Consider the following 115,343-nt stretch of genomic DNA (forward strand, 5'->3'; position numbering starts at 1 on the left):
ACAAGGCCAAATACACAATATGAGGCTGGAGTTGAACTTTGGTTTCGTAAGCTAAATCTCTATCTTCTATGCCTAAATGGGCGGTACTCAGTTCTGGTTTCATAATCCAATCGCCAACAGACGGACTAGAATAAAAGCAATCGTAACAAAATCCTTGTCGGAATATCTTTTTCTTTTTTCCGCAATTCAAGCATTGGTATCCCACCAATTGCACACTTATTTCTTTGTTTAACAACTGATTGACATTGATAAAACTAGATTCAAAAACCAAATAATATTGAATGGGATTTCCTATTTCTGTTGGCATTTTAGAGAGCACTCCTTCGTATATCATTTGGGATGGTGAATTTAAATTAAGATTTTACTTCCCATTAACATGTTTTTAGCATTAGATTATTTAACTCAAATAGAACATTTTTTTATAAAAAACACTATTTTTGGGATTATTGCAAAGGTAGTGTTTGCTATGTTATTTTCAAATTCAAATACTGCTTCTTAATTTCTAAAACGACATATTTTCATGCCTCTATCTATAATTAACTCCATCGCTTCTTGGTTTTTAAAACAACGCATTCACCAAATTGAATTGTTTATAAAATATCCCAATGAGGTACAAGAAGAAGTCGTTCTGAATTTACTTCGGGCTTCAGAAAACACATTTTTAGGGAAGCAATATGACTTTAGTTCCATCAAATCCTATGCTGAATTTGCGGCTCGTATTCCGATTTCGAGTTATGAAGATCTAGAGCCTTTGATCGAAAAAACACGTCAAGGAGAGCAAAATATTCTCTGGGAATCTCCGATAAAGTGGTTTGCAAAATCCAGTGGTACTACGAATGCCAAAAGTAAATTTATTCCTGTTAGCCCTGAAGCTTTAGAAGATTGTCATTACAAAGGAGGAAAAGATTTATTGTGTTTGTACCTCAACAACAATGAAGATTCAGAAATGTTTTTAGGAAAAAGCCTTCGTTTAGGGGGCAGTTCCCAAATTTATGAAAACAACAATACCTTCTTTGGCGATTTATCGGCGATTTTGATAGAAAACATGCCAATTTGGGCCGAATTTAGTAGTACGCCTAGCAATAAAGTCTCTTTAATGAGCGAATGGGAAACTAAGATGAGTGCCATTATCAAAGAAACCATTACTGAAAATGTGACGAGTTTTGCAGGGGTTCCTTCGTGGATGTTAGTATTAATGAATAAAGTTTTGGAAGAAACGGGCAAAAACAATTTGATTGAATTATGGCCGAATCTTGAAGTCTACTTTCATGGTGGCGTGAGTTTTGATCCATATCGAGAACAATACCATAAAATTTTACCCAAAAATGATTTTAAGTACTACGAAATATACAACGCTTCCGAAGGCTTTTTCGCTATTCAGGATTTAAATTATTCAAGTGATTTATTATTGATGCTTGACTATGGTATTTTTTATGAATTTATCCCGATGGATACTTTTGGCACACCCGACCAAAAAGTAGTACGATTGGCAGATGTAACATTGTTTAAAAATTATGCCATGGTTATCACTACCAATGGTGGATTATGGCGTTATTTGATTGGTGATACCGTTCGATTCACTTCACTCAGCCCCTACCGAATTCGAGTAACTGGAAGGACCAAACACCACATTAATGTTTTTGGCGAAGAATTAATGGTCGAGAATACAGATAAAGCTTTGGCCGAGGCTTGTAAAGAAACGCAGTCAGAAATTGTTGATTATACAGTAGCGCCTATTTTTATGGATGGCAAGAAAAAAGGCGCCCACGAATGGATGATTGAATTCAAAACTTCACCTCAAGACTTGAATCATTTTCATAATGTATTAGACACAACACTTCAATCTTTAAATTCTGATTACGAAGCCAAGCGTTACAATAATATGACACTAAATCCTTTGGTCATAAATATTGCAAGAGAAAATCTGTTTTATGATTGGTTGAAACAAAGAAATAAAGTGGGTGGACAGAATAAAATTCCGCGTCTTTCTAACCAAAGGGATTATTTAGAGCAATTGAAAGAGTTACAAAAATAAACTATCAAAAAGCCAGATTTAATAACAAATCTGGCTTTTTGTTTCACAACTATTTCAAGTTTTTACTCTTTAACTTCATCATAATTTACCATCCAGTTTATCCCAAACTTATCGGTACACATTCCGAAATAGGCACCCCAAAAAGTATCAGTCATAGGCATGGTTATACTACCATTTGCAGATAAACCATTGAAAAACTTGTCGGCTTCTTCTCGACTTGATGCATTGATAGATACCGAAATGTTTTGGCCAAAAGTCACTGGACCTGAAGCACTATTACTATCACTACCCATTAAAACAGAATGATCACCTATAGGCAAAGAGATATGCATAATTTTATTACGATCTTCTTCAGACAAGGAAGGATTGCCATCACCTGAAGGAATATCACTGAATCTTCCTACAAATGGAAATTCTCCGCCAAACACAGATTGGTACAATAAAAAAGCTTCTTCACAATTACCGTTAAAAATTAAATAAGGATTGATGGCTGTCATATGATATGTTATTTAGTTTCTGAAAGTTGTTTTACAATAGCTAACCCTTTAGGGAAAGTATCTTTAAAATACTGCTGATATTGCGCTAAACAATCCATTGTTGTTTCAAGTAAAACGCCATCGGATGTTGTTGTTAATCGATAGGTCTCCATTGCTCCTGTCCATACTTGAGTCGCTTCATCTATGGGCATCTCTTGAAAATTTTTCAATTCTCCCAAATGCTTAAAAGCCATAAACTCATATTCGTGTTTTGTTTGGATAAGGCTATTCATTCCATCGCCAGTAGGAGACAGAAAATGAATTGTACTTCCTTCTTCCCAATCACTAACAGCATAAGTACCTTCACAAAAAGCAGCCGTCCATTGTCTGTAAGTTACATCATCCCATAAAACAGACCATACTTTTTCTTTAGACGCTTGAATTAAAATTGAAAAATGTAATGTTTCCATTATTTATTGTTCATTATAACCAATTGACAGTGTTAAAGTTACTTTTTTAAATTGACTCTCTTTAAAAAAAACATAACTTTTCCTTTGATTTTTTTACAATAGATAGTAATTTCGACGCCTCTCGGGATGTAGCGCAGCCTGGTAGCGTACTAGCATGGGGTGCTAGGGGTCGCTGGTTCGAATCCAGTCATCCCGACTTCTTTTAATCAAAAATCCCATTACAAAGTGTAAATGGGATTTTGTTTTTCTACAAATAAATTAAAACTTACTGTAACCTAGTTTTATCATTTTTGTCAAATCGAGCGCAGTCGAGATTGATTGTTCTCGACTGCGCTCGGACTAACAAATACAAGGCTGTACTGCAACTACTCTTGCATCATATCGATGTGTCGATCATGATACCCTAATAAATACAAGACTCCATCCAATCCTAAACTCGAAATGGAAGTCGAAGCACTTTCTTTTACTTTAGGTTTAGCATGAAAAGCAATTCCTAAACCTGCTAAATTCAACATAGGCAAATCATTGGCACCATCTCCTACGGCTATGGTTTGGTTAATATGAATGCCTTCTTTTTCAGCAATGGCTTTTAAGTACTCGGCTTTCTTTTGACCATCTACAATTTCTCCTAAATAGTTGCCTGTTAACTTACCATCTTTAATTTCTAATTGATTGGCATACACATAATCGATACCCAATTCTTTTTGTAAATATTCTCCAAAATAAGTAAACCCTCCTGATAGAATAGCTGTTTTATAGCCATAATACTTCAAGGCTTTCATCAATCGGTGAGCTCCTTTGGTAATTGGAAGATTGATGGCTACATTTTGTAATACTTCTTCGCTCAAGCCGTCTAAAAGCGCCATACGTTTCTTGAAACTTTCGCTAAAGTCAATTTCTCCATTCATAGCCGACTCAGTGATGGCTCTTACTTCTTCACCTACTCCTGCCAATTCTGCCAATTCATCGATTACTTCGGTTTGAATTAGTGTCGAATCCATATCAAAACAAACCAAACGACGATTACGACGGTACATATTATCTTCCTGAAAAGAAATATCGACATTCAAATCGCGAGATACATCCATAAAACTTGACGTCATTGCGATTTTGTCCAATAAACTTCCTGTTACAGATAATTGAATACAAGAACGAGGATATTCCTCTTTTTCGACTACGGAGGCTCTTCCTGTTAATCGTATAATCGAATCTATATTTAATTTATTATTCGATAAAATTTGAGTCACAGCAGATAATTGAACCGCAGTTAATTCTTCACCCAATACATTGATGATATAGCGTTGTTTGCGTTGGGCTTTTACCCAATTTTCATAGTCTTCAATGGTTACTGGGGTAAACTTTACTTTAATCCCCAATTCATAGGCTTTGAATAATAAATCTTTCAAAACTGGCCCTGAATTAGATCCTTTTTCAATCTCGAATAAAATTCCTAGAGACAATGTATCGTGTATATCGGCCTGACCTATATCCAAAATTATAGCACCATAAGAAGCTAAAATTGAAGTGAGTCCTGCGGTAACTCCTATTTTATCTTGACCGGAAACTTTTAATAAAATGATTTCTTTCTCTTCTGATGTCATTTTTTATGCAAGGTTTAATGAGTGCCAAAAATCGGCATTCTATTGTTGAAAAAAAAGGACTTTGATGTTTTTATCGAAAGTGGAAAGAATGTTTTAAACTACTTGCGTTTATGAATAAATCCGAAACAAATGACCTCTTTTAAGATCAAATCATTAACGAATAAAGCTCAAAAACAGATGTTTTTGAGCTTTATTTATGCGGACACCACTAATTATTTTTTAAAATACAACCCAATTATCATCAAGGCTAAGGCAAAAAACAAACCTACAAACCACTTAATCAAATCTAGTTTTGTTGTTTCAATTTTACTATTCAATTGTTCTATTTTTGAAGTCAATTGCATTTCGAGTTTTAATAAATCCTCTTTGTTTTGACTTTTAAACTCTGTTTGTTGGTTTTTAACCTCATTGATAACTGTTTCTTGCACTATCTCTGCAAAAATCCTAGCCTTTTCGTCAGAGAGTTTGAGATCTTTTCTGAAAATATCGTAAAGTTTTATTTCGGTAGCACCCATTTTAATATTATTTTCGAAGTACACAGACAAATACAAATATATTAATTATTTCTGACCTAGCATTTTATATTTAATAGCTTCGGAAAGAAACCCCTTAATTTCAAGCTCCGTTCCTTAACGAATAAAGCTCAAAAACGAATGTTTTTGAGCTTTATTTTACATTGTACTGAGCTTGAATTTACTTAAGAAGCGATCTCCAAACGTTTCAATAAGTTTTTATTTAAGGTTTCTTGAGCGTAGTCTTTATCGATGGCTAATACTTTATCGTCCGAACTTGGTAATTCATACATAGCATCGGTTAAGACAGCTTCGCATAAAGAACGCAAACCACGGGCTCCTAACTTGTATTCTAAAGCTTTATCCACAATAAAATCTAAAGCTTCATCAGTAATACTAAAAGCCACTTCGTCCATCAAAAATAATTTTTGATATTGTTTGATTAAAGCATTTTTAGGCTGCGTCAAAATCGCTCTCAAAGTAGCTCTATCCAAAGGATCCATATGCGTTAAAACAGGCAAACGACCAATGATTTCAGGAATCAGACCAAAATCCTTAATGTCTTTTGGAATAATGTATTGCAACAAATTGTCTTTGTCTATATTGTCTACATTTTTTGATGTAGAATACCCAACAGCCTGACGGTTCAAACGTTTTGATATAATTCTTTCTATTCCGTCAAAAGCACCACCTGCAATGAACAAGATATTTTGTGTATTTACCTCAACAAACTTTTGGTCAGGGTGTTTACGACCACCTTTTGGCGGCACATTTACTACAGTTCCTTCTAGCAATTTCAATAAAGCCTGTTGCACTCCTTCACCAGAAACATCACGAGTGATGGAAGGATTATCGCTTTTACGAGCAATTTTATCAATCTCATCTATAAATACAATTCCTCGCTCTGCTTTAGCAACATCATAATCTGCCGCTTGCAACAAACGAGTTAAAATACTCTCTACATCTTCTCCTACATAACCTGCTTCGGTTAAAACAGTAGCATCAACAATAGCCAAAGGCACGTCTAACATTTTGGCAATACTCTTGGCTACCAATGTTTTTCCAGTACCTGTTTGTCCCACCATGATGATGTTACTTTTTTCAATTTCCACTTCATCGTCTAATTGCTGTTGCATCAAACGCTTGTAATGGTTGTACACCGCAACCGACATCACCTTTTTGGTTTGTTCTTGACCAATAACATATTGATCTAAGAACGCTCTGATTTCTTTTGGTTTTTTCAAAATCAAATCGCCCAACAATTTCGAGCTGCCATTTGATTTGATTTCTTCGAGAACAATGCCATGCGCTTGCTCGATACATTTGTCGCAAATATGCGCATCAATACCAGCAATCAGTAGACTTGTCTCCGATTTTTTCCTTCCGCAGAAAGAACATTGTAACTGTTGTTTTGCCATTATATAGTAATTAGTAAAAAGTGAATAGTAACTAGCTATTCACTAATTACTATTCACTAATAACTTAAATTTATCTTCTTAAAACTTCATCTATCATTCCGTATTCTTTGGCTTCATCAGAGATCATCCAATAATCGCGCTCGCTATCTGCGTATACTTTGTCAAAAGGTTGCCCTGAATGATGAGAAATGATTTTATACAATTCATCTTTCAATTTTAACATTTCGCGTAAGTTGATTTCCATATCCGATGCTACACCTTGTGCTCCTCCTGAAGGTTGGTGAATCATTACACGTGAATGTGGTAAAGCAGAACGTTTCCCCGCTGCGCCAGCACACAACAAAACCGCTCCCATAGAAGCAGCCATACCGGTACAAATAGTAGCTACATCAGGTTTGATGTATTGCATCGTATCATAAATTCCTAAACCTGCATACACACTTCCTCCTGGAGAATTCAAGTAAATTTGAATGTCTTTGGAAGCATCAGCACTTTCTAAAAACAACAACTGTGCTTGTACTATATTGGCAATTTGATCATCGATTCCTGTTCCTAAGAAAATGATTCTGTCCATCATCAATCTAGAGAAAACGTCTAACTGCGAAATATTCAACTGACGTTCTTCTATAATATAAGGAGTCATATTCGTTGGATTCATTGCCGCTACGATTTTATCGTAATACATAGCATTTACTCCTTGGTGCTTTGTAGCAAATTTTTTAAATTCTTTACCGTAGTTCATTTTTTTTTAAGTTTAAAAGTTTAACGTTTAAAAGTTAAAGGTGTACTCTATGAATCCTTACTATTTAAACAAAAGAGCGTCAAAAAAATATTCTTTTGACGCTCAAATATAACTATTTTTTATCGTTTCCGTTTTCAAATGAAATCATAAAGTTCTTATTTTCTTTTCATAAATAAAACTTCTAATTGCTATTTTCCAACCTCAAACTTTACTTTATTCTCCGTAAGAAGCAGCGATAAACTCTTCGTAAGTAACTTCTTTAGTTGTTGGATTTGCTTTTTCTTTGAACAATTCCAATAGTTTAGCAGCAACTACTTGATCAGAAAGTCTTTTCACTTCTTCTTGATTAGACAATACTCTAGCTACGATTCCCTGAACTTCTTCATCTGATGGATTCGTTTGTCCGAACTGTGCCATTTGTTGTTTGATCGCATTGGTAGTAAACGTTTTCAAATCTTCGAAAGTGATTTGAATGTTACTTTGCGCCATAGCTCTACCTTCGATCAATTGAAAACGCAATCCTTTTTCAGAACGTGCATATTCTACTTCAGCCTCTTCAGGAGTTAATTTTTTCTCACCAACAGTTTGCAACCATTTTTTCAAGAATTCAGCTGGTAAATCAAATTTAGTGTTGTCAATCAAAAAGTTTTGAACATCAGCCAATAATTTTTGGTCTGCTTGTTGAGCGAATTGCGCCTCAGCATCTTCTTTGATTTTTTCTTTCAAAGCTTCTAGCGTCGCTACATTTCCTTCTCCAAATAATTTATCGAACAATTCTTGGTTCAATTCCGCAGGCTCAGAAGCATTGATTGCTTCGATAGTAAAATCTACATCAACCGCTAAATCGTGTACATTATCATGACCTACTTTTAGGTAGTCCATTAATTGGTGATCGTCTTCAAATAAACCTTTAGTGTTTACAGTCACAACATCCCCTACTTTTTTACCAATAAACAACCCTTGATTTACTTCTCCATTAAAAGTATCTAATGCAATAGTTGTTGGGTTATTGATTCCGTTGGCTTCACTAGAGAAAACTCCAGTCAAATCGCATCCAGCAGCTACTACTTCTTGAGGAATGGCTTTTCCGAATTGTTTTTGGATACGCGCTACTTGTCCGTCGATTAATTTATCATCAGCAGTAACGATGTATTTTACGATGTCGTTTTTAGCTTCCAAATCCAATTCGAAATTAGGCACTAAACCAATTTCGAACTCAAAAGTCAATTCTTCAGCAGACCAATCTCTATTTTCTTCTTCTTTGGCAAGAGGCGTCCCTAACAAATTCAATCTTTCAGACTGAATGTAACGCTCCAAAGCCAAGTCGATTACTTTTTTAACTTCTTCTATTTTAATGGCTTTTCCGTATTGTTTTTCAACCAAATCTTTTGGCACTGCCCCTTTTCTAAAACCTTTTACTTGCGCTAAAGGCATTTTTTCGTTGATTCTTTTGGCTACTTGACCTTTGTAATCCATGTGTACCACATTCATCACAATTGTTTCAGTCACAGCATCTATAGCTACTCTTTTAATATCCATCTTCTTCTTTAATTTACATAATAAAATTGGCTGGCAAAATTATAAAATTTTCAGCACCCATACAAGCTTTTTATTGTCAAGCTTTACGATTGAAAAACAAGCAATTATTCTTTAAAAAAGCTTCCTTTTCATTATTTGGCGTACCCCGATAGAGGGATTTTATTTCTCTTCAAGAGCTTTCCCAATTGGGGTCAGGTATACACTCCCACTTCCCGATTAAAAAATCGGAAGAATTACACTTCTATCCCAATGTCATTAAGTTAAGAAAATAGACTTATTATTTTGTCATTCCGACAGAGGAGGAGTCAAACTGATTGTTCACATTATGAGATTCTTCGTTCCTCAGAATGACACAAAAAACCCTCAATTTAATGACATTGACTTCCGTCCTTCACGCAGATTTCTACAACATTGGATGGTTTTACAACAATTACTTTTTCTTCAATAGCTCTATAGTTGTGCCAACAGAAACAATGCCAAGATTCCCTGCAATCAAGTTTTGACCAAAAAGCACATTATTTCCTTTCATGCGGTATTTAGCCAAAGTCTTAAGTGGCTCTTTCCCAGAAACTATTCCTTTTTCTTGATCTATTGTGGTCATCACACAGCGCCCACAAGGTTTGACTCCATAAAAAAGCAAGGCACCAATGTTGAATTGTACCCAAGTATCTTCTTCATAGGGTTCGCCTCCAGTAAAAACAAAATTGGGTCGAAAGCGATTCATGGCAATTGGATGCTTCAAACGAGTATTCAAATCATCGAGCGAAGATTGTCCGATGATTAAAAAGGGGTACGCATCCGAAAAAGAAGTAATGTCGTTTGGCGTGATTTCAAAACCTTGTTCTACTTTTCGGTGGCTTTCGTCAGGCATGTACACCAGACGAGCTGTAAAACCTAAAATTTGTGAAAACCAGGCAGAAATTGCTACATCAACTTCGAAAGCTTGTATGGTATCCTCCCAAACAGAAACCGTAAAAAGTTCTTGTTTTTTTTGATAATGCAAAGGAATTTGAACAAACGTTGTGGCTTTTTGAAAACGAACAATCATTGTATCGTCCTCTAGGCTAGGCTGAAAAAGTGCCAGAATAGAATGTTCCCGTTGCGATAAAAAAATGCCATTTTCATCTACCAGCAACCACCTGCGATCGTGTGCTAATCCGCGATCGGTGACTTGTGCTTGCGTTACTGAAATACCTCCCAAGGATTTGATGGGATAGATCCAAAGTTCTGAAAGTTGCAACATTATTTTGAGGGTTTACTCCTTAGTAATTTAAATGGTTTATTTTGAAATGTTCACAAAAAGGCAGTTTGTACCTCTTTAGCCCCGGTAGTAGCGGCATCCTTTGTTGCCGGGGTTCGGCAGCAAAGATAGAGCGGATAACGGGACGATGCTGGCAAAAATGCCTTTTGTCTCTGCTCCTGCTTTTTATGATAAGAATAATTTGCTAGCCTTCTTTTAAAACCAATTTATAGACGATTGATTGTGAGATGGAGAGCACAAAACTGAAGATTAATGCGGTCCAAAACGTGTCTACTAAAAAGCCACCCACAATTTTGGTACACAAGATAATTACCAAACCATTAATTACCAATAAAAACAATCCAAAAGTGATTAGAGTGAATGGTAACGTTAACACAACCATTATGGGTTTGATAAAAATATTGATGAGTCCTAGCACGAAAGCCACTATTAACGAAGTGGTGAAGCTTTCTACATGAACTCCCGATATGACATTGGAGAGCAATAATACCAAAGCAGCGGTGATAAAGAGGCGCAATAACATATTCATAGACTTATTTTTTTAGTTAAAAGTAATAAGAAAAATAGGTTTCTCAATCATTTTGAAGAAATTCGATACAGTATTGATAAAAAAGCGCCGGGTTTTCAGCATGTAGCCAATGCCCTGCATTGGGAATGGTTGTAAGTGATACTAATGTAAAATGAACTTTGATTTGAATCAGGTCTTCCTCTAAAATATAGTTTGAATTCCCTCCTCTAATAAAAAGTGTTGGCATTAGAGCCACGGCGTTTTCAGGTAGTGCTTTTCCGATTTCGGTTACTTTTTGGTTAAAAACGGTCAAGTTAAAACGGAAAGCTAATTGACCTGGCTCTTGCCAATACAAGCTTTTGAGCAAGAATTGTCGCGTGCCAAAATCTGGAATATAAGTAGTAAGTAAAGCATCGACTTCATTTCGGCTTGGCTTTTGGGCAAAATCGACCGCATTTAAACCGGCCAATATATCTTGATGATGAGGCGCATAATATTTGGGACCTATATCGGCTACGATTAATTTACGAATCAAATCTGGATATGTGGTAGCTAATAACATGGCCACCTTTCCGCCCATGGAGTGACCTATGATGTCGATTTTCGTTAAATTATTCGCTTTACAATAGTCGTACACATCCTGAACCATCAACTCATAACTAAAGTCATCTGAGTGAAAACTTCGTCCGTGATTTCGTAAGTCTAAAAGATGTACTTCATAACCTTCGGAAGCAAACTGAACTCCAAGTGTTTTCCAATTATCAGACATGCCCAGAAATCCATGTAATATAAGTAACGGTTTACCAGATCCCTCAATTTTTGAATATAACATACCTACGTTTATTTTAGCTTTTGAAGATACATATTCACCACATTATCTAATCCTAGATAAATTGCTTCAGAAATCAAGGCGTGCCCGATAGATACTTCTAGCAAACCAGGAATGTTTTGCTTGAAAAACTGAATATTATCCAAACTTAAATCATGCCCCGCGTTGATTCCAAGACCTAGTTCATTAGCCAATTCGGCGGCTTTTACATACGGCTCGATCCCTTTTTCATTGCCCAAACTGTAGTCATGCGCGAAGGCTTCGGTATACAATTCTATTCTATCAGTTCCTGTTTTTTTAGCGCCTTCGATCATCGCAGTAATTGGATCCACAAAAATAGAAGTACGAATGCCGTGGCGTTTAAATTCTTGAATTACTTCAGTCAAATAGGATTGATTAGCAATAGTATCCCAACCAGCAGAGGAAGTAATAGCACCAATAGCGTCTGGAACTAAAGTAACTTGTGTAGGTTTGCATTCTAGCACCAAATCGATAAAATTATGCTGTGGATTCCCCTCAATATTATATTCGGTGTAGACAATTGCTTTTAAATCGCGAGCATCTTGATAGCGAATATGGCGCTCATCCGGACGAGGATGAATCGTGATGCCTTGTCCTCCAAATTTTTGAATATCAGTGGCTACTTGTAACAAGTTAGGAACGTTACCGCCTCTAGCATTACGCAAAGTAGCTATTTTGTTGATGTTTACACTTAATTTTGTCATGTTAGCTTAAATAATTAATACAAATACCTTATTACGGAAACAAAAATACAAAGTAAAACCTAGGACTTTTTGCCTTTTTTTGATTATTTTGCATCACTATTTCGAAAATCACTATGACAGAAATTTCAAATTACATCACTAACGATTATAAAGCCATTGACAGTCAGGAAAAAATTGCGACTGCTCAAGATCATTTGGATGCAATTTCATTTACTCATTTTCCAGTTGTAGAAGAGGGTACTTATATTGGGTGTCTCATCAAAGAGGACCTCGAAACGTTTGACAGTGACAAGAAAATTACCGATTATCGCTTTACATTAGAGCCTTTTTATGCCAGGACTCATATGATTTGGCTAGATGTTTTAGAAGTTTTTGCCAAAAATCACACGAATATCGTACCGGTTTTAGACGAAAACAACGTCTATGTGGGCTATTATGAAATAGAAGATATCATCAAATTTTTTCATGAAACCCCATTTTTAAAAGAACAAGGAGGCATACTAGTAGTACAAAAAGGAATACTGGAGTACTCTATGAGCCAAATTGCACAAATCGTAGAAAGTAACAATGGTAAAGTTTTAGGACTATTTGTCTCGGAAGCGGATTCAAAATCCGTTCAAGTGACTATCAAAATAAGTTTAGGAGCTATGAACGATATCATTCAAACTTTTCGTAGGTACAACTACGACATCATCTCAGAACATCAAGAAGACAATTATCTCAACAATTTAAAAGAACGCTCTGATTACCTGAGTAAATACCTAAACATCTAATTTTTCGAGAAAATCGAACAATCTAAAACGTTATGAAAGTAGCCTTATACGGACAATATTATTTAGTAAGTACCGAACCTATTATCAAAGATATTTTTGTTTTTTTCATTGAAAACAATGTTGAAATGGTAATTGAAGCTACTTTTCTTGAAATGTTATACGAAAAAAAAATTGTTCGAAAAGAATACAAAACCTTCAGTTCTCATACTGAACTCGACGAATCTTTTGATATGCTCATCAGTATTGGCGGAGACGGGACCATGCTTAGAGCCGTTACCTTGGTCCGTAATTCCGGGGTACCGCTACTAGGAATTAATGCAGGTCGATTAGGCTTTTTGGCCAATGTTCAAAAAGAAAATATTGCCGCTTTTATGCAATTGGTTTTGGATAAAAAATACACTTTATCTAAAAGAACCCTACTCAGTTTGACTTGCACACCAGAAAACAATACCATTCTTGACTTAGATTTTGCTTTAAATGAAGTTACTGTAAGCCGGAAAGACTCCACCTCTATGATCACTATAGAAACCTATTTAAATGGTGAATTTTTAAATTCCTATTGGGCTGATGGATTAATAATCTCAACCCCAACAGGTACAACGGGATACTCCTTGAGCTGTGGTGGCCCCATTTTGACTCCCGATGTAAAAAGCTTAGTCATCACCCCTATTGCACCTCACAACTTAAATGCAAGACCTTTAGTAATCTCTGATGACACGGAAATCGTGCTGCGAGTAACCGGTCGTGAGGATCAATATTTAGTATCACTAGATTCTAGAATCACCTCAGTCAAAAACGAATCAGTGTTGACCATCAAAAAAACTCCGTTTCACATAAACATGGTAGAAATCCAAGAAGAAACCTTCCTAAAAACACTCCGAAATAAATTACTTTGGGGTGAAGACCGCAGAAATTAATTTAACAAGAGTTCCCCAATTACTGTAAAAAGTATTCTTTTCCGATCATTACAACGTTAAGGGACAATTAAAACACAAATTACACCTTAACGCTACAATGCTATTAAGCTTGCAAAGAACTTTTTTAAACACAAACTCCAACGTAATAAAAACCAATTATTTAAATCACCACAATACAATATCTTACATTATTTACGTTTTCCTTCAAATGCCTTTACAAAATCCAGATATTATTAAAATTCCGAAAAAAAAAGACATTTAACTCATTGCGCATTAATTAGTATTGAATATTATTATATTTGCATCGATTTAGCAATTATGAACAAATTTTTTTATTTATTTTTTATGCTTTTCTCCTACGGAATTTCACATGCTCAGATTCATGAGATCGGAATATTTACAGGAGGAAGTAATTATATTGGAGATGTAGGCCCAACCTCTTACATCGCCCCAAACAAACTAGCATTAGGCATTTTATACAAATGGAATAAAAGCCCTAGACATGCTTACCGGTTTTCTTATACACAAACTACCTTATATGCTAACGATTTTGACGCTAAAGAAGCTAGTAGAAAACAACGTGGGTATGCCTTTAAAAACTCCCTCAAAGAATTGTCAGCAGGACTAGAGTTCAATTTTTTTGACTTTAATTTACATGAAACCAAGTTCAAATTTACACCTTATGTATTTTCAGGTTTGAATTTCATTTTTCATGATGAATTGTACATCAATACTGTAGGCGATACTTATAAAGACAAGACTAACAACTCGCTTTCAATACCCATGATTGTAGGAATAAAAGCAAATTTAAATCGACGTTTTATTATTGGAATGGAAGTAGGAGCTCGCTATTCATTCACCGATAATTTGGATGGAAGTTATCCAAGTGCAACTAATTTACAAACGTACCGATTTGGAAATATCAACAATACCGATTGGTATGTGTTTTCTGGATTAACATTAACTTATACTTTTGGCGAAAAACCTTGCTATTGCGCCTTTTAATATGGATTCACTACAAGAAATAGATAACACTAAAATCCCCAATCACCTAGCCATCATCATGGACGGCAATGGGCGTTGGGCAAAAAAACAAGGACTTTTACGAGCATTTGGTCATGAAAGCGGCACAAAATCAGTAAAGAAAATCATTCAAGCTTGTGCAGAAATTGGAGTAAACTATCTAACACTGTATGCTTTTTCTACAGAAAATTGGAATCGCCCCAAATTAGAAGTTGAAACATTAATGAGAGTTTTAATAAATTCCCTCAAAAAAGAAGTAGACACCTTACAAAAAAATAATATCAAATTGAATGCCATAGGCAATTTAAATCTATTACCTAAAAATGCTCAAAAGCAACTTTTGGAGGTAATTAATCTTACTAAAGACAATACATTAATGACACTAACTTTAGCATTAAGCTACGGATCTAGAGAAGAATTAACGAATGCGGTAAGAATAATAAGCGAAAAAGTTAAAAATAATATAATTTCAATTGACGCTATTGACGATTCAATTATTAATCAGCATCTTTACACGCACAACTTGCCTGATGTAGACCTACTCATCCGGACAAGTGGCGAACATAGAATAAGTAATTTCTTGCTTTGGCAAATTGCTTATGCAGAACTCTATTTTACAGATGTTTTATGGCCTGATTTTAAAGAAAATGATTTACATGAGGCCATCCTCAGTTATCAAAAGAGAGAACGTAGATTTGGAAAAACAAGTGAACAAATTAAATAAACAATTAGTGTTAAATAGAAGTATAAAAATAGCCCTTTTCTTAATCCTTTTAGGAAGTTTTTCACATATAAAAGCACAAGAACGCATCCCCTTTGATCAAGGAAAAAAATATATCCTTGCCAAAGTTGACGTCACTGGAAAAATAAGTTTTAATGAACAAACAGTTGTTACCTTTTCTGGCCTTGAAAAAGGGCAGGAAATTACTGTTCCAGGGGAGGAAATTAGTAGTGCCATAAAAAAACTTGGAAAGCTAGGATTGTTTGATGAAATCAATTTTTATGTGAATAAAATTGTCAACGATAGTGTATATCTTGAGTTGAACATCCAGGAATTACCGAAGCTAAAAGAGGTTAAATTTAATGGGGTGAAGAAAAATAAAATCGAAGCTCTTATCAAAGACAACAACCTACAAAAAGGAAAAATAGTCAATGAAAACTTAATCACAACGACTAAAAACTACATAGAAAACAAATACAAAAAAGAAGGTTACTACAATACCAAGGTAGTAATCAACAATACCCCCGCCGACTCTATTAATGGCAATCAAGTCAACATGTTGGTTAACGTTGATACGGGTGACAAGGTCAAAATTGCTAGCATTGATTTTGTTGGAAATCAAAAGATTACCGATAAGACCCTAAAAGCGGCAATGAAAGACACCAAAGAGAAAAAAATAACTCGCGTATTTAAAAAATCAAAATTCATAAAAGCCAAATACAAAGAAGATTTGGACAAAGTGATAGCGGCTTACAAAGAAAAAGGCTACCGTGATGCAAGAATTATATCCGATTCTGTAGCCTATGACAAGACAAAAAACGCTATTGCTATAAAAGTAAACATTGAAGAAGGTAATAAGTATTACTTTGGAAATATTAAATTCTTAGGAAACACAGTATACACTGATTATGGACTTTCACAAGTATTAGGTATACAGAAAGGAGATACATACAACGGCGTACTTCTGGAAAAACGTATTGCTGATAAAACTAAACCTGACGGAGAAGATATTACCAATTTATATCAAAATAATGGTTATTTGTTCTCCAATATCAATGCCGTAGAAGTAAAAACAGCCAATGATACTATCGATTTCGAAATAAGAATAACTGAGGGTCCTATTGCTTATTTCAATAAAATATCTGTGGTAGGAAACGATAAAACTAACGATCGTGTAATTTATCGTGAACTAAGAACAAAACCCGGAGAAAAATATAGCAAAGACGAATTAGTAAGAACCATACGTGAAATTGGACAATTAGGTTTCTTCGACCCAGAAGCAATTGATCCTAAGTTTAAAAATGTTGATGCCGCAGCAGGTACTGTAGACATTGAATACCATTTAGTTGAAAAAGGAGCTAGCCAAATCGAGTTACAAGGTGGTTATGGTGGTGGAGGATTTATCGGAACACTAGGACTATCTTTCAACAACTTCTCGGCCAGAAACATGTTCAACAAGGAATCTTACAAACCTTTACCCATGGGGGACGGACAAAAGGTGTCTTTGCGTTTACAAGCCAGTACCTTCTTTCAAACGTACAGTGTTTCTTTTTCTGAACCTTGGTTTGGTGGAAAAAAACCAGTATCCTTTAGTAGCTCTTTATCCTACAGTAAACAATTCCTAAATAACTTTACTACGGGAAGAGCAGACAAAAGCAAAAGTTTTAATATTTTATCCCTTTCCTTAGGAATATCAAAACGTTTGAGCGAGCCAGATGATTTTACTTACTTGTCTCATGCTATAAGTTTTCAGAGTTATGACTTAAACAACTATTTCACTGGGTTATTTAGTTTTGGAAATGGGTATTCTAACAATTTAGCGTATACTATCGGTATTACACACTCAAACAAAGGTATCAATCCAATATTCCCAACCTATGGTTCAGAATTTACTTTCTCAGCTAAATTCTCACCACCCTATTCCTTATTCAATGGTGTTGATTATAAAAACCTTGCCAACTTAAAAGAAAACAAATACAAATATGATGGAAGCCGAGGGGATTCATATGTGGGTGATAACGGAATTATAGTAAACAAAGGAGATTATGTAGAGGCAATTCCAACTCAAAACACAACACCAAATAAAGTAGACGACTATAAAGATGCTGCAGCTGATCCTGCAAAGGTAGACCAACAAAAATTCAATTGGTTAGAGTATTATAAAGTTAAATTTAAGGCCGATTGGTATACTAAAATATATGGAAAGCTCGTTTTAAGAACATTAGGTGAATTTGGTTTCTTAGGAGCTTACAACCAAGATCGTGGTTTAATTCCTTTTGAACGCTTCTTTTTAGGAGGAGACGGTATGGCTAATTTCGCTATGGACGGAAGAGAAACCATCCAGTTAAGAGGTTACCCAAACAATTCATTAACGCCATTAGTAAACGGATCGCAAGATGGGGCAACAGTTTATAATAAATTTTCTATGGAATTACGTTACCCTATAACATTAAAAGCATCAGCTTCGATTTATGCTTTAGCCTTTTTGGAAGCAGGATCTTCTTATATCAATTTCAAAAACTACAATCCGTTTGACTTAAGTCGTTCGGCAGGTGTTGGACTACGCGTATTCATGCCAGCTTTTGGTTTATTAGGTATTGATTTCGGACATGGTTTTGATGCATTGCCAGGTCAAACCAAACCAAACGGTTGGGAAACCCACTTTATTATTGGACAGCAATTCTAATTTTTTAGATTCAACTATAATCAAGATTAAAAGTTATGAGAAAACATATTTTATTTATATTTTTATCCCTTTTTATAGTTGAAAATTTCGTTGCTCAAACAAAAGGGCCGAAAATTGGTTATATCGACATGGAATACATCCTGCAAAATGTAACCGGTTATCTTGAAGCAACGAATCAATTAGAAATAAAAGCTCAAAATTGGAGGCAAGAAATTGAGGTTAAAAAAAGTGAAATAAAAAAACTAAAAGAAGCCTTAACGATTGAAAAATCCTTGCTGACTAGAGCTTTAATTGAAGAAAGAGAAACGGAAATTAATTTTTTAGATACCGATTTAATTACATTACAACAAAAACGGTTTGGCCCAAATGGAGATTATATTTCTCAAAAAAGTTCATTGTCAAAACCTGTCCAAGACCAAGTTTTTACTGTAGTGCAAGACATTGCAGAGAAACAAAAATTTGATTTTATTTTTGATAAAACCTCAGATTTCACAATGCTTTTTGCAGCGAAACGTTTCGATATTAGTGATCAAGTTTTAAGAAAAATAAATAACTCAGAAAAAAGAGAACAACTCAGTAAAAAACAATTAGAAGCACAACTAGTAAAAGAAAAAATACAAGAAGCGCTAGATGAAAATCCTGAGTTAAATGAACGTCAACTTGAATTAGAAGCAAAAAAAGCAGCTAAAGAAAAACTCTTGCAAGATCGAATCCAATTACAAGAGCAAAAAAGAAAAGAGTTTGAAGAAAATAGAAGAAAACTAAAAGAGGAAAGAGACGCAAAAAAAAATGGCACAGTTTCTGTACCTACACAAAATAATGCTAGCACCTCATTAGGAACAGAAAAAACAACGGCAACTGCAAAGGAAATTTCAACAGCTATTAAATCCACTGCTGAGATAGAAAAAGAAAAAATAACAACAGAAAGAGCCGCAACAGCAGAAGCTAAAAAACAAGAGATCGCCAATCGCAAAAAGGAATTAGAAGAAAAAAGAAAAAAAATACTCGAAGAAAGAGAAGCACAGCGAAAAGCTAAAGAAGAAGCATTAAAACTAAAAACAAAAGTCAATTAATATTAAATTTTTTAAAACAATGAAACAAATCAAAACTTTATTAATCGCAGCAATGGTAGTATTGGGAGCAAACACAATGACTGCTCAAGCAAAGGTAGCACATGTAAACATTGCTGAAATTATGACAAAAATGCCTGCCATGCTAGATGCTCAAAAACAACTAGAAAAGCTAAGCACTACTTATGATGCTGAATACAAAAAAATGGTTACAGAATACCAAGACTTATTAAAAAAATACGAAGCAGAAGCTAAAACAGTAACTGATGCTGTAAATGAAACTCGTGGAAAAGAAGTTCAAGACATGCAACAACGTATTGTAGCCTACAGAGACAATGCTCAAAAAGAATTGCAACAAAAAGAATCTGACATCACTAAACCTTTATATGATAAAGTTAGAGCCTCTATCCAAAAAATTGGAAAAGCTAAAGGAATGCAATACATTTTAGATGGCGCTTCTTTATTATTAGCAGATGGACCTGATTTAACTGCCGATGTAAAAAAAGATTTAGGATTCTAAAAAATCCATACCACATTATTAGTAACTGCTCCATCATTTGAACGGAGCAGTTTTTTTTTGAACAAAGTTGATAATTGAGTAATTTTGTTTTCATGAACAACAATCAACCCATCGGCGTTTTTGATTCTGGTATTGGTGGCACTTCCATTTGGAAAGCCATTCATCAATTACTTCCTAATGAGCAAACTATTTATTTGGCTGACAGCAAAAATGCGCCATACGGCCAAAAAACTAAAGCGGAGATTATTGCTTTAAGCATGAAAAATACCGACTATTTACTTTCATTAGGTTGTAAATTAATAGTCGTAGCCTGTAATACCGCCACAACCAATGCAATCAAAGAATTAAGAGAAAAATATGAAGTCCCTTTTATTGGTATAGAGCCCGCCATAAAACCTGCCGCACTTCATTCAAAAACTCAAACCATAGGAATACTTGCTACACAAGGGACCTTAAATAGCGAATTATTCAATAAAACCGTCGAAATGTATCAGGAGACAAAAATCATTGAACAAATTGGACACGGCTTAGTTCAATTAATTGAAAGCGGAAAAATTAATTCCCCTGATATGACTCAATTGTTAAACGATTACTTGCAGCCAATGATTGAAGCAAATATTGATTATTTGGTTTTAGGATGCAGCCATTATCCGTATTTGATTCCTCAAATAAAGAACATATTACCACCTCATATACAAATTATTGATTCTGGAGAAGCCGTAGCAAAACAAACTCAACATGTTTTAAAAGAAAAAGTAGGACTTTCTAATTTAGAGCATAGCCAAACCATTTTTTATACAAACACAAACCCAAAAGTACTCGACGATATCTTAGCAAATCGCTATCAAATTGTCCAGAAAGAATTTTAATTTCTTTATAGTATTACTCTTTAAACCAACTGGAGTACATGACATAATTATTAGAAATGCGTTCAATTTCGCCTGCAAAGTCAGATTGATCGATGTCTTTAACTTTTTTAGCAGGTACACCCGCATAAATTGTCCCTGAAGGAACAACCGTGTTTTGCGTGATTACAGAACCAGCTGCAACAATTGAATTACTCTCAATTACGCAATTGTCCATTACTATGGCTCCCATACCAATTAACACATTATCGTGAATAGTACAGCCATGTACGATAGCATTGTGGCCAATAGAAACATTATTCCCGATAACTGTAGGATGTTTTTGATAAGTACAATGAATTACTGCTCCATCTTGGATGTTTACTTTATTGCCAATTGAAATTGAGTTCACATCACCGCGCAGTACTGCATTAAACCAAACGCTGCAGTTATTTCCAATATAAACTTCACCAACTATAGTCGCGTTTTCAGCCACGTAGCAATCTTCGGGAATTTGAGGCGTTTTCCCATTTACTGATTTGATCAACATAAAATAGTCACTTTAAAAATTTAATTAATTGCAGGACAATCGCAATCATACTTTTGGCGTTTACAAAACAAATTCAGGCCTAGTGTAATTTGATGATATCCTCCATTATCAAAGCGAACCGCGCCAGCCACCTGAGAATAAGTGTATGCCATCATAAAATTATTATAATTCACACCTAGAATTGGACTAAAAAATTGTAGATTTTGCTTGGAAACACCATTGTTTGTAAGATACTCTGCGCCGTCAAAACTTCTTCTATAAGAAATCCCAGCCCATAAACTTCCGAAGTCTAAATTTTTAAAGGCTTTCAAATTGATGTCCATTGATTTTTCTTTGGTTTTCTCAGTGAGTTGAAACAAAACCGAAGGCTCCCACAATACCTGCTCTCTGTTTCCAAATAAGTACCCAGCACTTAACAAATACTTTCTTAAATTATCACTTTCATACACTGTATAAATAGCTCTACGTGTTTCAATCAAATTTTTAACGGTAGCATGTGCATAAAAATTTAAGAAATTGTAAGAGGCGCCAATATCAAAATTCAAATAAGCGTCTTTTTGAACAATTGTACCATTAATAATGGGATCATAATCCCCAGATTGTATGAACTCTGTTTCATTCAATTGGCTCTGTATAAAACCAGCACTTACCCCGAATGACAGCTGATTCAAATCTACTTCATCACGTGAAAAAAGCAAATGATACGCATAAGTTGCTTTTAATCCTTTTTGAGAATGATATCCATTTTTGTCATTAAAAACGATAATTCCTGCGCCTGCTCTATCCGATATTTTACCGTTAAAACTCAATGTTTGTAATTGAGGTGCATCTTCTTGTCCAAACCATTGTTTTCTTGCTGTTAGTCTAACTTTTGCACAATTTGCGGCTCCAGCCATCGAGGGATGAATCAAATAATAATTATCCGATAAATAATCTGAATAAACAGGTATACCTTCTTGTGCACTTAAGAACAAGGTCGCAAAAAGAGTCAATAAAGAAAACGGAATTTTTTTCAGCATTAAAAGTAAATTTAAGATCTATTAAATCAATACGATAAAAGTACTATTTATTAGCCAATAATAGTATAAAAAATAAAATATTGAGGAGAGTAGAACATATCTTTAGTAATTTTGTAAAAAATAAAAATCATGATACAATTAACGATAAGAGACACCCAAAATCCAACAATTTTGAAATTTGAATTTCCGGATTTCATTGTTCAAAATGAAAATTATGAATTCAAAAATATAGATGAAACCAAAAATTCACCTTTAGCACAACAATTATTTTATTTGCCTTTTGTAAAAACGGTATATATCTCAGGCAACTTTGTGGCTATTGAGCGTTTTAGCATTGTGGATTGGAACGATGTGAAAGAAGCGGTTTGCGAGCAAATAGAAAAATTTGTTAATGATGGCGGAATCATTATTAAAGAAGAGGAGAATACAATAAAAAAACAGCCCATCAGTGTATATGGAGAAACGACACCAAATCCTGCTGCTTTAAAATTTGTGGTTAGTAGGATGCTAACAAAAAATCCTATTGAATTCAAAAATATTGATCAAGCAAAGGCTTCACCATTAGCACAAGAATTATTCAAGTTTCCATATGTAAAAGAGGTTTTCATTGATGAAAATTATGTTTCTGTAACAAAATATGAAATCAACGAATGGCAAGAAATAACTTTAGAAGTTCGCACGTTTATTAAACAATTTATTGAAAATGGCGGAACAGTTATAGATGAATCAATGCTTGACATCGCTTTAAAAGATGAAAAAGTAAAAGATCAAAATTTTGACAATCTAGATGAGACTTCTCAAAAAATCATCAATATCTTAGAAGAATATGTAAAACCTGCCGTAGCAGCTGACGGAGGAAACATCGTTTTTGATTCCTATGATCAGCCAACTGAAACGGTTAGAGTACTGATGCAAGGTGCATGTAATGGTTGTCCTTCTTCGACTTTTACCTTAAAAAGTGGCATCGAAAACATGCTAAAAAGCATGTTAAACAATGACAATATCAAAGTAGAAGCAGTATAATTTTAGTCAACATCACGTTAAGCGTCTCCAATGAGGCGCTTTTTTTCAACATCCATAAATAGTTAATTTTCAGTGATTTTAATAGCAAAAAAGAAAACTTTTCATAATAAATTGCTTATTATTGTATACTAATCTTTATCTATCAAATACCATGGGAGTAACATCATTTTTTAAAAATCTATTTGGATCAGCAAAAGAATCCGCATCAGAATTAGCCAAAGAAGCAGAATCTACTTTTGAAGAAGTAAAAGAAGCTGCTGCACCTCATATCGACAATGCCATTAAATTCGCCGATGAATCCTTAGAGAAGGCAAAAGAAACCGCTGCGCCATATTTTGAAAAAGCAGAAAAATTGGCGGACGAAACAATCGATAAAGTTACCACAGCCGCTACGCCAATAATTGAAAAAGCAGGTGAATATGCCAATCAAGCCAAAGAAAGCATCAGTGAATATGCGGACAAAGCTGAAACAGTAATAGGAGACTTAGTAGAGCAAGTGAAAGAAAAAACTTCAGAAACAACGGAGAAAGCTGCAGAAGACGTAGCGGAAGAAGTTAAAAAAGACATGGATGAAGCTGCAAAATAATTTCAAAAAATTGTATTTTTGTATTTCACCAAACCTTCTTAATGAGAAGGTTTTTTTAATTTTAAAAAAGGCATTATGGAAGTAAACCCAAACCAATTAACTGATTACGTATCGCTACTTTGGAATGCAGTTCTTGATTATTCTCCAAAAATCATATCGGCATTTGTTATTCTAATTATCGGTATTTACGGTATAAGATTAGTAACTCGGTTGATCAAAAAAATAATGATCAAGAGAGAATTAGATCCTACACTCACGAAATTTTTAGCCGATATTTTAATTTGGGCATTGCGAATTCTTTTGTTTATTGCTTTTATATCAAAGCTTGGTGTAGAAACCTCTTCTTTTGTTGCTATTTTAGGAGCTATGGGATTGGCCGTTGGTTTATCGCTTCAAGGCTCTCTTTCTAATTTTGCGGGAGGAATGTTGATCATTCTTTTTAAACCCTTCAAAGTTGGCGATACTATCGAAGCTCAAGGTCAAATTGCCTCGGTCCTAGAAATACAAATTTTTGTAACCAAACTGGTGACCGCAAACAACCAGACTATTTTCATCCCAAATGGCATTTTATCCAATGGAACTATCATTAATTATTCCATGCAAGGGCAAAGAAGAGCCGATTTGACTATCGCTATTTCGTATGAAACGGACATCAAACAAGCTAAAACAATTATTACAGAAGTACTTAGAAACAACCCAAAAGTATTGCAAGAACCTGCTGCTGACGTAAGTGTAAAAAATCTTACTGACAGCGCTATTCAATTAGCAGTAAGACCTTGGGCAAAAAATGAAGATTTTTGGTCAGTATACGCTGATACACTTGAAAATTGCAAAGAGGCTTTTGATGCCGCTGGAATTATAATTCAACCTTATGTCAGGGAATCATCTGTTAAAAACAATACTATTTCTTAGCAGTAATCATAAAATCTTTTAAGTAAAAAGGTTCAAAATAAGCGACATCTACGGTGTCGCTTTTTTGATATTTATCAAAACTCAAAGCACTCATTTCTTTAGCGGAAGGATATTGAATTCCTTCTAAAAAAACAAAATTAGACGCGGAAAGTACCGTTTTACATTTTTCGTTACAGTCCCCAATAAAATAGATCGTCTGTTTGCTTTCTCTAAATGAATTTTCGGTAATCACTTCGGCTTGAATAGCTCTTTTCTGCTCGAAATTTGCATCAAAAATAGCACTGTATACTTCCATTCTTCTCGCATCAATCATTGGAATAATATAGCCATCTGTTCGATTTACTTGTCTCGCTAAAGTTTGCAAGGTATCAATCGCAATTAACGGAATATCCAAAGCATAACACAAACCCTTAGCCGCCGAAACGCCAATTCGTAATCCCGTATACGACCCAGGACCTTGACTCACAGCAATAGCACTAAGGTCTTGAAACGTAATTCCAGCTTCTTTAATTATTTCTTCTATAAAAACATGTAATCGTTCGGCGTGAGAATATCCCTCCTCCGCCATTTCTTTACATAAAAGTGTGGTTCCATCTTTAGCCAAAGACACGGAACAATTCTTAGTAGCTGTTTCAATATTTAATAAGTATGCCAAAACGTAAATTGTATAAACTTAAAAATCACAATCTCTTTTGACGATTGTGATTTTCTAGGTTGTTAGACTATTATTTTATTTCTTTCCTTCTTTTGCGTTATCGGTTTTCAAGGAGACTTTATCTCCTGAATTGAGTTCTTTAGAAACCGTTGTATACGGTCCTGTAATAACTATATCCCCTTTTTTCAAGCCCGATAAAACCTCAATATTGGTATCGTCTTGAATACCTGTTTTAATAATTCTGATCTTCGCTTTGTTTCCAACTTTCACAAAAACACATTCGAATTTTTTATCGCTTTTCGGTTTTGATTTTTCTTCGTTAGGATCCTCTACTTTAATTTCTTTTACGGCTGCGGTATCTGATTTTACGACTACTGAACTAATCGGCACAGTTAAGATATTCGACTTCGTATTGGTAATAATATCTACTGTAGCGGTCATTCCTGGTCTAAAAGGCGAATAAGTGCTTGGCTTACCTTCTAATAAATCTTGATAAGACTCTTTTAAAATTCTAACTTTTACTTTAAAGTTAGTCACCTGATCAGCCGTTAAAGTAGAACTAGCAGAGTTTGAAATACTAGTTACAATGCCTTTGAATTGTTTTTTCAAATAAGCATCTACTTCTACATTTGCCTTATCACCCACTTTTATTTTTACAATATCATTTTCGTTTACATCTACTTCAACCTCCATGTTGTTCAAATTGGCTACACGCAAAATCTCGGTTCCCGCCATTTGTTGTGTACCTAAAACACGTTCCCCTAATTCAACATTCAATACTGAAATGGTACCGTCAGCTGGAGCGTAAATAGTGGTTCTGCCTAAATTATCTTTAGCTTCTAGTACTGTTGCAGAAGCACTCTGAACGTTGTAATACGCATTTTGTTTATTGGCCTTAGCCACTTCAAAAGAGGCTATCGCTTTGTCCCAATCTGCTCTAGAGATAATTCCTTTGTCATACAATGATTTGTTTCGGTCATAATTAGCTTTGGCCTCTTTGTATGAAGCTTCAGACTGATTCAATCCGGCTTTTGTTCCTGATAAATTAGAAAGTGTTCTGTTGTATCCTGAAGTATACAAATCAGGATTTATTTTGACCAAAAGCTCTCCTTTTTTTACCACTTGTCCTTCTTTTACATTCAAGGCAATGATTTCTCCCGATACTTCTGAAGATATTTTCACTTCAATTTCGGGTTGAATTTTCCCAGTAGCAGAGACCGTTTCTACAATGGTTGATGCAGCCACATTAGCAATTTCAATTTCAGTTCCTTTATCTTTGTTTCCAATTATTCCTGATTTGGAAAGCCCCACTAAAGTTCCTATTAAGACAACGGCAACAGCTAAAAGTATATAAATAGTTTTCTTAGACATAATGAATTAGTTTTTTAAGATTGGAATTCCGAAATAGAATTCAAGTATTTTGATTTTAAAAATATAGTCGTATTTGGTTCGGATAACTTCAGATTGCGCATTGGTCAACAACGTTTGTGCTTGGTTGAAATCAAAGGAATTCATCATCCCCACCGCATAACGTTCTTTGGCATAATTGAAAGCTTCTTGTCTAGATTCTAGAGCAACGATAGCTGATTCGTGAGTTTTTAAAGCCCCTTTCGCATCGGTAAACGCGGTATACACATTTCTCTGTAAGTCTAATTCTTGTTGGGCTAAAGCAATTTTAGATTTTTCAAGATTCACTTTGTTTCGATCTACATTATTCTTTACTGACCATCCGTTAAAAATAGGAACAGACAGTTGCATGCCAAAAGCTTGTCCTTTGTTATCACGAAATTGATCCCAAAAGGGAGGTGCTGATAAAGTTACTGTTTGTCCATCCACTTTAAAAACTTGATCTGCATATGAAATCCTTGTATTATAACTGTAAAAACCCTGTAAAGTAGGCTGATAGGCTCCTTTAGCGATAGCTACATCTTTTTCTGCAACTTCCAAATTTGTTTTCGCAATTTTTAATTCAGTCCTAGTTTCTTTAGCTTTATCATAAATAGAAAGTACGGGCTGACCCAAAATATTATTTTCATCTTTCAGTGAGGTATTATCAATTACATCAAAATCATAAAACTCTTTTAACTGTAATAATTGTGCTAAACTTAGTTTTGAAATGAGAAGTGCATTTTCTGCAGTAACCACATTTTGCTTATTTGTAGCAACATTAGCTTTAATATCTAATACATCGCCTCTTGGAATAGAGCCTGCTTTTACTAATTCTTCTGAACGCACTAACTGCTTTTCAATGATTGCTAATTGTTCATTTTGCACCTTTAAATTCTCTTTATTAAACAAGACTTGTAAAAAAGCATTCGCTACATTTAGAGCAATATCCTCTTGCATTTTAAGCAATTGATACTTTGAGGCCACGATTGCTAAATTAGCTTTTCGGAGATTGTTTTGATTTTGTAACCCTTTGTAAATATCTACCCCCACTGAAGCTCCTAAAGAGGAGAATTGCGTTGTTTGATTTCGCAATAAACCGGTGGTAATATCTTGGTTCAAACCAATATTCCAGGAATGAGATGCATTCGCATTTACTGAAGGCAAAAAGTTTCCGAAAGCGCCTCGCTTATTGATATCGGCTGTTTGAGTATCCAGCTCGGTGTTTTTGATAGAAATATTATTTTCTACGGCATATTTTACACACTCTTCTAAAGTCCAGCTTTTGGTTTGCGCGACTCCTGCATAGGAAGCAAACAAAAAGAACACTAAACTTAAATAATTATTTTTTTTCATAAATCGGGAATGAAAGTGCAACAAATATACTGCACAAATTTAACATTTTTTCAAAATTAGCAACTACTTTACTGGGCTTTATTAGGGCTTAGGTTCTTCGGTCAACAAGCCTTGATTCCATATTTTTATTTTATCAGAGGCCTTAATTCCACTTTTAATCTGCACATGAATACCATCGCTTACTCCTAGAACCAAATCTTTACGAACAAATTTTTGTGGTCCCGTTTGCACTTCAACATAAGGTTTTTGTGTTTTTTTATCAAATTGGATTAACGCTTCTTTGATAGCCAAAACTTTATCCGCTTTTTCTAAAATAATGGAGGCATTAGCACTTAAGCCCGCTCTAATAAACGTATTATCACGATTGGTCATTTTACCTTTGATCTCGAATTGAATCGCACCATTTTCGGTTTTCCCTTTTGGAGCAATGTAATTCAAAACCGCATCGAATTTTTTGTTTTCGATAGCACCAACCGTAATCTCAATTGGCAAATTTTCTTTGATTTTACCCACTTCGGATTCGTCTATTTTTCCAACAAAAATCATTCTTCCAACATCGGCAACACTTGCAATAGTCGTTCCTTCATTGAAATTGTTACTTTCAATGACTTGATTTCCTACTTTTACAGGAACATCAAGCACCATTCCGTTTACCGTAGAACGAATCAAAGTATTGGCATAATTTCCCATTCCAGAAGTCGTTCCCGTTTTCACGATATCGTTGCTTTTTCTAGCCGCTGCATAATTCTGCTTGGCTTGCTTGTACGCCACTTGCGCTGCATCAAAATCATTGGCAGAAATTACGCCTTTATCAAACAACGTTTTTTGTCTTTGGAATAATTTTTCTTGATTATCCAAATCAATTTTGGCCGTTTGCACTTGATTTTGAGTATTATTCAAAGTAGAAACATTTGCAACCACTTTAATTTTAGCGATCAAATCTCCTGCTTTAATCGTTTCTCCCGCCTTAATATATACTTCCTCAATAATTCCAGAAATATTTGGTTTAATTAAGACCTCTTCATCAGGCACAATATTCCCAGTAGCAATCGTCGTTTTTACAATCGTTTTTGTTTCGGTTTTATCCGTTTGAAACACCACGGGTGACTCCTGGTTTTTGGTATACAAATAATACAAAGCACCAAAAAACACTAGTGCGATCACAATTAAAATAGTTATGGTTACTCCTTTTTTCATTTTATAGTTCGTTAATCGTTTTACTAAATAAAATTATTCTGTTCGCAAAGCATCTACTGGCTTGACTTTTATGGCAATTTGCGCAGGAATAAATCCCGCTAACAATCCTGAACCTACTAATATAATTAAGGCAAAAAACACTACTGTAAGATCCACACTTGGATTAGCAAACATCATATCGTCACTTGGCATGGAATCTAAAATCATGTTTAAAACCCACAAAACGCCTGTTGCCATAGCTATTCCAAACATTCCAGCTATGATGGTTAAAAATATAGCTTCGGTCAAAATTTGTGTTCTGATGGCTGCTGGAGTTGCTCCTAAAGCGCGACGAATTCCTATTTCCTTGGTGCGTTCTTTTACTACAATCAACATAATATTTGAAATTCCAATTACTCCAGAAAGCAACACAAGCGTTCCCACAAAATAGGCTATAAATCGCAAAATCGCGAATAATCCTTGTACTTTACTGAATTCTGCATACAAATCAAAATTTCCAATGGCACGATCATCGGCTGGATTTATGGAATGCCTCCCTTTCATAAACTCAATAATTTTGGGTTTTAAATCTGTAATAGACGCACCATCATTAGCCGTAAGCGCCATCCAGCCCACGGTATCTCCGAAATTAAAAGCTTGCTGAAAGGTGGTAAAAGGAACAAAAATTTCCTTTTGGCCTTCTTCACCCCCTCCTCTGTTGTTTGATTTAGATTTATAAATTCCCACCACCAAGAAGTTGACTCCGTTAATTTTGATATAGGTACCAATTACTTCTTCAACTGGTGCATACATTTCTTTTATAACGCCAAGACCAATAACAGCCACTTTTCGTTTTAAATTGATATCTTGTTGGTTCAAAAAACGCCCTTTAACAATATCCATTGGCTGTTGTTTGATTAACTCAGGATAGTCTCCATAAATGGAATACGCACCCGTTTTAGTTCCTCGAACCACATTATTTGCTCCTTCAAATCCGCCTAATTGATTTCGTGGTGACACATATAACAAATCAGGAAAATTCTCTTTTAAGCCAGCAACATCTGCATTTTTAAAATTAAATTTTCTGTTGGCTGGCAATCCCTTGTAGGCTTTTGAAGCTGTTTGAGACCACATAAACATCGTGTTAGTGGCAATACCATCAAATCCTTTTTTCACACCATTCTCTAATCCATTACCAGCAGCTAGAAGAATAACCAAAATAAAAATCCCCCAAAAAACACCAAAAGCAGTTAATATCGTCCGAAAGGTATTGGCCGTTAACGCTTCTAAAATTTCATTCCATTTATCTCTATCAAACATAATTATTCGTCTCTAAGTGCTACAATTGGCTTGATTTTGGCGGCATGATACGCTGGGAAAAAACCAGCCAAAGCTCCAGCAACCACTAATAAAATTAAGGTCGTTAGGGCCACTCCAAAATCTACTTCCGGATTCAAAAAATAATCACTTTTCACATAAGGACCTACTAATTCTAGTAACAACAAACTAGAAAGTAGTCCTATAAAACCCGCAATAGTGGTAATAAAAATAGACTCGTGTAGAATCATCCCAACAATAGAAACAGGAGAAGCGCCAAGAGCTTTTCGGATACCAATTTCTTTGGTACGCTCTTTTACGATAATCAACATGATATTACTAACCCCAACCACTCCCGCAATGATAGTACAAATTCCAACCCACCAAAAAAACAAACGGATGTACAGATTTAAATCATAAAATTGTTTAGCATTTTCGATAGAATTATTAATTCCGATTGCGCTTTCATCATCAGGTGCAACGGTATTTTTACTTCGCAACATTTGCCCTAATTCTAATGTAAACTTGTTGGATTGCGCCAATGCTTCTTCATAAGTGGCCATTTTATTCAATGTGAATTGCATGTTACTTATTTTATCACCAACGCTAAAAGCTTTTTGAGTAGTGGTGATGGGCAAATAAATTCTTGATTCTTCGCGCTCTCCAGAAGGATCCGTAAAAACTCCAATAACCTTAAAATTGACATTGTTTATTACAATCTCTTCCCCAATAGAGTTTTTATCTTTAAACAGATCCAACTTAACTTTCTGACCAATTGCTGCCACCTTTTCGTTGTGCAACAAATCATTCTCGTTGATGAAACGTCCGCTAACAATTGTTGCATTTTCTAGAGCTAAATAATCTGGATAAATTCCTCGGAACTGATAATTTCCAGTTTCTTTTCCATAAACGATAACACCATTCCAATAAGAATAAACCGCAGATCTACGATCTAACTTATCTTCAAATTTGGTAACCGCTAAGTCGTAATCACTATTCCTAAACTGTATTTCTCTTCCAGGATTTAATCCCTTATATTCCTTGGTAGTGGTACCGGTCCAAACTTCTATTATTCCTTCCGCATCACGCTCGAATTGTTTGGCAATTCCGTTTTGCAATCCTTTACCTGCTCCAAGTAAAATCACCAAAATAAAGATTCCTGAAGCCACAGAAATACCCGTCAAGAAGGTTCTCAATTTGTTCTTAGCAATCGCCTCGAAAATTTCCTGCCAGCGCTCGGTATTAAACATAAGAAGAAGCTCTAACTTGTTCTACTACTTTATCATCTATAATTAAGCCGTCTTTAAGCACAACATTACGCTTGCACATGGCAGCAATATCCGGTTCATGAGTTACAATTAGAATGGTTTTTCCTTCGTCATTAATCCCTTGAATTAGCTCCATTACTTCATATGAAGTTTTAGTATCTAAAGCACCTGTAGGTTCATCGGCCAACAAAACTTTGGGATTCGAAGCTAAGGCTCTTGCAATTGCTACTCTTTGCTTCTGCCCGCCAGAAAGCTCGTTCGGCAAATGATGAGAGTGACTATCTAATCCAACTTTTTTCAGATAAGCCATAGCTATTTCGTTGCGTTCTTTTCTTTTAATTCCTTGATAATACAATGGCATGGCGACATTATCCAAAGCTGTTTTGTAATTGATTAAATTAAACGATTGAAACACAAATCCTAAAAATTGATTACGGTATTTAGAAGCGATGGTTTCGTTTAGTTTCTTAATGGGCACAGCATCTAGCGTGTAACTACCAGAATCAGCTTCATCCAATATCCCTAAAATATTAAGCAATGTTGATTTTCCTGAACCAGAAGATCCCATAATGGCTACCAATTCCCCTTCTTTAATATTGAAATTAATGCCTTTCAGCACGTGCAATTCCGAAGATCCCATTTTGTAGGATTTATGTAAATCTTTAATTTCAATCATCGTAGACAATTTTAGTACTTTGTTAATTCTAATCTGCACAAAACAAAAACTGCTTGTTGCAAAGTTTTAATGAATAAGACTCAAAAAAAAGGAAAATGTTACAAGTGATTTAGAATATTATTTGTTTTAGTACTTTTACCCAAAACAAACCTTAATTTGATGACGAAATTTATTTTTATCAGTTCCTTTTTACTACTTATTTTACTTTTGATAAGTTGTGCTACCGCCAATAAAATTGCCACTTTGAAACCCGATCCCGATGATGCCGTTCCTTTAGTTTACGAAAGCAGCCCTTCCTACATCAATCTTCCTGTGACTATCAAATTAAAAGATATTGAAAACAAAACCAATGCTTTGTTGAATGGCTTGATTTATGAGGACAATGCCATTGAGAGTGATGCTATTGAAATAAAAGTTTGGAAAGAAGCCCCCATCACCATCAACAATGCACACTTGGGGTCAGTAGAAAAGTTAACCACTGTACTACCCTTAAAAGTTTGGATTAAGTACCGCATTGGCACTAAAAAATTGGGCGTCGAACTTTATTCGTACAAAGAATTTAATTTAAATGGAGTCATTACATTGCAAAGCGAAGTAAATCTGACCAATTGGCGTCTGCACACCAAAACTGAATTGAAATCTTTGGATTGGAAAGAGAGTCCTTCTATGGTTTTGATGGGAAAAAATGTACCTATCACCTACATTATCAACCCCGCTATCAGTCTTTTTAGGTCAAAAATTGAAAAGAAAATTGATGAATCGATTGAAAAATCAATGGATTTCAAACCGAATGTACTCGAGGCTTTAGAAAAAATTTGCACCCCTTTTGAAATGAGTCAAACGTATTCAAGTTGGCTACGCATTACACCATTAGAAATTTACACCACAGTTGCAAAATTAAAAAGCGACACCTTTGTATTAGATATGGGGATGAAATGCAACATGGAGACCTTAATAGGAACAAAACCAAACACAAAATATGACAAAAACAAAATAATTCTAAAACCAGTAACACAAATTCCGCAACAAATCAATACCAATATAGCTGCTATTTCAACCTATCTGGAAGCTTCAAAAATAATGACTCAAAATTTTAAGGGTCAAGTATTTGGCAATGGGAATAAAAAAGTGAGCGTTCAAAATGTTGCTCTTTGGCACAAAAACGGGAAATTGGTTATTGCATTAGACGTTGTAGGGAGTGTAAATGGCATGATCTATCTGAGTGGAATCCCCCAATATAATGAAAAAAACAAGGAAATTTATTTTGAACATTTGGACTATGTTTTAGACACCAAAGACAAATTAATTCGCACTGCAAGTTGGTTAGCCCAAGGAATCATCTTGCGTAAAATTGATGCGAATTGTAGGTATTCCATCCAATCTAATTTAGAGGAAGGCAAGAAAAGCATGATGACTTACCTCAATAATTACACGCCGATGCCAGGCGTTTTTGTCAATGGAAAAATGGAAGACATTCAATTCCAAAAAATTCAATTAACCAACCAAGCCCTCATTGCATTCATTCATGTAAAAGGTTCGGTAAAAGTAAGCATCGACGGATTGAAATAAAATTAAAACACTCTCGATAACTATTGTTTTTTTCTTTTCATTCGATAAATATAGTACCCAATTCCAGCTACTAAGAGATAAGGAATCACCATCAAATATACAATACCATCATTCACCGCAGCTGCTTTGGTTGCATTTCCTTCACTGGTTAAAGCTGCTCTACACATGGCACATTGGGCATAGGATGAAATATCAATAAGAAAAAAACAAATTCCAATACATAGCAATTGCAATTTAGTACTTGTTTTTTCTCTTTTGAGAGTTTTGCTTTTAATTTGCATAATAAGGAGCTATCATTACATAAACCACTACTCCAGTAACAGCAACATACAGCCAAATAGGGAACGTGATTTTGGCGATTTTTTGATGTTTATCAAATCTTTGAGCCAAGGCACGTACATAAGTTATAAGCACTAATGGAATTACGGCAATTGATAAAAGAATATGCGATAGCAGAATAAAGAAATACACATAACGCAACACGCCTTGTCCACCATAACTAGTGGAATCAGTAGTCATGTGGTAAGCGATATACATCACCAAAAAGGATAAGGAACACCCAATAGCCGTTTTCATTAAATTTTCATGTAAACTTTTATTTCCTTTTTTGATTGCCATCACTGCTGCAACCAGCAATACGGCAGTGATTCCATTGATTGTTGCATAAATAGGAGGTAAAAATCGTAAGGGAGCCACTTCAACTCCAAAGTCTTTTAATTTAACTTTAAACAAGATAGCTACGGCCACAGGAATTATAATTGATAAGGCAATAATCCACTTATTGTATTTTTGTTCTACTGAATTTTGTTCCATTTTATTCATTTAAAAGTAATTTAATATCTTCTTGAATGTCTTTCACCCCTTTTTTATCCAATCCATCATAATACAAAATAGGGTTTCCAAATTCATCTTTTCTACAGCGAATATGCCCATTTTTATCGATCAAAGCGAACAATCCGGAATGTTCAAAACCACCATTGACTTTTTGATTTTCGGCAGCATATAAATTAAAACCTTTATTAGCTAGGTCAAAAATTGCAGCTTTTTCTCCGGTTAGTAAATTCCAGTTGGACGATTTGACCCCCAAAAGTTTTGCATGTTCATTTAAGACTTCTGGAGTATCTGTATCAGGATCGATAGAGACGGAAACGATTCCAAAGTTAGGATTCCCAAAAAATGTTTTTTCAATTTGAAGCATGCTCAAATTCATTTTGGGGCAAATGGTTGGACAAGTTGTAAAGAAAAACTCTAAAACATACACTTTCCCCTTGTAAAAATCATTGCTAATCTTTTTTTGATTTTGATTTATCAAATTGAAAGAAGGGGCTTTTCCAACATCGACTAAGTTTTCGGCAGTAATACCAGAAGTCGTGTTTTTATCTAGCCGCTCCGATTTCACAATAGTATTGCCTTGAATACGATCAATTATTTTAGGAATGGCATATATTCCAAAAAGTAAAATAATAAATGAAATTCCGATATATGATTTATTTTTAAACATATTACAATTGTTTTGAAGCGTTTTTATTCTTTTTTAAGGCCGCTTTATATTCGTATAAGAGGATTTTGAAATCATCTAACATTTCATTACTCAATTCAGCAGGGTGAAAAGTACTGTATCCTTCCAAATAATCGTCTTTATCTTTTCTACCTCTAAGATTGCGTTCTTTATCCAAAAGAAATACCTTATCCGTTCCCAAATACTGATCTAAAGGGTTTTTCAACTGAAGTTGATTATAAAAATTTTGGATTTCTTTAGGCGAAGCAAAAACAAAATGCCATTGCGTAACCTCGGTAAAGGCTTGAAGAGATTCAATGACAGCTTTTGCCTCGTTTTCAGTACCGATAGGGCAAAGCATTACAAATTGCAAATCTTTAAAACTATGATAGCGCTGATAAATTTTTTGGTTCAAATTGAATAAATTACCCCGATTAGCAATTAATTGTGTTCCGGAGAATCCCAAGACTGTAATTTTACCTTCTAGATGCACTACATCGCCTCGAAGAGATTTCCAATTGCCAAAATCGGCCACTTTAGGAGTAATTATGGGCAATTTTGTAAAACTATTTACCCCTGATGCAAAAAACAAGTAGGCCACTATAGGCAAAATAAACAAGACGAAAAGAACACTATTTTTTTTCATTGGAGTAGAAAATTGAGACTGTAAAAATAAAAAAAGCTCCGATAAATCGAAGCTCTTTTCTGAATTAATATTTAGTTAAAAATTCCATTTGATTGTAGAATTTTTAAAAACCCCGAATACATAATCACCTTCAGTTAATAGAATAAAAAGTAAATATAAAATCAAAAATATCAAAGGGACAACTACAGCGCTTTGCAAGGATTTTTTTTCTCCCTCCATGTGCATAAAAGCCCAAACAATATAATATGCTTTAAAAACTGTCAATATATAAAATATCCAATTTAGCAGGTTCATTCCCAGAAAATTAGTAAAATGCAAGAATTCTGGTTTTATGATTCCCAAAATAACTTCGACTGTAGTTACCGCAGACAATAATCCAAAAACAAACCAAATTCTTTTGGTGTTAGAAACGTGTTCGTGTGACATAATAATAAGTTTCTTTAAAATTAAACAAGATAAAATACGGTAAATACGAATACCCAAACCAAATCAACAAAGTGCCAATAAAGCCCTACTTTTTCAACCATTTCATAACTTTTACGTTTTTCATAGGTTCCTAAAAGTACATTAAAGAAAATAATGATGTTGATTACTACTCCAGAAAAAACGTGGAATCCGTGAAATCCAGTGATAAAAAAGAAAAAATCAGCAAATAATTTACTTCCGTATTCGTTATGTGTCAAGTTAGCTCCTTCAATTACCAGTTTTGCATCCGCCAATCTAGCTTCAGATTCGGCTCTTGAAAGCACTAATTTCTTTTTATCCTTTGTAATAGTTTCTGTTCTTACTAATAAATCAGGATGTGCTTTGAAACCAGCTTGTACTTCAGCTACAGAATAAGAAGGAAGCGCAGGCTCACTCATAAACCATCTTGCTTTGCTTCTGGTTAATTGCTCACGTTCTTCGTGCAATGGAGTGGCAAATTCAGCTAAGGCAACTCGTTTTCCGTCTTTGTCTACAAATTGAAGCAAACTTCCACCTGTAGTTTCTACTGCACCATATTCACCTTTGATAAAATTTTTCCACTCCCAAGCCTGAGAGCCCACAAAAATTAAACCACCAATAATGGTCAAAAACATATAAATTGCTACTTTATCTTTTTTCATTTGGTGTCCTGCATCAACAGCTAATACCATTGTAACAGAAGAAAAAATCAAGATAAAAGTCATTAAGGCTACATAATACATTGGAGCGGAAACTCCATGTAAAAAGGGAAAGTGAGTAAACACTTCGTCGGCTAAAGGCCAAGTTTCGATAAATTTAAATCTAGAAAATCCATAAGCTGCAAGAAAACCAGAGAAAGTCAAGGCATCTGATACGATAAAAAACCACATCATTAATTTACCATAACTCGCTCCCATTGGCTCATTTGCGCCACTCCAAGTCTTTTCGTCGTTGTTTGCAGTAGTAACTGTCGCTCCCATAAAATTAATTTGTTAAAAAGTTCCCAAATTTATATTTTTTTTCTTATTTAAAGAAATATAAAAACAAAAATAAATAAACCCACAATAAGTCCAGAAAATGCCAATACATTACACCCAATTCAATACCAAGAGATTGAGTTGCGCTGTACTTTTGTTTATAATGATTATAAATAATAATTAACAAGGAAATCAATCCACCTGCTAAGTGTAAAAGGTGCATAACCGTCACTATATATAGGAAAGTTGTAGTAATAGAACTAGCAGGACCCGTAAAGAAATAGCCCTGCGCTACAATTTGTCCAAAACCTACAAATTGTAATACTACAAAAGCCACTCCCAAAACAAGGGTTACTAACAACCACAAGGTAGTGTTTTTTTGCTGATCTTGCTGTATTGCTTTTTTGGCTAGATGAAACGTAACACTACTGGCAATAATCACAAAAGTGCTAATAAAAAAAGCCATAGGCAATTCGAAATTCTTCAACCAATCTACTCTTGATTTACTTACTACAAATGCACTTGTCAATCCTGCAAACATCATGGTCATACTTACCATTGCAAACAACAAGATCAACTTATAGGATCTCGCAGTTCTAGATTGATGCTCATCTTTTGTCATTATCATTTCCATAACTATCTTAAAAATTTATCTACTATATATATTAACTGTAACAAAGTGATGTAAGACACACTTACTAACATCAACGTTCTCGCGGCTTTCGAAGTTCTCAATTGATACAATTTTATAGCATAAAATAACATCCATAATCCCAACAAGAAAACCAAACCTGCTGCAATTGGTCTTAAAAACAACGAACCCGTATAACCAAACATCGGCAAAAGGGAGGCTATAATCAACCAAATGGTGTATAATATAACTTGCAAAGCTGTTCCATTGTCCTTCTTTCCAGTGGGTAGCATGAAAAAACCCGCTTTTTCATAGTCTTCATATAAAAACCAACCGATTGCCCAAAAATGAGGAAATTGCCAAAAAAACTGAATCAAAAACAAGGTACCTGCCTCTATCCCAAATTCTCCAGTAGCAGCAACCCATCCCAACATGAACGGAATTGCACCAGGAAAAGCTCCCACAAAAACAGACAAGGATGTCATTGTTTTCAAAGGTGTATAAAGGCTCGTATATAAAAAAATTGAAATTGCACCAAACATGGCTGACTTTGGATTGATAGTGTACAACAACACTAAACCTATAATTGTCAACACCGTTGCCACAACCAAAGCAACCTTAGGACTCATACGACCAGAAGCCACAGGGCGATCTTTCGTTCTATCCATCAAAGCATCCAAATCTTTCTCTATCACCTGATTGTAAGCATTGGAAGCACCCACCATGCAATAGCCTCCAACAGCAAGCTTAAACAACACCCATACCGTAAGCATTTCAAAGCTACCCATTCCCAACAAGAAACCTGCAATGGATGAAAAAACAACACTAATAGCCAAACCTGCTTTAGTAATAGCTTTAAAATCTAAAAAAATGGATTGCATCGAAATTGTGTTTGTCAAAGCGCTAAAAAATAATGTTAATTTTATAAAAATTTTTTGCAAAAGTAGGCTATCAAAAGGGAACTGGCAAAAAACAAATCATAAAAAAAAATCGTGAGAAATTACACTTCTAATAATCGAAATAGAAATTGAAAATATCCGAACGAACTCCCAAGGTAAACCAATTGGTACTTTGAGTAAAAGTAGTGAGTGTGTTTTGAGAAGGGTCAAAGTTTCTGTAGATATAACTGGCAAAAAATTTCAAATTAGTTGCTGGATTTACCAAATATCCTACTTGAATATCAGCTATAAATACTTTGGCCTTATTCCCTTGCCCTACTTTTACTCCTGTATCAAAAGGACGTTTATCATCGTAGTCTTTATAAATATTCCCACCATAATTGTAACTATCTTCTTTGGTATCAAAATCAAGTCCTCGGGTTCCTACAGTCAATTTGGCATCCGCAAAAAGCCTTCCTTTTTGATACCGAGCAATCGCTAATAATTCTTTAAAATTTCCTCCCCATTGGTGTCCCAAACTCTGATTATTATGTGCGTAATTCGTGATTGGATTACTATGCGAATACACATAAGGACGCACATGATTGTATTCTAATTGCAGTAACAAATTTTGTACTTTAAAGGCATTGTAATACTTCACGCCTACTTGATAACCGAATTTGTTTTTCCAACTATTATCGCCTCCTTTTACATCTCCCAATGAAAACTCATCTACTAATAATTGTCCGTAAACATTAATTGAAGCATCCCATTTGTATTTAAATGTCAATCCCAATAAAGCATTTCCGCTTCTAGAGGAAGACCCAAACTCTACCGCTCGGTAAAAAATAATAGGATTCACAAAACTCATATCAAAACCTCGGTTGTTGTCTTTTGTCCAGACTACCGATTCAAAAAAACCAAGATTCAATCGATTAGACACATTCCAGCTCAAGTAATGATTGGCCATAAATTTGGTAGCATACGTTCGATCTACAGTCACTTCTGGACGCACATCTTTGAGCCACATATAAGTATTAGTATATTTTATTTTCCAAAAATTAGTATTGATTTTAAAATAAGGATAGGGACTCGCCCCATCACTTTCAAGCAAAGATCGATAGCCATCACCAATAAAATTTCTTCCATAACCTAACTGCAGATCAATAAATTTATTGGGAGTAAAAGTAATATTGGCTTCTGCCAAAGGAAAATCATACCCATCGTCTTTAAATCTTTTGGCAATTCCAATTCCAGGAATTATCGCAGGATTTCCCCCCGAAGGCTTAATGGATTCTACATATTGATTGTAATAATCCGCAAAACGTCCTTGACTTTCAAAAACGGTGGTGGTAAAATTCAATTGTTTTCCTAATCCCCCTCTAAAATTGAGCGCACGAGTATTGACATATGTATAGGAATTATCCGTCTGAGAAGCTTTACCTAATTGCAAATCCACAATAGGATTTAAAGTAAACCAATAGTCCTCCCCTTGGATTGCAACCATATTTTCGTTCCAAAGTTTTCTAGCCCACCAGTCTGAAGCATTTTTTTTCAATTTTTCAGCTGCCGCGTTCATATCATAATATTTAGCCACTTCAGCATAAGTATAGGGCTTCGATGCCGTATGATTATTACTTCCCACTTGATTCATTTTAGCATCAAATTGTGCGTACAACTGATGAGAAAAAGGCACATTTAAATGACTAGTGTATTCTGGATTGCGGTATTTTTTATAAACAATACTGTCTAACTCGGTTAATTTTGGATTCTTAACATTCAAAATTTCCGCTTTAGCCAAGGCCTCTGCTTCAAATTGTTCTTTTGACATTAAAGGAAGCACTATGGTAATAACAAATTTTGAGTAGGTTGGCTTTCCGTTGTAGGTTGCAGGAGCAACATTAGGCAATAAAGCAAAGACTCTTTTTACTTCATTGGCATAGACCTCGGTTAAAGCATCTATATACAATACTTTAAATTTACCGTCAACAGAAACTTCAAAAAGAACTTTGATAGTTCCTTTGTAAGAATCATTAGTAGCCACTTTAAAATTAGAGTACACAAAATCTTGCACTTGATTATAAAAACATTGTTCTGAAGCTTTTGCTTGAAGCTCTTTACAGTTTGAAAAAACCGGAAATTGTTCTACATCACTAAAAGGCAAAACATTAGAATTTTGCGCGAATGAAAAATGGAAACCTAAAATTATTAAAATTAAAACACGAAAAGTTGTATACATATAATAAAATTGAACCTAATTAGTATCCAGAATTTGAAGTTGCTCCATCAACTATTGATTTTGCTCCTGAAGTTCCAATCCTTTGCACTCCAAGCTGAATCATCTCTTTGGCCTCTTCAAAATTTCTAACACCTCCGGCAGCTTTAACCGGCAATGGAAAGGCGTTTTCAAGCATTATTTTTACAGAAGATACTGTTGCACCGTTAGGCTTGTTATTCTCAGTGACATAGAATCCAGTGGAAGATTTTACAAAAACAGAAGCATAGTGTGATTCCTCAAAATTTTGAAGTACTATTTCTTTAATCAAAGTGGTAAGTTCTTTTATTTGAGTATCCGTCAACGCAGCCACTTCAATAATCCACTTTACAACCTTATGTTTTGACAATCCCAATTGTGTCCCTTGAAGCACCTCATCTTTCACTAATTCAACTTCACCTCTTTTGAAAGCCTCGTAATTGACCACAAAATCTAAATCATCTACACCATTCGCTATAGCTTGATGCGCTTCAATTAATTTATCAGCTATTGCTAATCTTCCTTCATGAAAACCAATAACCGTTCCAATTAATAAATTTGAATTAGCTTCAAGTATCATTTTCTTGGCTAAGGTTACGCGATCAGGACGAATCATAATTAACTTGAACTGTTCTTTAATTGCCTCTTCTATAAAAAATCTAGCTTTGACCAAATTTTCTTCTTCAGAAAGATTAGCTTGTTGATTCGTCTTTAAATAAGTAGAATCGAGGTAAGATCTTAGTTCCATTTTAAAGCGTTTAAATTGGTAGTTATTAGCGCAAAAATACGTCTTAATATTGACATAAATTAACCCTAAAACTATTTTCTAATTCTGACTGAAATCAGCGTTGAAAAATGATTTAGTACATAAAAAAATCCCATCGGAATGGGATTTACTATTTTGTATTCATTGCTTTGAAATAATAATTGAGAACAGAAATTGCTAACAACGCCCCTAAAGAATTTGCTAAAACATCTTTACCATCTCCACTTCGAGTTGTGGTGAGATAAAATTGAGAAAACTCAATCAGCACTCCAAAAATAAAAGACAACAAAAAGGAACACCATAAAATTTTTTGAAAATTTCTCGCTAACTCACTTTTATAAAAAGCCATTCCCCACAAAAAAGTGAAAGAAAAATGCAATATAAAATGAACAATTTTATCAATTCCAACAATGCTTACAGTTGGTATCTGAGAAGATCTTATCAAACAAAGAAAAACAACAAAAGCAGTCCAAAGAATTGCAAGAAATAAAAAAAAATATTTACGCACCAATTAATTCTTTGTAAGCTTCATCAGATAGCAACTCTTCTATTTCAGCAGCATTAGAGATTTTTACTTTAACCATCCATCCTGCGCCATAAGGATCAGAATTGACAGTTTCGGGAGTACTTTCTAAATCCTCATTAAAGGCAATAATCTCTCCAGAAAGTGGTAAAAACAAATCAGAAACGGTTTTAACGGCTTCAACAGTACCAAAAACTTCGTCTTTAGCTAACGTTTGATCTAGAGTTTCCACTTCTACATATACAATATCGCCTAACTCTTTTTGTGCAAAATGAGTAATTCCTACTGTAGCAATATCGCCTTCGATACTTACCCATTCGTGATCTTTGGTGTACTTTAAATTTGATGGTACGCTCATAATATAAAATTGTTGTGTGTTATTAAAATTGCAAGCAAATATAGCTATCTTATCGATATTTCTGCATAGAATAGCAACAATTAATTACCGAAATTGTATCGAATGGTAATTCCAGATCTAATATTCGTTAGTGGAAAAGTGGTAGAAATTACCGCTTTCGAAAACGAGTGGTCATAGTAGAAAATTGCAGTCAAGTTTTTACTGAAAGCATAATCTGCGGCTACTCTTACTTGCCATAAATTCTGTCCAGCAGCTAGTTGATTGTTGTTGTAATCCAAATAACGTACAATAGTTTGATTGTTGCGATAAGACAAATCGACCTTTAAATTGATATCACTTTTGATAATTCCTGTGGGATCATCGGCCAAACGAGTCGAGATAATCACATCTTTAAAACGATAGCCCATTCCTACAATGTATTCAATTCCTTTTACTTCGGTCAACAAATTATTATCAAAACTCATCGACAAGGCTCTATCTTTTTTTATTTCTGTTAGCACTTTAAATGAATTTTTTAATTCAAAATCCAATCGAACTAGAGGATTAAATTGTTCTACTAAATTAACATTAGATAAGACAATAGGATTAAAGAAATTTCCGCCGGCATCAACCCCGTTAGGTTTCTTTACGTATTCAAAATTAGAACGATAGTCATTAATCGTGTACGAAGATCGATAGTTATGCAACAAAGAAACCCTTTTAAAACGATTTTTAAAGAAGTTATATCTCATAAAACCGCTGTACTTAATGGACCAATTTGGAATGGGTACATTTCTAAAAATCCCCGTAGACACCCCCTTAGCATCTCCACCGGTGTAGGCTGCCAAAAAAGCTGGTAACAACACCGCTTGATTGTTTTTTCCGTATCCAACAGGGAATCCATCCGCATCGATATTTACTGGATTATTTAAATCAATCCCTCGTTGGGTTGCCAATCGATTAGCCACAATCAATCTATTGGTTCTAAAATCATCAAAAGCTGCTGAGCCATTTTCATCACTTTTAGAAAAAGCGGTTTTAATTAAGACAGTGGAAGTCGAAAACATCCCGTAACTATAGGGTGACAGCGGTGTATAAATGCCATTGACTACACTGTATTGTTCCGAGTTATTTTCAGAATAAGCGCGATCAGCAGTAAGGTCAATTTTGAAATCAGGAAACAAATCAATATTGGCAGTGGCTTTTACTATTTTATTGGTTACTTGTGTATAATTTTGATTGAAATCCTGAAAAGAAGTCAACCATCCTCTTTTGGCTGCTTCATATCTAATGTCTTCTTGGCTTCCAAAGATAAACCCTAAAGAAGGTTTTGAAGAGCCCAAAAACCCTAATCCTTGGGTAAATCCCGGAAGAACCGTGCCGCTGTTGTGGGTGTAATTTACTTGAATATTTTTTACACTGGTCAGCACACCCACTAAGCCGTCCATGAAGGGACTACGGGGCTGTGTTATTTTAGGAGCTGTATTGACAATTTTTTCTCCGGGTTTAGGCGCCATTGGCTTTGGTTTAGGCCCTAATGCAACACCTTTTTTAGAAATCCCTAAATATTTATATAAGGTCTCCATCGCAAAAGAGGTATTAAGTATGGTAGAACTTGCGTTTTGAACTGTGTTTCCTAAATTATAATCTATTCCACCTACAGTCACATTATCTAATGCATTAGAGGCACGTTGCCAATTGTAATCTCCTTGGTAGGTGAAATTTGCCTTAACAAATCCAAAAATCGGGATCTTATTTAATGGAATTTCATAATTAACAATAAGCTGTTGTGTATGTTGATTAGGATCTCCGATATCAAAATAACTGTCCCATATCGTAAAAGTGTCGATAGGAGTATTATCGGCATTCAAATAACTTTTAACAATATTATTAGAAGAAGCCGTATAGTTCAATCGCAATGATTTTGTCAAATTATAATTAAAACCATATTGGTAATTGAAGGCAAAATTCCTGCGATACAAAGGATCCAATCCAATGCCTACTACGTCAACCTGTCTAAATTGTTGTCGATTATATTGTCTAATAATACTTGAGTTAAATGTAATATTAGTAGGCAAATAATTAAAATTAAAGTCTTGTAACCATTTCCAATAGTCGCTTTTCTTTACAAATGTTTTTTTCTTAAACGGTTCTATAGGTTTAGACTGAAAGGCAAAGGCATAATTTACTGAAGAATTACTCAATTGATCAGTGTAACTTTCGATTTCATAATCGTGACGTTCTACTTCATTATACGATTGTGAAAAGGTGAAGTTTTCTGGGTCATACACTTTTTGTTTTTGTTCTGGACTTCTTTCTTTTCTTACGCCAATAAAATTAATACTGGTTCTTTTAGTGTAATCAACGGCTCTCGTTTCAATATTGTCCTTCTCCGCTTGATTAGTAGTAAACTTCAACAATTGCTTTAATCGGATATCTTGATTGAAAGGATCGTACTCGGGCGTAATTACTTCCTCACCTATTCCATAATTGAAAGGCAGATTGATTCCCCATTTTTTTGGTAATAATTGTCCAAGATTTAAATTTGTAACCACTCCATATTGTTGAATATCCTCACGACTGCGTTCATTTGGCCCTTGTTCTAGAGCACCAAATCCGATGGTTGTTTTTCTACCTGTTAGTGAAAGGGTTGCAAAATCGGCCATGTTAGTGTCAATATTCAACAAAGCAGCCATTCCTCCTTTATTATCCATGTCAGCTAGGCGTAATTCATTGAACCATACTTCACCTAATATACGTCTTTGGTCATCATTTTTCACCCCTACCATCAAGGTCCTTACTAGTCCAAAATTAGGATTTCCTTTGATTCCTATTCGTAATCTGTTGTTTTTTCCTGCCAAAGATGGATCTAATTCGTCTTCAAATTTATAATAGATTCCGTCAGCCGGAAGCGTCGTAGGGTCAATACTCATGGCTAGAATTTTTAACTGAGTTAACAGTGCTAATTTCAAATCCATTTCATTCGCTTCAGGCCATACCAATTCGGGACTTATTGATGGACAATTTGAAGCTGATAACGAAGCAGGCAAAGTTACCTGTAACGGAATTTCGATTTGATAAAAATTCTCTGTAAAGTCATTTCCAAAACGAATAAAACCAACCATTTGCTTATCTCTCAAAGCCACTTCATTCGGCAAAGATTCAGCGTGTAAAAACATTTTTAATTTTTTAAATTGACGCATGTCAATACTTACATTTTTAAAAACTGCTCTAGCATCATTGGGTTCCAATCCACTTCCCGAAACTCGCAAAGCTAAGGACTGCTCGTTTTGATTGATTACGGTGTTATTATTGAACAATTGTTCTCTGACTACCCCTGGAGGAGTTACATAATTTATGGGACAACGCTCATTATTCTCTTGAATATTTACTGCCAACACATCTAATTTAGTATCGTCATCAGTAGCATTAGGATCATTGGTTTCAAATGATTTTTCATAGCGACGCCATTCGCCTCGAACCAAGTCTAAAGCGCCAAAACGAAGCGTAACAGGCGAGTCAAAATTAGTCATAAACATTCGCATGAATCGAATCGAACGAAAATCAGAAATGCCTCCAATGGTATTTTGAGGCTGGGAAACTGGAATTTTAAACTGAATCCATCGGGCTTCAGTCGCTGAACCATCAGGCAATGTAACTTGAGTATTTCGGATATCAGTAATATTATTCTCTCCCACATTCATATTCGGCCTCATATCAATGCTATATTCATAATAAGCATTGATTGTATTCATAGTATTATCTCTATTGATATCTTCTACATCAGGAAAAGTGGTGGATCCTCTGTTAGCATCTGTGATACTCACTGCAGAATTTCCGTCAGTTCCGTTATACTGTTTATAGCGATCCACAACGCCTCCTGTTGTATTGCCAAAATAGACATAGTCATCAGCTGCAGGATCAGACTCAGCATTATAATTAGTGTATACGGAGGCTTCTTGAGTATTTTTCATACCATCTAAACCTACATCTTGATTGGCTCTATTGGCTTCATTGCCATCAAAAGCGTAAATTAGGGATTGTGAGGCGGGAACCTCTCCCCAAATAGGTCTTGGATTGACTAAAATTTGATCTGGTCCTAAGCCATTCTCATACTGTTTTCTGCCATCTTTTAAGATGTCTTCAGAAATTTCTCCTAAATTAAAATATACCTTTCCAGAATTAGTCGGAGTCACATTGCCTTTCCCAACATAAGGATCTAAAACCCAAAACTGAATATATTCTACATTTCCTTGTTCAAAATTAGTGGTATTAATGGCTCTCATGATTCCACCAAAATTATCCTTGGGCGTTGCTGCAATGGCAGAAGAATTGTTATACGGTCCTCTTTCTTGCGGAAAATAACTCAAATCGAGAGTGTTGATTACTTGGGTTTGACCTTGTGCAATATCTGTATTAGGGTACAATTCTCTACTAAAAACACGTCTTGTTGCATTCAACGAAATGTCATTATTAGTAATCCCCGTTGGTTTTTGGGTATAAAATAAAGGATCAATAGTGTACCAAGCGAGTTTGGCTCTTTTAAAGCCATAACTCAAATCAGTAGCACTTTCATTAAAATTGTATTTGCTCTCGGCATCGTTCACCGGTGTTGACGATAAAAACCAAGCAAATGGAGAGCGCAAATCGATTGTAGATTGCGACCCCTCGAAATCATCCACATAAATGGTAGATTCACCATCAAAACGATCTGCTTTTGGAGTATCTGGCTTCAAAAATGCAATTTCTCCTCTGATGGATAAATTGGAGGGAACATCTGTATCTATATTTGGGAGCTTGTTGACCAATCGTGTAAAAAAAGGGATCTCAGATGCGAAATTTCCGTTGAATCCAAAAATAGTATTGTTTACAGATTCTTGACCATAGTTTGATTTTTGAGTAAAAGGTCTTTCAGACATTTTCAAAAAAGTTCCCCCTAATACAAACTTATCCGAAATTTTATGTTCAACGTTCAATCCCATAAATCTTCTGGTTTGTTGACCAAAAATAGAGTTGTTCTCTAGCGATACTTCAATAGGAGTGTTAGAAGCTTGCAAAGAGGGATCCAAAATTTGCACCCTCCCTAATTGATAATTTACACTATAATCCACTCCTTCTACCAAGCGTCTTCCCGCAGCTGTAACCACGACAGAACCTTGAGGAACATTGAGTGCTCCAATTGGAATTCCGTCACCACTAGATGATTTGAATTTTCCTCGAATCAAATACTTGTTTTTATCAATATCTTGCAAAGCCCCAGCTTGTGTATTGCGATACATACTTCTGAAAACATACTTTTTTTGATTGCCATTGTATGAATCTACATCACTATATTTTTCAAGAGAATTAGGCGTTTTTAATTTTAAAAATATAAGCTCTCCAAATGGTTCTTTGGTAGTAAACATAATTCTACCATTCTGAGCATCGATAGTGGTTCCTGGAAGAAAATCAAAAAAACCGTCACCACCCGCTTGTGGATCGTTGTTAAAATTCAATCGGTCCAGATTAAAAACTTTAAGCAAAGGCGTCTCTGCAACTTTATTTTCTGGAGTAGGATTTGAGGGAAAAGGAGAACCTGGAACCTCAGTAATATAATTGATTGGCGAAGGATCTGCATATAAGATATTCATTCGAAAATCTTCTTGCTTTAATTGATAGCCACCAGGTACTTGATAGATGTTTTTCATCATCAAGTTCCAAATGGGATCCTTCACATTGGTCAAATTGCTTTTCAGCATTTTCAAAATCAAACTTTGAGTAATAATTGCCTGTGGTACGTTATTGTTTCCACCAACTACATTGGTTGCATCTACACCATCATTTCCAAATTCCCCAACTTGATAGACTTGATCCCCAACGGTGTATTGATAGGCGACCGCCAAAACCTCATCATTACTCAAACGCTGTTGCAATGAAATGAAGCCTAATTTTGAATTAAAAGTGTACTCGTTGGCCGTTAGTTTTCTGGCATTTTCTAACTTAGAATAGTCTCTTCCTTCAGCCACAGTAGTATTAAAACCTGAACTTGAGGTAGCAATTTCTCTAATATTTGCATTCAACAAACCTGTCCCCGCTGCTATTTGTCCAGGGTCATAATCATTATTGGTATTATCAGAAGGAGCGTTGGGCGGATTATTAAAAATTCCTGTTGAAGGATTTAAAACTACCACTTCGCTATCTGCTAGGCCTGTTAATTGAGACTCCCCTAAATCCTGAAGTGCAATAATATTTCTTAAATTATTGGAAGTAGCGTTGACTCTATTTTGCTTATTGGTCACCCAAACCTCGATGCGTGTAATTTGCACCCTACTATCAATAAAAGGATAGCCTTCTAGCGCTTTGTCATATCGGCTTCTGAAATATTGAGACAAGAAAAAGTGACGGTCATTGTCATAATCCAAAGCAAAAAGTTCATAATTTTGAACCGTTCCTCCACCTTCTGCAACAAGACTTTTGGTTTGTGATTTTTGTTCCGAGAAGACACCTGTGAAGGTAGTTTTTCCAAATTGCAATTGTGCTTTAACTCCAAAAAGGCTTTGAGCACCACGAATTAGAGAGCTATTTAAAGGCAAACTTACATTCCCAACTTCAATTTTCTGAATAATGTCATCTTCAGAAGGCGTAAATTCTAATTTGATTAAATTTTGAAAAGCAAAAGTAGATTGGGTATCATAATTGGCATTCACACCCAATCTAGTTCCCACTTTCCCCATCAAGCTCATGCTAATTCTTTGATCAAAATCGAAAGAAGTATTCGCTCTATTTCGAGGGGAAAAAGAGGGATTATCTTGTTTGGTATAGCGAACACCAAGATCCATTTCAACCGAACCTGTAGGTTTAACATCAATGGTGTTACTTCCAAAAACCGATTCAAAAAAACCTGATTTTATGTAATACCTAGGTAATAAATCTTTTTTTGCTGCTTCGGATCCATTTTTCTTACCGTCAATGGCATCCGTTTTTTTCTTAAAATAATTCCGCCTTGATTCTTGCAAGACTAACTTTTCATACTCTGCAGGAGTTAAAACTATTGGAAAATTAATCGTAATTCCTTCCATTGAACTTGAATATACATAACGATCAGTGATAGGATCATAGGTATAGGAAGACACGATGCTTTTAGGATCCTTTATTTGAAGCTTCCCAACGGCATATCCCTTTTTTACCGTATCCTGAATCGCAGGACTTACTTGTCCAAACGATACAAAATGGGCACATACCACCAATAAAAAAATACAAATTTTATGCATGCAATGGGGCTCTCTTGGTTTTTTTACAAACTTTTTAAGGCTTTTTTAATGATAGTTTCTACGGTAGCGTCAGGTTCAGCTAAGACAATTTTTTCGATCACTTTTTCGCAAGTTTTACGAACAAAACCTAAAACTTCTAAAGCGGATAACGCTTCATCTTTATTTGTATTGTTTTGAGAAAGGGAAAGTTCATCTATATCATACAATTTTACAACTTTTTCTTTCAAATCTAAAATTACGCGTTGTGCCGTTTTATTCCCAATCCCTTTAATAGATTGAATCGTCGCCACATCAGCTGAGGCAATAGCATTCGTAATCTGTTTAGGATCCAAAGAGGAAAGCATCGTTCGTGCGATTCCTGCTCCAATTCCAGAAACAGACAACAACAATCGAAAAATTTCTCGTTCTGATTTTTCCATAAAACCATACAAGGTATGCGCATCTTCTTTGATTTGAAGGTGCGTGTATAATTTTACAAAATCAGCAATGGGAAGTAATGAATAAGTGTGTAGCGAAATATTGATATGATAGCCTACGCCAGCACAATCAATTACCACGTGAGTAGGCGATTTTTCGACTAATTTTCCTTGTAAATGTGCAATCATTGGGTCATTTTAATAATCCAAATATAACAAAAAAAGTCTAGCATTAGATTGAAAATCATCTGCTAGACTTTTGACTACAATGAAAAGGTTTAGTTTACCCCTTTTTTCTTTGCTTTTTCTTGAGCATCAATAATGGCTATGGTGGCCATATTTACCATTTCTTCAACGCTAGCGCCTAATTGAAAAACGTGTACAGGCTTGCCCATTCCGAGCATTATTGGCCCAATGGATTCCACTTTATCTAATTCTTTCAACAACTTACTGGTTATATTAGCCGATTCTAAATTTGGAAAAATTAATGTATTGACTTTTTTATCCACCAATTTTGAAAAGGGAAACTTCTCTTTTAGCATTTCTGGATTCAAAGCAAAATCGGCCTGAATCTCTCCATCAATGCACAAATCAGGATAATGCTGATGTAAATAAGCGACCGCTTCTCTAACTTTTGCTGCATTTGGATTGGAAGAAGAACCAAAATTAGAGTAAGAAACAATAGCAATTACTGGGGAAACACCAAACATTTTGGCCGTTTTCGCGGTCATTAAAGCTATTTTGGCCAAGTCATCAGCAGAGGGATTGATATTAATGGAAGTGTCTGAAAAAAACATCGGTCCTCTTTTGGTCATCATGATATTCGTAGTTGCCACTATAGAAGCTCCGGGTGCTTTATCTACTAATTGTAGCATAGGTTTTACCACTGTCGGATAACTTCGCGTATGTCCAGTCACCAATGCATCTGCTTCTCCGGTATTCACCATCATGGCTGCAAAATAATTGCGTTCTCGCATCAACTTTTGGGCATCTAAGAAAGAGATTCCTCTGCGTTTTCGGGTTTCCCAATAGGCCGTTGCATATCGATTGCGTCGGGCTTCTTCTTCTTTTTCTTTGGGATCAATAATGGTCACTTTTGCTTCAAAACCAATTTCTTGTTTCAACTCTAAAATGATTTCTTTGTTACCTAATAATATAGGAAAACCAATACCTTCATCATGTACAATTTGTGCCGCTTTTAAAACATCTAAATGATCAGCTTCGGCAAAAATGATTGATTTTGGGTCTGATTTAGCTCGGGTAGTAATCATTCGAACTAGTTTATTATCGTTCCCTAAACGTTCCAATAATTCGTCTTTGTATTTCTCCCAATCCAAAATAGGATATTGTGCTACACCTGATTCCATGGCAGCTTTGGCTACAGCTGGTGCTACAACTGAAATCAAACGAGGGTCAAATGGTTTCGGGATGATGTATTCTCGTCCAAAAGTTAATTTAGTAGCACCATAGGCTACATTTACTTGTTCTGGTACTGATTCTTTAGCTAAAGACGCTAAGGCTCTAACAGCCGCCATTTTCATTGCTTCATTAATTTTAGTCGCACGAACATCTAATGCGCCTCTAAAAATATACGGAAAGCCTAGTACATTATTCACTTGATTAGGATAATCCGAACGCCCAGTAGCCATGATAATATCTTCTCGAGTAGCGATGGCTAAATTGTATTCAATCTCAGGATCGGGATTGGCCATGGCAAAAACAATTGGATTATCTGCCATACTCAAAAGCATTTCAGGAGTCAACACATCAGAAGTAGATAATCCAAGGAACAAATCGCAACCTTTCATTGCCTCTACTAGACTGATTTTTTCTCCTTCGCGGGCATATCTTTTTTGCATTTCAGAAAGAGAGGGATTGTCTTTGGTTAACAAACCTTTACTATTAAACATGTAAACGTTTTCAGGTTTAACGCCTAAAAGCACATACAAATCAGCACAAGCTATTGCGGCAGAACCGGCTCCAGAAACGACCATTTTTACTTCCTCCGCTTTTTTATTGGCTAATTCTAAAGCGTTGATCAAAGCTGCAGAAGAGATAATCGCTGTTCCGTGCTGATCATCGTGCATTACCGGAATATTTAGCTCTTCCACCAAACGTCTTTCGATTTCAAAAGATTCAGGGGCTTTGATATCTTCCAAGTTAATTCCACCAAAAGTGGGCGCTATATTTTTAACCGTTGCTATGAATTCATCAACATTTTTAGTGCTAATTTCTATATCAAAAACATCGATGTCAGAAAATATTTTGAACAAAAGTCCTTTTCCTTCCATTACAGGTTTGGAAGCTTCAGGCCCAATGTCACCTAACCCTAAAACGGCTGTACCATTGGTGATTACGGCTACTAAATTTCCTTTGGCGGTATATTTATAAACATTGTTTACATCTTTTGCGATTTCTAAACAGGGTTCAGCTACCCCAGGGGAATAGGCTAACGATAAGTCTCTTTGTGTCGCATATTTTTTGGTAGGTACTACTTGTATTTTTCCAGGAGTTGGCTTTGCGTGGTATAATAAAGCTTCCTTTCTTTTATTGTTACTCTCCATTTTTTTTTAGATTTTATCTGACCTACAAAGATAAAAGTCTAATTTTAAAATACCCTTTAAAAAAAATTTTTTTAATAAAAGGTTAGCACTCTATCCAAAAAAACGATAGCAGCCTTCTATTTTAAGAATGGCTGTTATCGTTTTTTTTGTAGAATAAAAAAATACGAGTAATAAAATTAATTTCTTGATTGCCTCTTAATGGATAAAAAAAAAGGGGTAAAAAAAGTAGCAAAATTTCTAGTTGTAGCTTACTTGTGAATCTCACTACCCTTGGGTGATATAAGAATTCAAATGCGCTATCGTTTCTTTTTGAATTTCGATGATGGCTTTTACCACATCGCTAATTGAAATTATACCAACCACCACCTCATTTTCAACTACTGGTAGATGCCTTACTCGTTTGGTACTCATCAATTCCATACAATACTCTAATTTATCCGAGGGACTCACCGTAAATACTTCGGTAACCATAATTTCGTTTACTAAGGCTTTTTTGGATGATTTTGATTTTAAAACAATTTTTCTAGCATAATCTCTTTCAGACAAAATCCCTTTTAGAACGCCTTCCTCAATGATTAGAATTGCGCCTATGTTTTTTTCACTCATCACTGTTAACGCTTCGTAGACAGTGTTAGTGGAAAGTATAGAAAAAACATCTTTCCCTTTATTGCTTAATATTTGATTAACAGTCATATAAAAAATATTTTAATAACTATAAAATTAAAAAAATAAACATTCAAAAAACATAAAACCGATTTTTATTGTGAAAATAATTTATCAGGGGGGACCAATTGATTTAAGAGCTCCCGCCACTTAGGTGCAAGTTCCGCTAATCCTAACTGATACGAGGCATTGACCCAACCAAAACCCTCTTTAGCAATATAATCAAACTCAGTCCCTACATTCCCATACTCAGCAAATACTTTGTGAGAGCTAATTTTTAAATCGAATTTTTCTGGGATAGTGCCGTTGTAATCCACAGCATTGATGGTAATCAACCACAACCATCTGTAAATCATCTCTTCTTTTTTGGTTTCGAATCCATATTTTTTTAGTCCTTCCCACAATAGCATTTGATGAGGCGCCCAACCAAAAGGATAATCCCATTGCCGTTGGGGAGCTTCGGAGCTTAGATTGGCAACGCTTTCAACTGTACTTCCAGCGATACCTCCTGTCATTACAAATTTAGGCAACGCTTTTTCTACCAATTTTAAAGCTTGCTCTTGAGAACACATGCCTGCCCATAAGGGGGAAAAAGTGGTTGCTGCTTCAAACTGAAGGGGCTTCTGATGTACAAAGTCATAGTCAAAATACATTCCTTCAGCTTCATTCCAACAATACTTATCGATTAACGCCTTTCGTGTTTTGGCCTTACCAAGCCATTCTTCTGCTGTATATGTTTTATTTTGAAACACAAAAACATTGTCAAAATAAGTAGTAATACAATAGGCGATATCTATTTCATACTTATACAAAAAGCTATTGATATCAACCGAATTCAAATTGGCACACGAATTAATCAATCGGTTGGTGGTATCATGACCACTTTCTCTCATACTGCGATCATGCACAAAATATTGATCTAAGTCGTCATCGACAATGCTTCGTTCCAAATATTTTTTTTCGAATTCTCGTAAAGGAAGTCCATATTTTTCGGCAAAAGGTTCCAAAACCTCATCAAAATGTCCTGGCTCTACTTCAAAAGGCATTCCGATTCCATCCGCTTTGTAACGGCTCAAGCCTGTTGGTGTTAAACGCTCACCCATAACCATCCAAACCGAATGGTATTCTAGAATTACCGTTTCTAGATGGCTTGCCAACCAAGATATATCTGGTTTTTCATAATCTATTATGGCCCGAAGCAACGAAGAATACAAAGGAGGTTGTGTTCTGGTCAGATAATAACTTCTGTTCGCGTTTAAAATTTTACCGTAATGTTCTATTTGATACTTAAAATTGGTCGCAATGGCTTTGGCCAAATCCAATTTGCCGTCTTCTAATAAGCCCAACCCGATAAAGTAGCTATCCCAGCCGTACATTTCGTTGAATCTTCCGCCAGGAACTACAAAAGGAACGCCTTTTATCTCTTTTTCATCTTGAGAAGTGGCCAAAGCCAAAAGGCCTGGTTTGGTATTTAGCGTCTCGATATAATCTTGCGTATAATTTTCAGGTAAAATGGCGACTTTAAAATTGCCCCATTCTTTTTCTAATGCCAAAAAATAGGCAACTCCTTGTGTATCTTTTGCCGAAACATAAAGAGTAGGAACCGCATTGGATGTTTTCTCATCGGCCAAAATTTGCTGCAAACCTTTGCTATCAATAGATCGCGTAAGTTCGTCCCAATAGGAAGTTCTAATTTTTCTGGAAATTCGGTCTACGGGTAGTTCCTGAATTCGGTCAAGATCAATTTCACCATACATAGCATCTTGCGCTCTCAAATCTGCTAATTCTTGCAAAAGATTTGATAAATGATAGGTCCCTTCAATTACGAATTGCTCTTTTGTTCTGCTGTCATTCAAAACAAATCGTTTAGGACCTTTATCGTCTTTCGTTATTTTTTTGTCTTGATCCGTATCTTCTTGCAGCAGTAATTGCTCAAAAACGGCATTGATTTCCACTTCTATTTTCATCGGGTCGTGGTTAATTTTTTTAATATAAAAAAGGAAAACAAGAGCAATAACATCGGAATCAAGGTGTAATAAAAAGCATTTTCAGCACCTTCGTTTTTAAACAAATACCCAATAATCCTTGACCCTAAAGTACCTCCTAAGGCTGAAAAAACTACAATCAATCCCGTCATTGAACTATGTAAACTTTTGGGAAGCGCACTCAACACGACTGAATTCAACAAAGGATAGATAGGTGCAATAAACAAGCCTACTAAAGGAAATGCAAATCCTATAAGTGGAATATCTGATAAAGAAGTAATCGTTTTGACTTCGAGGCCAACCGCTTTGGGTAATACAAAAATCACAATCAACATTGCTATGATAATACAAGCACTTAAAATCCAAATCCAATTGATTTTTTTGGTTAAAAAACCAGCGGCCAATCTTCCTACTGCTAGAGAAATTGCTAGAATACTTGCCATCATGATGCTAATATTTTCCGGCAAATGCAGCACTTTGCTATTAAAAGTGGGCAACCAAGACATAATCCCTTGTTCTATCATCACAAACAAAAAAGCACTAATTACAAAAACTATCGTTAGTAATTTAGCCATTAGTTGGAACATTTGCTTAAAATCATCGAGTAGATTGACTCCGGGAACCTCAACTTGGCTTTCAGATTTTACTAAAAACAAAAACGCAAAGGAGACTCCTGAAATTCCAGCCAACAACCAATACACATTGAGCCAAGCATCGGGATTAGTTTCCGAATTAAATGCGGGAAATAAAAAATAAGCCAACGCAATTCCTATCATAAAAACCCCTTCTATACTGCTCATTAAACTGTTATGTTCTTGCTGATTCTCGGTTACGGTTCCGATAAGAGAATAAACCGACACCTTAATCAAGGCAAAAGAAACACCAACCGTGGCAAAGAGTAATTTTGCTGTGGCAAATGAATTCCCAAAATACATTGTTATACAAGCAATGTACACCAATCCTAGCCCAATGAGCATCGCTCTTTTATAACCAATTCTTGGTAAAAAGGAAGCAACCAAAAAAGAGACAATAGCTATAGGCAAATCTTTGAACGCTTCTAATATACTCGCTTCTAATTCGTCTACACCATAGTTTCTTTGTGCTTTAAGGATTACGATTCCTACACTATTAAGCAAAATAGCAAAAACAAAGTAATTGAGATACATTGCCCATTTGATAGTGTTCTTTTTCATATTTGATTCGGTTATTTAAATATTCAAATAGTTTACAATGTCCACATCATTGGGCAATCCTCCCAGATGTTGTAACTTCAATACTGCGAGTTTTTGGGCGATTACAAGCGTTTCTTCAAAGCTTTTTTGTTGCAATTGTGCATACAAAAAGCCTGTCCAAAAAGCATCTCCAGCTCCCGTAGCATCTTTTATGTCGGTAATTGATAGAGCGGGTTGCGTAATTTTTCCATAACTAGTGTCTGATAAAACCACACCATCTTTTCCTTTCGTTAAACAAATGGTTGCTGCGCCTAATTCATGAAAATAATCCAAAATAAAAGACTCGGATTTGGTTTCCCCAAAATAACGATAGCAATCATCTTCGCTCAACTTTACTAAAGGATTCGTTGCTAGATATCTTGCAATTATTGTTTTTGCCTCCTCTCGATTGGGCCAAATGCGTTCCGAGAAATTAAGATCGATACTGGTTTTGACTCCTAACTGTGCTGCAAGTTGAGCGCTTTGTATGATGGTGGTTTGCGCTGGATTTTTACTTAATCCAAAGCAAGTGGTATGGAAAATTTTGGCTTGTTGTAAAAATGCAGTTGAAATTTGTTCTCGTTCAATTAAAAAATCAGCGGTGCGATACGGAATAAAATCTGGGGTTCCTGTTGATTTTGAAACCAAAATTATCGAGGTTGAAACTTCCTCTTTTTGGCTTAGTTGCGTTGTTATTACATTGGCTTTTTGCAAACTTTCTATCATAAAATCGCCCAACCCATCCGTGCCACAGCTAGCTACAAGTGCTGACCGCAGTCCAAGTTTGGCAGCATTTATGGCGACATTTGTTGGTGAACCGCCCAAAAACCTAGCGTAAGAAGTTGTTTCCGCAAGAGTAGCATTGGTTTGTTGCCCAATACAATCTATGAGAATTTCACCGGCACAGATAATATCTATCGTTTTTTCCAAAATTAAAGTAAGAGTTTAAAATTAGTATGTAAACTTTGATGCAAAAGAACGGCTCCTGCGGCACTCCAAGCGCAAAATGGCACTCCGTTTGGCGCTTTTGTGGCTGTGTTGAAGTTCTCGTAAAAACTAAAATCCGCTAATGCATTGGCATCATTTATGGCTTGCAAAAGTTGTGTGGCATTTGCCTTTTCGTTTTTAGACAATAAGGCTAATCCAAAAAAACCATTGACCATAGGCCAACTACCGCCGTTGTGAAATTCGTTTGGATAGTTACGGAATTCGTATTTGCAATTGTTCTTTAGCAAATACCAATCGGGGTCGGTTTCGTGAATGGGTGGCCAGAAGGCGGGCAATAATCCCAAAGGGCGTTCTTGTTGTAAGGTTGTAGCATAGTCTACAATTGTTTTTTGAAAATCGGCTGGGCCTATATTTAGTAGCAAAGCTAATGAATTAGTAAAACCATCAAACTGACTTTTATAACCCGCTGGGGAAAAGCTACAAGGCATGTAATTTTTCATATCACATGTCTTGTAAGCTCTTTCGTGGTATTTTTCCCCACCGGACTCAGGACAAAAGTTCTGGATAATGCGTTCTTCTATTTGTTTTATTTTTTCATCGATCGATGCTTCTTCGGCGAAATGGTTATAGCTTTTGAGTGCCCAAACTCGGAGTAATTGGTCGTACAAGACATACCCATCTGTAATGTATTCGTCGGCCCAATTGCCGGATAAAGGCACATAAACCAATCCGCGATTATTGAATTCCCATGCGTCTAAAAGTTTAAAGCATTTCTCTATTTTGGCAGCGTGTTTGGCTAGAAAGCATTCATCATTAGTAGCATACGCATACTGACAAACTCCAATAATGAACCAAGTTACGGCATCTACTCGTCCGGCTAATCCGCCGTAACTTACCTCAGCCCCATCGTTGTTGAACTGAACATTAGAAGGAATAGTACCAATGCTATGCTGAAAAGTGGCCAAGGTCTCCAATGTTTTTTTGAAGGTGGCTATTAAGTTCGCGTCTCCTGAGGCTAAGGCTGCCAATCCGCAAATCACGCCATCTCGCGCCCAAACTCTTTTGTAATTGGAAATATCTTGGGCGCTGGCCAAAAATCCTTGCTCTGAGGAACATTTTTGGAGTAATTCGATAGCTTTTGAATAAGAAATGTTGCTTGTCATTGGATATAATTTGCGTTGCTTTTTTTTTGCGTGAGGGATTGAAGCTGGCTACCGAAGTAGCGCGTAAAGCCCGACCGCTTCTGGCAAAGGGGGCCACTAGCACGCTCCGATAAAAGCCCCCTTTGCTAGAAGTGGTCACGCCCTAATTATCTTTTAAAACGGTTGGTTTACTGTTAATCAATAGCGTAAAAAGTGCACTACACAGCAGCAACACCCCAGCAAAAGTGATGGCTAAGCGTGCGTCGTTATGTAAAAAATGTTTGAGAATGTATCCGAAAGTGACGTTTTGAATGATCATTGGAATCACAATCATCATATTGATGATGCCCATGTATACGCCGTAGCGTTCTTTTGGAATATGAGTAACGATTATTAGATACGGGATTCCCATCATACTGGCCCAACCAATCCCATAACCCATAATTATGGCAAAAAACAAATATTGGTTTTGTGTATTTGCAAAAATCAAAAAGGATAATCCAGCTAAAATTAGACAAACAAAATGCACCATTTTTGGGCTATATTTTTTGGCTAATTTGGCTAAATAAAATGCCACTGAAAAAGTAATTATAAAACCAAAAGCTCCAATTAATCCATTCCATTCAACTGCTTCCTCATAGAGTGTTTTATTTTTAGGAGTAGTATTCCAAACAGAAAGCGCTATACTTTTGGCATTATTTTGCCAATAACACATTAAAGCATACCATTGAAATAGATATACTAAAAAGAGTTGCCACATTACTTTGGGCATTTCTAAAACTGCTTTATATATATCTTTAAAAGGAGAAAAAACATGTAAAGGTTCTGCTTTTAACTTCTGTAATTCCTGTTGTGTTGGTGGTATTTCTGGTGTAGTTTTCATGCTCCACCAAATAGATGTAATTGATAAAACAGAGCCTAGAAAAAAGGAAGCATAAATCCAATTTGGTAAAGAACCTGTATAACCCACAAAAACTATGGGAAAAAGAAAAAGTGAGATATACGATAAAAATTGTCCAAAACCTGTAAAAAAACTTTGAGCTTGAAAACCCGTGGGTTGTTGTTCTTCATCTAAAGTATCTGCAACAAAAGCCCTATATGGCTCCATCGCCGTATTATTACCAACGTCCAAAAGCAAAAGTAATCCTGCAGCCATCCATAATGAACTGCTAAATGGATATAAAAACAAAGCTAAACTACAAATTATTGCACCAACAAAGAAATAAGGTTTTCTTCGGCCCCATCGCGGATGCCATGTTTTATCGCTCATTGCTCCAATAATAGGCTGAATCAACAATCCTGTCAATGGACCTGCTATGTTTAATAAAGGAATTTGATCCGGGTTAGCACCCAAAAAATCATAAATAGGATTCACAGCACTTTGTTGCAATCCGAAACTGTATTGAATGCCAAAAAAGCCAACATTCATGTTTATTATTTGCCAAAAATTAAGTTTTAGTTTTATCGCCATAAGTAATGCACCGATTAGGTCAGTTATAAACAGTTTAGGTATGATTTAGGAGCGGTATTCAAAAGGCTTCCTTGCTGTCATCGTCCCGCCATCCGCTATATCTTTGCTTTTTTAAAGAAAAAAAGCAAAGGATGCCGCTGCTGTCGGGGCTAAAGAGAGACATAGTTTCGCTTTTGCTTACCTAGTGCTTTTTAATTATATCTAAATTTAACTGTATTCTATTAAAACAATTCTTATTTAAAACAAAAAACGTTTTCGGAACTACCGAAAACGTTTTCGAACTCGTTGATTTTAAGCGGAAATGAGTGTGAAAAGAGAAAAACTACTCTACATCGTAAGGCATAATAATTTGAGTTTCCCAATCTAGTTCTTCCCCTCCGTTAAACGGATTGGCAAGAAAATGTTCTAAGGCTATATTTTTGATTTTCAAGTCATGTTTTTTGGCATAATCCATCAAAGCAAACCAAGCCCTATCAGACGTTCTAAAATTACCATAATAAGTTGCCTTAAGTCCTTTTAGCGCGGGAATCGTTTTGAATTTTACATTAGCGTCAGCTATCGCTTTTGTTGAAGGGTCAATGGGAAAACAATAATTAAAAATAAGTGTTTCTTTATCTAAATCCCAATCTGCGATTTCTACATAAGGTCGACCAACGATTTTAATTTTATGGGTGTATAAAAATCCTGTAATTGTAGCATCATTCCCTATCATAGTTTGTGCTTTTTCTTGCAACACACTTTTGAGTTGAATGTAAGCTACATATACGGGCTTTGAAATTCCTTCTCCGTCAATTCTGACTTTCAAATTTTTGAGATGTTCATTCAATCCTTCTCTTAAATCTTTGACTTTCCTTATTTGTTCGGTTTTGAATTTTGTGGGCCAGAAAGGAGCTGTGATTTTGTTGTACCAACTCTTTCCTATTTCATTGATTCCAACACTTACTTTAGACACTGAATCGTTTAAAGGAGTTATTTCCCACACATAGGTATAGGATGTATCTCCAACAGTCATCTGCTGTTTTAGGTAATCAAAATTATTTTTTTCTACTACAGTAAAATGCTCTTTTCGCTTTTGCTTTTGAATATGTGACCATTCTTGTATGCCTTGAAAAACAGTTCCAGAGGCTGCTTTTGCGGTAAATGTTATGGTATAATCCGATGATTTAATGCCAAAATACCATCCCAAAAAAAGCAACAGCGCAACACTACAAAAAATAACTATTTTCGTCTTCATTGTTTTACTTGGTCATTTTTAATTTACTATTGATGTATTTTCCAATCATTTTTCCCTGCTCCACTCCGTTCTCAATCGCTGCACGATAATGAATTCCACCATACAATCGACTTAGAGAGGCTTCTGTTGCGGCTTGCTTAAAAGAGGTGAATTTTCGTTTTGGTAAACCAAAAGGCATTTCAGAATTATCAACATACGCAAAATTATCTCCAAAAATTTCAGTCAAAATTTCAGCGGAACAAGCTGATAAAACAGAGTGTCCGCTAGTATATTCAGGAAAAGGAGGCGTTTGCAATTGCGGCTTCCAGTTTTCGTCTATGTATTGATTAATATAGGTTTCTGGACGAACCACATTGGTTTTAAACTTTTGATCCCAACAGCTGATGAACGATTCAAAAACACCAATTGATGTTTTGGTATATACAAAAACCGTTTTATTAAAGTCTGTTTTCGCTGATTTACATGCTATTTTCGCAATGTTGATCCAATGTGCATCGGGAGTGTTTTTCTTTTTAGCAAACATCATATGTCCTTGTGTCACGGTAGCATACGGATTGCAATCCCAAAACGTCGCAATAGCAGATTCTTCTGGAATTGTAGTACTTTTGCTCTTTTCCATAGCCAATAAATCTTTGGTGATTTTGTTTCCAACATCATAAGTTTCTTTGGCTTCTCTATAAAAATCTGAGTTTTTATTTGTAGAAAAAGGGTACGGTGCTTTAGGTTTAAACTGAGCTGAAGAGTCCATAACTAAGGTTCTAATTTTGCCCCAATGTGGTTCAACTGCATCCATATAAGCGGGCGGTGTGGGTTGCCAGCGAGCTGGTTGATCTGCATGCACCGTATATTTAGGCATCGTTCTGGTTTGCTTATAATTGTCTTTTCCCATCCATTTTGAAATGCGCTCTGCTACTTTTAGCGCATACTCTTTTGAGATTTCAAATTCTTTCTCATTTTCATCACTCCATTTTGCATACAAACTGTCACGGAATTTTTCGATGGCTTGTTCTGAAAAAACGAGCTTTTTACTCACTTCCATGTGTGCTATCACAGCCGCTAAAGGCACATTCACACCGCTTTTTTTATCGAGAATTGGAATAGAATCTAATCCATTGAGTTGTCCTTGTAAACTTTGGTAATCTGTACTATTTTGTACCATAATTTCATAAGCTGCAATATTAGGATACGCATATATCCTACTAGCCACAGGCGGTGAGAAGATGTCGTGAATCATAATACCTGTGATGGTATCAACCGCTGCACAATAATCACTTGAGGTAATGGTTATTGATTTTTCTTTTTGACAAGAAACTGCAAAAAAACATACACACAACAGGGTTAAAATTAAAGATTTCATTTGGGTCAATTTATAAATTTGGTTTATTGTTTTTTAGTATTTATTTGATACATCTCAGCAGGTTTATTATTGATGGTGACCAATAAATAGTTTTGATTATTAACCGAGAGAATGTCTAGATGACGTACTGCTTTTTGAGTCAAATCAATGCCTAATTGATGACCTAAAAGCATTGTTTTTTGGTCCATAATTAATGCCCCAGAGAAACCGTCAAATCGGCTGTGATAAGGAGAAACTCCGAAGTAATTCCCGGCAGCAAAAACTTCTGGTTTTGAATCCCCCAAAAAATCAGCTTGCACAAAACAATTGATTGGAGCTACTTGCATTTTATTGGTGAATGGCACAAAAACAAAATGGCCTTTATCATTTTTCAAATACCCTGATTTCAGGTTATGTACTTCGTATAGCTTGGCTTTTTCTAACATTTTAGGATCAAAAACCTCTTCAAGTGTTTTGCCCGCAAAAGATTGATAACTGTTGAATTTCTTTTTGAGCATACCACTAAATTGTTCGGCTAATTCGTCTAAGCCCAGAGTAGTATAATACTTTCCGTTCTTTTCTTTGGCTACAATAGTTTCAAAAGAGCCATTGCTATCAAAATCATCGTAATACATTTTCAACGGGAAGGTTGCTGATGCTTTAAACTTAGAATTCATCCCCCAATTGCCAAGCAAATAATCCTGATCGCCATCATGATCAATATCAAAAGGGAGAATTACTTGCCAAAGTCCATTATTTTTAGAAGAAGCAACGGTTGTTGTAACATTGGTGAACTTTCCGTTTTTATTGGCAAAAAAAGTGGGTTGCATCCACTCTCCAATCACGATTAAATCGGTTTGACCATCGGCATTAAAATCGGTAAAAACTGCATCGGTAACCATTCCGATTTTACGGAATGTTTTGGTTTGGTCTGGGGTAAATTTACCTTTGTTATTCTTTAATAAATAACAATCAGGTGTGCTTCCAAAACGATTCGTTTCAGAGTTATTTCCAACAAAAACATCTAAGTCTCCGTCTTGGTCATAATCAAAGGCCCTTACCACACTTGCGTTTTGAGCTAATTGTGGCAATTCTTGTTTTGTTGGAATCGCACTCTTGTTATGATACAAACGATTTTCTAAATTAGATGCATTTTCCCCACCACCAGAAGCGACAAATAAATCCTTCTTTTGGTCGCCATCAAAATCTGCGATGACAGCCGAAGCATCTTCAAAGACAGCATCTTGATCCAAAGTAGGATAGTTTTTGACTACAAAACCATTCCCTTTTTGAAGATAAAAGAACGCTTTCTTATCTTTAGAACCACCAAAGAAAATATCCTCCTTACCGTCTCCATCCCAATCTCCAATTGCAGTAGCAGGGCCACGATCACTTCTTTGATAAGGAATTAATTTTTGAACGGTAAAATCGATGTACTCGTTTTCCTCATGTACAAAATCAATCCCTAAATTTCCTTTTACCTTTTGCAAAACAGGCAAAACCTGAGGATGCAGCGATTGATACTTAAATCCTTTTCTGTTTTTATTAGCACTTATTGTTACTGTTTGATTGGCTTTTACCTTTTTCAATGTCTGATATGTTTTGTCAGGCCAAATCACAACTAACGAGTCAATAGCATTTATTTTTCCGTAGCCAAAATGAACTATCGGTTCAGAGGAAGATTGAAACCCTCTAGTGGTTTGTAACTCTTTGAATTGCTTTTGTCCTTTAGCATAAGAGATGACTTTCGTCCCAATACCAAAAGTGTTTTTGCCCTCAAAACGCAATTTTACTTTTAAAAAATTAGCTTTTTTATCGGTTTTGTTTTTATACACTGTGGCTACAGCATTGGTATTATTGGTGATGATATCCAAATCGCCATCATTATCAATATCGGCGTATCCGCTTCCATTAGAAATAATAGAATCATTTGCTATCCAGTCTATCGAACGGTCTTTGAATGTCAAATCTGTACTTCCTTGAAAAATATAATTGGTAACATTTCCGGCAGGCATTCTCTTCAAGGCTTCTTTATCTAAGAGCTTGGTGGTATTGAGTTTGTTCTTAATTTGGTCATTCGAATAATATTTGACGTAATCCAAATCGTTAGGGCGTTTTGGAATTCCATTGGCTACAAAAATATCTTGTTCACCATCTTGATCATAATCGGCAAAAAGAGTACTCCAACTCCAATCCGTTGCTGCAATTCCACTCAAAAGTGCGGTTTCAGTAAAGTGCTTTCCCGCTTGATTCAGTTGCAGCATGTTGCGGGTGTATTGATAATGGTACCCTAATTTTTCGGTACGCACTTTTAGCATTTGTACATTATCATCGCCCAAAGAAGCTTTTAATACCTTCTCGTCTTCGGGTAACATGTCCAAACTTAAAATATCTGGAAACCCATCGTGATTCACATCGGCGACATCTACGCCCATTGAAAATCGGCTAGTATGTCCGAAAAACTGTTTCAAACTTTCCGTAAAAGTTCCGTCTCCATTATTCAAATAATAATAATCATCTTCATGAAAATCATTCCCAATATAGATATCGGGATAGCCATCCAAATTAAAATCTGAAACAGCAATTCCTAAACCATACCCATTGGCTCCGCCAAAAATGCCCGCCTTTTCACTAACATCAACAAATTTTCCGTTATCATTTCGGAACAATTTATCACCACATTCATAACTTCTATTGTTTCTGATAGTAGCATTGCCAAAAGAGAGTTCAGAATGCACTGCGTGGTTTAGCAAATACATGTCTAAATCTCCATCTAAATCATAATCTAAAAAAGCAGCTGATGAACTATAATTGTCTAAATCGAGACCATATTCAGCAGCGCTCTCAGTAAAAGTGTTGTTCTTATTATTGATAAAAAGCTCGTTATGCCCTTCAAAACCATGAATACCAACCACAGCACACACATAAATATCTAAATATCCATCACCATTAACATCGGCCATCACTGTCCCTGCACTCCAATCACTTTGCCCTTCTACACCCGCCTTGGCTGAAATATCTTCAAATTTGTTGTTTCCTTTGTTGAGATACAATTTATTTTTCCCTTGATTGGAAGTGAAATACACATCTATTAATCCGTCGTTATTGATATCGCCTAATGCCACTCCACCCCCATTGTAATAATAGAGATAATCTAAAATGGAAATGTTTTTGGACTCAATTAACTCATTTTTGAAAGTGATATTACTTTCCTTTGGATCGAGTTTATCAAAAAGTGGTGCTTCTTTTTGGGAACATGCCGTCAATAGTAATGAGGCTAGACCAACTTTTAAAAAATTATTCATTGCTTATAAAAAGTTTAGGCGCATTGTTATTGAGTACAGTCAAAACCGCCGTTGTATTATTTTTGTTCTTGATGACTTGCAAATGCTTGACTTCTCCTCTGATAAAAAATCCAGATTTTGTGTAGGGAACCCAAGTAAATTTTCCTTGTTTATTTCCTAGAAGCACACTGCCCAAATTCGAGTCTAATCTTGAAAACTGCGGTTTAAAACCATATTGATTCCCTCCTAGTACCAAGTCTAGTATTCCATCTTTATTGATATCCAAAGTTGTTATGGCATTGACACTAGAAAACTGTACTTCTTTGGGCAAAACTTGAATTTCGAACTTACCATTCCCTTTGTTGATAGCAATACAACTCTCTTGCATCTTGGCTGTTTTTTGAACTGAATTATTGATCACTTCGGTATCGAAAAGTTCCTGAAACGTCTTTTTAGAATAATCGGTGTAGCTCAAATTCTTCTTTTTAATCATTGGAATTTGTTTGGCCAATTCTTGTTTCAAATGCAAGGGTACATCTTTAGCATCAATAGTTTGAGTAGTAATTTGTTCTATTGTTCCGTTGTTATCATAATCATTGATAAACAATTTCATTGGTTTTTCCTTGGTAGCTTTATAAGAAGTATTGGTTCCCTTGTTGCCTAGAATCAAATCTTTCTTTCCATCATTATTCAAATCTACGCATAGAACCGTATTCCAAAATCCACTCCATTCGGTCAAGTTCGTTGAAAAAATAGTCAATCTTCGACCTGTGTTTTTAAAAATCATAGGTGCATTCCATTCACCAACCAAAATCAAATCTTTTTTGGAGTCGTTATCAATATCTTCCCAAACGGCATCAGTAATCATTCCGTAAGCATTGATTTTAAAAGCTTTTTTGTCGATTACATTGGTAAAATTTCCCTTACCATCATTTTCTAACAACAAGTGTTTTGGATCAATCCCATACACTCCAGGTACACTTCGGCTTCCGATGAACACATCATTATCACCATCGTTATCAAAATCATAAGGAGCGACCACAGCCACATTATTATTTGTCGTTGGAAGAGTAGTTGTACTTTTTGTAAAAATGCCTTTTCCGTTATTCAAGTACAATCTGTTTTTGTAATTGGCTTGATCGGCTTTTTCATTTCCTCCAGAACCTACCAATACATCCATATCCCCATCCTTGTCGGCATCAAAAAAAGCAGCTGCTGTATCCTCGAAACTAGCATCTTTCTGCAAGTCCTTTTGGCTAGTTACGGCAAAAAGTCCATTTCCCTTATTGAGATAAACTTGAGCCGATTGCCCTTTGGCACCGCCAATAAACACATCTTCATTTCCATCTCCATTTAAGTCTGCAACGGCATAGGCTGGACCTTCTTGCGAAGTCATTTTAGAAATCAACCCTTCGTAGTCAAAATCTATATAATCATTTTCTTTATGTGCTAAGAATGTAGTTTTAGCCTCAGAAAACAAGGGTTTTGAAGCGTTACTTTTAACTACAAAATCAGACTTGGCGTCCAAAATATTCAATTGAATCGTTGTATTGTTTGTTACTTTTTTAATGGTTTGCGTTTTTCCGTTCGGCCAAATAACTTGTAAGGAATCTATTTTTTTAGTTCCGATTCCGAATGTCATTGTATAATCTATCGACGATTGAAAACCACGAGACGGAATGAGTTCTTGCCTTAAAATTTCGGAACCAGAGTACAATTCAACCATACTCCCCACTGCAAATTTATTTTGCCTATCTCCTTTCAGTTTAACCTTAACGAAATGATTTTGTTTGTTTTTTTCAGCATTATTCTTGTAAACAAAGGCTTCCATGTTGACATTATTTACGACCAAATCTAAATCGCCATCGTTATCTAAATCACCATAAGCTGCCCCGTTAGAAAAACTAGGTGTGTCCAATCCCCAATTTATCGCTTGATTCGAAAAAGTAAGATTCGCATTGTTTTTGTACGCATAATTAGGTATTGGCGTACTAGGCATTTTATTGATAATGGTTTCAATTTCTGCTTTTTTACCAGTAATTACCATTTTTTGCATCAATTCATTTGCAAAAAAGTCCATAAAATCTTGGTTGGTCAAGTCATGATAAATACCATTACAGACGTAAATATCTTTTAAACCATCATTGTCCATATCGAACAACAAAGCACCCCAACTCCAATCGGTTTTAGCCACACCAGCATAATTCGCAATTTCATCAAATTGTTGATTTCCATTATTTACTTGTAGTGTATTCTGCATGTATTGATTGTAAAAATCAAGATATTTCTTTCGAGTAAATAAATCATAATTCTCAAAATTGGTGGTCGTTTTTAATCGATCATCTGGTTCTGGCAACATGTCAGTTACAAAAATATCAGCTTTTCCATCGTTGTTAATATCGGCCATATCTGCCCCCATCGAGGATTGACTAATGTGTGACGTCCAATCTTGAATTTTTTCTGAAAAAGTTCCGTTTTTGTTGTTGATATACAAATAATCTCTTTCATAAAAATCATTCGAAATATAGATATCAGGGAACAAATCACCATTAACATCACCTACTGTTACTCCAAGACCAAAACCAATCAAGCTTCCGTAAATACCGGCCTCTTCACTCACGTCAACAAATTTTCCAGAATCGTTGCGCAACAATTTATCGCCACCCCCTTTTAGAATATCGGCTACTTCCCAATCTTTATCGCGTAGTTCTCTTTTATTGGAATAGTTCAAACTACTGACAGGAATGAAGCTATTATTAAGAATATAAACATCTAAATCACCATCTTTATCATAATCAAAAAAAGCGGCATGTGTCGTAATTCCTGTATCGGCAAGATTGTATTCTTCAGCTTTTTCAGTAAAGGTTAGGTTGCCATTGTTAATAAAAAGCTCATTGTTCTGTTGACTTCCTTTACTATTTCCAGCATTACAAACATAAATATCTAGCAATCCGTCGGCATTAACATCAACCATTACGACTCCTGTCGACCAAACTTTCTTTCCTTCGACACCTGCTTTCAAAGAAATATCTTCAAACTTAAAATTTCCTTTATTAAGATAGAGCTTGTTTTTACCTAAATTAGAAGTAAAATACACGTCTGAAAGTCCGTCGTTATTGATATCTCCTATAGCTACTCCGCCCCCATTATAAAAATTTCGATATTTGAATATATTCATTTCTTCCCCGTTTTTGACTTCATTTATAAAATCAATACCTGTTTCAGAAGAAGGTAATTGGGTGAATAAGGTGTCGGTTTTAACTTTGGAACAGTTTGAAAAAAAGAAAATCCATAGGGTCAATAGCAATATTCGTTGCAACATAATAGTAAGTCGGTTTTAGTATTATTTTCAGTCTAAATGGTTTTGTAATTTATATAAAAATATGTTAAATAAAACAACTAACTGTAATTATTTTACAAAAAAAAGAGGGTATCACTACCCTCTTTAAACTAACACAAAACAAAAATCAATCTAAACAAAAGTATTAATATCCTGGATTTTGTTTAACATTAGGATTAAACAATGCATCCGCTGGAATTGGATACAAAACGTATTTCGGATTGGATGTTGTGGGCTTTAATTCTCTTGGTCCTAAAAACTTACCAAAACGTATCATATCATTTCTTCTCCAGCCTTCAAACCACAGTTCTTTTCCTCTTTCTAAATAGATTCCATCAAGAGTAGCAGGAGTTGCTCCTGCGGCTAAATTAGCTCTAACATCAATTTGATCAATGATAGTTTTAGCTACTGCTGCTCCGCCTGTACCACCTCTAAGTGCTGCTTCGGCCTTCATCAACAAAGCATCTGAATAACGCATTAAAACATAGTCGTTTTCAGGAGCACCTAAATTTGCATTATCAGGTTCGTATTTTTGAGTTCGAATACCTGCAGTTTCGATTTCATTACCCGTAACAATCATGGTTACTTTTGGGGTAAAAACTAATGGATTACCCTTTCTGTCTTTTAAGGCCACCGTTCCTCCTGGTTTAAACATTTGCCCCACTTGGAATCCAATTGGGTTGCCGAAATTAGCTATGATAGAAGGGGTTGAATATTGTCTACGAGCATCGGTTGCGGCGAATCTATTGTAATATTCGGCCACGGTTGCAAATCCATTCCAACCATCAGGAGTTTGATTATAGTGCATCCCCATTCTCCATCGGGATTGAATTCCGCCACCTGTTCCTAAGACATTTTTGGAGGAGAATAAAATTTCATTTGAAGTATTATTTGTTGGGGCAAAATTACTCCAGTAATTAGGTGCTAAAGAACTTGAAGTTATCGCATCCACATACCCAATTACTTTATTCATATCTGCAGCATCAAAAGTATAAGGCCCTGCAGGATTTTCAGCATTGAAAACGGCTTTGTTTAAATACAATTTTGCTAATAAAAAGTTAGCAGCATCTTTACTTGCCATACTCGCATCATTAGCAACTCTTGCAGGCAATTTGTTTACAACAGCCTCTAATTCACTTATTACAAAAGCAGTAGCTTCTTTTCTAGACCAAAATTTTGGATTATCCGTAATTAATGACCCTGCTTCTCTGTAGGGAGCTTGTCCAAACAAATCAATAACATGGTAATAATAGAATGCTCTTAAAAAACGTGCTTGTGTTTTTTGATCATCTGTAGCGGAATTATTGATCACTAAATTACAGTTATATACGTTAGTCAACAAATCATTATAAGCATTTCTAATCTCTTCATTATCAGCACCCCATGTATGAACATGAAATTGACGCCATTTGGCATTATCATCCCAGTCCCCTCCTCTAGTTGGCCCTACTAATGCATCACTAGACATTTCACCCATTGTAAAAAGTCCACCTTGCCCTTGAAAACTTCTTAATCCTTCATAGGCTGACTGCAAAAACCCTCCTGTAACTACATTTCCACCGTTGGGATCTGAAGTTACATAACCATCTAAAACTTGTTCATCTAAATTGGTACAACCCACTCCTAAAGTAGCGATCCCTACAAAAAAGATGCTCTTTACTATATTTATTTTTTTCATTTCTCTAAAAATTAAAATGTAACATTAAGTCCTATTGCAAAGCTTTTATCTCTTGGATAGGATAAGTAATCCATACCCGCTGATGGAACACCATTGAGGGCTTTATTAGTATCTACCTCAGGATCAAACCCTGAGTAACTTGTAATTACAAACAAATTATTGGCACTTACAAAAAATCGCGCTGCATTAATTTTAAATCTTTCCATTGCTGTTCCTTTGAAAGTATACCCTACTGTTAAATTACCCATTCTCAAGAAATCGCCTTTCTCCAAATACTTAGTTGATGGAGAGTTGGGATCTGAGCCATTTTGAGGTGATGCCGCTACTTCAGGGGTTACATTTCTTCCTCCAAGTAATGCACTTTTGAAAAAATAGGCGTTAGCCGTATTATTGTACAAATAATGTCCAAATGCTCCGTAGAAAGAAGTGCTTACATCAAATGATTTATAGGTAAAGTTGGTTGAAAATCCTAAATTTATTTTAGGCAAAGGTTGTTTGTCTAAGTATACTTTATCCGCATTACCTAGACCGGTTTGAGATCCATCTGCAGCTGTGTAAATAGAATTTCCTGACGCATCGTAGCCTTTAAAATCATAAAGATAATAGGTATACAAAGGGTATCCATCTTTAATCACTTCCGCATAGGCACCTGATAATCCTTGTCCGTTAATTCCACCTGCTAATAATTGCACTGAACCAAAGTTTTCTATTCTATTCTTTAAAAAAGCAGCATTAGCAGAGAAATTCCAACTCATGTTTTCAGTTTCAATTATTTTGTAGTTTAATGCAACTTCAAAACCTGTATTAATTAAGTTACCCGGTAAGTTTACACTACGATTGGATCCAGGACCCGGTTGAGCATTTGCTTGCGGAACTGGTGTGATTAAATCCTTGGTATCTCTGTGAAAATAATCAAATGAACCTGTTAAACGGTTATTAATCAATTCAAAATCAGTACCAATACCATACGAAGTGGTCGTTTCCCAGCGTAATAAATCATTCGCTCCAGAAACTGTTTGTGGTGTTCCTCCAAAAACATTAATTGCTTTTGAAAGCGCTGAATTTACTGGAAATTCTTGATTCCCTGTAATACCATAATTCCCTCTCACTTTAAAGTCATTAAAAAGACCTTCTTTCTCATTAACAACTTTGTATGCAGCTCCAACGGCAGGAAAATAACCCCACTTATCATCAGCTCCTAGCTTTGTAGAACCATCAGCACGAATTGACCCTGTTAAGACAAAGTCTTTGTATAAAATCAACTCTGCTTTGGCGAAATAAGATTGTAATTCTATTTTATTCTTAAATGAACTAGCTCTGAACTCTTGAGCAATACCTCCTTGAATGTTGTCAATCAGATTCGTTTGAGCCTCAACATAACCCTGTCCTCTGGCATTATTTCCATTGGCATCATAGGAATAATATGAAAAACCAAGCACCCCATTTAATTGAAAATTATCATTAAATTCTTTATCATATAATAAAGTATGCTCAAATGTTTTATTGAATTTAGCAATGCCTGAAATCTCTGCTAACCCTCTTTTTAATACTCCTCCGTTAGCAGCATCATTACCTGTCAAATCATCACTATTAATTTTCATGGTAGGGAGCAACTGTCTTTTTCTAGTTGAATTAGAAGTTTCAACACCAAAAAGGAATTTATATTTTAATGAATTTGTGATTTTAAGGGTCGCCGTAATATTTGCCAAAAGTTTGTTGGTATTAGAATAATCTTTATAAGAATTCAACAATTGAACAGGATTCAAATAATCGTCACCCACATAAGTATAAGAACCATCAGGCTGATAAGTCGGTAAAGTTGGATTCCAATATAAGGCTGTACCAATTAAGTTTCCTATATAACCAGCATTATTACTTATTAAAGTAGTTTGGTCGTTCAATGAGGCGTATATTACATTCGTATCCACTTTCAAATAACCATTAAAAAAATTGTTGCTGTTATTAAAAGCTAAAGTATACTTGTCTAACCCTGTATTTTTAACAATACCATCAGTGTTAGAAGCACCAATAGACAATCTAGTGCTTGAGTTTTCAGTACCACTACTAAAAGTTAAATCGTGGTTTTGTGAAAACCCTTTTCTCAAAATAGCATCTTCCCAGTTGTAAGACCTTGATCCTTTGTCTGCTCCACCCGCAGCAACAAATTCGTCACCTGTAAGCAATTTAAAATCCCCTGAAATTTTGCTAAAATTAAGCGATGTCCCGTATGAAAACGTAGGTGCTTTAGATTTTCCTTTTTTAGTAGTAATCACAATAACACCATTAGCTCCTCTTGAACCATATATTGCAGTAGAGGAAGCATCTTTTAGAATGGAGATACTCTCAATATCATTTTGATTCAAAAAGTTCAATGGATTTCTAGCGGAAGAGGATCCTAAACCTGCGATGTCATTTCCTCCAGAAGATACTTCACCTCCATCTAGTGGCACTCCATCTACTACGTACAATGGATTATTTCCTGAACGTATGGAAGAATTTCCTCTAATTCTAACTGAAATAGCAGCTCCAGGCTCACCACTTGATTGCGTAACCTGAACCCCAGATACCTTACCTCTTAATAATTCTGCCGGGTTAGTTGCTGATACATTGTCAAACTGTTTAGAACTAATTTGATCCACAGCTCCTGTAGCATCTTTCTTTTTCACCGTACCATATCCTACTACGATTACTTCTTTCAATTCTGCTGAATCATCTTTTAGAGTAACATTGATAACACTTTTACCAGAAGCGCTAACTTCCTGAGCTTTTAAGCCCACATAACTAAAGACTAAAGTAGCCTTAGCATTCACATTTTTTATACTGTAATTCCCATCAAAATCCGTTTGAACCGAATTATTTGTTCCTTTTACCAATACATTAGCCCCAGGGAGTGGACCACTGGCGTCTGATACTTTTCCTGAAATTTCTTGTGAATAGGCCAAGCCTGAACAAAAAATCGTTAGAAATAATACCAAGCCTTTTAGTAGACTATTTTTCATACGTAATAAATGAGTTAGTTAATAATTTTTTCGAAAATGGTTATTGCTTTTTTTATTTAACTCAAACTTAAACAAAGTTTTATGATAAAATTAAGAAAAAGCACAACTAAAACGTTTTCGAAGCACCGAAAACGTTTTCGATTTTAAATTAATTATTTAAAATTTTAATATTAATTTTATATAAAACACAAAAAAAATGTTCAAATAGAACAAATAATACTCTATTTTAAACATTTTTACCCAACACACAACCTTATTACCGCTTAGTTAACCCTTAAAACTTGAGAATAATGCAACAAAACAAGCTTTAAATTTAAATATTAATATACACAAAAAAAATAATAGCTTATAATCAATCATTTACATCTCTTTTTTTGTTGAAAATAATTCAATCCACAATGATTGTTTTCTCTTCCACACCAATACCAATTAGCTTCAATGATTTCCATTTTTTTGGCAAAATACCCTTATTAAATTGTAACCCTTTATCCGTTTGTTCTACTCCTCCAAAACCATAAATCACCGCTTGAAGCATTGCACCTGCGCCTGTCGCAAAATAAGGATTGTTACTATTGGCAGATTCTGAAAAAACTCCAAAAGGGGGACGGCTATTAGGCAAATACGATTTTACAAAATACTCATAAGCTTTCTCACGATCTCCCATCCTAGCATACAATACTGACAATACTCCCGAAGCCATCGCTGGACCATCCTTTTTGTCAATTTTATCTGCATAGTATTCCAAATCCCTTTTAATTTGTTCCTTATCTGTAATAACATGCAAGGGATAAGCGAGCAAATTCACATCTGCTTGTTTTATCATTTGTCCTTTATATCCTTTATAATTTTGCGTAATTCCGTTTTCTTTGTGGATCGATAATTTTTCTGCCAAAATTCCCCACTCGGGCTTGACTTTTTCGTTTAAGATATGAGCGGCCTTAATCGTGTTACGCAAACTTTCTATTGCCGAAGCATTAGTAAAAGCATTATCATCTACGTGCTGTGCATATTCATCGGCACCCACAACATTATGTATAGAAAAAGTTCCATCTGGATTCTCAACTGCCCTACTCACCCAAAAATCAGCGGTTTGTTTCAAGACTTCCCATTCTTTTCGCAACCAAGACTGATTTTGTGTTAAGGTATAATAATTCCAAAAAGCGATAGAAACATCTGCCGTAATGTGTTGTTCAAAAATCCCCGTTAATGCCCATGTTGGCGTAGCTTCTTCTCCTGTATCATCAGATTCCCATGGAAACATCGCTCCTTGATAACCATAAATAGTTGCTTTTTGTTGGGCTTTTTCTAATCTATCAGAGCGATAATCCAAGCAAGATTTTGCCAAATCTGGCTGTAAAACTAATAAAGTAGGAAACATCCAAAGTTCTGTATCCCAAAATATATGTCCGTTGTAACCTTGTGAAGACAATCCCATTGGCGCTATACTTTGTCTAGAATTTGGACGAATAAAGGAATACAAATTATACAATGCAAAACGTACTCGTTGTTGGGCATCCAAATCACCCTCAATTTGGATATCCCCTGATTGCCACAAATCAGCCCAAGCTTTTTTGTGTTTGAACAATAATTTATCAATCCCTTCTTGCAAAGCATAAATCGGTTGTCTTTCGGACTCATTCAAAGGATCCGTCACATCTTTTGAAGTACAAATTCCTCCAGCTATTGCGAACCGATAAGATTGCCCTTTTTTTAGTTTTTTTGTAAAACTGACTTCATCTCCTTTGGGTTCCAATGTTTCACTGTTACCATCAAACAGAAAAGTTGTAGATACCGCCACTTTATATTTACCCGTCAAGGTTTGTGCTGTAGTACCAAAAACAGGCATTAAATATTGATTGTCTTTCAATACTCTGAATTGCCTCTTGACTTGTTTTAATTCATCAGGAACAGACATATAATTAGCCGCCATCATCTCAATAGCTTGCAAAGGGGTAATTTTCACAATCGCCATAGCTGAGAAAGGCAAAGCTCTATTGGCTAAAACCGTGTACTCAATTAATGCTAAATCCTTTAACCGAAAGGAAGTTGTACTTGTCCCTTCTTTCATCGAGATTACTTGTTGCCATTTTGAAATGTTAGTCGCTGTGATTTCTTCATTATTGATCAGCAATCGCATGTTTAAAAACTCAATGCCGCGAACAATTCTACTGATTCCGTTTTCAGGGCTCCCATCATAAACGCCATTCAGAATAATTTCTTTGGTTTTAAGCGGAGTAGCATCCGTTACGATACCAATTTGTCCATTAGCCATAGCCGCTCCGTAATAATTATCTCTGGAATTTGCTACCAAATTCCATTCGTCTGATTGGACTTGAGATAAAGAAGACCAACCGCTTACTAAAGAGAGCCCCAAAATAAATAGTACTGTTTTCATTTTTTTACTGTTAAAATACTTTCAAATTTAGAGTATTTGCCGTCAAAAAAAGATTTTCCCACACTAAGAGACCTGATTTACAATCGAAAACGATTTCGAAAAAAACGAAAACGATTTCGATTTAGCGACTTAAAATAATCTAAAAAAGGAATTCTATTTTTATGGATCATTACCCCTTTTAAAGTAAGAAATCCTCAAATGAAAACTTATGATGTCTCTACCTCACGCCAAATCTATAGTTTGCTTTGGAGAAATTCTATTCGATATTTTTCCAACTCACAAAAAAATTGGTGGCGCACCATTAAATGTCGCACTTCGATTAGCCTCGCTTGGAATTCACACTCAAATTATTAGTTGTATAGGAACTGACTCGAATGGCAAAGAAGTAATCGACATGCTTTCAAAAACAGCTATTTCAACACAAACTATTCAAGTTAATAGTAGTTATACAACAGGTGAAGTCCAAGTACATTTGGATAGAAAAGGGAGTGCTACTTACACTATTAATTATCCAGCTGCTTGGGACAAAATCAAGTATAACCAAGAAGGAGAAACGGCTGTGATTGAGGCAGATATTTTGGTTTTTGGTAGTCTCGCTTGTAGAGATATTGTTTCCCATCAAAGCCTTCTAAATTATATTGCAGTGTCAAAATATAAGGTGTTTGATGTCAACCTTAGACCTCCTTTCTACTCTAAAGAACTACTTATAGAATTATTACTCGAAGCGGATTTTGTCAAATTCAACGATGACGAACTGTATGAAATCTGTCGTTTTTTGAACTCTCCTTATCATTCGTTAGAACAAAACATTCACTTTATTGCTCAAAAAACCAACACCAAAAATATTTGTGTGACTAAAGGTCAACATGGAGCTGTTTTATTCTTTAACGACCAAATGTATTACAACAGCGGGTATCAAGTTACCGTTTCAGATACTGTGGGAGCAGGGGATTCTTTTTTGGCTGGCTTATTGAGTATTTTATTTTCTGAAAATGACCCCCAAAAAGCACTGAATTTTGCCTGTGCCTTAGGAGCATTAGTAGCTTCTCATGAAGGAGCAAACCCCCAAATATCCCGAAAAGAAATTAACGATTTTATGCATCCCTCCCTTCAATAATTAAAACCAAATGAAAAAAATCAACCTCCCTTTGCTGCAATTGTTTATAGCTACTTTTATGTTATGTAATTCCATGATGGCCCAAGAAAAAAACACATCCCTTGATAGAAAATGGTGGAAAGAAGCTGTTGTGTATCAAATTTATCCAAGAAGTTTCAAAGATTCTAACGGTGATGGCATCGGTGATCTACAAGGTATTATCACGAAACTTGATTATATTAAAAGCTTAGGAGTTGACGTGATTTGGCTGAATCCTATTTACAGTTCTCCCAACGCCGATAATGGTTACGACATCTCCGATTATCAAAATATTATGAAAGAATTTGGCACTATGCAAGACTTTGATGCCCTACTAAAAGGGCTACATCAAAGAGGTATAAAACTTGTCATGGATTTGGTCGTCAATCACAGTAGCGACGAACACCGATGGTTTCAAGAAAGTCGCAAATCCAGAGACAACCCTTACCGAGAGTACTATCATTGGTGGCCTGCCGAAAAGGGAAAACCAGCTTTTCGTCCTGGAGCTTTCGAAGCAGATGGAAGTGGCTGGCGTTACGACAAAACAACCAATTCCTATTACCTACACTATTTCAATTTCAAACAACCGGATTTAAATTGGGAAAATCCAAAAGTCAGACAAGAAATATATACTATGATGCGTTGGTGGCTAGACAAAGGCATCGACGGTTTTAGAATGGATGTTATTCCATTTATTTCTAAAGACACTAACTTTCCAGTAATCACTCAAGAAGAATTAAACAAAAACTACCAAGGTCGTTGGGATGTATATATGGCTAGTGGTCCGCATTTGCACGAATATCTTCAAGAAATGAACCGTGAAGTGTTGAGCAAATACGATTGTATGTCTTTAGCAGAAGGCGCGGGAATGTTGACTTCAACTGCTTTAAATTTCGTAGATGTCGATAGAAAAGAATTGAATATGGGCTATCATTTTGAAGGTACTAATCTGGGTTATATTCCTGGTTATTTTAAAAAAATGGGTCCTTTTTCGTTAGTTGATTTCAAAAAAATCTATTCTGATTGGGATGCGGTTTATCAAACCAAAGGCTGGGGTACCATTTATTTAGGGAATCACGACCAACCCAGAATGACTTCTCGATGGGGAAATGACTCAAGTGACTATCAATCCGTTTCTTCTAAACTCTTGACCACTTTCTTACTGTCCATGAGAGGTACTCCCTACTATTATAACGGAGATGAAATCGGAATGGTTAATGCTAAATTTGAAAAAATAGAAGACTACAGGGATATCGAAATTTTAGCCGAATATGAAAAAGTAAAAAATGCTGGAGGTAACTTAGATCAATTTATTGAAGATCAAAAAACCGGCGGCGCTAGAGATAATGGCAGAACGCCTTTTCAATGGGATAGTTCCACTAATGCTGGCTTTACCACAGGTACTCCGTGGCTAAATATCAATAAAAATTACCCCAATAATAATGCGGAGATACAAGAGCAAGATCCTGAATCAGTATTGCACTATTTTAGAAAAATGGTTCAATTACGCAAAAATAATCCCGTACTTATTTATGGAAAATACACCCTTTTGGATAAAGACAACCCCAATGTATATGCCTATACAAGAGAATTAAATGGCCAAAAAATGTTAATTGTTTTAAATTTTAGTGCTCAAAAAGCCATTGCTAAAACGGGAATTAATCTTTCCAAAGCTAAAATAATAATGCATAACTATGCCGTTCCATCAAAATCAAACGAACTTAAACCTTACGAAGCGATAATTTACCAAATTCAAAAATAAAGTACCATGAAATCAATCTTTCAATTCCTTATTTTTTCAACCCTCCTACAGCTTTTAAGTCCTCAATTAAAAGCTCAAACCAATACATCAGACCTATCAAAAATAGACAAAAAATGGTGGAAAGAAGCGATCATCTACCAACTTTACCCTCGCAGTTTTCAGGACAGTAACGGAGATGGAGTGGGCGATTTAAAAGGGATTACACAAAGACTAGACTATCTGCAAAGTCTAGGCATTGATGCGATATGGATTAACCCTATCTGTGCGTCTCCAAACGATGATAATGGTTACGACATTAGTGACTACAAAGCAATCATGAAAGAAATGGGTACTATGGCAGATTTTGACGAAATGCTTGCCGGTATGAAAAAAAGAAATATCAAACTCATTATGGATTTAGTCCTAAATCATAGTAGCGACGAGCATCAATGGTTTGTGGAAGCTAAAAAATCAAGAGACAACAAATACCGAAATTATTACCATTGGTGGCCTGCTGAAAAGGGAACACCGCCCAAACGCCATAGCATTTTTGACGAAAACTCAGATGCATGGCGCTTTGAGCCCAATACTAACAGCTATTATCTTCATTACTTCAGCCGAAAACAACCCGATTTGAATTGGGAAAATTCTCAATTGCGACAAGAAATGTACGATATCATGAAATTTTGGCTCGACAAAGGCGTGAGTGGATTTCGATTAGACGCCTTCCCTTTTATTGCCAAAGACACCAATTGGCCAATTATGCCAGCTGATTTCACCAACGAACAATTTGTACGATATTACGGTGCCGACTCAAAATTACATGACTATTTACGCGAAATGAACGAGGCACTATTAAGCAAATACAATGAGGTCTATACCGTTGGAGAAGGTGGCGTCATTCCATTTCAAAAAGTAATGGATTTTGTAGATGAAGATCGAAAAGAGATCAACACCCTTTATCATGACGAAATTGGAAATATATGGGGTAGAGACGCTTTTGATGTTGGCCCATACCAAGTGGGTAGAAATAACGTTCTCGGAATGAAAGAAATAGTTAGCAAATGGGACAAAAAAATGCAAGATAAAGGCTGGAATACCGTGTTTTTTACCAATCACGATCAAAGCAGAGCCGTGAGCCGCTATGGTAATGACAGCCCTGAATTTAGGGAACCTAGTGCTAAAATGCTCTACACTTTTTTATTAACCCAAAGAGCAACGCCTTATATCTACAACGGCGATGAAATCGGGATGACCAACATCCGATTTAAAACAGTAAACGAATACAACGACCTACAAACCCGAAACCTCTATTACCAATTACTAAAAATCAGCGATGCTAAAGCGGCGGAATATTTAATCAATCAACAAGAATTAAGTCGCGACAATAGCCGCACTCCTATGCAATGGAATGCAACAAAAAATGCAGGTTTCACCACTGGAAATCCTTGGCTAACTATCAATAAAAACTACACCACAGTCAATGTTGAAGCCAACATCAAAGACAAAAACTCTATATTGAATTATGCCAAAAAACTAGCCAAAATCAGAAAAGAGAATCCTATTTTTGTCTATGGTAAATTAGAAATAGTTGACCCAACTAATCCTGATGTTTTTGCTTATACAAGAGAATTAAATGGCAAAAAAATTATTGTTTTGTTGAATTTTACATCAAAAACAACGACGATTAGCACACCTTTATTAGCCCAAAAAACAACACAATGGATTGGGAATTACCCCACTCCTTTTCAAAAAGAGTTACGCCCTTATGAGTCCGTAATTTTAAAAGTAAATTAAAAAATACATCCTATGAGTCTCGATAACAGCACAATAATTTCGCCAACTTTAGACACAAAATGGTGGAAAGAAGCCGTGATTTATCAAATTTATCCTAGAAGTTTTAAGGACAGTAATGGGGATGGTATTGGAGATTTACAAGGTTTAATTTCAAAATTAGATTATCTAAAAAGTCTAGGAATTGATGCCATTTGGCTCAATCCGATATTTGAATCTCCAAATGATGACAATGGCTATGATGTGAGTAACTATCGTGCTATTTTAGCTGATTTTGGAACTATGGAAGATTTTGACATCCTCCTAAAAGGACTAAAAGAAAGAGGTATTAAACTCATTTTGGACTTGGTATTCAATCATAGTAGCGATGAACACTTTTGGTTTCAAGAGAGCAGAAAATCAAGAGACAATCCTTATCGCGATTATTATTATTGGTGGCCCGCAGAAAAAGGAACACCTCCTTACCGATGGAGTTGGTTTGACGTTGAAAGCAATGCTTGGAAATATGACGCTACAACCGACGCGTATTATCTTCATTATTTCTCTGTAAAACAACCCGATTTAAATTGGAACGATCCAAAAGTACGAGAGGAATTGTATGCTATTATGCGTTTTTGGCTCGATAAAGGGATCGATGGCTTTAGAATGGATGCCTTTCAGTTTATTTCAAAAGACCCTTCATTTCCCGAACTTCCAAATGATATTTTAGGCAACATTCCCGAAATTATGAAGTATTATGGAAGAGGCCCCTATTTGCATGACTATATTCAAGAAATGCACGAAAAAGTATTACAGCATTATGATGTAATGACCGTATCAGAAGGAGCAGGTGGTTCTCCCGAAGAAGCCCTATTATTTGTAGATCCCGAACGAAAAGAATTGAGTATGGCTTATCATCTTGAAGGAGTCGAAATTGGCAAGCATCTGATGAACTACGGTCTAGTAAACTACAAAAAACTCTATACACGATGGGATGAAGCCTTTAAAACCAAAGGCTGGCTTGCTATCTTTTTAGCCAATCATGATCAACCCAGAATGGTGAGTAAATTTGGCAATGATAGTAGTGAATTCAGTGCTATTTGTTCTAAAATGCTAACTACTTTTGTGTTAACCATGCGAGGCACACCTTACTATTTCCAAGGCGATGAACTTGGAATGGTCAATATTCGATTCGATTCCATATCCGAGTATACTGATATTGATACGATCAACAAATATGAATACATTAAAAGTAAAAAGGGTAATTTAGCCGCATTTATAGAAGAACAAAAAGAAACTGCTAGAGAAAATTCTCGAACACCATTTCAATGGAACGCAGGTCCCAATGCTGGGTTTACTGAAGGAAAACCCTGGCTGAAAGTACATCCCAACCATACCACAATCAATGCTGAAATTCAAGAAAAAGATACTAACTCTACCTTGCATTATTTTAAAACACTGATACAATTACGAAAAAAAGAACCTACACTCATTTATGGCAATTATACATTATTGGACATAGAAAATAAAAACATTTACGCTTTTTTAAGAACTTATAATGATCGAAAAATTTTGATTTTATTGAATTTTACCGCGGAAGAAGCTATGTATTCCATCCCATTTTCAATACTAGGAACGTCCGTAATGCTTTCAAATTACGCTACAACAATAATTGAAAACACTTTCCTAAGAGCATATGAAGCCATAATCGTACCTATCGTGAAATAACTAAAAAAAATACTGTCAAAAATTCAATCAAAACCTGTAGTGTTCTCAAAGTTTCAACTTTATAAACATGTTTTAACTAGTGGGACGAATATTTCTGTTTTTTTAAAATGACATAATTACCAAATAAAAAGGGTTTAATATTGAGATAAAAACAAAAGAATCTCAAATTAATAAAGAATTCCTAATCAACTTCTGACATCTTTGCTACTAAAACTTCACACCCCATTTATAAAACTCTAAAAACAAATATTTTATAAAAAAAATTACAGATTTTATACTTATATTGTGTTACAATCAATGAAGCTACTATCCATAATTTAGCAAGACTTGAAACCGAAACACAAGCTAAAACCATGAAAGAAATTACTCTTAAAGAAATTGCTTCCACACTGAACATCTCAATAACGACTGTGTCTAAGGCCCTTAAAAACTATCCTGACGTTAGTGAAAAAACAAAAAAAGCAGTTTTGGAATTAGCTAAAGATTTGCATTATACGCCCAATAGTTTTGCTGTAAATTTAAGAACTAAAGAATCCAAAACTATAGGATTAATAATACCTGAAGTAATGCATCATTTTTTTTCAAACGTGATCAATGCTATCATAGATGAAGCTGAAAAAAACGGGTATTTAGTAATCATATTACAGTCTAATGAATCGGTAGAATTAGAACAAAAGCAAGTCGAGTTACTGATAAATAAAAGAGTAGATGGCATAATCATGTCACTTTCTAACGAATCGAATTTTGATGATCACATTAAGGAAATCATCAAAAGAAAAATTCCTTTTGTAATGTTTGACAAAATATCCAAGTTAGCCAATTGTTCAAAAGTCTTGATAGATGATCAAAAAGCAGCTATGAGTGCTACCCAACATTTAATCGACCAAGGTTGTAAAAAAATTGCTCACATTCGAGGGCCACTAAACCCACAAAATTCCATAGATCGCTATATTGGCTATAAAAAAACATTAGATAAAAATCAAATCCCTTATGATTCTAAATTGGTCTATACTTGCGAAAACGTAACGTTTCAGGAAGGTTCAGATTTTGCCAAACAAATCATAGCAGAACATCCAGATGTCGATGGCGTTTTTGCTGTAACGGATCTGGTAGCCGTTGGGGTTTTATCATATTTTAATGATCACCAAATAAAAGTACCCCAACAAATTGCTGTAATAGGTTTTAGCAATTGGTTTATTTCACAAGTTTTAACCCCAAAATTAAGTACGATCGACCAACCCAGTCACCAAATGGGAATAGCTGCTTTCCATCTTTTATTAGAAGAAATGCAAGCTCACAAAGAAAATATCCCCTTTACTCCAAAGACGTTGATACTTGAAACAAGTGTAATAGAGAGAGAATCTAGTAGAAAATCATAAGTTGTGCTCAATATTACGTTTAAGTCCATTCCATTTGCTACGTTTCAATGGAGAATTTTTAAAAACAGCATTAAAAGTCTCAGAGGTAATTTCCTCCCAATCCTTTTTGCTCCATTCTAACATCTCTGGGTTAGGATTAAATAAAGGTTCTTGATGCGATTTCGAAAATCGATTCCATGGACAAACGTCTTGACAAACATCACAACCAAAAATCCAATCATCAAATTTTCCTTTAAATTCTGACGGTATATTTTCTTTTAATTCAATTGTAAAATAAGAAATGCATTTACTACCGTCAACTACGTAGGGAGCTACAATAGCCTGAGTTGGACAAGCATCAAGACAAGCTGTACAGGAACCACAATGATCTGTTGTAGCATTATCATTTTCTAAATCGAGATCAACAATCAACTCTGCAATAAAGTAAAAAGAACCCACCTTTTGAGTGATTAAATTACTGTTTTTCCCAATCCACCCTAAACCGCTTTTAGCTGCCCAAGCTTTATCTAAAACAGGAGCAGAATCCACAAATGCCCTTCCTGAAACATCACCAATTTCAGTTTGCATCGAAGATAATAGTTCTTTTAATTTCTCTTTAATAACAAAATGATAATCTTGCCCAAAGGCATATTTAGAAATCTTATAAGAATCTGGATGTTGCTCTTCAGAAGGATAATAATTCAACAACAAAGATATTACACTCTTAGCTCCATCAACTAACAAAGTAGGATCAAGTCTTTTGTCAAAATGATTCTCCATATAAGTCATTTGGCCATTCATTTGTTGACTTAACCAATTTTCTAATCTAGGAGCTTCTTTCTCTAAAAAACCAGCTTTAGATATTCCACAAGAAAGAAAGCCGAGTCTTTTCGATTCGGCTTTAATAAATTGCGTATATTTTTCTTTGTTGTTAATCAAAACTAAAATAATCCTCCTTGAATATTCGTTCTCACTTTACCAAGATGCTGATATGCTTTCTCAGTTACCTCTCTTCCACGTGGGGTTCGCATGATAAAACCTTCTTGAATTAAAAAAGGTTCATATACTTCTTCAATCGTTTCACTACTTTCTGAAACAGCAGTGGCCAAAGTAGACAAACCAACAGGACCGCCTTTAAACTTATCAATAATCGTCGTCAAAATTTTGTTGTCCATTTCATCCAATCCATGAGCATCTACATGTAAAGCTTTCAAAGCAAAACGAGCAATCTCGATATCAATAGTACCATTGCCTTTAATTTGAGCAAAATCACGAACCCTACGCAACAATGCATTCGCAATACGCGGAGTACCTCTACTTCTACCAGCAATTTCGATTGCTGCTTCCATTGTGATTGGCATTTTGAAAATAGAAGCACTTCGTTCCACAATAGTGGTTAACAATTCGGTAGAATAGTATTGTAATCGAGAAGAAATACCAAAACGAGCACGCATTGGCGCTGTAAGTAAACCGGAGCGAGTTGTAGCTCCAATTAAAGTAAACGGATTTAAATTAATTTGAACCGTTCTCGCATTTGGCCCAGATTCAATCATGATGTCAATCTTAAAATCCTCCATAGCTGAATAAAGATATTCTTCAACTATCGGACTCAAACGATGAATTTCGTCAATAAAAAGCACATCCCTTTCTTCTAAATTGGTAAGTAAGCCCGCCAAATCGCCTGGTTTATCCAGTACAGGTCCAGAAGTTATTTTTATACCTACCTGCAATTCATTAGCTAAAATATTAGCTAAAGTGGTCTTCCCTAATCCAGGAGGCCCATGAAAAAGAGCATGATCTAATGCTTCATTACGCTGATTGGCAGCAGCCACAAAAACTTTAAGATTTTCCAAAACTTGATCTTGACCCGAAAAGTCATCAAAACTCAGCGGTCTTAATCTCTTTTCTAAATCGAGCTCTTCAGAGTTATAATTGGTATTCGTTGGATCTAAATTTTCATTCATTGGATAAAGGTAAAAAAAAGAAGCCTCAATAAAAAAGCCTTTCCAAAAGAAAGGCTTTTTTAACTATAATCTTATTTGTTTAGTGATGTAAAACTTCTTCACCAACCTTCATCGGTACATTTTGAGGAACAAAATCTTCCTCGTGACCTGGCTTACTGTAATCATATGGCCATCTGTGCACTTCTGGAATTTCTCCTGGCCAGTTACCGTGTATGTGTTCTACTGGAGCTGTCCACTCTAAAGTGTTTGATTTCCATGGATTTTGTTCAGCTTTCTTACCGTAAAATATACTTGAGAAGAAATTATACAAGAACACCAATTGAAAAGCACCTCCTACTAAAGCAAAAGTAGTAATCAAAACATTTACATTTTGTAAATCATCAAAAAGTGGAAAGTTTGTGTTAGTATAATAACGTCTTGGTAAACCAGCTAATCCAATAAAATGCATCGGAAAAAATACTCCATAAGCACAAACCGCTGTTACCCAAAAGTGAACATAACCCAAATTCTTATTCAACATTCTACCAAACATTCTTGGAAACCAATGATAAACACCCGCAAACATACCGTACAAAGCCGATATACCCATTACTAAGTGAAAGTGAGCTACTACGAAATACGTATCGTGAACATTAATATCTAAGGTACTATCTCCAAGAATAATTCCAGTTAAACCACCTGTAATAAAAGTTGAAACTAATCCAATTGAAAACAACATCGCTGGATTCAATTGTAAATTACCTTTCCAAAGAGTAGTAATGTAGTTGAATGCTTTTACTGCCGATGGAATTGCAATCAATAAAGTTGTGAATGTAAATACAGACCCTAAGAAAGGATTCATTCCAGAAATAAACATATGGTGCCCCCAAACAATCGTTGACAAGAAAGCAATAGCCAAAATAGACATAATCATCGCTCTGTAGCCAAAAATTGGTTTACGAGAATTCGTTGCAATAATTTCTGAAGTAATCCCTAACGCAGGTAATAATACGATGTAAACCTCAGGGTGACCTAAGAACCAGAATAAATGTTCAAAAAGTACCGGTGAACCTCCTTGATAATGTAAAACTTCACCAGCAATATAAATATCAGATAAGAAGAAAGAAGTACCAAAACTTCTATCAAAAATCAACAATAAAGCCGCTGAAAGTAAAACAGGGAAAGAAATAATACCAATAATAGCCGTTACAAAGAAAGCCCAGATTGTAAGAGGCAATCTTGTCATAGACATTCCTTTTGTTCTTAAGTTGATTACTGTTACCACATAATTCAAAGATCCCATCAATGATGAAGCAATGAAAATAGCCATTGAAACCAACCACAATGTCATACCGGTACCTGAACCAGGTATTGCTTGTGGTAAAGCACTTAATGGAGGATAAATTGTCCAACCTGAAGAAGCAGGTCCAGCTTCAACGAAAAGTGAACAAATCATAATTACACTTGATAAGAAAAATAGCCAATATGAAACCATATTCATAAATCCAGAAGCCATATCTCTTGCACCAATTTGAAGTGGAATTAATAAATTACTAAATGTACCACTCAAACCAGCCGTCAATACAAAGAATACCATAATGGTACCATGAATTGTAACTAAAGCTAAATAAATATCATTAGCCATAACTCCTTCTGGAGCAAATTTATCCCCTAATAAAATATTGAAAATCTTAAAAGATTCTTCTGGCCAAGCCAATTGCATTCTAAAAAGCAATGACATTCCAACACCAATTATCCCCATCACAATACCGGTAATCAAGTATTGTTTTGCAATCATTTTGTGGTCAATACTAAAAATATATTTAGTAATGAATGTATCCTTATGGTGGTGTTCGTGTTCGTGATCGTGTCCGTGATCGTGACCTTCTGCTGACATATATATACTTTTAAATATTCTTAAATAATTATTTCATAGCTACTTTTGCAGCAGCTGGTTCTTTTGGTAAACTCAAACTATCAGTACCTGTAGCACCATCAACAGCCGTAGGTGTCTCTTTTGAAGCTTTGTATTCTTTCACTAAAGCTACCTTATCGCTCAACCATTTTTTATAATCTTCAGGGGTATCAACTACCACCTTCATTTGCATGTTATAATGTGAAGCACCACATATTTTATTACACAATAATAAATAATCAAAGGTATAAGGATCTAAGGCCGTTCCACCTTTAGCTACTAATTCAACACTTTTCTTGGAACGTAACTCATTAATATGAGAAACTTTCTCAATCATAAAAGGTAAATCTCTATATTCAGCAGTAGTATAAGTAGGTGTAAAACCAAACTCAGTAACCATTCCTGGAACACAATTCATTTGCGCTCTAAAGTGTGGCATATAAGCGGAATGCAGTACATCTTGAGATCGCATTTTAAATAGTATTTTTTTTCCTTTTGGTATATGAATTTCTGTCGCTAAGAAATCATCCGCAGCATTCTTGTCAGATAAATCCATACCCACTGAGTTAACTCCATCGATTAAGCGAACATTAGCTTTTCCAAGAACTTGATCTGCTCCTGCATATCTGGCAGTCCATTTGAATTGTTGGGCATACAGCTCAATAACAACTGTGTCTTCATCTTCATCTATAAACATAATGTTTGTCCAAGCATACAAACCATACAAAATTAGACCAGCTAAAACAACGGCTGGTATCACACTCCAAACCACTTCTAATTTGTTATTATCTGCAAAATAAAGAGCCTTTTTCTCCTTATTACCTCTATACTTGAAAGCAAAATAATGTAACAAAACTTGTGTAATGGCCTGAACCGTAAAAATTAAAACCCAAGTGATGTTCATCAAACTATCCACTGTATCACCGTGCTCCGATGCGGGTGTATGTAACGGTAAGTCACCCCATTTTAATAAACCATAAATAGTGAAAATATAAATGAAGGCTAAAAAACCAAACATCAAATATCCTTGCACATTGTTATCATTATCCGTCGCTACTTGTGAATCATCTTTTTTCGAACCTACTTGCGTAAGATCAAAAATCTTAGTTAATTGCCAAAGCGCTACAGCTAATAAACCTAAAACTATAATTACCAACAAACTTGTCATCTGTTCTTTTGTTTAAATATTAATAATGAAAGTGTTTGCTTTCCTCAATAAAAGGATTTCTCTTAGGCAACAATGGTGCTTTAGTAAGTGCGGTAAATACCACATAAATAAATAAACCAAGGAAAAACAAAACCGAAGCAATCTCAGGAATTCCAATAAACCATTGGTCACCCACTGTTCCAGGCATAATCATATTGAAAAAATCAACATAATGACCTAATAAAATAACCGTACCAGCCATCACCAAAACCCAAGTAATTCTTTTAAAATCAGTATTAATTAAAATTAAAACTGGAAATAAGAAATTCATAGCTACAGCTCCAAAAAATGGTAAATTAAAATCTTGAATTCTTGTTACAAAATAAGTAACCTCCTCTGGTATATTAGCATACCAAATTAGCATAAATTGAGAAAACCATAAGTACGTCCAAAACACACTAATTCCGAACATGAATTTAGCTAAATCATGAATATGACTTGTATTTACTTGCTCTAAATATCCTTTTGATTTTAAGTAAAGAGTAATCATACAAATAGTAGTAATTCCACTCACAAAGAAACTTGCAAAAACATACCATCCGAACAAGGTACTAAACCAATGAGGGTCAATTGACATGATCCAATCCCAGGACATAATAGATTCAGTTACGATAAAGAAAACTAGAAATCCAGCGGATAATTTGAAATTCTTTTTGTAAAAAGTATTATCATCAGCATCATCTTGCGCTAAACAATTCTTTCTTGAAAAATATCTGTAGGCATTCCAACCTAATAAAAAGATACCTGCTCTAATAATCCAAAAAGGAAAATTTAAATAGCCAGATTTTGTTTGAATCATTTTATCATGAGCTACAACTTCTGGATCTAACCAAATGAATAAATGATTAAAGTGCAAACCACACAACACCAAAATTATGAAGAAGATAACCGAACCTACTGGTAAATAAGCCGTAATACCTTGCATTACTCTGAATAAAACCGGAGACCATCCCGCCTGTGCCACTTGTTGAATAGCATAGAAAGCTAAAGTTCCTAATGACAACAACATAAAAAAGATACAAGCAACATAAACTGCAGCCCATGGCTTATTACTCAATTGGTGCAATACATGCTCCAAATGTTCTTTATGTTCAACTTCTGCTTTTACTTCATGGAATTTACCAGAAGGAGTAGACGCTTCACCATGAGCCTCATGAGCTTTTCCTGCTACAGCAGGAGTAGCTTCGCCGTGGTTTCCATGAGCATCAGCAGCTAGAAGTGCTTCTACTTCTTGAATATCTTTTGGTGCACTATAAAAACCATATCCAATACCTAAAAGACCAACAGCCATTAGAATAAGCGAAAAAGTTTTTAATTTACTTGAAAATGTATACATATCTAATACGATCAGTTTGTTCAACAATTATAATTCGCTTTTTAGTTTTAGAACATAGTCTACTACTAACCAACGTTCGTGAGCACTCAATTGATTGGCATGAGAACCCATAGAATTTAATCCGTAAGTAATCACATGAAATACGCTGCCTTCAGTAATTTGACGGTCAGCATAACTTGGCACCCCAAGGAACTTCTCTCTTTCTACTAATTTACCTTTTCCATTACCACTAGCACCATGACAGCTAATGCAATAAATTTCAAAAAGTGCCTTCCCTTTTTCTGAATTTCTTTCTAAAGAATCTAAAGGAGATTTCAAATTAGCTTTTGCTAATTCATAACCTGCAGTTGAGTTTTCGTATTCATATACTTCAAATCCTCTCTTAAGTGATCCTTTTGCAGGTAATTGACCTTCTTTACCATCTTTAAAAGCTTTAGATTCGGAATATGTTTCGTAACCTACCGACTCATACATGTTTGGAAAATACTGATAGTTTGGTGCCAATTTATCATGACATGACGACACTAACATAGTAATACCAGCCAAAAGTGTTAATTTATATATACTTCTCATAGCTACAATTAATTCTTATCTATTACATTTACTTCAACTGCTCCTGTACTTTTAAAGAAGGAAACAAGTTCTTCTTCATTATCATTTACAGCTACTTCCATTAAAAAATGGTCATCAGTAGTTCTTACATCAGGATTTTCAGCTTCCTTAAAAGGCCACAATCTACTTCTCATATAAAAAGTGATAACCATTAAGTGAGCCGCAAAGAAAACAGTTTCTTCAAACATAATTGGCACGAAAGCTGGCATGTTTTCTATATAACTGAAACTTGGCTTACCACCAATATCTTGAGGCCAATCTTGAATCATGATATAGTTCATCATCCAAGTAGCGAATGAAATTCCACACAAACCATAGATGAAAGCACAAATAGCTAATCTAGTTGGTGCCAATCCCATTGCTTTATCTAATCCGTGAACCGGAAAAGGGGTAAAAACATCTTCAATATGATAATGCGCTGCACGTGTTTTTTTAACGGCATCCATTAATACATCATCGTCGTTGTATATAGCGTATATTACTTTATTACTCATGGTGTACGTCTTTATTTGCTTCTCTTTCTCTTTTGTAGTTATCTCCACTTCCTTTTAATATTGTTTTTACTTCAGCCTGAGCAATAACAGGGAAAGTTCTAGAATATAATAAAAACAATACAAAGAAAAATCCAATAGTCCCAATAAAAATACCAATATCAACAAAGGTTGGTGAAAACATAGTCCATGAAGATGGTAAGTAATCTCTGTGCAATGAAGTCACAATAATTACAAAACGTTCAAACCACATACCAATATTTACTACAATCGAAATTACAAAGGAGAACATAATACTAGTACGTAATTTTTTGAACCACATAAATTGTGGAGAAAATACGTTACAAGACATCATTGCCCAATAAGCCCACCAGTAAGGTCCAGTAGCTCTATTCAAGAAAGCATATTGCTCATATTCTACACCAGAATACCAAGCAATAAACAACTCAGTAATGTAAGCAACACCTACTATAGAACCCGTAATCATAATTACGATATTCATTAACTCGATATGCTGAACGGTAATGTAAGCTTCTAAGTTAGATACTTTTCTCATGATGATAAGCAAGGTGTTAACCATAGCAAATCCAGAGAAAACTGCACCAGCAACAAAATAAGGGGGAAAAATGGTAGTATGCCATCCAGGAATTACAGAAGTAGCAAAGTCCATCGATACAATAGTATGTACAGAAAGTACTAAAGGAGTTGCTAATCCAGCAAGAACAAGAGAAACCTCTTCAAAACGTTGCCAGTCTTTAGCTCTTCCACTCCATCCAAAACTCAAAATAGAATATACTCTTTTATTGAAAGGAGTAATCGCTCTATCACGTAGCATAGCAAAATCAGGCAAAAGACCTGTCCACCAGAACACCAATGAAACAGATAAATAAGTAGAAATTGCAAATACGTCCCAAAGTAATGGAGAGTTAAAGTTTACCCATAAGGAACCAAATTGATTTGGAACTGGTAATACCCAGTATGCTAACCATGGACGCCCCATGTGAATGATTGGAAATAAACCGGCTTGAATTACTGAGAAGATAGTCATTGCTTCTGCAGAACGGTTAATAGCCATTCTCCATCGTTGACGGAAAAGTAAAAGTACAGCTGAAATTAATGTACCAGCGTGACCGATACCTACCCACCAAACGAAATTGGTGATATCCCAAGCCCATCCAACTGTTTTGTTTAATCCCCAAGTTCCGATACCGGTAGATACTGTGTAAATAATACAACCCAATCCCCAAAGGAAAGCGGTTAATGCGATTGTAAATACAATCCACCAATGCTTATTAGCTTTACCTTCAACAGGTGCTGCTACATCTACAGTTACATCGTGATAAGATTTATCACCTATAACTAAGGGTTTTCTAATGGCTGCTTCGTAGTGAGACGACATAATCCTTTATATTGATTCTTAATTAATTTTTTTACTAGATATTTCTAACTTTAACTTGGTAAACCACATTTGGCTTTGTACCAACATGCTCTAACAAATGATAAGATCTTTCATCTGAAGCCAATTTAGTAACTACAGCTTCTGTATCATTTACATCGCCAAATGTCATCGCTCCAGAAGAACATGCGTTAGAACATGCGGTTTGGAATTCTCCATCTTTAATCGCTCTACCTTCTCTTTTCGCTTTAAGGATAGTTGCTTGTGTCATTTGAATACACATAGAACATTTCTCCATAACTCCACGAGAACGAACGTTAACATCTGGATTTAACACCATTCTACCCAAATCATCATTCATATGATAATCGAATTCACTGTTTTTGTTGTACAAGAACCAGTTAAAACGACGCACTTTATATGGACAGTTGTTAGCACAGTAACGAGTACCAACACAACGGTTATAAGCCATTTGGTTTTGACCTTGACGACCATGAGAAGTTGCAGCAACAGGACAAACAGTCTCACAAGGAGCATGATTACAATGTTGACACATTACAGGTTGGAAAGAAACTTGTGGATTATCGGCAGCCTTCTCCATTTCATTGAAAGTAGACAAAGAACTTGATAAACCAGCTATATTCTCTTTTCTTTCAACATCACCAGCAAAAGTACTTTCAGAAGAATAATATCTATCAATACGCAACCAGTGCATATCTCTACTTCTTCTAATCTCATCTTTACCTACAACAGGAACGTTATTTTCCGCATGACAAGCAATAACGCAAGCCCCACAACCTGTACAAGCATTTAAATCAATAGAAAGATTAAAATGATGACCGATAGAACGATCAAAAGAATCCCATAGTCCTACGGATGTAGCTTCAACTTCTTTATGATCTAAAGAAACCATTGGCTTTTCATTCCAAACTTCAGCATCTTTTGTATTAAAAATTTCTAAAGTAGTTTCTTTAATGATATCGCCACGTCCCATTAATGTTTTTTGCCCTTGAACACAAGCAAACTCATGCTCTCCAGAAGCAACTTCTATAACGACACTTTGTAAATCATTAAAATCTTTATATAATGAGTAGGCATTAATACCTACTTGCATTTCTTCTTTTAAAGCAGCTTTACGCCCGTAACCTAGAGCCATTCCGATAGTTCCAACCGCTTGACCAGGCTGAACAATAACTGGCACATTCTCTAAGGTAACGCCATTAGCAGTTAAAGTAACATAAGAACCGTTTAAACCACCATTCGCAACGATTTCATTAGATAATCCAATTTTGGTTGCATCAGCATTAGATACAGTAATATAATTATCCCATGAAACACGAGTGATCGGATCTGGAAACTCTTGCAACCAAGGATTATTGGCTTGTTGACCATCTCCCATACCTGTTTTAGTATACAATACTAATTCAAGTCCTTTTACAGAAGAAGATGTCGCTAAACTAGCAGCTGCAGCAGCATAATTTGCTGTACCAGCAGATGCAGAACCAATGGCACCAACATAAACTCCGTCATGCAAAACTTTATTCCAAGAAGAACCTGCAATTATTCCAGAAGCTACCGCTTTTAGATAATCATAATAGTTTCCGGGGATGCCATTCAACGACATTAAAACATCTTGCAATTGTTTTGTATTGAATAATGGACGGATAGTTGGTTGAGTTATACTATAAGTACCCTCCGTTAAATTTACATCTCCCCAAGATTCTAAATAATGAGGCACTGGAGCTGCAATAGTTGCAAGCAAAGCAGTCTCATCTTCTTTAATAGACATTGCCACTGAGGTAGTAACTTTTTTCAATCCAGAAACAAAACCTTTAGTATCTGCTAAAGTATACACTGGATTAACACCACTCATGATTAAAGTATGAACTGAGCCAGCATTCATCTCTTTTATTAATTGAGATACTGCAGCATTTGATCCTTTTCTAATTAAACGAGCACCTGAAGTAACAAAAGCTTCACTTGCCAAGGTTTGATTGATAGCTAAAACTAATAATTGAGCATTCACATCTTGAATTCCTGAAACCAAAACTCCTTTGGATCCAGCAGATTTCAATTGTTGTGCTGCTTTAGTAACTTCAGCTTTAAACGTATCTTCTAAGGTCACACTAACAGCGTTACCAGTAACAACATTATAGATATGAACTAATGCTTTCTTTTGATTCGCAACAGTCATTGGAATTCTTTTATCGGCCGCAGCACCAGAAAGGGTCATATTGGCTTCAAATTGAAAATGACGAGACATTTTACCAGCCTTAGGTATTCTTCCTTGAGCATAGCCAGCATCATATCCACCACCTTGCCAATCCCCTAAGAAATCAGCACCAACAGAAACAATCAATGCCGCTTTTGAAAAATCATAATCCACTAACGCTCTCTTACCATAAACGGTTTGGAAAGCATCCAAAGCCTCAGATGAAGAAACAGCGTCATAGACAACATGCTTTGCATTTGGGTTTTTAGCTGTAAAATCAGCAATTAGCTTTTCAGTAGAGGGACTTGCCAAAGTATTGGTAAGTAACACAACTTGTCCTCCCTTAGCTTTCGCCTCCGCTATACTAGATTTTAATTTTGAATCCACTGCAGACCAAGAAACAGCTTTTCCAGCTTCCTTTGGTTCTTTCAATCTCGTATTGTCATAAAGCGACAAAATAGAGGCATGAATTCTTGCATTAGCCGAAAATTTCGCGCCTGCAATCGTATTATTATCGATTTTAATAGGTCGGCCTTCACGAGTTTTAACCAATAAATTAGCAAAATCAAAACCGTCAAAAACAGTTGTAGCATAATAATCTGCTACACCAGGAATGATTTCCTCAGGTTGCAACACATAAGGTATTGATTTGTTTACAGGTCCCTCGCAAGCTGCTAAAGTTGCAGCTGCTGTACTAAAACCAACGTACTTTAAAAAGTCACGACGTGAAGTCGAAGAGGATAATTTATCACTATTCCCTAAAAATTCATCAGTAGGAATTTCTTCAACAAACTCGTTATTCTTAAGCGCCTCAACAATAGAACTATTTCCGTCTAGTTCCTCAACACTTTTCCAGTATTTTTTGTTTGATGACATATTATATATAAATATTAAATCTTAATAATTTTTTTAATAGTGGCATTTACCACACTCCAAACCTCCCATTTGAGCAGCTGTCAATTTCTCAACACCATACTTCTTAGAAAGTTGCTCGTGAATTTTGGTATAATACTCATTCCCTTCCATTTTCACGTCTGTTTTTCTATGACAGTCAATACACCATCCCATAGTTAATGGCGCAAATTGTTTTTGGATTTCATAAGTTTCTACTGGCCCGTGACAAGTCTGACATTCAACACCTGCAACTGTTACGTGCTGAGAGTGATTAAAGTAAACAAAATCAGGCAAATTATGAATACGTACCCATTTCACAGGTTGCGTTTTACCAGTATAGGATTGTGTAGTCTTATCCCATCCTACAGCTGCATACAATTTTTGAATTTGCTCATCATAGAAAGCTTTGCTGTATTCAGGAGTAGCAGTTGTTTCCGCAACTTCTGAGATATTCTTATGACAGTTCATACAAACATTCAATGAAGGTATACCCGCATTTTTACTCACTCTAGCCGCTGAGTGACAATACTTACAATTTATTTCATTATCACCAGCATGAATTCTGTGTGAATAATGAATAGGCTGTATTGGTGCATAATCCTGATCAACCCCAACTTGCATTAAGAAGCCATACACGAAGTAAGCACTGCATAGCAATAAAAAGATCGCAGAAACCAAAACTAAAAATTGGTTCTTTACAAATGCTTTCCAAATTGGAGTACTTGCCACTTTAGGAGCTACTTCAATTCCGTTGGCCTTAGCTACTTTTCTTAAAACATTATTAACAAATATCAAAAGAATTACTAACATAGCCATTACCAATGCCAAAGCACCAAGTATAACGTTGTTACTAATCGCACCTTCTTGATTTTGAGCACCTGTTGCCGGAGCAACACCTGCTGCCGCTACTGGAGCTTCAGCTTTTGGCTCAGAAGTATACGCTATGATATTATCAATATCACCTTCTGACAATTGTGGAAAAGCTGTCATCACCGCTTTGTTGTTTTCTTCAAACAACTTTACAGCTGCAGCATCGCCAGATTTAATTAAAGCAGAACTGTTTTTTATCCATTTGTACAACCAAGGCATATCATGCTTTGATGCAACACCTCTTAAGGCAGGGCCAGTAGCCTTAGCATCCAATTTATGACATGCTGCACAATTAGCATTAAACAATTCCTTTCCTTTGGCCGCATCACCACCACCAGTGGCTGCAGGAGCAGCGGCATCAGCAGTTGCAGCAGGAGCAGCATCTTGCGCAAATAAACTCAAGGACATTGTTAGCATTAATGCTAAGCTAAAACATAATTTCCTTGTCATCGAACTATGGTTACCCATCTTTTTCATATAGTATAGTAATTATCCACAATATTGATATGTCCTTTTTCAAAAATCACTGAAAAAAACACCTCTTTCTTTTAAATACGCGACAAAAATACACTTTAAGAACTATTCACAAAATCTTAAAATAGTCTTAAATTCAATTTATATTGATTCTAAATAATGACGGTCGTGTAATTACTCCCCTAAAACATTATTTTTGCATAAAAATCAATTAGTTATGAAGTTTACGTCCTTTAAAAAAACAGTATTCACCATTACACTAACCACGATAACGTTAGCGAGAATGGACGCACAAAAGAAAAATACTGAAATAATACAAGACCCAATAGTACACCAATTATTGAATGAAAAAAGAAAAATAAACACCTCACTATATGTCACCGATAAGTACAAGATTCAAATCTTCACAGGCTCAAGTGAACTTGCAAAAAAAACATTAAATGACTTCAAGGCAATCCAAAAACAAACTGACGCCACTATCGTTTTTCAAACCCCAAATTACAAAGTTTGGATTGGAAATTTCAGAAACAGAATGGAGGCAGAACGCAACATGCTTGAGATCAAAAAAAAATACCCTAACTCACTATTAATTAAACCCTCTAAATAAACAAAAAAGCCCCGAAATTCGGGGCTTTTTTGTACAAATAAAATACTATTTCAACTTTTTCTTAATAGCTACTTCATGATAAGCTTCTATCACATCTCGCTCTTCTATATCATTAAATCCTTTTATCTGAATACCGCAATCGTATCCTTTAGCAACTTCTCTAACATCATCTTTAAATCGTTTCAATGCTAAAAGCTCTCCATCAAATATTACAACGCCTTCTCTAATCACACGAATTTTTGCATTTTTAAGGATTTTACCATCCATAACCATACTACCCGCAATAGAACCCACTTTAGAGATTTTGAAGATCTCTCTAATTTCTGCCGTTCCTAAAACTTCTTCTTTCATCTCAGGTGCTAACATTCCTTCCATCGCATCTTTCAAATCATCGATTGCTGCATAAATGATAGAGTAGTAACGGATGTCTATTTCTTCTTTATCAGCTAATTGCCTAGCATTTCCAGCAGGACGCACATTAAATCCGATAATAATCGCATCAGAAGCCGAAGCCAACATTACATCGGTTTCCGTAATAGCTCCAACTCCCTTATGAATGATATTGATTTGTATTTCATCGGTAGACAATTTAGAGAAGGAATCAGACAAGGCTTCTACTGAACCATCCACATCCCCTTTAAGGATAATGTTAAGCTCTTTAAATTGTCCTAAAGCAATTCTTCGACCAATTTCATCTAAAGTAATATGACGTTGTGTTCTAACAGACTGCTCACGCATTAATTGAGAACGTTTTGCTGCAATTTGCTTAGCCTCTTTTTCATCCTCAAAAACATTAAACTTATCACCGGCTGTTGCAGCACCATCAAGACCTAATACTGACACTGGCGTTGAAGGTCCTGCTTCTTTAACCACATGTCCACGTTCATCATGCATGGCTTTAATTTTACCATGATGCTTCCCTGCCAGCATGTAATCCCCTACTCTTAAAGTTCCGTGTTGCACCAAGATAGTAGAAACATATCCTTTACCCTTATCTAAGAAAGCTTCCACTACAGTTCCCTGCGCAGCCTTATTTGGATTTGATTTTAAATCTAAAATTTCAGCTTCCAACAACACTTTTTCAAGTAATTCTTTAACACCGGTACCTACTTTAGCAGAAATATCATGAGATTGAATTTTACCTCCCCAGTCTTCCACCAAAAGATTCATACCCGCTAATCTTTCTTTTACTTTATCTGGATTAGCATTTGGTTTATCAATTTTATTGATAGCAAATATAATTGGAACACCTGCCGCTTGAGCATGAGAAATTGCTTCTTTGGTTTGCGGCATGATGTCATCATCAGCTGCGATCACAATAATTGCGATATCTGTAACTTGAGCCCCACGAGCACGCATCGCGGTAAAAGCTTCGTGACCTGGTGTATCTAAGAAAGCAATTTTTTGTCCGTTATCTAAAGTTACTCCATAAGCCCCAATGTGCTGTGTAATACCTCCAGACTCTCCTGCAATTACATTCTCTTTACGAATATAATCCAGTAAAGATGTTTTTCCGTGATCGACGTGACCCATTACCGTAACAATAGGAGCACGTGTTACCAAATCCTCTTCTTTATCTTCAACTACTTGAATCGCCTCTTCAATATCAACAGTGATAAATTCTACTTCATATCCAAACTCATCACAAACAATAGTCAAAGTCTCCGCATCCAAACGTTGATTCATGGTTACCATGATTCCAAGTGACATACAAGTTCCGATAACTTTAGTAATTGGCACATCCATCATAATCGCAATTTCACCAACAGTAACAAACTCAGTTACTTTGATTGTTTTGCTTCCTTCATCTAATGCTCTTTGTTCATCATCGGTTTTCTGACGATGCGTTTCTCTTTTCTCTCTACGGTATTTAGCCGCCTTAGATTTTCCTCCTTTTCCTTGAAGTTTTTCAAGCGTTTCACGAATTTGATTTTTAACTTCTTCCTCCGTTGGCTCTACTTTTGCAACAATAGCAGGACGATTTCCCTTTACAAATCCAGGTCTTGCACTTCTATTCGCATTAAAACCTCCTCCAGTATTAGGAGTAATTTTATTTGGATTTGGCGTTCCTGGAGTATTTTGTGGCTTTGGAGCACCTGGCTTTGGCGCTATTCTTTTACGTTTATTCTTATTGGCATTATTTGCTCCAGCAGCACCCGGAGTACCAGGCTTATTTGGAGTAATTTTAGGCTCTTCTTTTTTCTTTTTAGGCTTATTAAATTGAGATAAATCAATAATTTGTCCCGTAAGAGTGGTTCCCGATAATTTTTGATACTGAGTAGTGATTGTATCTTCAACAGGTTCTTCAGAAGCTTTGCTGTCAGAAGCAACTTTTGTTTCCACAACAAGTTTAGGCTCAACAGCATCTTTCGCTTTCTCTACTACCGGCTTTTCTTGTTTAAGAACCTCTTTTTCAGCTTTGACAGCGATTGTTTTAGCAACCGGAGGTGTATCACTTTTTATTTCTGAAGAAATAGATTTAGAATCCTTTGCAGTATCTTTTATCGACTCAACAGCTTTCTCAACTGGAATATCTTTCTTTTCTTCGGCTACAACCGGAGATGGAGCTGGAGAAGATTTCTTAGGATTAAGATCAATTTTACCAACTTGAACTGGGCCAGTAACAACCGCCCTAGCCTTAATTATTTCTTGTTGCCTCAATCGTTCTTCATCAGCTTTGCGCTTATTCTCGATTTCCTTTTCTCTTTCGATGCGCAGGGCTTCTTTTTCTTTTCTTTTTTCTTCCCCTACTTCTTTAGACGCTTCTTTATTCCCTTTGTCACCAGCAAATTGACCGCACAAGACATTGTATACATCTTCAGAAATTTTTGTGTTAGGATTCGATTCAATTGCAATCCCCTTATCCTTAAGATAATCCACAGCTCTTTCTAAAGAAATATTCAATTCCCTTAAAACTTTGTTTATTCTAATTATTCTCTCTTCAGACATAAAACCTTTTTATTATTATCTTTTTTTGTTGTGTTGCTAGAAGAACATAGTATTAACTATCGAATTCTTCTTTCAAAATTCTCATTACATCTAGAATAGTTTCCTCTTCTAGGTCTGTTCTTCTAACCAAATCCTCTACCTCTTGACTTAAAATACTTTTAGCAGTATCTAAACCAATTTTAGCGAATTCTTCTATAACCCATTCTTCTATTTCGTCTGAAAACTCTGTCAATTCGACATCGTCCTCATCTGCTGTAGCACCTGCAATGTCACCTTCACGAATCACATCCAACTCGTATCCTGTTAACAAACCCGCTAGCTTAATATTGTGTCCACCTCGACCAATTGCTTTAGAAACTTCTTCTAATTTCAAGAATACTTCAGCGCGTTTTGTTTCTTCGTTTATTTTGATAGAAGAAACTTTCTCAGGACTTAATGCTCTTGTAATAAACAACTGAATATTATTGGTATAATTAATTACATCAATATTTTCATTTCCTAGTTCTCTAACAATTCCATGTATACGCGATCCTTTCATTCCCACACAAGCTCCTACTGGATCAATTCTGTCATCATAAGAATCTACAGCTACTTTTGCTTTTTCACCAGGAATTCTTACTACGTTTTTAACCATGATTAAACCATCGAAAACTTCAGGAATTTCTTGTTCAAATAATTTTTCTAAAAACTTCTCTGAAGTCCTAGACATAATAATTTGAGGTTTATTCCCTTTTAATTCAACACTTTCAATGATTCCTCTTACATTATCTCCCTTTCTAAAGAAATCAGAAGGAATTTGTTTTTCTTTTGGCAAAACAATTTCATTGCCTTCATCATCAACCAAAATTACAACTCTTGGTCGAACATGATGCACTTCTGCTGTATAAATATCACCAATAATATCTTTAAATTGCTTATAAAGATTGGTGTTATCATGTTCGTGAATTTTAGAAATTAAATTTTGTCGCAAAGCCAAAATAGCCCTTCTTCCTAAATCTATCAATTTCACTTCTTCTGAAACCTCTTCACCAATTTCAAAATCTGCTTCAATTTTACGTGCTTCTGTTAAAGTAATTTCTTCATTCTCGAAATCCAAATCTTCATCTGCAACAATCACCCTTCTTCTCCAAATTTCCATATCCCCTTTGTCAGGGTTTATAATGATGTCAAAGTTGTCATCTGATCCATATTTCTTTTTCAAGGCATTTCTAAATACATCTTCTAAAATTGCCATAAGCGTTACACGATCAATAAGTTTATCATCTTTAAACTCTGAAAATGAATCGATTAATGCTAAATTTTCCATGCGAATTCTTTAATTAAAATGTTACTGTAACAATTGCTTCTTTAATATCTTCATAAGGTAACTTAAGTTCTTTTTGAACCGTTTCCTTTCCTTTTCCTATTTTTTTAGGCTCTCTTGCTTCCCATGACAAAATTATAAAAACATCAGTAGCCTCAACTAATTCTGCTTCAATAATTTCATTTCCAGTCTTAACAATTAATGTTCTACCTATATTTTTCTTATACTGACGAATGAGTTTTAAAGGAGAACCTACTCCAACCGAGGCTACTTCAAGTGAAAAATCTTGTTCCTCTCGATCTAATTTATTTTCAATCACTCTACTTACATCGATACAATCTTGTAAAACCACACCTTTATCACCATCAAGCGAAACCATTATTTTAAAAGCATCCGTAATCGTCAAATCGATCAAAAAAACAGAAGGTTTTTCTAATAGCGCTTCTTCTACTAATGCATTTACTTTTTCTTTAAATGTCATATTACATAAATATTTTATAAAAAGAGGGGACAATTGTCCCCTCATTACTTAACTTTTAATAAATAACTTTGCAAATATAGTGTTTTTTTACAATTCAATTTATTGGTTTGCAGTAAAAAAATATCTTATCTTTACTTATAGAATTAAAACAGTATATTTTCTTACAATCAAAACCCCAAACGCATCATGAAAAGGATATTAGTCCCTACCGATTTTTCTGTTTGCGCAGAAAACGCTTTAAAAGTAGCCGCTCAGCTTGCAAAAAAAAACCACGCAGAAATTTTTGTTCTACACATGCTAGAACTCCCTAACCAAATGAGCGATGCCATTTCTAATGGAAAAAGCATCCCTGAAGTCATGTTCTTCATTCAAAAAGCAAAAGAAACGATGACCGAATTATTAGACCGCTCATATCTTGAAAACATCAAGACAACCGAATTCGTACAATTTGAAAAAGCGTTTGACGGCATTATTACTTTTACCAAAAAAAACAATATCGACTTAATAGTTATGGGCTCTAACGGCTCTTCTGGAACTCAGGAAATCTTCGTAGGCTCTAACACCGAAAAAGTAGTACGCCTGTCCGAAATACCCGTTTTGGTTATTAAAAAAGAAACACCACTTTTCAATCCAAAAGAAATTGTTTTTGCTTCCGATTTTACAGAAATTACCAAAGCACCTTTCCGAAAAATAAAAGAATTTGCAGATCAATGGGAATCCAAAATCAATCTCGTTAGCATTTGCACTCCAAATAGCTTCAAAACCACTGGAGAAGCGATTAGCATAATGAATGATTTTGCCAAAGAATTCAATTTAACCAACTTTAGCATCAACCTATACAACGAATCTAACGTAGAAAAAGGAATTTTGAATTTTGCCAATTCTACCCAGACAGACCTAATTAGCATTTGTACTCACGGAAGAACAGGATTAAGTCATTTCTTTAACGGAAGTATCACAGAGGATCTTGTAAATCACACACAATTTCCTGTAATGACTGTTAAATCATAAAAACTAAAATGCCTCATTTAAATATGAGGCATAAAAAAAACCTCTCAAATGAGAGGTTTTTTTGTTGGTCTACAAGGACTCGAACCTTGAAAGACTGCACCAAAAACAGTTGTGTTACCATTACACCATAGACCAATATTGTTGCTGTTTTGCGAGTGCAAATGTAACACTAATTTTAAGTTCTGCAAACTTTTGAAGCAAAAAATACAAAAAAAATTGATTTTTTTTTCGAATTAGAGCCTCGTTTTTTCACTAAAGCTTAGTTATCAAAAACTTATACAACTCAAATACTTTTATAGAAAATAGTGTTAATGCTTGTAGCTTTCCGTAAAAAAACATTTTCTTTGTAATTGAAATCTAAATCTTAAATATTACATGGATAAGACCTCATTTAACTTTAATAAATGGAATACAATTTTAGGCTGGATTACCTTTGGCATTGCATTAATCACTTATACTCTTACTGTAGAACCAACGATGAGCTTTTGGGATTGTGGAGAATACATTGCTACAGCCGCTAAACTTGAAGTAGGACATCCACCTGGAGCGCCGTTATTTCAAATGATGGGTGCTTTTTTTGCAATGTTTGCTTCAGATGATCAACATGTAGCTTTAATGGTTAACATGCTTTCCGTTTTTTCAAGTGCCTTTACCATTTTATTCATGTTTTGGTCTAGTTCAATGATTTTAAGAAAGATTATTGCTCGAGTATCAGAAATAAATGCGAACAATAATATCGTGATCCTTGGAAGTTCTTTTGTGGGATCCTTGGTATATACTTTCTCTGATAGTTTTTGGTATAATGCCGTAGAAGCAGAGGTATATGCAATGGCCTCTTTGCTAATCGCCCTACTGTTTTGGCTAGGATTGCGTTGGGAACAAGAAATGGACACTCCTAAAGGCAACAAATGGCTTCTCATTATCTCCTTGGTTATTGGCCTTTCATTTGGGGTTCACTTTATGGCTTTATTGACAATTCCGGCGATAGGATTTTTGTACTTTTTCAAACATTATGAAAAAGTTACCGTCAAAAACTTCATCATAGCTAATATCGTAGTAATATCCATTCTCCTTTTCATCTTCAAAATGCTATTGCCTTTAACCATGGCATTCTTTGGAAAAACTGAAGTATTCATGGTAAATTCATTAGGCCTACCTTTTGACTCAGGAACTATTTTTGTAGCGCTATTATTTGGTTTATTCTTTTATTTTGGATTAAAATATACACACCAAAAAGGGCTCGTGTTTTACAATACCATAATACTTTGTATTTTATTCATATTAATTGGCTTTTCTACCTGGATGATGTTACCGATTAGAGCTAATGCCAATGTTGTTATTAACGAAAACAAACCTTCCGATGCTAGAGAGGTTTTGGCTTATTACAACAGAGAACAATATGGCGCCAGTCCGTTGTTCTATGGAGCACAATACACGGAAGCTTTTGCCGGATTAGATCCTGACAATCCCTATTTAGATAAAGCGCCCAACTTTGAAAGAGACTATAAAAGTGGTAAATACATCATTGTTAACAATTTCATTAAGGCGGAACAAAACAGTGATGATGCTCACAAAACTATTTTGCCAAGAATGAGAAGCACGGATCACATAGAAAATTATATAAATTTTACTAATCCACCAACTTTTAGATTAAACCCTAATTACCCTTACGAGGAGGATTTAGTTCAATACGGAATTGACCCAAGCCAATTAAGCGAAGAAGATTTAAATAAAGCCACCGCTCAAGTGCGCAACGAAATCGAAAAAATTGTTTCAGAATTTAAAATGGCCTATGCTCAAAAACAAATTGACAATGGAGGCTATATTAAATTCCTTAAAAGCTATGGCGATTATCTAATTATTGACAAACCCACTACTTTTGACAACTTTAGTTTTATGTTTGAATACCAATTCGGATATATGTATTGGAGATATCTAATGTGGAATTTTGTGGGCAGACAAAACGACATTCAAGGAAAGTATGACAATCTTGACGGCAACTGGATTAGCGGAATTTCCTTTATGGACTCCTTCCGACTGACTTCACAAGATAATTTACCTTCGGATGTTTTGAACAACAAAGGCAGAAACACCTATTATTTCATCCCTTTTATTTTAGGCTTGATTGGCTTAATGTATCACGCCAGCAAAGATCGAAAAAGCTTCTACGTACTATTAGTCTTGTTTTTATTTACCGGTTTTGCACTTAAAATATACCTAAACGAAAGACCTTTTGAGCCAAGAGAAAGAGATTATGCCTTAGTGGGATCTTTTTATGTTTTTGCCATTTGGATTGGTTTTGGAGTGTACGCGTTATACGAAAGTTTACAAAAATATGTAGCCCCAAAAATTGCAGGACCCATACTAATTGCCGGAAGCATATTAGCTGCACCCGTTTTAATGGCCGCTCAAAACTGGGATGATCATGATCGTTCCGATAAATATACCGCTGTAGCCATGGCAAAAGCTTATTTAAACTCTTGTGATAAAAATGCGATTTTGTTCACCATTGGAGACAATGACACCTTCCCGTTGTGGTATGCTCAAGAGATTGAAAACGTTAGAACTGACATTAGAATTGTAAACACCAGCTTATTCATGACCGATTGGTATATAGACCAAATGAAACGAAAAGCCTACGATTCCGAACCACTACCAATATCATTCAACCACGAAGACTACGTGGGCGACAAACTTGATTACGTAGCGCATATACCAAAAATAGAAAGCCGATGGAACATAAAAGATTTGATTTCTTTTGTGAAAAACCCAAAATCTTTAGTGGAGATGAACAACGGACAATCTATTCATTTTTATCCAACCAACAAAATACGCTTAACCGTTGACAAAGAAAACATTATTAAAAATCAGGTAGTTTCTCCAAAACAATACGATTCCATTGTTCCTTATATAGATATTGACATGAAGGGACGAGCCTTATATAAAAACAGATTGATGATGTTAGACCTAATTGCTAACAACAATTGGAAAAGGCCTATTTATTTTAGTGGAGGAGCTTATGATGACGAGGATTTCCTTTGGATGAAAGATTACCTTCAATTAGATGGAATGACCTACAAATTAGTCCCTATCAAAACTAAAACTTCAAAAGACGCAAGCCCTTTGGACATGGGTGGCATTGATACGGATAAAATGTATAAAAATGTAATGAAATGGGATTGGGGCAATAGCGAAAGCTCGTCCATTTATCATGATCCTGAAACCCGTAAAAACAGCATCACATATCGTTCGTATCTTTCTAGATTAATGAATCAATTGATTCTAGAAGGCAAAAAAGATAAAGCTAAATCCATAATCGAATTAGCACTTACTAAAATGCCACTGGATAAATTTGGTTATTATTCCCTAGTAGAACCCTTTGCTAAAGGCTATTATGATGTTGGTGAAAAAGCAAAAGCACAAGATTTATTATTAAAATTAATTGCAAAATATCAAGAAAATCTAAAGTATTATGCTTCTTTAAATCCTTCAGAGCAATCTAGCATTGTAATTGAAATTATCACAGATATTGAACGTTACAGAAGTTTATTAACCGTAATGAAAGAGAGTGGTGATTTAGAATTTTATGCTAAAAACAAAACACCATTCAACACCTACGTCAACATTTTTGAACGATTTGGTAGAGAAAAAGAATAACGTTAAAAATCTTTTTAATTTAATGTAGCATAACCAACTTATGCTACATTTTTTTTACCTTTAAGGGAGAAAAACTTCAGACCTATGTCATTCTATTGGATTAAAACAAATACAATTATTAAAAGATATTTTTCTAACTATATTTGGGATATTCCCAATAAACAAGATTGTATTTATTTAACTTTTGATGATGGCCCCACTCCAGAGATAACGGATTGGGTCCTAAAAGTTTTGAAAGAGGAGAACATCAAAGCCACTTTTTTTTGTATTGGTAAAAACATTCAAGAACATCCATTACTTTTCCAACAAGTAATTACTGAAGGACATGCTATTGGCAACCACACCAATAATCACTTTAACGGCTGGAAAAACAAAGATGCCGTTTATTTGGATAACACGGAAAAATGTGAAGCGATTATCAAATCAAATAGCGGAAAATCCCCTCACTTATTTCGACCACCCTATGGAAGAATCAAACGTAAGCAAGCGAAAATAATTAAAGAAAAAGGATATGAAATAATCATGTGGGATGTTCTTAGTGCAGATTTTGACACTCAAATATCCCCTGAAAAATGCCTTAACAATGTTATTTCCTCAGTAAAAACTGGTAGTATCATTGTTTTTCACGATAGCGTAAAAGCCTCAAAAAACCTAAAATTTGCTCTGCCAAAAGCCATTCATTATCTAAAACAAAAAGGATTTAGATTTGAAACCATACCTTAAAGTTTCAAACCCAAACCCATTATTAGATTTCGTAGTAACATTAAAAGAAAGCAATACTATAATTGATCTTGAACCAATCCTATTATTGTATTAGCATCAAGTTCACCAGATTGCCTCCACATCATTACACCTTCTTTGTAAATCATCAAAGTAGGCAATCCTTTTATCCTCAACACTTCTGCTAATTCTTGATTTTTATCAACATCAATTCGAATTACCTTGGCCTTATCACCTAGGGCAGCAGCTACATCTTTAATAACTGGATGCATCGAAACTGAAGATTCGTTCCAATCAGTGTAAAAATCAATTAACACAGGAACTTGAGCATTTATAAGTTCTCCAAATTTTGACATAAAACCAAAATATTTAATTTATAATACTTTTTATAGAGATGATACTTTGCAAATATAACATTTTTAACCAATTATGCCTTATTTACCCCTTTTTTTAGTTGAAGTACCGTTATCTCTGGCATAATACCCACTCGGCCAGGATAGGCATGAAAACCAAAACCACGATTAACATAAACATATCTTCCGAGATTTTCATACAGTCCTGCCCACTGTTTATAAACATATTGCGCCAAACTCCATTTAAAATATCCCGGGATTTCTATCCCAAACTGCATGCCATGTGTATGTCCTGAAAGCGTAAGATGAAAATGTTTGTCATCATTTTTAACAACATGTTCCCAGTGGCTAGGATCATGACTCATTAGGATTTTAAAATCTTCTTTGGTTAAACCTGCAGCCGCTTTATTCAAATCTCCTGCTTGTTTGAAGTTTTGTCCCCAATTTTCTACACCAACTAACGCTATTTTTTGTCCATCTCGTTCAATAAATGTATGCTCATTAAGCAAAAGAGTGAATCCTATTTGCGCATACAATTGCTTTATGGCTTCAAAATTTGCTGCTTTTTCTTCTTTTGTTTTCCAAGTAACATACTCACCATAATCATGATTCCCAAGCACTGCATATTTCCCGAATGCATGTTTATCTATTCTGTTGAAAGTTTCTAACCAAGGATGCATCTCTTTGGCATGAGTGTTTACAATATCACCCGTAAATAAAATCAAATCTGTTTTTTGTTCATTAATCAAATCAATAGCATAGCTGATTTTCTCAGGATTATCAAAGCTGCCACTGTGCACATCGGATATTTGAGTAATCGTAAACCCGTCAAAGGCATCTGGTAAATCAGGAAAAAAAATAGCTTGTTTGATGACTTTAAAATTATACTTCCCTTCAAAAATGCCATATATCAAAGACAAAAAAGGAATTGCCGCTAAACCTAATCCCACTTGACTAACAAACTTTCTCCGAGAAGGCAAAAAGGTAGCTTCATTATTATTATCTACAAAATGATTAATTACACCTATTACTACTCGAAACACGTCTTCTCCTAACAAAATAAGTGTAATCAAAATTTTTGGCACATAAACCAGCAGCAACAATCCCATAGTGCGAAGACTGGATTGCGTTTGTCCTACTGAACGATCAAATTGAGTAAATCCGTAAACAATATATAGGAGTAAAGCAATGCTAAGTACAGCATATACCCATAAAAAAGTCTTGTTCTTAAGTATTGTTTTGAAAGCCTGAAAAGCATAAGTTTCGATAAGTGCTACAACCAATAAAAAAACTAAAAAGCGAAAAATCATATGGTTTAAATTTAGTACAAATTAACAAAGAAAGTAGGCGCTATAAATCACCTTTCCCAATTTTTAACTTATGTTTTAGAAAAAAAGAGGTAATGTTTCTTCATTAGTTACTTTCCTCCAGAAACAATCATTTTTTTGAACAGAAATAAGAGAATGAAGAATTGCAATGAACAAAATCAAATTCCTTTGTTTATTTTTACCCTTTCAAATTTTAGATTCAAACTACATGTCAACTCAAAAACGCCTTTTCCTTTTAGATGCCTACGCATTGATTTTTCGTGGCTACTATGCTTTTATCAAAAATCCTAGAATCAACTCCAAAGGAATGGATACCTCGGCCATTATGGGATTTATGAACTCTTTGATGGATGTTATCCGAAGAGAAAAACCCGATCACTTGGCAGTGGCTTTTGATAAAGGCGGCAGTGATTATCGGTATGAAATGTATCAAGAATACAAAGCACATCGTGATGAAACACCCGAAGCCATAAAAATTGCCGTTCCCTACATTCAGGAATTGTTAAAGGCAATGCATATTCCAATTATTGAAAAAGCAGGATTTGAGGCCGATGACCTTATTGGAACTTTAGCCAAACAAGCCGAGAAAGAAGGCTATCAAGTATTTATGGTTACTCCTGATAAGGATTTTGCACAATTGGTATCCGAAAATATTTTTATGTACAAACCTGCCCGAATGGGGAATGACATTGAAATCTGGGGAATTCCAGAAGTTTTGGCCAAATTTGAAATTGAACGACCAGACCAAGTGATAGACTTTTTGGGCATGATGGGTGATGCTGCAGATAATATTCCGGGGCTACCAGGAGTTGGCGAAAAAACAGCTAAGAAATTTTTGGCCGAATATGGCACCTTAGAAAACTTGTTGGCCAATACCCATCAACTTAAAGGGGCGATGAAAGAAAAAATTGAAGCCAATAAAGAATTAGGAATTTTATCCAAAAAACTAGCCACTATCCTACTCGATTGTCCTGTTACTTTTGATGCGCTGGATTATGAATTATCCAAACCAGATGTAGAAAAAACGGATGCTTTGTTTCAAGAATTGGAATTTCGTCAAATGAAAACACAATTCGACAAACTTTTTGGAACAGGAAAAGAATATGACGAAATAGTTGGAAATGGAGATGGAAATGAAACGAATCAAGCCACCTCAAAAAAGACTGCGTCAAAAAAATCTGCTGAAAACCAAATGGATTTGTTTGGATTCTCTGATGATGAGAATAGCAACGAAAATGGTTTAAATAAGTTTTACCAAACACTCGAAGACACTCCTCATTTCTACCAAATCATTCAAGGAGATTTTCCAGTAAAATTATTGCTTCAAAATTTATTGCAACAAACTTCCGTATGTTTTGATACTGAAACTACAGGAATCGATGCTTTGAATGCCGAACTAGTTGGCTTATCTTTTTCTTGGGAAAAAGGCAAAGGATTTTACGTTCCATTTCCAGAAAACCAAGATGAAGCTCAAGAATTGATAGAGAAATTCAGCCCTTTTTTCGAAAATGAAACCATAGAGAAGATTGGTCAAAATATGAAATATGATTTGAAAATTTTATCCAACTACAATATTCAAGTCAAAGGAAAACTGTTTGATACCATGATTGCGCATTATTTAATTAATCCAGATATGCGACACAATATGGATATTTTATCTGAAACCTATTTAAAATACAGTCCAAAATCTATCGAAACTTTAATTGGCAAAAAAGGAAAGAACCAGCTATCGATGCGTCAAGTAGCATTAGAAGCTATTAAAGAATATGCTACCGAAGATGCTGACATCACTTTTCAATTGAAGGAGCATTTTCAACCTATTTTAGAAAAAGTGGGAACCAAAAAGTTGTTCGATGACATCGAAATTCCTTTGGTACAAGTATTGGCAGACATGGAAAAAGAAGGGATTAACCTTGATGTTGATTTCCTAAAAAACATGTCGATTGATATGCAAAAAGAAATCGATACCTTCGAACAGCAGATTTATGAAACAGCGGGAGAGAAATTCAATTTGGCTTCCCCAAAACAATTAGGCGATATATTATTCGATAAGCTAAAAATTGGAGGTGCTAAACAAAAGAAAACCAAAACAGGACAATATGCTACTGGTGAAGAAGTTTTATCTTACTTAGCCAATGAACACCAAATTGTTCGTGATATACTCGAATGGCGTCAAATGGTAAAACTGCAAAGTACTTACATTGATGCCTTACCTAATCAGGTCGACAAAAAAACTGGACGAGTACATACCGATTATATGCAAACTGTGGCAGCAACTGGTCGTTTGAGTTCTAATAATCCTAACCTACAAAACATTCCTATTCGTACCGAAAGAGGACGACAAATCAGAAAAGCATTTATCGCACGTGATGAAAATTACACGCTACTTTCTGCGGATTATTCTCAGATAGAATTGCGCATTATCGCCGCTTTATGTGGTGAAGAAAATATGATTAAAGCCTTTCAAAACAAAGAAGACATTCATAAAAGTACGGCCGCCAAAGTGTTCAATGTTCCTTTAGAAGAAGTAACCAAAGAACAACGTAGCCATGCTAAAACGGTCAACTTCGGAATTATCTATGGTGTATCGGCTTTTGGATTAAGCAACCAAACTAATTTGTCTAGAAAAGAAAGTGCTGATTTGATTGAAGCCTATTACAAAACCTACCCAAGATTAAAATCGTTCATACAAGAACAAGTTGATTTTGCCAGAGAAAACGGCTATGTAGAAACCATTTCAGGCAGAAGACGTTATTTAAAAGACATCAATTCTGCCAATGCCATTGTACGTGGAGGAGCAGAACGAAACGCTGTCAATGCCCCTATTCAAGGTTCTGCAGCCGACATCATCAAAATTGCCATGATCAATATTCATAAAAAACTTACTGATGAAAATTGGCAATCCAAAATGTTATTACAGGTTCATGACGAATTGGTGTTTGATGTTCACCATGCAGAACTCGAAAAAATACAACCGATGATCAAACACGAAATGGAGAATGCCTTCAAAATGGCTGTCCCATTGGATGTAGAAATAGGAATAGGAAAAAATTGGCTGGAAGCACATTAAACTAAAAAAAAGGCTCGCAACAAAATAGTTACGAGCCTTTTTTCTATAATTTTAAGAGATTAATTTAAACGAGTAGATTCTCTTTCTTTTAGTTTAGTTTTAATTACTTTGGTTTGATAGGGTAAATGTTCTTCTTTAGATTCTAGTCGCTCAATTAACAAATGAGCCGCTTCTTCACCAATCTCAACACCATGTTGACTTACGGTAGTCAAACTTGGAGACAAACGTCTTGAAGCAAGGATTCCATCAGCAAATCCGATTATTTTCAAATCTTCGGGTATTCTTAATCCTTTTTTCAAACCAAACTTCAAGGCAGCAACAGAATCATCTTCCGCTAAAGCAAAAACACCATCAATAGTATTATTAGTATAAATCGCCTCAACTTTTTTATTAAGCCCTTCGCTAGAATCGGTTCGCAAAATGATATTCTCATTGATAGGTAAATTATTGTTTTTCAAGGCCTGTAAATACCCTTCTAAACGCAATTTTCCAATACTTAGATTATCAATAGTTGAAATTAAAGCAATATTCTTACACCCTGCATCAATTAAAAATTGGGTAGAATCTAAAGCTGCTTCAAAATCATCTACAATTACCTTATCACAGTCAAATTCATCTGTAGTTCTGTCAAACAATACTATTGGAGTACCTTCGCTAATAATTTCCTTAAAATGGGTATACTCATGATTTTTTTGTGCTTCTTCTGAAATAGACAATACGAAACCATCTATCGTTCCGTTGCTCAACATTTCAAGCGTATGTGCTTCTTTATCTAAAGATTCATTTGAAATACACATAATCACATTGTACCCTTTTTTATCAGCGACTTTTTCAATACCACTAAATACTTTTGCAAAAAAGGAATTCAAAATATTAGGAATAATAACACCAATTGTTTTGGTCTTACGATTTTTAAGATTTAAGCCAATCACATTGGGTTTGTAATTTTTTAATTTGGCATACTCCTTAATTTTAATCTTGGTTTGTTCACTAATTTCCGGACTATCATTAAGTGCTTTAGAAACTGTTGAAACCGAAACATTAAGCTCTTTCGCAATTTGTTTTAGAGTGGCTTTCACTTTCATAGGAGTATATTTTAATAATTTGACTTTAAATAAAATACTACAATTAAATATTATCTTCTAAAATTAAGATAAATTATACTATTATTATTTTAACAAATGCAAAAATAAGACAAAAATAGCATCATAAAATGCATTTTTTATAAAAAAAACATAAATATTTCAAGTTCAGCACTAATCTAATCCCTGTCTTTATTTAATCAAATAAGGAGTCTCTATCCATTTATTTAGTGGAGATGCAACAATTAAATTAAAAACTTTAGGAATTTGTTTTTGAAATCTTTTAATAATTTCTTCAGGTACATATTGAGTTGAAAAAGGAACAGTTTGAATGTATTCTTGATTTTCACCAGCATTTCGACCGTACTTATAGTCATAAGTAAATCTGGATTTGTCTGAGTCGGTAATAATTGAAGGATTATTTTGATTGGGTATACTGATAAAAAAATCTGCTTTCTGAGTATGGGGATGATTATTTTCCAATTTTTGCTGAATCAAATATTCATATAAAGCCTCAGCGGTATTCACGGAAGGATCAATCAAATATACATTCGGAGCTATCAAATTTCGGTATAAATATTTACCGTTTAATTGAATATTTCGAAGCTCTATCAAAACCTTTTGAATTTCCTTAGTAAGAAACAGATAGTGAGCACATCCCAA

At 35.3% G+C, this 115,343-nt stretch carries 89 protein-coding genes and 2 tRNA genes (2 of these 91 running past the window's edge); 24 read left to right on the forward strand and 67 right to left on the reverse strand.

Features of this window, described 5'->3' with window-relative positions:
• Nucleotides 1–334, reverse strand: partial view of a DUF2797 domain-containing protein gene (locus tag ACSVH7_RS09970; protein WP_438066544.1) — the beginning only. 464 nt of this gene lie to the left of the window's left edge; only the first 334 of its 798 coding nucleotides appear in the window; the start codon lies at nucleotides 332–334; its stop codon lies off the left edge, out of view.
• Nucleotides 335–520: 186 nt separating this feature from the next.
• Between ACSVH7_RS09970 and ACSVH7_RS09975 the strand changes: the two genes are divergently transcribed.
• The gene (locus tag ACSVH7_RS09975) at nucleotides 521–2,035 is read left to right on the forward strand and encodes a GH3 auxin-responsive promoter family protein (protein ID WP_438066545.1); all 1,515 of its coding nucleotides are present in this window, start codon (nucleotides 521–523) and stop codon (nucleotides 2,033–2,035) included.
• 62 nt (nucleotides 2,036–2,097) lie between these two features.
• On the opposite strand, the gene ACSVH7_RS09980 is transcribed toward ACSVH7_RS09975, so the two are convergent.
• Nucleotides 2,098–2,532, reverse strand: coding sequence for a VOC family protein (locus tag ACSVH7_RS09980; RefSeq protein ID WP_438066546.1), 435 nt, complete (start codon nucleotides 2,530–2,532; stop codon nucleotides 2,098–2,100).
• An 8-nt stretch (nucleotides 2,533–2,540) separates the two neighbouring features.
• The gene (locus ACSVH7_RS09985) at nucleotides 2,541–2,981 is read right to left on the reverse strand and encodes an SRPBCC domain-containing protein (protein WP_438066547.1); all 441 of its coding nucleotides are present in this window, start codon (nucleotides 2,979–2,981) and stop codon (nucleotides 2,541–2,543) included.
• Nucleotides 2,982–3,103: 122 nt separating this feature from the next.
• Between ACSVH7_RS09985 and ACSVH7_RS09990 the strand changes: the two genes are divergently transcribed.
• Nucleotides 3,104–3,177: transfer RNA gene (locus ACSVH7_RS09990), tRNA-Pro, on the forward strand.
• 169 nt (nucleotides 3,178–3,346) lie between these two features.
• Here ACSVH7_RS09990 and serB read toward each other — a convergent pair.
• The 9 genes from serB to ACSVH7_RS10035 form a co-directional block, all read right to left on the reverse strand.
• Complete coding sequence (gene serB, locus ACSVH7_RS09995) at nucleotides 3,347–4,582, reverse strand: phosphoserine phosphatase SerB (protein ID WP_438066548.1); 1,236 nt, start codon at nucleotides 4,580–4,582, stop codon at nucleotides 3,347–3,349.
• A 212-nt stretch (nucleotides 4,583–4,794) separates the two neighbouring features.
• Complete coding sequence (locus tag ACSVH7_RS10000) at nucleotides 4,795–5,127, reverse strand: hypothetical protein (protein WP_438066549.1); 333 nt, start codon at nucleotides 5,125–5,127, stop codon at nucleotides 4,795–4,797.
• A gap of 152 nt (nucleotides 5,128–5,279) precedes the next feature.
• Nucleotides 5,280–6,512: an ATP-dependent Clp protease ATP-binding subunit ClpX gene (gene clpX / locus ACSVH7_RS10005; protein ID WP_438066550.1), complete on the reverse strand. Its 1,233-nt coding sequence runs from the start codon at nucleotides 6,510–6,512 to the stop codon at nucleotides 5,280–5,282.
• A gap of 70 nt (nucleotides 6,513–6,582) precedes the next feature.
• A complete protein-coding gene (clpP, locus tag ACSVH7_RS10010) occupies nucleotides 6,583–7,254 on the reverse strand; it encodes an ATP-dependent Clp endopeptidase proteolytic subunit ClpP (RefSeq protein ID WP_438066551.1) in 672 nt (223 codons plus the stop codon).
• A gap of 213 nt (nucleotides 7,255–7,467) precedes the next feature.
• Entirely contained in the window at nucleotides 7,468–8,793 is a 1,326-nt protein-coding gene (locus tag ACSVH7_RS10015) for a trigger factor (RefSeq protein ID WP_438066552.1), read from the reverse strand.
• Nucleotides 8,794–9,223: 430 nt separating this feature from the next.
• The gene (locus tag ACSVH7_RS10020; RefSeq protein ID WP_438066553.1) at nucleotides 9,224–10,036 is read right to left on the reverse strand and encodes an MOSC domain-containing protein; all 813 of its coding nucleotides are present in this window, start codon (nucleotides 10,034–10,036) and stop codon (nucleotides 9,224–9,226) included.
• 202 nt (nucleotides 10,037–10,238) lie between these two features.
• Nucleotides 10,239–10,583, reverse strand: a complete 345-nt coding sequence (locus tag ACSVH7_RS10025; RefSeq protein WP_438066554.1) for a phage holin family protein — start codon at nucleotides 10,581–10,583, stop codon at nucleotides 10,239–10,241.
• A gap of 43 nt (nucleotides 10,584–10,626) precedes the next feature.
• Nucleotides 10,627–11,394 (reverse strand): alpha/beta fold hydrolase, encoded by a 768-nt coding sequence (locus ACSVH7_RS10030; RefSeq protein ID WP_438066555.1) that lies wholly within the window; start codon nucleotides 11,392–11,394, stop codon nucleotides 10,627–10,629.
• 8 nt (nucleotides 11,395–11,402) lie between these two features.
• On the reverse strand, nucleotides 11,403–12,116 hold the full coding sequence (locus tag ACSVH7_RS10035) for a pyridoxine 5'-phosphate synthase (RefSeq protein ID WP_438066556.1): 714 nt from the start codon (nucleotides 12,114–12,116) through the stop codon (nucleotides 11,403–11,405).
• Nucleotides 12,117–12,229: 113 nt separating this feature from the next.
• Between ACSVH7_RS10035 and ACSVH7_RS10040 the strand changes: the two genes are divergently transcribed.
• From ACSVH7_RS10040 to murI, 8 genes are all read left to right on the forward strand, one after another.
• A complete protein-coding gene (locus tag ACSVH7_RS10040; protein WP_438066557.1) occupies nucleotides 12,230–12,889 on the forward strand; it encodes a CBS domain-containing protein in 660 nt (219 codons plus the stop codon).
• Nucleotides 12,890–12,921: 32 nt separating this feature from the next.
• Nucleotides 12,922–13,806 (forward strand): NAD kinase, encoded by an 885-nt coding sequence (locus tag ACSVH7_RS10045; RefSeq protein WP_438066558.1) that lies wholly within the window; start codon nucleotides 12,922–12,924, stop codon nucleotides 13,804–13,806.
• Nucleotides 13,807–14,124: 318 nt separating this feature from the next.
• Entirely contained in the window at nucleotides 14,125–14,811 is a 687-nt protein-coding gene (locus ACSVH7_RS10050) for a DUF6089 family protein (protein ID WP_438066559.1), read from the forward strand.
• A gap of 1 nt (nucleotide 14,812) precedes the next feature.
• On the forward strand, nucleotides 14,813–15,553 hold the full coding sequence (locus ACSVH7_RS10055) for an isoprenyl transferase (RefSeq protein WP_438066560.1): 741 nt from the start codon (nucleotides 14,813–14,815) through the stop codon (nucleotides 15,551–15,553).
• Nucleotides 15,486–18,236 (forward strand): BamA/OMP85 family outer membrane protein, encoded by a 2,751-nt coding sequence (locus ACSVH7_RS10060; protein ID WP_438066561.1) that lies wholly within the window; start codon nucleotides 15,486–15,488, stop codon nucleotides 18,234–18,236. The genes ACSVH7_RS10055 and ACSVH7_RS10060 overlap by 68 nt, the downstream gene beginning before the upstream one ends.
• A gap of 35 nt (nucleotides 18,237–18,271) precedes the next feature.
• Complete coding sequence (locus tag ACSVH7_RS10065; RefSeq protein ID WP_438066562.1) at nucleotides 18,272–19,309, forward strand: OmpH family outer membrane protein; 1,038 nt, start codon at nucleotides 18,272–18,274, stop codon at nucleotides 19,307–19,309.
• A gap of 19 nt (nucleotides 19,310–19,328) precedes the next feature.
• Nucleotides 19,329–19,826, forward strand: coding sequence for an OmpH family outer membrane protein (locus tag ACSVH7_RS10070; protein ID WP_438066563.1), 498 nt, complete (start codon nucleotides 19,329–19,331; stop codon nucleotides 19,824–19,826).
• Nucleotides 19,827–19,918: 92 nt separating this feature from the next.
• Nucleotides 19,919–20,695, forward strand: coding sequence for a glutamate racemase (gene murI, locus ACSVH7_RS10075; RefSeq protein WP_438066564.1), 777 nt, complete (start codon nucleotides 19,919–19,921; stop codon nucleotides 20,693–20,695).
• A 13-nt stretch (nucleotides 20,696–20,708) separates the two neighbouring features.
• On the opposite strand, the gene ACSVH7_RS10080 is transcribed toward murI, so the two are convergent.
• Both ACSVH7_RS10080 and ACSVH7_RS10085 read right to left on the reverse strand, forming a co-directional pair.
• Nucleotides 20,709–21,221: a gamma carbonic anhydrase family protein gene (locus tag ACSVH7_RS10080; protein ID WP_438066565.1), complete on the reverse strand. Its 513-nt coding sequence runs from the start codon at nucleotides 21,219–21,221 to the stop codon at nucleotides 20,709–20,711.
• 20 nt (nucleotides 21,222–21,241) lie between these two features.
• Complete coding sequence (locus ACSVH7_RS10085) at nucleotides 21,242–22,240, reverse strand: PorP/SprF family type IX secretion system membrane protein (protein ID WP_438066566.1); 999 nt, start codon at nucleotides 22,238–22,240, stop codon at nucleotides 21,242–21,244.
• A gap of 129 nt (nucleotides 22,241–22,369) precedes the next feature.
• On the opposite strand from ACSVH7_RS10085, the gene ACSVH7_RS10090 reads away from it, so the two are divergent.
• The 3 genes from ACSVH7_RS10090 to ACSVH7_RS10100 all read left to right on the forward strand — a co-directional run bounded on the left by ACSVH7_RS10090 (nucleotide 22,370) and on the right by ACSVH7_RS10100 (nucleotide 24,761).
• Complete coding sequence (locus tag ACSVH7_RS10090) at nucleotides 22,370–23,263, forward strand: NifU family protein (RefSeq protein WP_438066567.1); 894 nt, start codon at nucleotides 22,370–22,372, stop codon at nucleotides 23,261–23,263.
• A gap of 151 nt (nucleotides 23,264–23,414) precedes the next feature.
• A complete protein-coding gene (locus ACSVH7_RS10095; protein ID WP_438066568.1) occupies nucleotides 23,415–23,849 on the forward strand; it encodes a YtxH domain-containing protein in 435 nt (144 codons plus the stop codon).
• Between the two features lie 75 nt (nucleotides 23,850–23,924).
• Complete coding sequence (locus tag ACSVH7_RS10100) at nucleotides 23,925–24,761, forward strand: mechanosensitive ion channel family protein (protein ID WP_438066569.1); 837 nt, start codon at nucleotides 23,925–23,927, stop codon at nucleotides 24,759–24,761.
• On the opposite strand, the gene tsaB is transcribed toward ACSVH7_RS10100, so the two are convergent.
• The 7 genes from tsaB to ACSVH7_RS10135 form a co-directional block, all read right to left on the reverse strand.
• Nucleotides 24,751–25,416: a tRNA (adenosine(37)-N6)-threonylcarbamoyltransferase complex dimerization subunit type 1 TsaB gene (tsaB, locus tag ACSVH7_RS10105; protein WP_438066570.1), complete on the reverse strand. Its 666-nt coding sequence runs from the start codon at nucleotides 25,414–25,416 to the stop codon at nucleotides 24,751–24,753. The two genes, ACSVH7_RS10100 and tsaB, sit on opposite strands and share 11 nt — an antisense overlap.
• A gap of 75 nt (nucleotides 25,417–25,491) precedes the next feature.
• Entirely contained in the window at nucleotides 25,492–26,787 is a 1,296-nt protein-coding gene (locus tag ACSVH7_RS10110) for an efflux RND transporter periplasmic adaptor subunit (protein WP_438066571.1), read from the reverse strand.
• 6 nt (nucleotides 26,788–26,793) lie between these two features.
• Nucleotides 26,794–28,158, reverse strand: coding sequence for a TolC family protein (locus tag ACSVH7_RS10115; protein WP_438066572.1), 1,365 nt, complete (start codon nucleotides 28,156–28,158; stop codon nucleotides 26,794–26,796).
• A gap of 81 nt (nucleotides 28,159–28,239) precedes the next feature.
• Nucleotides 28,240–29,355 (reverse strand): efflux RND transporter periplasmic adaptor subunit, encoded by a 1,116-nt coding sequence (locus ACSVH7_RS10120; RefSeq protein ID WP_438066573.1) that lies wholly within the window; start codon nucleotides 29,353–29,355, stop codon nucleotides 28,240–28,242.
• A 33-nt stretch (nucleotides 29,356–29,388) separates the two neighbouring features.
• The gene (locus ACSVH7_RS10125) at nucleotides 29,389–30,654 is read right to left on the reverse strand and encodes an ABC transporter permease (RefSeq protein ID WP_438066574.1); all 1,266 of its coding nucleotides are present in this window, start codon (nucleotides 30,652–30,654) and stop codon (nucleotides 29,389–29,391) included.
• Nucleotides 30,655–30,656: 2 nt separating this feature from the next.
• Nucleotides 30,657–31,901 (reverse strand): ABC transporter permease, encoded by a 1,245-nt coding sequence (locus ACSVH7_RS10130; RefSeq protein WP_438066575.1) that lies wholly within the window; start codon nucleotides 31,899–31,901, stop codon nucleotides 30,657–30,659.
• The gene (locus ACSVH7_RS10135; protein WP_438066576.1) at nucleotides 31,894–32,595 is read right to left on the reverse strand and encodes an ABC transporter ATP-binding protein; all 702 of its coding nucleotides are present in this window, start codon (nucleotides 32,593–32,595) and stop codon (nucleotides 31,894–31,896) included. Before ACSVH7_RS10135 ends, ACSVH7_RS10130 begins: the two co-directional genes overlap by 8 nt.
• A gap of 159 nt (nucleotides 32,596–32,754) precedes the next feature.
• Between ACSVH7_RS10135 and ACSVH7_RS10140 the strand changes: the two genes are divergently transcribed.
• On the forward strand, nucleotides 32,755–34,164 hold the full coding sequence (locus tag ACSVH7_RS10140) for a DUF4403 family protein (protein WP_438066577.1): 1,410 nt from the start codon (nucleotides 32,755–32,757) through the stop codon (nucleotides 34,162–34,164).
• A gap of 20 nt (nucleotides 34,165–34,184) precedes the next feature.
• On the opposite strand, the gene ACSVH7_RS10145 is transcribed toward ACSVH7_RS10140, so the two are convergent.
• From ACSVH7_RS10145 to ACSVH7_RS10280, 28 genes are all read right to left on the reverse strand, one after another.
• Nucleotides 34,185–34,445, reverse strand: coding sequence for a hypothetical protein (locus ACSVH7_RS10145; protein ID WP_438066578.1), 261 nt, complete (start codon nucleotides 34,443–34,445; stop codon nucleotides 34,185–34,187).
• On the reverse strand, nucleotides 34,435–34,977 hold the full coding sequence (locus tag ACSVH7_RS10150; RefSeq protein ID WP_438066667.1) for a DUF420 domain-containing protein: 543 nt from the start codon (nucleotides 34,975–34,977) through the stop codon (nucleotides 34,435–34,437). Before ACSVH7_RS10150 ends, ACSVH7_RS10145 begins: the two co-directional genes overlap by 11 nt.
• A 1-nt stretch (nucleotide 34,978) precedes the next feature.
• A complete protein-coding gene (locus ACSVH7_RS10155) occupies nucleotides 34,979–35,665 on the reverse strand; it encodes an SCO family protein (RefSeq protein ID WP_438066579.1) in 687 nt (228 codons plus the stop codon).
• 1 nt (nucleotide 35,666) lies between these two features.
• Nucleotides 35,667–36,308 (reverse strand): hypothetical protein, encoded by a 642-nt coding sequence (locus tag ACSVH7_RS10160; RefSeq protein WP_438066580.1) that lies wholly within the window; start codon nucleotides 36,306–36,308, stop codon nucleotides 35,667–35,669.
• A 75-nt stretch (nucleotides 36,309–36,383) separates the two neighbouring features.
• Nucleotides 36,384–36,734, reverse strand: a complete 351-nt coding sequence (locus tag ACSVH7_RS10165; RefSeq protein WP_438066581.1) for a cytochrome C oxidase subunit IV family protein — start codon at nucleotides 36,732–36,734, stop codon at nucleotides 36,384–36,386.
• Nucleotides 36,735–36,754: 20 nt separating this feature from the next.
• On the reverse strand, nucleotides 36,755–37,732 hold the full coding sequence (locus ACSVH7_RS10170) for a cytochrome c oxidase subunit 3 (protein ID WP_438066582.1): 978 nt from the start codon (nucleotides 37,730–37,732) through the stop codon (nucleotides 36,755–36,757).
• A 43-nt stretch (nucleotides 37,733–37,775) separates the two neighbouring features.
• On the reverse strand, nucleotides 37,776–38,363 hold the full coding sequence (locus tag ACSVH7_RS10175; protein WP_438066583.1) for a cytochrome c oxidase subunit 3: 588 nt from the start codon (nucleotides 38,361–38,363) through the stop codon (nucleotides 37,776–37,778).
• 2 nt (nucleotides 38,364–38,365) lie between these two features.
• Nucleotides 38,366–39,241: a heme o synthase gene (gene cyoE / locus ACSVH7_RS10180; RefSeq protein WP_438066584.1), complete on the reverse strand. Its 876-nt coding sequence runs from the start codon at nucleotides 39,239–39,241 to the stop codon at nucleotides 38,366–38,368.
• A gap of 127 nt (nucleotides 39,242–39,368) precedes the next feature.
• The gene (locus ACSVH7_RS10185) at nucleotides 39,369–41,477 is read right to left on the reverse strand and encodes a gliding motility protein RemB (protein ID WP_438066585.1); all 2,109 of its coding nucleotides are present in this window, start codon (nucleotides 41,475–41,477) and stop codon (nucleotides 39,369–39,371) included.
• Nucleotides 41,478–41,496: 19 nt separating this feature from the next.
• Complete coding sequence (gene deoC, locus ACSVH7_RS10190) at nucleotides 41,497–42,240, reverse strand: deoxyribose-phosphate aldolase (RefSeq protein ID WP_438066586.1); 744 nt, start codon at nucleotides 42,238–42,240, stop codon at nucleotides 41,497–41,499.
• A gap of 148 nt (nucleotides 42,241–42,388) precedes the next feature.
• Entirely contained in the window at nucleotides 42,389–42,766 is a 378-nt protein-coding gene (locus ACSVH7_RS10195; RefSeq protein WP_438066587.1) for a VanZ family protein, read from the reverse strand.
• Nucleotides 42,759–43,139, reverse strand: coding sequence for a glycine cleavage system protein GcvH (gcvH, locus tag ACSVH7_RS10200; protein ID WP_438066588.1), 381 nt, complete (start codon nucleotides 43,137–43,139; stop codon nucleotides 42,759–42,761). The genes ACSVH7_RS10195 and gcvH overlap by 8 nt, the downstream gene beginning before the upstream one ends.
• Before the next feature lie 80 nt (nucleotides 43,140–43,219).
• Complete coding sequence (gene sprA / locus ACSVH7_RS10205) at nucleotides 43,220–50,368, reverse strand: cell surface protein SprA (RefSeq protein WP_438066589.1); 7,149 nt, start codon at nucleotides 50,366–50,368, stop codon at nucleotides 43,220–43,222.
• A 23-nt stretch (nucleotides 50,369–50,391) separates the two neighbouring features.
• Nucleotides 50,392–50,973, reverse strand: coding sequence for a Holliday junction branch migration protein RuvA (gene ruvA, locus ACSVH7_RS10210; protein ID WP_438066590.1), 582 nt, complete (start codon nucleotides 50,971–50,973; stop codon nucleotides 50,392–50,394).
• 89 nt (nucleotides 50,974–51,062) lie between these two features.
• Nucleotides 51,063–53,348 carry an NADP-dependent malic enzyme gene (locus tag ACSVH7_RS10215; protein ID WP_438066591.1) on the reverse strand — a complete coding sequence of 762 codons (2,286 nt, stop codon included), beginning with the start codon at nucleotides 53,346–53,348 and terminating at the stop codon, nucleotides 51,063–51,065.
• A gap of 264 nt (nucleotides 53,349–53,612) precedes the next feature.
• Nucleotides 53,613–54,041 carry a CBS domain-containing protein gene (locus ACSVH7_RS10220; RefSeq protein ID WP_438066592.1) on the reverse strand — a complete coding sequence of 143 codons (429 nt, stop codon included), beginning with the start codon at nucleotides 54,039–54,041 and terminating at the stop codon, nucleotides 53,613–53,615.
• A 65-nt stretch (nucleotides 54,042–54,106) separates the two neighbouring features.
• Nucleotides 54,107–55,978 carry a trehalase family glycosidase gene (locus ACSVH7_RS10225; protein ID WP_438066593.1) on the reverse strand — a complete coding sequence of 624 codons (1,872 nt, stop codon included), beginning with the start codon at nucleotides 55,976–55,978 and terminating at the stop codon, nucleotides 54,107–54,109.
• A complete protein-coding gene (locus ACSVH7_RS10230) occupies nucleotides 55,975–57,189 on the reverse strand; it encodes an MFS transporter (RefSeq protein WP_438066594.1) in 1,215 nt (404 codons plus the stop codon). Before ACSVH7_RS10230 ends, ACSVH7_RS10225 begins: the two co-directional genes overlap by 4 nt.
• 15 nt (nucleotides 57,190–57,204) lie before the next feature.
• The gene (locus tag ACSVH7_RS10235) at nucleotides 57,205–58,137 is read right to left on the reverse strand and encodes a carbohydrate kinase family protein (protein ID WP_438066595.1); all 933 of its coding nucleotides are present in this window, start codon (nucleotides 58,135–58,137) and stop codon (nucleotides 57,205–57,207) included.
• A gap of 2 nt (nucleotides 58,138–58,139) precedes the next feature.
• On the reverse strand, nucleotides 58,140–59,318 hold the full coding sequence (locus ACSVH7_RS10240) for an amylo-alpha-1,6-glucosidase (RefSeq protein WP_438066596.1): 1,179 nt from the start codon (nucleotides 59,316–59,318) through the stop codon (nucleotides 58,140–58,142).
• A 142-nt stretch (nucleotides 59,319–59,460) separates the two neighbouring features.
• The gene (locus ACSVH7_RS10245; RefSeq protein WP_438066597.1) at nucleotides 59,461–60,726 is read right to left on the reverse strand and encodes an MFS transporter; all 1,266 of its coding nucleotides are present in this window, start codon (nucleotides 60,724–60,726) and stop codon (nucleotides 59,461–59,463) included.
• A gap of 364 nt (nucleotides 60,727–61,090) precedes the next feature.
• Nucleotides 61,091–62,002 (reverse strand): hypothetical protein, encoded by a 912-nt coding sequence (locus ACSVH7_RS10250; protein ID WP_438066598.1) that lies wholly within the window; start codon nucleotides 62,000–62,002, stop codon nucleotides 61,091–61,093.
• A gap of 4 nt (nucleotides 62,003–62,006) precedes the next feature.
• Nucleotides 62,007–63,359, reverse strand: coding sequence for a vanadium-dependent haloperoxidase (locus ACSVH7_RS10255; protein ID WP_438066599.1), 1,353 nt, complete (start codon nucleotides 63,357–63,359; stop codon nucleotides 62,007–62,009).
• Nucleotides 63,360–63,382: 23 nt separating this feature from the next.
• The gene (locus tag ACSVH7_RS10260) at nucleotides 63,383–66,643 is read right to left on the reverse strand and encodes a VCBS repeat-containing protein (protein WP_438066600.1); all 3,261 of its coding nucleotides are present in this window, start codon (nucleotides 66,641–66,643) and stop codon (nucleotides 63,383–63,385) included.
• Nucleotides 66,636–69,944 (reverse strand): VCBS repeat-containing protein, encoded by a 3,309-nt coding sequence (locus ACSVH7_RS10265; RefSeq protein WP_438066601.1) that lies wholly within the window; start codon nucleotides 69,942–69,944, stop codon nucleotides 66,636–66,638. The genes ACSVH7_RS10260 and ACSVH7_RS10265 overlap by 8 nt, the downstream gene beginning before the upstream one ends.
• Before the next feature lie 163 nt (nucleotides 69,945–70,107).
• Nucleotides 70,108–71,640, reverse strand: coding sequence for a RagB/SusD family nutrient uptake outer membrane protein (locus tag ACSVH7_RS10270; protein ID WP_438066602.1), 1,533 nt, complete (start codon nucleotides 71,638–71,640; stop codon nucleotides 70,108–70,110).
• Nucleotides 71,641–71,651: 11 nt separating this feature from the next.
• Nucleotides 71,652–74,639: a SusC/RagA family TonB-linked outer membrane protein gene (locus tag ACSVH7_RS10275; RefSeq protein WP_438066603.1), complete on the reverse strand. Its 2,988-nt coding sequence runs from the start codon at nucleotides 74,637–74,639 to the stop codon at nucleotides 71,652–71,654.
• Nucleotides 74,640–75,027: 388 nt separating this feature from the next.
• Nucleotides 75,028–77,034: a glycosyl hydrolase family 95 catalytic domain-containing protein gene (locus ACSVH7_RS10280; RefSeq protein WP_438066604.1), complete on the reverse strand. Its 2,007-nt coding sequence runs from the start codon at nucleotides 77,032–77,034 to the stop codon at nucleotides 75,028–75,030.
• Nucleotides 77,035–77,242: 208 nt separating this feature from the next.
• Here ACSVH7_RS10280 and ACSVH7_RS10285 point away from each other — a divergent pair, with 208 nt between their 5' ends.
• The 5 genes from ACSVH7_RS10285 (at nucleotide 77,243) to ACSVH7_RS10305 (ending at nucleotide 84,790) form a co-directional block, all read left to right on the forward strand.
• Nucleotides 77,243–78,151, forward strand: a complete 909-nt coding sequence (locus ACSVH7_RS10285; protein WP_438066605.1) for a carbohydrate kinase family protein — start codon at nucleotides 77,243–77,245, stop codon at nucleotides 78,149–78,151.
• A gap of 10 nt (nucleotides 78,152–78,161) precedes the next feature.
• Nucleotides 78,162–79,931, forward strand: a complete 1,770-nt coding sequence (locus ACSVH7_RS10290; RefSeq protein ID WP_438066606.1) for a glycoside hydrolase family 13 protein — start codon at nucleotides 78,162–78,164, stop codon at nucleotides 79,929–79,931.
• Between the two features lie 6 nt (nucleotides 79,932–79,937).
• Nucleotides 79,938–81,707, forward strand: coding sequence for a glycoside hydrolase family 13 protein (locus ACSVH7_RS10295; RefSeq protein ID WP_438066607.1), 1,770 nt, complete (start codon nucleotides 79,938–79,940; stop codon nucleotides 81,705–81,707).
• A gap of 12 nt (nucleotides 81,708–81,719) precedes the next feature.
• Nucleotides 81,720–83,411, forward strand: a complete 1,692-nt coding sequence (locus tag ACSVH7_RS10300; RefSeq protein WP_438066608.1) for a glycoside hydrolase family 13 protein — start codon at nucleotides 81,720–81,722, stop codon at nucleotides 83,409–83,411.
• Between the two features lie 353 nt (nucleotides 83,412–83,764).
• Entirely contained in the window at nucleotides 83,765–84,790 is a 1,026-nt protein-coding gene (locus ACSVH7_RS10305; protein WP_438066609.1) for a LacI family DNA-binding transcriptional regulator, read from the forward strand.
• Here the strand turns inward: ACSVH7_RS10305 and queG are convergent.
• The 10 genes from queG to ACSVH7_RS10355 all read right to left on the reverse strand — a co-directional run bounded on the left by queG (nucleotide 84,785) and on the right by ACSVH7_RS10355 (nucleotide 98,122).
• Nucleotides 84,785–85,708 carry a tRNA epoxyqueuosine(34) reductase QueG gene (gene queG / locus ACSVH7_RS10310; protein ID WP_438066610.1) on the reverse strand — a complete coding sequence of 308 codons (924 nt, stop codon included), beginning with the start codon at nucleotides 85,706–85,708 and terminating at the stop codon, nucleotides 84,785–84,787. The genes ACSVH7_RS10305 and queG overlap by 6 nt on opposite strands.
• 2 nt (nucleotides 85,709–85,710) lie before the next feature.
• Complete coding sequence (gene ruvB, locus ACSVH7_RS10315; protein WP_438066611.1) at nucleotides 85,711–86,733, reverse strand: Holliday junction branch migration DNA helicase RuvB; 1,023 nt, start codon at nucleotides 86,731–86,733, stop codon at nucleotides 85,711–85,713.
• Nucleotides 86,734–86,812: 79 nt separating this feature from the next.
• Nucleotides 86,813–88,609, reverse strand: a complete 1,797-nt coding sequence (locus ACSVH7_RS10320) for a cytochrome c oxidase subunit I (RefSeq protein WP_438066612.1) — start codon at nucleotides 88,607–88,609, stop codon at nucleotides 86,813–86,815.
• A 28-nt stretch (nucleotides 88,610–88,637) separates the two neighbouring features.
• A complete protein-coding gene (locus tag ACSVH7_RS10325; RefSeq protein WP_438066613.1) occupies nucleotides 88,638–89,795 on the reverse strand; it encodes a cytochrome c oxidase subunit II in 1,158 nt (385 codons plus the stop codon).
• 19 nt (nucleotides 89,796–89,814) lie between these two features.
• Entirely contained in the window at nucleotides 89,815–91,170 is a 1,356-nt protein-coding gene (locus tag ACSVH7_RS10330) for a quinol:cytochrome C oxidoreductase (RefSeq protein ID WP_438066614.1), read from the reverse strand.
• A 27-nt stretch (nucleotides 91,171–91,197) separates the two neighbouring features.
• The gene (locus ACSVH7_RS10335) at nucleotides 91,198–91,743 is read right to left on the reverse strand and encodes a c-type cytochrome (protein ID WP_438066615.1); all 546 of its coding nucleotides are present in this window, start codon (nucleotides 91,741–91,743) and stop codon (nucleotides 91,198–91,200) included.
• Nucleotides 91,744–91,751: 8 nt separating this feature from the next.
• Nucleotides 91,752–92,276 carry a DUF3341 domain-containing protein gene (locus ACSVH7_RS10340; RefSeq protein ID WP_438066616.1) on the reverse strand — a complete coding sequence of 175 codons (525 nt, stop codon included), beginning with the start codon at nucleotides 92,274–92,276 and terminating at the stop codon, nucleotides 91,752–91,754.
• A complete protein-coding gene (gene nrfD, locus ACSVH7_RS10345) occupies nucleotides 92,269–93,672 on the reverse strand; it encodes an NrfD/PsrC family molybdoenzyme membrane anchor subunit (protein WP_438066617.1) in 1,404 nt (467 codons plus the stop codon). Before nrfD ends, ACSVH7_RS10340 begins: the two co-directional genes overlap by 8 nt.
• A 34-nt stretch (nucleotides 93,673–93,706) precedes the next feature.
• Nucleotides 93,707–96,757, reverse strand: a complete 3,051-nt coding sequence (locus ACSVH7_RS10350) for a TAT-variant-translocated molybdopterin oxidoreductase (RefSeq protein ID WP_438066618.1) — start codon at nucleotides 96,755–96,757, stop codon at nucleotides 93,707–93,709.
• 33 nt (nucleotides 96,758–96,790) lie between these two features.
• Nucleotides 96,791–98,122 carry a c-type cytochrome gene (locus ACSVH7_RS10355; protein ID WP_438066619.1) on the reverse strand — a complete coding sequence of 444 codons (1,332 nt, stop codon included), beginning with the start codon at nucleotides 98,120–98,122 and terminating at the stop codon, nucleotides 96,791–96,793.
• A gap of 214 nt (nucleotides 98,123–98,336) precedes the next feature.
• On the opposite strand from ACSVH7_RS10355, the gene ACSVH7_RS10360 reads away from it, so the two are divergent.
• Complete coding sequence (locus ACSVH7_RS10360) at nucleotides 98,337–98,726, forward strand: SPOR domain-containing protein (protein WP_438066620.1); 390 nt, start codon at nucleotides 98,337–98,339, stop codon at nucleotides 98,724–98,726.
• 45 nt (nucleotides 98,727–98,771) lie between these two features.
• Here the strand turns inward: ACSVH7_RS10360 and infB are convergent, their stop codons facing one another.
• From infB to rimP, 3 genes are read right to left on the reverse strand one after another with little or no spacing between them, the layout of a single operon-like run.
• Complete coding sequence (infB, locus tag ACSVH7_RS10365; RefSeq protein ID WP_438066621.1) at nucleotides 98,772–101,675, reverse strand: translation initiation factor IF-2; 2,904 nt, start codon at nucleotides 101,673–101,675, stop codon at nucleotides 98,772–98,774.
• A 52-nt stretch (nucleotides 101,676–101,727) separates the two neighbouring features.
• The gene (gene nusA, locus ACSVH7_RS10370) at nucleotides 101,728–102,981 is read right to left on the reverse strand and encodes a transcription termination factor NusA (RefSeq protein ID WP_438066622.1); all 1,254 of its coding nucleotides are present in this window, start codon (nucleotides 102,979–102,981) and stop codon (nucleotides 101,728–101,730) included.
• A 13-nt stretch (nucleotides 102,982–102,994) separates the two neighbouring features.
• Complete coding sequence (gene rimP, locus ACSVH7_RS10375) at nucleotides 102,995–103,459, reverse strand: ribosome assembly cofactor RimP (RefSeq protein ID WP_438066623.1); 465 nt, start codon at nucleotides 103,457–103,459, stop codon at nucleotides 102,995–102,997.
• A gap of 186 nt (nucleotides 103,460–103,645) precedes the next feature.
• Here rimP and ACSVH7_RS10380 point away from each other — a divergent pair, with 186 nt between their 5' ends.
• Nucleotides 103,646–104,470, forward strand: a complete 825-nt coding sequence (locus ACSVH7_RS10380; RefSeq protein WP_438066624.1) for a universal stress protein — start codon at nucleotides 103,646–103,648, stop codon at nucleotides 104,468–104,470.
• A 64-nt stretch (nucleotides 104,471–104,534) separates the two neighbouring features.
• Here ACSVH7_RS10380 and ACSVH7_RS10385 read toward each other — a convergent pair.
• Nucleotides 104,535–104,605, reverse strand: a tRNA-Gln gene (locus ACSVH7_RS10385).
• Nucleotides 104,606–104,845: 240 nt separating this feature from the next.
• On the opposite strand from ACSVH7_RS10385, the gene ACSVH7_RS10390 reads away from it, so the two are divergent.
• The gene (locus ACSVH7_RS10390; protein WP_438066625.1) at nucleotides 104,846–108,127 is read left to right on the forward strand and encodes a glycosyltransferase family 117 protein; all 3,282 of its coding nucleotides are present in this window, start codon (nucleotides 104,846–104,848) and stop codon (nucleotides 108,125–108,127) included.
• Between the two features lie 84 nt (nucleotides 108,128–108,211).
• Nucleotides 108,212–108,850 carry a polysaccharide deacetylase family protein gene (locus ACSVH7_RS10395; RefSeq protein WP_438066626.1) on the forward strand — a complete coding sequence of 213 codons (639 nt, stop codon included), beginning with the start codon at nucleotides 108,212–108,214 and terminating at the stop codon, nucleotides 108,848–108,850.
• Nucleotides 108,851–108,906: 56 nt separating this feature from the next.
• Here the strand turns inward: ACSVH7_RS10395 and ACSVH7_RS10400 are convergent, their stop codons facing one another.
• Both ACSVH7_RS10400 and ACSVH7_RS10405 read right to left on the reverse strand, forming a co-directional pair.
• A complete protein-coding gene (locus tag ACSVH7_RS10400) occupies nucleotides 108,907–109,203 on the reverse strand; it encodes a thioredoxin family protein (RefSeq protein WP_438066627.1) in 297 nt (98 codons plus the stop codon).
• Between the two features lie 71 nt (nucleotides 109,204–109,274).
• Nucleotides 109,275–110,510, reverse strand: a complete 1,236-nt coding sequence (locus tag ACSVH7_RS10405) for a metallophosphoesterase (RefSeq protein ID WP_438066628.1) — start codon at nucleotides 110,508–110,510, stop codon at nucleotides 109,275–109,277.
• A 226-nt stretch (nucleotides 110,511–110,736) separates the two neighbouring features.
• Here ACSVH7_RS10405 and polA point away from each other — a divergent pair, with 226 nt between their 5' ends.
• Nucleotides 110,737–113,598, forward strand: a complete 2,862-nt coding sequence (gene polA, locus ACSVH7_RS10410) for a DNA polymerase I (RefSeq protein ID WP_438066629.1) — start codon at nucleotides 110,737–110,739, stop codon at nucleotides 113,596–113,598.
• 59 nt (nucleotides 113,599–113,657) lie between these two features.
• On the opposite strand, the gene ACSVH7_RS10415 is transcribed toward polA, so the two are convergent.
• Nucleotides 113,658–114,683 (reverse strand): LacI family DNA-binding transcriptional regulator, encoded by a 1,026-nt coding sequence (locus tag ACSVH7_RS10415; protein WP_438066630.1) that lies wholly within the window; start codon nucleotides 114,681–114,683, stop codon nucleotides 113,658–113,660.
• A gap of 189 nt (nucleotides 114,684–114,872) precedes the next feature.
• On the reverse strand, nucleotides 114,873–115,343 hold the 3' portion of the coding sequence (locus ACSVH7_RS10420) for a hypothetical protein (RefSeq protein WP_438066631.1). It continues 39 nt past the right edge of the window; only the last 471 of its 510 coding nucleotides appear in the window; its start codon lies beyond the right edge, outside the window; the stop codon is at nucleotides 114,873–114,875.

Origin of the sequence: Flavobacterium sp. TSSA_36 (genome assembly GCF_051547165.1) — a bacterium.
In the GTDB taxonomy this organism is placed as follows: Bacteria; Bacteroidota; Bacteroidia; order Flavobacteriales; family Flavobacteriaceae; genus Flavobacterium.

Excerpts from the sequence above, each read along its gene's own strand:
- ACSVH7_RS10175 (WP_438066583.1), bottom strand. The coding sequence starts at position 38,363 with ATGGAAATGATAATGACAAAAGATGAGCATCAATCTAGAACTGCGAGA.
- ACSVH7_RS09985 (WP_438066547.1), bottom strand. The coding sequence starts at position 2,981 with ATGGAAACATTACATTTTTCAATTTTAATTCAAGCGTCTAAAGAAAAA.
- nusA (WP_438066622.1), bottom strand. The coding sequence starts at position 102,981 with ATGGAAAATTTAGCATTAATCGATTCATTTTCAGAGTTTAAAGATGAT.
- ACSVH7_RS10015 (WP_438066552.1), bottom strand. The coding sequence starts at position 8,793 with ATGGATATTAAAAGAGTAGCTATAGATGCTGTGACTGAAACAATTGTG.
- infB (WP_438066621.1), bottom strand. The coding sequence starts at position 101,675 with ATGTCTGAAGAGAGAATAATTAGAATAAACAAAGTTTTAAGGGAATTG.
- ACSVH7_RS10090 (WP_438066567.1), top strand. The coding sequence starts at position 22,370 with ATGATACAATTAACGATAAGAGACACCCAAAATCCAACAATTTTGAAA.
- ACSVH7_RS10185 (WP_438066585.1), bottom strand. The coding sequence starts at position 41,477 with ATGTATACAACTTTTCGTGTTTTAATTTTAATAATTTTAGGTTTCCAT.
- gcvH (WP_438066588.1), bottom strand. The coding sequence starts at position 43,139 with ATGAGCGTACCATCAAATTTAAAGTACACCAAAGATCACGAATGGGTA.
- ACSVH7_RS10340 (WP_438066616.1), bottom strand. The coding sequence starts at position 92,276 with ATGAGTAATAAAGTAATATACGCTATATACAACGACGATGATGTATTA.
- ACSVH7_RS10295 (WP_438066607.1), top strand. The coding sequence starts at position 79,938 with ATGAAATCAATCTTTCAATTCCTTATTTTTTCAACCCTCCTACAGCTT.
- ACSVH7_RS10400 (WP_438066627.1), bottom strand. The coding sequence starts at position 109,203 with ATGTCAAAATTTGGAGAACTTATAAATGCTCAAGTTCCTGTGTTAATT.
- sprA (WP_438066589.1), bottom strand. The coding sequence starts at position 50,368 with ATGCATAAAATTTGTATTTTTTTATTGGTGGTATGTGCCCATTTTGTA.
- ACSVH7_RS10135 (WP_438066576.1), bottom strand. The coding sequence starts at position 32,595 with ATGATTGAAATTAAAGATTTACATAAATCCTACAAAATGGGATCTTCG.
- ACSVH7_RS10050 (WP_438066559.1), top strand. The coding sequence starts at position 14,125 with ATGAACAAATTTTTTTATTTATTTTTTATGCTTTTCTCCTACGGAATT.
- ruvB (WP_438066611.1), bottom strand. The coding sequence starts at position 86,733 with ATGAATGAAAATTTAGATCCAACGAATACCAATTATAACTCTGAAGAG.
- ACSVH7_RS09975 (WP_438066545.1), top strand. The coding sequence starts at position 521 with ATGCCTCTATCTATAATTAACTCCATCGCTTCTTGGTTTTTAAAACAA.
- ACSVH7_RS10165 (WP_438066581.1), bottom strand. The coding sequence starts at position 36,734 with ATGTCACACGAACACGTTTCTAACACCAAAAGAATTTGGTTTGTTTTT.
- deoC (WP_438066586.1), bottom strand. The coding sequence starts at position 42,240 with ATGGAACTAAGATCTTACCTCGATTCTACTTATTTAAAGACGAATCAA.
- ACSVH7_RS10395 (WP_438066626.1), top strand. The coding sequence starts at position 108,212 with ATGTCATTCTATTGGATTAAAACAAATACAATTATTAAAAGATATTTT.
- ACSVH7_RS10275 (WP_438066603.1), bottom strand. The coding sequence starts at position 74,639 with ATGAAAAATAGTCTACTAAAAGGCTTGGTATTATTTCTAACGATTTTT.
- ACSVH7_RS10130 (WP_438066575.1), bottom strand. The coding sequence starts at position 31,901 with ATGTTTAATACCGAGCGCTGGCAGGAAATTTTCGAGGCGATTGCTAAG.
- ACSVH7_RS10280 (WP_438066604.1), bottom strand. The coding sequence starts at position 77,034 with ATGAAAACAGTACTATTTATTTTGGGGCTCTCTTTAGTAAGCGGTTGG.
- ACSVH7_RS10335 (WP_438066615.1), bottom strand. The coding sequence starts at position 91,743 with ATGAGAAGTATATATAAATTAACACTTTTGGCTGGTATTACTATGTTA.
- murI (WP_438066564.1), top strand. The coding sequence starts at position 19,919 with ATGAACAACAATCAACCCATCGGCGTTTTTGATTCTGGTATTGGTGGC.
- ACSVH7_RS10150 (WP_438066667.1), bottom strand. The coding sequence starts at position 34,977 with ATGGAACAAAATTCAGTAGAACAAAAATACAATAAGTGGATTATTGCC.
- ACSVH7_RS10240 (WP_438066596.1), bottom strand. The coding sequence starts at position 59,318 with ATGACAAGCAACATTTCTTATTCAAAAGCTATCGAATTACTCCAAAAA.
- ACSVH7_RS10245 (WP_438066597.1), bottom strand. The coding sequence starts at position 60,726 with ATGAATGTTGGCTTTTTTGGCATTCAATACAGTTTCGGATTGCAACAA.
- ACSVH7_RS10285 (WP_438066605.1), top strand. The coding sequence starts at position 77,243 with ATGATGTCTCTACCTCACGCCAAATCTATAGTTTGCTTTGGAGAAATT.
- ACSVH7_RS10290 (WP_438066606.1), top strand. The coding sequence starts at position 78,162 with ATGAAAAAAATCAACCTCCCTTTGCTGCAATTGTTTATAGCTACTTTT.
- ACSVH7_RS10030 (WP_438066555.1), bottom strand. The coding sequence starts at position 11,394 with ATGTTATATTCAAAAATTGAGGGATCTGGTAAACCGTTACTTATATTA.
- ACSVH7_RS10270 (WP_438066602.1), bottom strand. The coding sequence starts at position 71,640 with ATGAAAAAAATAAATATAGTAAAGAGCATCTTTTTTGTAGGGATCGCT.
- ACSVH7_RS10360 (WP_438066620.1), top strand. The coding sequence starts at position 98,337 with ATGAAGTTTACGTCCTTTAAAAAAACAGTATTCACCATTACACTAACC.
- ACSVH7_RS10170 (WP_438066582.1), bottom strand. The coding sequence starts at position 37,732 with ATGGGAGCGACAGTTACTACTGCAAACAACGACGAAAAGACTTGGAGT.
- ACSVH7_RS10125 (WP_438066574.1), bottom strand. The coding sequence starts at position 30,654 with ATGTTTGATAGAGATAAATGGAATGAAATTTTAGAAGCGTTAACGGCC.
- ACSVH7_RS10265 (WP_438066601.1), bottom strand. The coding sequence starts at position 69,944 with ATGTTGCAACGAATATTGCTATTGACCCTATGGATTTTCTTTTTTTCA.
- ACSVH7_RS10250 (WP_438066598.1), bottom strand. The coding sequence starts at position 62,002 with ATGAAGACGAAAATAGTTATTTTTTGTAGTGTTGCGCTGTTGCTTTTT.
- ACSVH7_RS10020 (WP_438066553.1), bottom strand. The coding sequence starts at position 10,036 with ATGTTGCAACTTTCAGAACTTTGGATCTATCCCATCAAATCCTTGGGA.
- ACSVH7_RS10040 (WP_438066557.1), top strand. The coding sequence starts at position 12,230 with ATGACAGAAATTTCAAATTACATCACTAACGATTATAAAGCCATTGAC.
- clpP (WP_438066551.1), bottom strand. The coding sequence starts at position 7,254 with ATGAACTACGGTAAAGAATTTAAAAAATTTGCTACAAAGCACCAAGGA.
- ACSVH7_RS10215 (WP_438066591.1), bottom strand. The coding sequence starts at position 53,348 with ATGGAGAGTAACAATAAAAGAAAGGAAGCTTTATTATACCACGCAAAG.
- ACSVH7_RS10035 (WP_438066556.1), bottom strand. The coding sequence starts at position 12,116 with ATGACAAAATTAAGTGTAAACATCAACAAAATAGCTACTTTGCGTAAT.
- ACSVH7_RS10390 (WP_438066625.1), top strand. The coding sequence starts at position 104,846 with ATGGATAAGACCTCATTTAACTTTAATAAATGGAATACAATTTTAGGC.
- ACSVH7_RS10320 (WP_438066612.1), bottom strand. The coding sequence starts at position 88,609 with ATGTCAGCAGAAGGTCACGATCACGGACACGATCACGAACACGAACAC.
- ruvA (WP_438066590.1), bottom strand. The coding sequence starts at position 50,973 with ATGATTGCACATTTACAAGGAAAATTAGTCGAAAAATCGCCTACTCAC.
- ACSVH7_RS10355 (WP_438066619.1), bottom strand. The coding sequence starts at position 98,122 with ATGAAAAAGATGGGTAACCATAGTTCGATGACAAGGAAATTATGTTTT.
- ACSVH7_RS10055 (WP_438066560.1), top strand. The coding sequence starts at position 14,813 with ATGGATTCACTACAAGAAATAGATAACACTAAAATCCCCAATCACCTA.
- ACSVH7_RS10025 (WP_438066554.1), bottom strand. The coding sequence starts at position 10,583 with ATGAATATGTTATTGCGCCTCTTTATCACCGCTGCTTTGGTATTATTG.
- ACSVH7_RS10300 (WP_438066608.1), top strand. The coding sequence starts at position 81,720 with ATGAGTCTCGATAACAGCACAATAATTTCGCCAACTTTAGACACAAAA.
- ACSVH7_RS10110 (WP_438066571.1), bottom strand. The coding sequence starts at position 26,787 with ATGTCTAAGAAAACTATTTATATACTTTTAGCTGTTGCCGTTGTCTTA.
- ACSVH7_RS09980 (WP_438066546.1), bottom strand. The coding sequence starts at position 2,532 with ATGACAGCCATCAATCCTTATTTAATTTTTAACGGTAATTGTGAAGAA.
- ACSVH7_RS10080 (WP_438066565.1), bottom strand. The coding sequence starts at position 21,221 with ATGTTGATCAAATCAGTAAATGGGAAAACGCCTCAAATTCCCGAAGAT.
- ACSVH7_RS10220 (WP_438066592.1), bottom strand. The coding sequence starts at position 54,041 with ATGACTGTTAATCAAATATTAAGCAATAAAGGGAAAGATGTTTTTTCT.
- serB (WP_438066548.1), bottom strand. The coding sequence starts at position 4,582 with ATGACATCAGAAGAGAAAGAAATCATTTTATTAAAAGTTTCCGGTCAA.
- ACSVH7_RS10085 (WP_438066566.1), bottom strand. The coding sequence starts at position 22,240 with ATGCTGAAAAAAATTCCGTTTTCTTTATTGACTCTTTTTGCGACCTTG.
- ACSVH7_RS10045 (WP_438066558.1), top strand. The coding sequence starts at position 12,922 with ATGAAAGTAGCCTTATACGGACAATATTATTTAGTAAGTACCGAACCT.
- ACSVH7_RS10305 (WP_438066609.1), top strand. The coding sequence starts at position 83,765 with ATGAAAGAAATTACTCTTAAAGAAATTGCTTCCACACTGAACATCTCA.
- ACSVH7_RS10330 (WP_438066614.1), bottom strand. The coding sequence starts at position 91,170 with ATGTATACATTTTCAAGTAAATTAAAAACTTTTTCGCTTATTCTAATG.
- ACSVH7_RS10325 (WP_438066613.1), bottom strand. The coding sequence starts at position 89,795 with ATGACAAGTTTGTTGGTAATTATAGTTTTAGGTTTATTAGCTGTAGCG.
- ACSVH7_RS10380 (WP_438066624.1), top strand. The coding sequence starts at position 103,646 with ATGAAAAGGATATTAGTCCCTACCGATTTTTCTGTTTGCGCAGAAAAC.
- ACSVH7_RS10225 (WP_438066593.1), bottom strand. The coding sequence starts at position 55,978 with ATGAAAATAGAAGTGGAAATCAATGCCGTTTTTGAGCAATTACTGCTG.
- ACSVH7_RS10140 (WP_438066577.1), top strand. The coding sequence starts at position 32,755 with ATGACGAAATTTATTTTTATCAGTTCCTTTTTACTACTTATTTTACTT.
- polA (WP_438066629.1), top strand. The coding sequence starts at position 110,737 with ATGTCAACTCAAAAACGCCTTTTCCTTTTAGATGCCTACGCATTGATT.
- ACSVH7_RS10155 (WP_438066579.1), bottom strand. The coding sequence starts at position 35,665 with ATGTTTAAAAATAAATCATATATCGGAATTTCATTTATTATTTTACTT.
- ACSVH7_RS10260 (WP_438066600.1), bottom strand. The coding sequence starts at position 66,643 with ATGAATAATTTTTTAAAAGTTGGTCTAGCCTCATTACTATTGACGGCA.
- ACSVH7_RS10230 (WP_438066594.1), bottom strand. The coding sequence starts at position 57,189 with ATGAAAAAGAACACTATCAAATGGGCAATGTATCTCAATTACTTTGTT.
- ACSVH7_RS10095 (WP_438066568.1), top strand. The coding sequence starts at position 23,415 with ATGGGAGTAACATCATTTTTTAAAAATCTATTTGGATCAGCAAAAGAA.
- ACSVH7_RS10255 (WP_438066599.1), bottom strand. The coding sequence starts at position 63,359 with ATGAAATCTTTAATTTTAACCCTGTTGTGTGTATGTTTTTTTGCAGTT.
- clpX (WP_438066550.1), bottom strand. The coding sequence starts at position 6,512 with ATGGCAAAACAACAGTTACAATGTTCTTTCTGCGGAAGGAAAAAATCG.
- ACSVH7_RS10405 (WP_438066628.1), bottom strand. The coding sequence starts at position 110,510 with ATGATTTTTCGCTTTTTAGTTTTTTTATTGGTTGTAGCACTTATCGAA.
- ACSVH7_RS10160 (WP_438066580.1), bottom strand. The coding sequence starts at position 36,308 with ATGAAAAAAAATAGTGTTCTTTTCGTCTTGTTTATTTTGCCTATAGTG.
- ACSVH7_RS10120 (WP_438066573.1), bottom strand. The coding sequence starts at position 29,355 with ATGAAAAAAGGAGTAACCATAACTATTTTAATTGTGATCGCACTAGTG.
- ACSVH7_RS10115 (WP_438066572.1), bottom strand. The coding sequence starts at position 28,158 with ATGAAAAAAAATAATTATTTAAGTTTAGTGTTCTTTTTGTTTGCTTCC.
- cyoE (WP_438066584.1), bottom strand. The coding sequence starts at position 39,241 with ATGCAATCCATTTTTTTAGATTTTAAAGCTATTACTAAAGCAGGTTTG.
- ACSVH7_RS10145 (WP_438066578.1), bottom strand. The coding sequence starts at position 34,445 with ATGCAAATTAAAAGCAAAACTCTCAAAAGAGAAAAAACAAGTACTAAA.
- rimP (WP_438066623.1), bottom strand. The coding sequence starts at position 103,459 with ATGACATTTAAAGAAAAAGTAAATGCATTAGTAGAAGAAGCGCTATTA.
- nrfD (WP_438066617.1), bottom strand. The coding sequence starts at position 93,672 with ATGTCGTCTCACTACGAAGCAGCCATTAGAAAACCCTTAGTTATAGGT.
- ACSVH7_RS10060 (WP_438066561.1), top strand. The coding sequence starts at position 15,486 with ATGAGGCCATCCTCAGTTATCAAAAGAGAGAACGTAGATTTGGAAAAA.
- ACSVH7_RS10065 (WP_438066562.1), top strand. The coding sequence starts at position 18,272 with ATGAGAAAACATATTTTATTTATATTTTTATCCCTTTTTATAGTTGAA.
- ACSVH7_RS10350 (WP_438066618.1), bottom strand. The coding sequence starts at position 96,757 with ATGTCATCAAACAAAAAATACTGGAAAAGTGTTGAGGAACTAGACGGA.
- ACSVH7_RS10070 (WP_438066563.1), top strand. The coding sequence starts at position 19,329 with ATGAAACAAATCAAAACTTTATTAATCGCAGCAATGGTAGTATTGGGA.
- ACSVH7_RS10100 (WP_438066569.1), top strand. The coding sequence starts at position 23,925 with ATGGAAGTAAACCCAAACCAATTAACTGATTACGTATCGCTACTTTGG.
- ACSVH7_RS10415 (WP_438066630.1), bottom strand. The coding sequence starts at position 114,683 with ATGAAAGTGAAAGCCACTCTAAAACAAATTGCGAAAGAGCTTAATGTT.